Source organism: Ectothiorhodospira magna, assembly GCF_900110965.1.
GTDB lineage: Bacteria > Pseudomonadota > Gammaproteobacteria > Ectothiorhodospirales > Ectothiorhodospiraceae > Ectothiorhodospira > Ectothiorhodospira magna.
In genome coordinates this window covers 1-112,608 of sequence record NZ_FOFO01000003.1, presented here as the reverse complement: position 1 = coordinate 112,608, position 112,608 = coordinate 1, and the positions used below count along the sequence as shown (strand labels likewise).

General features: G+C 62.9%; 110 protein-coding genes, 1 tRNA gene and 5 pseudogenes (1 of these 116 only partly in view). 36 read left to right on the top strand and 80 right to left on the bottom strand.

Translation table 11 applies throughout. The features are described 5' to 3' along the window. From BMX62_RS02305 to BMX62_RS02290, 4 genes are all read right to left on the bottom strand, one after another. Positions 1-65: the 5' end (the start) of a hypothetical protein gene (locus BMX62_RS02305; protein WP_202906181.1), read on the bottom strand. It extends 289 nt beyond the left edge of the window; the window shows 65 of its 354 coding nt (coding positions 1-65); the start codon lies at positions 63-65; its stop codon lies beyond the left edge, outside the window. Beyond that, positions 62-397 carry a hypothetical protein gene (locus BMX62_RS02300; protein WP_090203477.1) on the bottom strand — a complete coding sequence of 112 codons (336 nt, stop codon included), beginning with the start codon at positions 395-397 and terminating at the stop codon, positions 62-64. The genes BMX62_RS02305 and BMX62_RS02300 overlap by 4 nt, the downstream gene beginning before the upstream one ends. Continuing rightward, positions 373-711, bottom strand: coding sequence for a cation transporter (locus tag BMX62_RS02295; protein ID WP_090203474.1), 339 nt, complete (start codon positions 709-711; stop codon positions 373-375). Before BMX62_RS02295 ends, BMX62_RS02300 begins: the two co-directional genes overlap by 25 nt. Before the next feature lie 167 nt (positions 712-878). Continuing rightward, entirely contained in the window at positions 879-1,370 is a 492-nt protein-coding gene (locus BMX62_RS02290; RefSeq protein ID WP_143339640.1) for an HMA2 domain-containing protein, read from the bottom strand. Between the two features lie 525 nt (positions 1,371-1,895). Here BMX62_RS02290 and mgtE point away from each other — a divergent pair. The 7 genes and pseudogenes from mgtE (at position 1,896) to modC (ending at position 8,674) form a co-directional block, all read left to right on the top strand. After that, complete coding sequence (gene mgtE / locus BMX62_RS02285) at positions 1,896-3,287, top strand: magnesium transporter (protein WP_090203467.1); 1,392 nt, start codon at positions 1,896-1,898, stop codon at positions 3,285-3,287. A gap of 60 nt (positions 3,288-3,347) precedes the next feature. Then, positions 3,348-4,002 (top strand): annotated as a pseudogene (locus tag BMX62_RS13350) (TorF family putative porin). Between the two features lie 88 nt (positions 4,003-4,090). Further along, on the top strand, positions 4,091-5,701 hold the full coding sequence (locus BMX62_RS02275; RefSeq protein ID WP_090203462.1) for a Na/Pi cotransporter family protein: 1,611 nt from the start codon (positions 4,091-4,093) through the stop codon (positions 5,699-5,701). Between the two features lie 46 nt (positions 5,702-5,747). Continuing rightward, the gene (locus BMX62_RS12870; protein WP_162273484.1) at positions 5,748-5,933 is read left to right on the top strand and encodes a hypothetical protein; all 186 of its coding nucleotides are present in this window, start codon (positions 5,748-5,750) and stop codon (positions 5,931-5,933) included. A gap of 205 nt (positions 5,934-6,138) precedes the next feature. Beyond that, positions 6,139-6,900 (top strand): molybdate ABC transporter substrate-binding protein, encoded by a 762-nt coding sequence (modA, locus tag BMX62_RS02270; protein ID WP_090203460.1) that lies wholly within the window; start codon positions 6,139-6,141, stop codon positions 6,898-6,900. A gap of 17 nt (positions 6,901-6,917) precedes the next feature. Then, positions 6,918-7,610: a molybdate ABC transporter permease subunit gene (gene modB / locus BMX62_RS02265; protein ID WP_008932191.1), complete on the top strand. Its 693-nt coding sequence runs from the start codon at positions 6,918-6,920 to the stop codon at positions 7,608-7,610. Next, positions 7,607-8,674 (top strand): molybdenum ABC transporter ATP-binding protein, encoded by a 1,068-nt coding sequence (gene modC, locus BMX62_RS02260; RefSeq protein ID WP_090203455.1) that lies wholly within the window; start codon positions 7,607-7,609, stop codon positions 8,672-8,674. Before modB ends, modC begins: the two co-directional genes overlap by 4 nt. Before the next feature lie 224 nt (positions 8,675-8,898). Here the strand turns inward: modC and BMX62_RS02255 are convergent, their stop codons facing one another. Genes BMX62_RS02255 through BMX62_RS02245 form a run of 3 tightly spaced genes read right to left on the bottom strand, consistent with a single transcriptional unit; the run spans position 8,899 to position 11,136 of the window. Then, on the bottom strand, positions 8,899-9,531 hold the full coding sequence (locus BMX62_RS02255; protein WP_090203452.1) for an Eco29kI family restriction endonuclease: 633 nt from the start codon (positions 9,529-9,531) through the stop codon (positions 8,899-8,901). Then, positions 9,528-10,769, bottom strand: a complete 1,242-nt coding sequence (locus BMX62_RS02250) for a DNA cytosine methyltransferase (protein WP_238375807.1) — start codon at positions 10,767-10,769, stop codon at positions 9,528-9,530. Before BMX62_RS02250 ends, BMX62_RS02255 begins: the two co-directional genes overlap by 4 nt. Beyond that, entirely contained in the window at positions 10,735-11,136 is a 402-nt protein-coding gene (locus BMX62_RS02245; protein WP_238375811.1) for a very short patch repair endonuclease, read from the bottom strand. The genes BMX62_RS02250 and BMX62_RS02245 overlap by 35 nt, the downstream gene beginning before the upstream one ends. 102 nt (positions 11,137-11,238) lie before the next feature. Between BMX62_RS02245 and BMX62_RS02240 the strand changes: the two are divergent. From BMX62_RS02240 to mfd, 5 genes and pseudogenes are all read left to right on the top strand, one after another. Beyond that, positions 11,239-11,690 (top strand): annotated as a pseudogene (locus BMX62_RS02240) (arsenic resistance protein); the annotation flags it as partial. Positions 11,691-11,878: 188 nt separating this feature from the next. Then, positions 11,879-12,289: a hypothetical protein gene (locus BMX62_RS02235; RefSeq protein ID WP_090203443.1), complete on the top strand. Its 411-nt coding sequence runs from the start codon at positions 11,879-11,881 to the stop codon at positions 12,287-12,289. A 57-nt stretch (positions 12,290-12,346) separates the two neighbouring features. After that, positions 12,347-13,222, top strand: coding sequence for a carbon-nitrogen hydrolase (locus tag BMX62_RS02230; RefSeq protein WP_090203440.1), 876 nt, complete (start codon positions 12,347-12,349; stop codon positions 13,220-13,222). A 113-nt stretch (positions 13,223-13,335) separates the two neighbouring features. Further along, the gene (locus BMX62_RS02225; protein ID WP_090203437.1) at positions 13,336-13,542 is read left to right on the top strand and encodes a YgaP family membrane protein; all 207 of its coding nucleotides are present in this window, start codon (positions 13,336-13,338) and stop codon (positions 13,540-13,542) included. A gap of 94 nt (positions 13,543-13,636) precedes the next feature. Next, the gene (mfd, locus tag BMX62_RS02220) at positions 13,637-17,113 is read left to right on the top strand and encodes a transcription-repair coupling factor (protein WP_090203432.1); all 3,477 of its coding nucleotides are present in this window, start codon (positions 13,637-13,639) and stop codon (positions 17,111-17,113) included. Positions 17,114-17,131: 18 nt separating this feature from the next. Here the strand turns inward: mfd and BMX62_RS02215 are convergent, their stop codons facing one another. The 13 genes from BMX62_RS02215 to BMX62_RS02155 form a co-directional block, all read right to left on the bottom strand. Continuing rightward, a complete protein-coding gene (locus tag BMX62_RS02215) occupies positions 17,132-18,544 on the bottom strand; it encodes a mannose-1-phosphate guanylyltransferase/mannose-6-phosphate isomerase (protein ID WP_090203429.1) in 1,413 nt (470 codons plus the stop codon). Positions 18,545-18,590: 46 nt separating this feature from the next. Then, positions 18,591-19,643, bottom strand: a complete 1,053-nt coding sequence (locus BMX62_RS02210) for an AI-2E family transporter (RefSeq protein WP_090203426.1) — start codon at positions 19,641-19,643, stop codon at positions 18,591-18,593. Positions 19,644-19,764: 121 nt separating this feature from the next. Continuing rightward, positions 19,765-20,850, bottom strand: coding sequence for a photosynthetic reaction center cytochrome PufC (gene pufC, locus BMX62_RS02205; protein ID WP_238375805.1), 1,086 nt, complete (start codon positions 20,848-20,850; stop codon positions 19,765-19,767). A 5-nt stretch (positions 20,851-20,855) separates the two neighbouring features. Continuing rightward, positions 20,856-21,833, bottom strand: coding sequence for a photosynthetic reaction center subunit M (pufM, locus tag BMX62_RS02200; RefSeq protein WP_090203418.1), 978 nt, complete (start codon positions 21,831-21,833; stop codon positions 20,856-20,858). A 15-nt stretch (positions 21,834-21,848) separates the two neighbouring features. Further along, positions 21,849-22,673: a photosynthetic reaction center subunit L gene (pufL, locus tag BMX62_RS02195; RefSeq protein WP_090203414.1), complete on the bottom strand. Its 825-nt coding sequence runs from the start codon at positions 22,671-22,673 to the stop codon at positions 21,849-21,851. A gap of 150 nt (positions 22,674-22,823) precedes the next feature. Further along, complete coding sequence (gene pufA / locus BMX62_RS02190; RefSeq protein WP_008932825.1) at positions 22,824-23,009, bottom strand: light-harvesting antenna LH1, alpha subunit; 186 nt, start codon at positions 23,007-23,009, stop codon at positions 22,824-22,826. A 91-nt stretch (positions 23,010-23,100) separates the two neighbouring features. After that, a complete protein-coding gene (gene pufB / locus BMX62_RS02185; RefSeq protein WP_008932826.1) occupies positions 23,101-23,259 on the bottom strand; it encodes a light-harvesting antenna LH1, beta subunit in 159 nt (52 codons plus the stop codon). A 315-nt stretch (positions 23,260-23,574) separates the two neighbouring features. Continuing rightward, on the bottom strand, positions 23,575-25,011 hold the full coding sequence (gene bchZ / locus BMX62_RS02180) for a chlorophyllide a reductase subunit Z (protein ID WP_090203411.1): 1,437 nt from the start codon (positions 25,009-25,011) through the stop codon (positions 23,575-23,577). Beyond that, positions 25,011-26,441, bottom strand: coding sequence for a chlorophyllide a reductase subunit Y (bchY, locus tag BMX62_RS02175; RefSeq protein ID WP_090203508.1), 1,431 nt, complete (start codon positions 26,439-26,441; stop codon positions 25,011-25,013). Before bchY ends, bchZ begins: the two co-directional genes overlap by 1 nt. 16 nt (positions 26,442-26,457) lie before the next feature. Then, positions 26,458-27,432, bottom strand: coding sequence for a chlorophyllide a reductase iron protein subunit X (locus tag BMX62_RS02170; RefSeq protein WP_090203408.1), 975 nt, complete (start codon positions 27,430-27,432; stop codon positions 26,458-26,460). 50 nt (positions 27,433-27,482) lie between these two features. Further along, positions 27,483-28,442 (bottom strand): chlorophyll synthesis pathway protein BchC, encoded by a 960-nt coding sequence (bchC, locus tag BMX62_RS02165; RefSeq protein ID WP_090203403.1) that lies wholly within the window; start codon positions 28,440-28,442, stop codon positions 27,483-27,485. A 100-nt stretch (positions 28,443-28,542) separates the two neighbouring features. Continuing rightward, positions 28,543-29,700: a methyltransferase gene (locus tag BMX62_RS02160; RefSeq protein WP_090203399.1), complete on the bottom strand. Its 1,158-nt coding sequence runs from the start codon at positions 29,698-29,700 to the stop codon at positions 28,543-28,545. A 10-nt stretch (positions 29,701-29,710) separates the two neighbouring features. Continuing rightward, entirely contained in the window at positions 29,711-30,580 is an 870-nt protein-coding gene (locus BMX62_RS02155) for a polyprenyl synthetase family protein (protein WP_090203395.1), read from the bottom strand. A 111-nt stretch (positions 30,581-30,691) separates the two neighbouring features. On the opposite strand from BMX62_RS02155, the gene crtD reads away from it, so the two are divergent. Both crtD and BMX62_RS02145 read left to right on the top strand, forming a co-directional pair. Then, positions 30,692-32,194 carry a 1-hydroxycarotenoid 3,4-desaturase CrtD gene (crtD, locus tag BMX62_RS02150; RefSeq protein ID WP_090203392.1) on the top strand — a complete coding sequence of 501 codons (1,503 nt, stop codon included), beginning with the start codon at positions 30,692-30,694 and terminating at the stop codon, positions 32,192-32,194. A gap of 26 nt (positions 32,195-32,220) precedes the next feature. Beyond that, positions 32,221-33,105: a carotenoid 1,2-hydratase gene (locus tag BMX62_RS02145; protein ID WP_090203506.1), complete on the top strand. Its 885-nt coding sequence runs from the start codon at positions 32,221-32,223 to the stop codon at positions 33,103-33,105. 48 nt (positions 33,106-33,153) lie between these two features. Here the strand turns inward: BMX62_RS02145 and BMX62_RS02140 are convergent, their stop codons facing one another. From BMX62_RS02140 to bchI, 5 genes are all read right to left on the bottom strand, one after another. Then, positions 33,154-34,260 carry a phytoene/squalene synthase family protein gene (locus BMX62_RS02140; RefSeq protein ID WP_238375804.1) on the bottom strand — a complete coding sequence of 369 codons (1,107 nt, stop codon included), beginning with the start codon at positions 34,258-34,260 and terminating at the stop codon, positions 33,154-33,156. A gap of 26 nt (positions 34,261-34,286) precedes the next feature. Continuing rightward, complete coding sequence (locus BMX62_RS02135; RefSeq protein WP_090203503.1) at positions 34,287-35,825, bottom strand: phytoene desaturase; 1,539 nt, start codon at positions 35,823-35,825, stop codon at positions 34,287-34,289. Between the two features lie 219 nt (positions 35,826-36,044). Further along, positions 36,045-36,929: an alpha/beta fold hydrolase BchO gene (gene bchO / locus BMX62_RS02130; RefSeq protein WP_338011468.1), complete on the bottom strand. Its 885-nt coding sequence runs from the start codon at positions 36,927-36,929 to the stop codon at positions 36,045-36,047. Between the two features lie 4 nt (positions 36,930-36,933). After that, positions 36,934-38,721 carry a magnesium chelatase subunit D gene (locus BMX62_RS02125; protein ID WP_090203383.1) on the bottom strand — a complete coding sequence of 596 codons (1,788 nt, stop codon included), beginning with the start codon at positions 38,719-38,721 and terminating at the stop codon, positions 36,934-36,936. After that, positions 38,718-39,743 carry a magnesium chelatase ATPase subunit I gene (gene bchI, locus BMX62_RS02120; protein WP_090203379.1) on the bottom strand — a complete coding sequence of 342 codons (1,026 nt, stop codon included), beginning with the start codon at positions 39,741-39,743 and terminating at the stop codon, positions 38,718-38,720. The genes BMX62_RS02125 and bchI overlap by 4 nt, the downstream gene beginning before the upstream one ends. Positions 39,744-40,017: 274 nt before the next feature. Here bchI and BMX62_RS02115 point away from each other — a divergent pair. Beyond that, positions 40,018-40,094: transfer RNA gene (locus BMX62_RS02115), tRNA-Arg, on the top strand. Between the two features lie 5 nt (positions 40,095-40,099). Here the strand turns inward: BMX62_RS02115 and BMX62_RS02110 are convergent. Then, positions 40,100-40,237 (bottom strand): annotated as a pseudogene (locus BMX62_RS02110) (bacterioferritin); the annotation flags it as partial. A 265-nt stretch (positions 40,238-40,502) separates the two neighbouring features. On the opposite strand from BMX62_RS02110, the gene BMX62_RS02105 reads away from it, so the two are divergent. Together BMX62_RS02105 and BMX62_RS02100 are read left to right on the top strand one after the other, a co-directional pair. Next, positions 40,503-41,801 (top strand): citrate synthase, encoded by a 1,299-nt coding sequence (locus tag BMX62_RS02105; RefSeq protein WP_090203376.1) that lies wholly within the window; start codon positions 40,503-40,505, stop codon positions 41,799-41,801. Between the two features lie 208 nt (positions 41,802-42,009). Further along, positions 42,010-42,210 (top strand): YgaP family membrane protein, encoded by a 201-nt coding sequence (locus tag BMX62_RS02100; protein WP_090203371.1) that lies wholly within the window; start codon positions 42,010-42,012, stop codon positions 42,208-42,210. A gap of 30 nt (positions 42,211-42,240) precedes the next feature. Here BMX62_RS02100 and BMX62_RS02095 read toward each other — a convergent pair whose 3' ends face one another. Then, positions 42,241-42,882 carry a hypothetical protein gene (locus BMX62_RS02095; RefSeq protein ID WP_143339639.1) on the bottom strand — a complete coding sequence of 214 codons (642 nt, stop codon included), beginning with the start codon at positions 42,880-42,882 and terminating at the stop codon, positions 42,241-42,243. Positions 42,883-43,003: 121 nt separating this feature from the next. On the opposite strand from BMX62_RS02095, the gene BMX62_RS02090 reads away from it, so the two are divergent. Further along, positions 43,004-43,702: an MBL fold metallo-hydrolase gene (locus BMX62_RS02090; protein WP_090203364.1), complete on the top strand. Its 699-nt coding sequence runs from the start codon at positions 43,004-43,006 to the stop codon at positions 43,700-43,702. 51 nt (positions 43,703-43,753) lie between these two features. On the opposite strand, the gene nifM is transcribed toward BMX62_RS02090, so the two are convergent. The 16 genes from nifM to nifH all read right to left on the bottom strand — a co-directional run bounded on the left by nifM (position 43,754) and on the right by nifH (position 58,406). Then, positions 43,754-44,602, bottom strand: coding sequence for a nitrogen fixation protein NifM (nifM, locus tag BMX62_RS02085; protein WP_090203361.1), 849 nt, complete (start codon positions 44,600-44,602; stop codon positions 43,754-43,756). Next, the gene (locus tag BMX62_RS02080; protein ID WP_090203358.1) at positions 44,599-45,051 is read right to left on the bottom strand and encodes a nitrogen fixation protein NifZ; all 453 of its coding nucleotides are present in this window, start codon (positions 45,049-45,051) and stop codon (positions 44,599-44,601) included. Before BMX62_RS02080 ends, nifM begins: the two co-directional genes overlap by 4 nt. 4 nt (positions 45,052-45,055) lie before the next feature. Beyond that, positions 45,056-45,388 (bottom strand): nitrogenase-stabilizing/protective protein NifW, encoded by a 333-nt coding sequence (nifW, locus tag BMX62_RS02075; protein ID WP_090203355.1) that lies wholly within the window; start codon positions 45,386-45,388, stop codon positions 45,056-45,058. 42 nt (positions 45,389-45,430) lie between these two features. Next, the gene (gene nifV, locus BMX62_RS02070) at positions 45,431-46,576 is read right to left on the bottom strand and encodes a homocitrate synthase (RefSeq protein WP_090203351.1); all 1,146 of its coding nucleotides are present in this window, start codon (positions 46,574-46,576) and stop codon (positions 45,431-45,433) included. Between the two features lie 230 nt (positions 46,577-46,806). Continuing rightward, entirely contained in the window at positions 46,807-48,015 is a 1,209-nt protein-coding gene (gene nifS, locus BMX62_RS02065) for a cysteine desulfurase NifS (protein ID WP_090203494.1), read from the bottom strand. Between the two features lie 2 nt (positions 48,016-48,017). Further along, complete coding sequence (gene nifU, locus BMX62_RS02060) at positions 48,018-48,701, bottom strand: Fe-S cluster assembly protein NifU (RefSeq protein ID WP_090203347.1); 684 nt, start codon at positions 48,699-48,701, stop codon at positions 48,018-48,020. Positions 48,702-48,727: 26 nt separating this feature from the next. Then, a complete protein-coding gene (gene fdxB, locus BMX62_RS02055) occupies positions 48,728-49,018 on the bottom strand; it encodes a ferredoxin III, nif-specific (RefSeq protein WP_090203343.1) in 291 nt (96 codons plus the stop codon). A 96-nt stretch (positions 49,019-49,114) separates the two neighbouring features. Continuing rightward, positions 49,115-49,573, bottom strand: a complete 459-nt coding sequence (locus BMX62_RS02050) for a NifX-associated nitrogen fixation protein (protein ID WP_202906180.1) — start codon at positions 49,571-49,573, stop codon at positions 49,115-49,117. Between the two features lie 34 nt (positions 49,574-49,607). After that, on the bottom strand, positions 49,608-50,108 hold the full coding sequence (locus BMX62_RS02045; protein ID WP_238375803.1) for a NifB/NifX family molybdenum-iron cluster-binding protein: 501 nt from the start codon (positions 50,106-50,108) through the stop codon (positions 49,608-49,610). Continuing rightward, positions 50,062-51,492 carry a nitrogenase iron-molybdenum cofactor biosynthesis protein NifN gene (gene nifN, locus BMX62_RS02040; RefSeq protein WP_090203333.1) on the bottom strand — a complete coding sequence of 477 codons (1,431 nt, stop codon included), beginning with the start codon at positions 51,490-51,492 and terminating at the stop codon, positions 50,062-50,064. The genes BMX62_RS02045 and nifN overlap by 47 nt, the downstream gene beginning before the upstream one ends. Position 51,493: 1 nt before the next feature. Further along, a complete protein-coding gene (nifE, locus tag BMX62_RS02035; RefSeq protein ID WP_090203330.1) occupies positions 51,494-52,906 on the bottom strand; it encodes a nitrogenase iron-molybdenum cofactor biosynthesis protein NifE in 1,413 nt (470 codons plus the stop codon). Between the two features lie 285 nt (positions 52,907-53,191). After that, positions 53,192-53,911, bottom strand: coding sequence for a dinitrogenase iron-molybdenum cofactor biosynthesis protein (locus BMX62_RS02030; protein WP_090203326.1), 720 nt, complete (start codon positions 53,909-53,911; stop codon positions 53,192-53,194). Positions 53,912-53,964: 53 nt separating this feature from the next. Beyond that, on the bottom strand, positions 53,965-54,177 hold the full coding sequence (nifT, locus tag BMX62_RS02025; protein ID WP_090203323.1) for a putative nitrogen fixation protein NifT: 213 nt from the start codon (positions 54,175-54,177) through the stop codon (positions 53,965-53,967). A 74-nt stretch (positions 54,178-54,251) separates the two neighbouring features. Further along, entirely contained in the window at positions 54,252-55,823 is a 1,572-nt protein-coding gene (gene nifK, locus BMX62_RS02020) for a nitrogenase molybdenum-iron protein subunit beta (protein ID WP_090203320.1), read from the bottom strand. 99 nt (positions 55,824-55,922) lie between these two features. Then, positions 55,923-57,392, bottom strand: a complete 1,470-nt coding sequence (gene nifD / locus BMX62_RS02015) for a nitrogenase molybdenum-iron protein alpha chain (RefSeq protein WP_090203317.1) — start codon at positions 57,390-57,392, stop codon at positions 55,923-55,925. 132 nt (positions 57,393-57,524) lie between these two features. Further along, the gene (nifH, locus tag BMX62_RS02010) at positions 57,525-58,406 is read right to left on the bottom strand and encodes a nitrogenase iron protein (protein ID WP_090203314.1); all 882 of its coding nucleotides are present in this window, start codon (positions 58,404-58,406) and stop codon (positions 57,525-57,527) included. A 172-nt stretch (positions 58,407-58,578) separates the two neighbouring features. Between nifH and BMX62_RS02005 the strand changes: the two genes are divergently transcribed. Then, positions 58,579-59,412 carry an NAD(+)--dinitrogen-reductase ADP-D-ribosyltransferase gene (locus tag BMX62_RS02005; RefSeq protein ID WP_090203310.1) on the top strand — a complete coding sequence of 278 codons (834 nt, stop codon included), beginning with the start codon at positions 58,579-58,581 and terminating at the stop codon, positions 59,410-59,412. 9 nt (positions 59,413-59,421) lie between these two features. Here BMX62_RS02005 and BMX62_RS02000 read toward each other — a convergent pair whose 3' ends face one another. Both BMX62_RS02000 and purL read right to left on the bottom strand, forming a co-directional pair. Further along, on the bottom strand, positions 59,422-60,162 hold the full coding sequence (locus BMX62_RS02000) for a glycosyltransferase (RefSeq protein WP_090203306.1): 741 nt from the start codon (positions 60,160-60,162) through the stop codon (positions 59,422-59,424). Next, positions 60,162-64,052 carry a phosphoribosylformylglycinamidine synthase gene (purL, locus tag BMX62_RS01995; RefSeq protein ID WP_090203302.1) on the bottom strand — a complete coding sequence of 1,297 codons (3,891 nt, stop codon included), beginning with the start codon at positions 64,050-64,052 and terminating at the stop codon, positions 60,162-60,164. The genes BMX62_RS02000 and purL overlap by 1 nt, the downstream gene beginning before the upstream one ends. A gap of 167 nt (positions 64,053-64,219) precedes the next feature. On the opposite strand from purL, the gene BMX62_RS01985 reads away from it, so the two are divergent. After that, the gene (locus BMX62_RS01985; RefSeq protein ID WP_090203291.1) at positions 64,220-65,401 is read left to right on the top strand and encodes a pyridoxal-phosphate-dependent aminotransferase family protein; all 1,182 of its coding nucleotides are present in this window, start codon (positions 64,220-64,222) and stop codon (positions 65,399-65,401) included. Here the strand turns inward: BMX62_RS01985 and draG are convergent. The 14 genes from draG to prmB form a co-directional block, all read right to left on the bottom strand. Continuing rightward, on the bottom strand, positions 65,398-66,291 hold the full coding sequence (draG, locus tag BMX62_RS01980; protein WP_090203287.1) for an ADP-ribosyl-[dinitrogen reductase] hydrolase: 894 nt from the start codon (positions 66,289-66,291) through the stop codon (positions 65,398-65,400). The genes BMX62_RS01985 and draG overlap by 4 nt on opposite strands. Continuing rightward, positions 66,292-66,996, bottom strand: a complete 705-nt coding sequence (locus BMX62_RS01975; protein ID WP_090203284.1) for a nitrogen fixation protein NifQ — start codon at positions 66,994-66,996, stop codon at positions 66,292-66,294. A gap of 102 nt (positions 66,997-67,098) precedes the next feature. Further along, positions 67,099-68,610 carry a nitrogenase cofactor biosynthesis protein NifB gene (gene nifB, locus BMX62_RS01970; protein WP_090203279.1) on the bottom strand — a complete coding sequence of 504 codons (1,512 nt, stop codon included), beginning with the start codon at positions 68,608-68,610 and terminating at the stop codon, positions 67,099-67,101. A 177-nt stretch (positions 68,611-68,787) separates the two neighbouring features. Continuing rightward, positions 68,788-69,588, bottom strand: a complete 801-nt coding sequence (gene truA / locus BMX62_RS01965) for a tRNA pseudouridine(38-40) synthase TruA (RefSeq protein ID WP_090203276.1) — start codon at positions 69,586-69,588, stop codon at positions 68,788-68,790. 49 nt (positions 69,589-69,637) lie between these two features. After that, positions 69,638-70,321, bottom strand: coding sequence for a hypothetical protein (locus BMX62_RS01960; RefSeq protein WP_090203272.1), 684 nt, complete (start codon positions 70,319-70,321; stop codon positions 69,638-69,640). 3 nt (positions 70,322-70,324) lie between these two features. Next, positions 70,325-72,859: a FimV/HubP family polar landmark protein gene (locus BMX62_RS01955; RefSeq protein WP_143339638.1), complete on the bottom strand. Its 2,535-nt coding sequence runs from the start codon at positions 72,857-72,859 to the stop codon at positions 70,325-70,327. A 96-nt stretch (positions 72,860-72,955) separates the two neighbouring features. Then, a complete protein-coding gene (locus BMX62_RS01950) occupies positions 72,956-73,978 on the bottom strand; it encodes an aspartate-semialdehyde dehydrogenase (protein WP_090203263.1) in 1,023 nt (340 codons plus the stop codon). A 117-nt stretch (positions 73,979-74,095) separates the two neighbouring features. After that, positions 74,096-75,175, bottom strand: a complete 1,080-nt coding sequence (gene leuB / locus BMX62_RS01945; protein WP_090203260.1) for a 3-isopropylmalate dehydrogenase — start codon at positions 75,173-75,175, stop codon at positions 74,096-74,098. Between the two features lie 66 nt (positions 75,176-75,241). Beyond that, positions 75,242-75,877 (bottom strand): 3-isopropylmalate dehydratase small subunit, encoded by a 636-nt coding sequence (gene leuD, locus BMX62_RS01940; protein ID WP_090203256.1) that lies wholly within the window; start codon positions 75,875-75,877, stop codon positions 75,242-75,244. An 18-nt stretch (positions 75,878-75,895) separates the two neighbouring features. Beyond that, on the bottom strand, positions 75,896-77,302 hold the full coding sequence (leuC, locus tag BMX62_RS01935; RefSeq protein ID WP_090203255.1) for a 3-isopropylmalate dehydratase large subunit: 1,407 nt from the start codon (positions 77,300-77,302) through the stop codon (positions 75,896-75,898). Between the two features lie 69 nt (positions 77,303-77,371). Then, positions 77,372-78,538: an MFS transporter gene (locus BMX62_RS01930; protein ID WP_090203251.1), complete on the bottom strand. Its 1,167-nt coding sequence runs from the start codon at positions 78,536-78,538 to the stop codon at positions 77,372-77,374. Between the two features lie 34 nt (positions 78,539-78,572). Beyond that, entirely contained in the window at positions 78,573-79,673 is a 1,101-nt protein-coding gene (aroC, locus tag BMX62_RS01925) for a chorismate synthase (RefSeq protein WP_090203248.1), read from the bottom strand. A gap of 2 nt (positions 79,674-79,675) precedes the next feature. Further along, positions 79,676-81,064 (bottom strand): oxygen-independent coproporphyrinogen III oxidase, encoded by a 1,389-nt coding sequence (gene hemN / locus BMX62_RS01920; RefSeq protein WP_090203244.1) that lies wholly within the window; start codon positions 81,062-81,064, stop codon positions 79,676-79,678. Between the two features lie 135 nt (positions 81,065-81,199). Next, positions 81,200-82,105, bottom strand: a complete 906-nt coding sequence (gene prmB, locus BMX62_RS01915) for a 50S ribosomal protein L3 N(5)-glutamine methyltransferase (RefSeq protein ID WP_090203241.1) — start codon at positions 82,103-82,105, stop codon at positions 81,200-81,202. Between the two features lie 42 nt (positions 82,106-82,147). Here prmB and asd point away from each other — a divergent pair, with 42 nt between their 5' ends. From asd to BMX62_RS01880, 7 genes are all read left to right on the top strand, one after another. Beyond that, positions 82,148-83,014, top strand: a complete 867-nt coding sequence (gene asd, locus BMX62_RS01910) for an archaetidylserine decarboxylase (protein WP_090203236.1) — start codon at positions 82,148-82,150, stop codon at positions 83,012-83,014. Between the two features lie 179 nt (positions 83,015-83,193). Continuing rightward, entirely contained in the window at positions 83,194-83,370 is a 177-nt protein-coding gene (locus tag BMX62_RS01905) for a DUF1674 domain-containing protein (RefSeq protein ID WP_090203231.1), read from the top strand. Positions 83,371-83,531: 161 nt separating this feature from the next. Then, a complete protein-coding gene (gene sdhC, locus BMX62_RS01900) occupies positions 83,532-83,909 on the top strand; it encodes a succinate dehydrogenase, cytochrome b556 subunit (protein ID WP_090203226.1) in 378 nt (125 codons plus the stop codon). 13 nt (positions 83,910-83,922) lie between these two features. Continuing rightward, complete coding sequence (gene sdhD, locus BMX62_RS01895) at positions 83,923-84,303, top strand: succinate dehydrogenase, hydrophobic membrane anchor protein (RefSeq protein WP_090203223.1); 381 nt, start codon at positions 83,923-83,925, stop codon at positions 84,301-84,303. A gap of 3 nt (positions 84,304-84,306) precedes the next feature. Further along, positions 84,307-86,097 (top strand): succinate dehydrogenase flavoprotein subunit, encoded by a 1,791-nt coding sequence (gene sdhA / locus BMX62_RS01890; RefSeq protein WP_202906179.1) that lies wholly within the window; start codon positions 84,307-84,309, stop codon positions 86,095-86,097. Positions 86,098-86,123: 26 nt separating this feature from the next. Further along, positions 86,124-86,900 (top strand): succinate dehydrogenase iron-sulfur subunit, encoded by a 777-nt coding sequence (locus tag BMX62_RS01885; RefSeq protein WP_090203216.1) that lies wholly within the window; start codon positions 86,124-86,126, stop codon positions 86,898-86,900. Between the two features lie 128 nt (positions 86,901-87,028). Next, positions 87,029-87,277 carry an FAD assembly factor SdhE gene (locus BMX62_RS01880; RefSeq protein ID WP_090203212.1) on the top strand — a complete coding sequence of 83 codons (249 nt, stop codon included), beginning with the start codon at positions 87,029-87,031 and terminating at the stop codon, positions 87,275-87,277. A gap of 20 nt (positions 87,278-87,297) precedes the next feature. On the opposite strand, the gene BMX62_RS01875 is transcribed toward BMX62_RS01880, so the two are convergent. After that, on the bottom strand, positions 87,298-87,759 hold the full coding sequence (locus BMX62_RS01875; protein ID WP_143339637.1) for a protein YgfX: 462 nt from the start codon (positions 87,757-87,759) through the stop codon (positions 87,298-87,300). A gap of 265 nt (positions 87,760-88,024) precedes the next feature. Between BMX62_RS01875 and BMX62_RS01870 the strand changes: the two genes are divergently transcribed. From BMX62_RS01870 to BMX62_RS12930, 3 genes are all read left to right on the top strand, one after another. Then, on the top strand, positions 88,025-88,756 hold the full coding sequence (locus BMX62_RS01870) for a Z-ring associated ZapG family protein (RefSeq protein WP_162273483.1): 732 nt from the start codon (positions 88,025-88,027) through the stop codon (positions 88,754-88,756). A 237-nt stretch (positions 88,757-88,993) separates the two neighbouring features. Continuing rightward, positions 88,994-90,052 carry a CAF17-like 4Fe-4S cluster assembly/insertion protein YgfZ gene (gene ygfZ, locus BMX62_RS01865; RefSeq protein ID WP_090203199.1) on the top strand — a complete coding sequence of 353 codons (1,059 nt, stop codon included), beginning with the start codon at positions 88,994-88,996 and terminating at the stop codon, positions 90,050-90,052. Positions 90,053-90,065: 13 nt separating this feature from the next. After that, positions 90,066-90,221, top strand: a complete 156-nt coding sequence (locus BMX62_RS12930; RefSeq protein WP_202906178.1) for a hypothetical protein — start codon at positions 90,066-90,068, stop codon at positions 90,219-90,221. A 13-nt stretch (positions 90,222-90,234) separates the two neighbouring features. Here BMX62_RS12930 and der read toward each other — a convergent pair whose 3' ends face one another. The 18 genes from der to trmJ all read right to left on the bottom strand — a co-directional run bounded on the left by der (position 90,235) and on the right by trmJ (position 105,699). Further along, entirely contained in the window at positions 90,235-91,635 is a 1,401-nt protein-coding gene (gene der / locus BMX62_RS01860; protein WP_090203194.1) for a ribosome biogenesis GTPase Der, read from the bottom strand. Positions 91,636-91,660: 25 nt separating this feature from the next. Further along, positions 91,661-92,815: an outer membrane protein assembly factor BamB gene (gene bamB / locus BMX62_RS01855; RefSeq protein ID WP_090203188.1), complete on the bottom strand. Its 1,155-nt coding sequence runs from the start codon at positions 92,813-92,815 to the stop codon at positions 91,661-91,663. Then, on the bottom strand, positions 92,815-93,450 hold the full coding sequence (locus tag BMX62_RS01850; RefSeq protein ID WP_090203185.1) for a YfgM family protein: 636 nt from the start codon (positions 93,448-93,450) through the stop codon (positions 92,815-92,817). Before BMX62_RS01850 ends, bamB begins: the two co-directional genes overlap by 1 nt. 37 nt (positions 93,451-93,487) lie before the next feature. Continuing rightward, a complete protein-coding gene (gene hisS, locus BMX62_RS01845; protein WP_090203181.1) occupies positions 93,488-94,783 on the bottom strand; it encodes a histidine--tRNA ligase in 1,296 nt (431 codons plus the stop codon). Positions 94,784-94,845: 62 nt separating this feature from the next. Beyond that, on the bottom strand, positions 94,846-95,778 hold the full coding sequence (locus BMX62_RS01840) for a helix-turn-helix domain-containing protein (RefSeq protein WP_090203178.1): 933 nt from the start codon (positions 95,776-95,778) through the stop codon (positions 94,846-94,848). A gap of 1 nt (position 95,779) precedes the next feature. Beyond that, the gene (gene pilW / locus BMX62_RS01835; RefSeq protein ID WP_090203175.1) at positions 95,780-96,547 is read right to left on the bottom strand and encodes a type IV pilus biogenesis/stability protein PilW; all 768 of its coding nucleotides are present in this window, start codon (positions 96,545-96,547) and stop codon (positions 95,780-95,782) included. Further along, positions 96,544-97,665, bottom strand: coding sequence for a dual-specificity RNA methyltransferase RlmN (gene rlmN, locus BMX62_RS01830; RefSeq protein ID WP_090203171.1), 1,122 nt, complete (start codon positions 97,663-97,665; stop codon positions 96,544-96,546). The genes pilW and rlmN overlap by 4 nt, the downstream gene beginning before the upstream one ends. A 93-nt stretch (positions 97,666-97,758) precedes the next feature. Further along, on the bottom strand, positions 97,759-98,190 hold the full coding sequence (ndk, locus tag BMX62_RS01825) for a nucleoside-diphosphate kinase (RefSeq protein WP_008933117.1): 432 nt from the start codon (positions 98,188-98,190) through the stop codon (positions 97,759-97,761). Positions 98,191-98,394: 204 nt separating this feature from the next. Further along, the gene (gene iscX / locus BMX62_RS01820) at positions 98,395-98,592 is read right to left on the bottom strand and encodes a Fe-S cluster assembly protein IscX (protein WP_090203491.1); all 198 of its coding nucleotides are present in this window, start codon (positions 98,590-98,592) and stop codon (positions 98,395-98,397) included. A 17-nt stretch (positions 98,593-98,609) separates the two neighbouring features. Next, positions 98,610-98,948, bottom strand: coding sequence for an ISC system 2Fe-2S type ferredoxin (fdx, locus tag BMX62_RS01815; RefSeq protein WP_040405983.1), 339 nt, complete (start codon positions 98,946-98,948; stop codon positions 98,610-98,612). Between the two features lie 24 nt (positions 98,949-98,972). Beyond that, the gene (gene hscA, locus BMX62_RS01810) at positions 98,973-100,844 is read right to left on the bottom strand and encodes a Fe-S protein assembly chaperone HscA (protein ID WP_090203168.1); all 1,872 of its coding nucleotides are present in this window, start codon (positions 100,842-100,844) and stop codon (positions 98,973-98,975) included. 44 nt (positions 100,845-100,888) lie between these two features. Beyond that, positions 100,889-101,458, bottom strand: a complete 570-nt coding sequence (hscB, locus tag BMX62_RS01805) for a Fe-S protein assembly co-chaperone HscB (protein ID WP_090203163.1) — start codon at positions 101,456-101,458, stop codon at positions 100,889-100,891. Continuing rightward, positions 101,451-101,774, bottom strand: a complete 324-nt coding sequence (iscA, locus tag BMX62_RS01800; RefSeq protein ID WP_090203159.1) for an iron-sulfur cluster assembly protein IscA — start codon at positions 101,772-101,774, stop codon at positions 101,451-101,453. The genes hscB and iscA overlap by 8 nt, the downstream gene beginning before the upstream one ends. 17 nt (positions 101,775-101,791) lie before the next feature. Further along, on the bottom strand, positions 101,792-102,196 hold the full coding sequence (iscU, locus tag BMX62_RS01795; RefSeq protein WP_090203156.1) for a Fe-S cluster assembly scaffold IscU: 405 nt from the start codon (positions 102,194-102,196) through the stop codon (positions 101,792-101,794). A gap of 60 nt (positions 102,197-102,256) precedes the next feature. Then, a complete protein-coding gene (locus BMX62_RS01790) occupies positions 102,257-103,480 on the bottom strand; it encodes an IscS subfamily cysteine desulfurase (protein WP_090203153.1) in 1,224 nt (407 codons plus the stop codon). 20 nt (positions 103,481-103,500) lie between these two features. Next, on the bottom strand, positions 103,501-104,004 hold the full coding sequence (locus BMX62_RS01785; protein ID WP_090203150.1) for a Fe-S cluster assembly transcription factor: 504 nt from the start codon (positions 104,002-104,004) through the stop codon (positions 103,501-103,503). Positions 104,005-104,059: 55 nt separating this feature from the next. Further along, positions 104,060-104,863, bottom strand: coding sequence for a serine O-acetyltransferase (cysE, locus tag BMX62_RS01780; protein ID WP_090203147.1), 804 nt, complete (start codon positions 104,861-104,863; stop codon positions 104,060-104,062). A 71-nt stretch (positions 104,864-104,934) separates the two neighbouring features. Beyond that, a complete protein-coding gene (trmJ, locus tag BMX62_RS01775) occupies positions 104,935-105,699 on the bottom strand; it encodes a tRNA (cytosine(32)/uridine(32)-2'-O)-methyltransferase TrmJ (protein ID WP_420795797.1) in 765 nt (254 codons plus the stop codon). 81 nt (positions 105,700-105,780) lie between these two features. On the opposite strand from trmJ, the gene BMX62_RS01770 reads away from it, so the two are divergent. From BMX62_RS01770 to BMX62_RS01760, 3 genes are all read left to right on the top strand, one after another. Then, positions 105,781-106,572 (top strand): inositol monophosphatase family protein, encoded by a 792-nt coding sequence (locus BMX62_RS01770; RefSeq protein WP_090203143.1) that lies wholly within the window; start codon positions 105,781-105,783, stop codon positions 106,570-106,572. Next, a complete protein-coding gene (locus tag BMX62_RS01765) occupies positions 106,569-107,957 on the top strand; it encodes a pyridoxal phosphate-dependent decarboxylase family protein (RefSeq protein WP_090203140.1) in 1,389 nt (462 codons plus the stop codon). The genes BMX62_RS01770 and BMX62_RS01765 overlap by 4 nt, the downstream gene beginning before the upstream one ends. A 123-nt stretch (positions 107,958-108,080) precedes the next feature. Then, entirely contained in the window at positions 108,081-109,970 is a 1,890-nt protein-coding gene (locus BMX62_RS01760; RefSeq protein WP_090203137.1) for an AMP-dependent synthetase/ligase, read from the top strand. Between the two features lie 45 nt (positions 109,971-110,015). On the opposite strand, the gene BMX62_RS01755 is transcribed toward BMX62_RS01760, so the two are convergent. Further along, positions 110,016-110,408 (bottom strand): hypothetical protein, encoded by a 393-nt coding sequence (locus BMX62_RS01755; RefSeq protein ID WP_090203133.1) that lies wholly within the window; start codon positions 110,406-110,408, stop codon positions 110,016-110,018. A 67-nt stretch (positions 110,409-110,475) separates the two neighbouring features. On the opposite strand from BMX62_RS01755, the pseudogene BMX62_RS01750 reads away from it, so the two are divergent. The 3 genes and pseudogenes from BMX62_RS01750 to vapC all read left to right on the top strand — a co-directional run. Then, positions 110,476-110,810 (top strand): annotated as a pseudogene (locus BMX62_RS01750) (inositol monophosphatase family protein); the annotation flags it as partial. A 296-nt stretch (positions 110,811-111,106) separates the two neighbouring features. Beyond that, positions 111,107-111,301 carry a type II toxin-antitoxin system VapB family antitoxin gene (locus BMX62_RS01745; protein WP_008933105.1) on the top strand — a complete coding sequence of 65 codons (195 nt, stop codon included), beginning with the start codon at positions 111,107-111,109 and terminating at the stop codon, positions 111,299-111,301. Beyond that, positions 111,298-111,699: a type II toxin-antitoxin system VapC family toxin gene (gene vapC / locus BMX62_RS01740; RefSeq protein WP_090203130.1), complete on the top strand. Its 402-nt coding sequence runs from the start codon at positions 111,298-111,300 to the stop codon at positions 111,697-111,699. The genes BMX62_RS01745 and vapC overlap by 4 nt, the downstream gene beginning before the upstream one ends. A gap of 357 nt (positions 111,700-112,056) precedes the next feature. On the opposite strand, the pseudogene BMX62_RS01735 reads toward vapC, so the two are convergent. Beyond that, positions 112,057-112,286: pseudogene (locus BMX62_RS01735) on the bottom strand (type II toxin-antitoxin system Phd/YefM family antitoxin); the annotation flags it as partial. Positions 112,287-112,608 lie beyond the last annotated feature (322 nt).

The following is a 112,608-nucleotide window of genomic DNA, read 5'->3' as shown; positions in this document are numbered from 1 at the left end:
TCCAGAGGATCACGACGGGGACGACCTGGCGGTGCAAGACCGTATCCAGAGGGATACCGCTTCACGGTGTATTCCCGCCTTCGGTATCGTCCTTGCTTTCCTGGACGTTGTTCTCCAGACGCTTACGCGCCCGGGCCGAGGCGTTTTCGATACTGCTCAGGCTGGAGACTGTGGCCTCCCGCAGGGTGTCCTGGGCCTTTTCCAGCCCCTGTTGGGTGGTTTTGGTGCGCAGCAGTCTGACGGCGAGGGCGCCCACTACAGCACCAGCAGCAAAGGGAATCAGGTGGTACATGGTCTGCTCCTTGAGATCCCGGGGGATCTGGTGGGTATCATTCCGGTTGGCACCGGAGATGGGGGGATGGGCACGGCAGATCAGCCGGGCAGTGCATCCGTCCATGTCTGGCGGGCCTGGTGCACAATCTGGCTCAGGGTCCTGGCGGCATCGGTGTCCTGGCCCCGGAGAAAGTCTTCCCAGGCCGACATGGGAATGACTTCGGCGTCGTATGTCACCACGCAAGAGCGGGCCAGCAGGTTTAAACGCACACTGGAAACACCGGGCAGGGCGCTGAGCATTTTTTCCATGTCGGGAATGTCTGCTGCCGTGGCCAGTGCCTTGAGATCGGCGTCCAGTTTCAGGCGAATGCGACCCCGCAGGTGGTGGACAACACGTACCTGCCCCAAAAGCTGCGTTAAAGGGTCGTCATGGGTCATTGCGGGCCACCATGATGAAAACTCCTGGCTTGGAGGGGCACCTGGCTGGCTTGGGGCTGGCTAACGTGACCGGGGAATGGATTGGACTCTGGTTTGGAGCCGCAAAATTATTTTGAGCCTCCCCCAAATCAAAGTAAAGCCGGGAAGGGGGGAAGAGCGGGTGTGACTCACCGAAGCAGGTGGCGTCGATAGACCAACAGATGCACGGCCAGACAGGCCACGAATCCCCAGCCGGTGGTGACATGCCAGTGTTTCCAGCCCCGTGGGCGCAATTCAGCCACGGCCAGTGAAGCGGCCAGACTGACGAGCATGCCGATCTTGGAGACCCGGTTCACCCGCATCCGCAGGGATCGTTGTCCTGATCGACGCCGTTGCCCGGAGCGGGGGGCGGTTGATTTTGGGCCGGAAGCAGCAGAAACGCTGCCATGCTGAGCGATGAGATGGTGAATCCGGGCTTCCATGTCTGCTTTGGTGCAGCCGGTTCGGTCGTAGTGGACCACCAGACTGCCGGCCTGGGGATTTGGACGCAAATCGGTGACGCCATCGAGGCTGGATAAATCCTGGGCCAGTCGGGTTCTGGTCCCTTCTCGCCGCAGGGCCTCGCCTTTTATACGCAATCGACCGGGAATGGAAGCAACAATGTGAAGGGATGTGTTCATGATTTTGAAAAAATCCATCTTTGCGGACAAGGGATATTAGCAGCCATGCCGAGCAATGCGGTAATTTCTCACCGCCCATGAGGCTACCCTGACGCGCTGCAAATAGCCGCGACAACCAGGGAGCCGATTTTCCGAAAGTGCATCCCCGTTATCCTGTCCCGTGACAGGTATGGTGCGTTCCGTTGCCTGACCGGGCCGGGACACGCCGACGGCTGCCCCTTCGGACATTCTCCTTGACTTGCATCCAATACCCAACACGGGCCGCCGGCCCGTGCCCGGTGTTGTGTGCGCCACTAAAAACCCTAACCAGGAGGTGATGTCCTTGCCCGACGACCCTGAACCCGAACCCCCGCCCTCGCCCCACCCGTTGCGGCGGCTGAGAGGTTTTGACATGCCGTTCGCCGATCTCAGGCGGCTGGCCTTCCCTCCCCGCTGATCTTCACACATCCAGGGAGGCGCGGCCTCCCCTTGCCTGAATTCCGTGGACGGCTTCGTGCCGAAAACATTCATTACGGAATTCATCCCATGAACCACATCGTTCTCAACCATCTTCGCAATGGCCAGTTCCATGAGGCCAAGACGCTCATCATGGACGCCGATCCCACGGAAAAGGCCCGCTGTCTGGCCGCCATCGAACCTTCCTACCGACTGGCCATCTTTTCTGAACTGCCTCCCAAGGATGCCGTGGCTACCTTTTTGCACATGGATGACGAGGAACAGGCGGGCCTGCTGGAGCACATGGGCAAGACGGAGGCGGCCCGTTTTGCCGCCCGCCTGCCCAGCTACACCATCGCCCGGGCCGTGTCCCTGCTTTCCCGCCGCTACGGCGATGAGCTGCTGGCCCTCCTGCCCGCCAAAAAACGGGAATCGGTACAGACCATCCTTCGCCACGATGCAGATAATGTGGTGCGGGTGATGCGTTCGGGTCATGTGGCGGTGACGGCGGACACCAGCGTGGCCGAGGCCATGGCACGGCTGCGGGGCATCGAGGATGGCCCGGAAGATATGGGGGCAGTGGTGTTTGTGACCAATGCCGAGGGAGAGTATCAGGGCCATGTCTCCCTGACCCGCCTGTTGCGGGCTGAACCCGGCACCCCCATCCGTACCCTGGTGAACGGGGAAGGGGTGACCGCCGGCACCCATGACAACAAGGTGGATGCCGCCCGCCTGCTGCAGCGCAGTGACCTGCCGGTGCTGCCGATACTGGATGATCAGCATCGTCTGGCCGGTGTGCTGTGCTTTAGCGATGCCATGGATGTGCTGGAAGAAGACGTTTCTGAAGATGTGTACAAGAAGGCCGGCATCGGGAGCATGGTGCACGCCAAGGATGTGGTGCGGTCGGAAAAGCTCACCTCCGGCCCCATCGGCTATTCGGTCAGGGTGCGGCTGGCCTTCCTGATGGTCACCCTGGCGGGTGGCCTGATGGTTGGGGGCGTGATCGACTTCTTCGAGGATACCCTGGCCGCTTTGGTGGCCCTGGCCATCTTCATCCCCCTGGTCATGGACATGGGCGGCAATGTGGGCACCCAGTCCACCACCATTTTCGCCCGTGGTCTGGCCCTGGGCCATATCAGCATGGAACGGTTCTTCCGCTCCCATCTGGTGCGGGAGGCCATGGTGGGTCTGGCCATGGCGTCGGTGATCGCGGTCCTGGCGGGCACCATCGCCTATTTCTGGCAGGGGGCGCCCAACGGGATTCCGCTGCTGGGGGTGGTGGTGGGCGTGGCCCTGTTCACCGCCGTGTTCACCGCTTCCATCCTGGGTTTCCTGCTGCCCTGGGTGATGGTCAAGATCGGTGTGGACCATGCCCCCGGCGCCGACCCGTTCATCACCACCATCAAGGACTTCACCGGCCTGGCGGTGTACTTCCTGATGGCCGCCTGGCTCCTGGGCGCCCATATTCCCGGTGGCGCCTGAACCGGCCCGCACACACGTCCACGCCTTCCAACACAAGAGTTCATCAAAATGAAAAAGCCCATGCAGCACAATCACATGCTCCGCGCCGGCGTCATCGGTGCCCTGATGACCGGCCTGATGTATGCGGGCCATGCCCAGGCCGAACTGACCTTCAATGTCGGTGCGTTCACCGACTACATCGACAATGGGGAATCTGTGTCCAACAATCACGCCGTGGTCCAGGGCGGGGTGGAATATGTCCATTCCGGTGGCCTGTTCCTGGGGGTTCAGGTGTCCACCCTGGGGGGGAAATGGCATGGGGCAGGAGGTGGCTCCCTTCTTTGGGGTGGCGTTCCCCATGGGGCCTTTGGAGCTGGAAATCGGTTATGAATATTTCCACTACTCGGAGCAGGACGATGCCGATGAAGGGGAGCTTTTTCTCGGCATTGGCCTGGGTCCGGTGACGGCAAGTGTCAGTTATGTGGTACATGCCGATGATGCCGATGCCGAAGGCAGCACGGTATATCTGATCGAAGGGGATTATGCCTTCATGCCCGACACCCGTGTACTGGCCGGGCTGGGGTACGATGATCCCAATGATGAATCCGGTGTCACCTTCTGGATGCTGGGACTGGCCAGGGAAAGCGGGCCGGGAGAAATTTCCCTGACCTATGCTTCCAGGGACGAAACTGGCGCCCAGTCGCTGTTCGTGGCGGGTTATACCATCAACTTCTGATCCGCCGAGTCTGTCCCCGTGACCATCCACGCCGATGGTCACGGGGCTGTTCAACAGTTCACAATGGCCCTTCGGAAGGGAGAATGCCATGGAACCGATCAATCTCATCGCCGGCATCCTGCTGATCCTGTTTGGCCTGCGGTTTTTGCGCAAGGGCTTTGCCCGCATCATGGGGGGTGACCTGCTGGACTGGCTGCAGGGCTTCACCCGCACCCGCGCCCGCGCCTTTGTGGGCGGTGTGGCCAGCGGCGCAGTGATGCCCTCCTCCACGGCCACGGCCATGCTCTCGGTACAGATGACCCGCCGGGGCAAGGTGGCCTGGAAGAATGTGCTGGCGGTCCTGCTGGGGGCACAGCTGGGCACCACGGTGCTGGTGCAGATGGTCTCCTTTGATCTGCAACACTATATCGGTCTGTTTCTTGCCGTGGGGGCCGGGCTGTTCCTGTTTGTGGAATCCAGCCGTCCTCGCGGTGTGGGGCAGGCATTGCTGGCCTTTGCCTTCATGCTCATGGGCATGGGTCTGCTGAGCGATGCCGCTACCAATCTGGGTGCCGATCCGGCGGTGGAGGCCCTGTTTGCCGCCCTGGGTCAGTTGCCCCTGCTGTTTCTGGTGGGCGCGGTCCTGCTGACTTTGATGGTGCAAAGTGCCACCGCATCCATTGCCGTGGCCCTGGCTCTGGTGGCCGGCGGCCAGATCACCCTGCCAATGCTGCTGCTGTGGGTATTGGGTGCCAATATCGGCCTGTGCCTGACGGTGTTGCTGGCCGGCTGGGGAGATCCCCAGGGCCGCCGTCTGGGACTGGCCATCCTGATGGTCAAGCTGCCCCTGGCTCTGGGAGTGGCCGGGTTGCTGTTGGGTGTGCCCCAACTGCCCCTCATGGTGCTGCCGGGTGAGTTGCCTCAGCAGGCGGCCTGGACCCATACCCTGTTCAATCTGCTGGCCTGTGGTGCCCTGTTTCTTGCCCCTACGCTGGAGCGCTGGGTCAGGACGCTGATTCCAGACAGCCCGGACCAGGGTAAGACCGGTACTCCAAGGCTGGACCCGCTGCTGCTGCAGAATCCCGCCCTGGCCATCAACGCGGCCCTGCGGGAAACCCTGCGTGTTTTCGATGCTCTGCACCTGATGGGTGACAGTGTGATGCAGGGGTTCAAGCAGAGGGCGCTGGATGATGGCCTGGAAGCGGACATTACCCGCCGCAGCCGGGAGGTGCAGATGGTTTGTCAAGAACTGACCGCCTTTCTGGATGCCATTCCCGATGATTCCCTCAATCGGGAGGATCAGGCCCTGAAGGATACCCTGGACGATTTCATGCGGGAGTTGCCCATGATCGTGCGCACCCTGGGGCCGGAACTCCATGACGAAGTCCGGCGGCTGCTGCAGGCGTCCCCCGAAGCCCTGGATGCGGCACAACCGCTGGTGCTGGATGCCGCGGCCCGCTTTACCCAGCAGATGAACACCGTGGCACGGATGCTGATGCGTGAACGCCCGGAACTGGGGCGCAAGATTCTGGAGCGCAAGCAGGACAACAGCCGCTGGTTGATTCAGGCCAAACGGGCCTATCCCGGCCTGCCCTATCCGGCCTGGGAGATTCTGGACGGTTTTCAGCAGCTCAATCGTCGCCTGAGCGGCGTGACCTACGTCTATTGCCAGGAAGAACAGGATGATCCAGCCCTGACAACGGCGGATGCGGTGGGATGAGGGTGGCGGACCGGGACCGGACACCAGAACATGGTGTCCGGGACGATTGTCGCAAACCCTACACAACCTCCGGTGGTTGATTGTTAAATCGCTTAAAAATCAATCCATTAAAAATAAAAACCAGACTGGCGCAGAATCTGCATCAAATCGTCGCCTGAGCGGCGTGACCTACGTCTATTGCCAGGAAGAACCGGATGATCCGGCCCTGACAACGGTGGATGCGGTGGGATGAGGGTGGCGGACCGGGACCGGACACCAGGAAAGGGTGTCCGGAAGGATTGTCGCAAACCCTACAACCCACCCCATTGACAATATTAAAAAGCCATTAAAATCAATTTATTAAACATTAATCAAAGGCTGGCGCAAAATCTGCTAAGAAATGCATCATCCATCCCCGTGGCTTGCCGACCACCCCACCCCATTTGAGGATTCTGACGATGCGCCTCAGCCGCCTATTGCTCACCCTTGTCCTGTTGCTGTCCAGCCTGTCCACCGCCACGGCCGCCGAATTGCGGGCGGCGGTGGCCGCCAACTTCCTGGGCACCCTGCAGACCCTCGTGGCCACCTACGAGGCCGAAACCGGACACAGGATCAACCTCAGCGCCGGGTCATCCGGCGCCCTCTATGCCCAGATCGTCAATGGCGCCCCCTTCGACCTGTTCTTTTCCGCCGACGTCCAGCGGGCCGAAGCACTGGTGAATGATGGCCTGGCCCTGGAGGACTCCAGGTTCACCTATGCCATCGGCATTCCGGTACTGTGGTCCAGCAAGCCGGATTTTCTGGAAGCTCCGGAAACGGTCCTGAGCAGCGGCAATTACCGCCATCTCAGCATCACCGATCCGCGCACCGCCCCCTACGGGGTGGCGGCCCAGCAGATCCTGGAGCATCTGGGTATCTGGGACACGCTGAATCAGCAAAGACGGGTGATCCGCGCCCAGACCATCACTCAGGTTTACGCTCAGGTTGCCTCCGGTGCCGCCGATCTGGGCTTTGTGGCCCTGGCCCAGTTGCAGGATGGGGAGGGCAACATGCCCGGTTCCCACTGGATACCGCCAGCCGAATGGTTCGATCCCATCGCCCAGCAGGCAGTGATTCTCAAGCGGGCCAGAAACAAGGCCGTTGCCCAGGATTTCATGGACTGGCTGCAGGGTGAGCAGGCGACCCGGATGATCGAGGCAGCCGGCTACACCACCCCCTGACCCAGGGGAGCTGCCCCATGTTCGGCATCAGCGACAATGATCTCACCGCATTATGGATCACCCTCAAGCTGGCTTTTATCAGCACCAGCATCCTCATGGTGCTCTGTGCGCCCCTGGCCTGGTGGCTGGCCCATACCCGGTGGCGGGGCAAGGTGATGATCGAGGCACTGGTGGCCATGCCGCTGGTGCTTCCACCCACGGTGATGGGGTTTTATTTGCTGATCCTGCTGGGTCCACGGGGTGCCGTGGGGGGCTTTCTGGAAGACATCGGCGTGGGCCATCTGGCCTTCACTTTCACCGGGCTGGTGATCGGTTCCATGATCTACTCCCTGCCCTTCGTGGTACAGCCCCTGCAAAACGCCTTTGCTGCCACCGGGGGTCGGGTGCTTGAAGCAGCGGCCACCCTGCGGGCAAGTCCTCTGGACCGGTTTTTTACCGTGGTACTGCCCCTGGCCCGCCGGGGCATCCTGACGGCGGCGGTGCTGTCCTTTGCTCATACCCTGGGAGAATTCGGTGTGATCCTGATGATCGGCGGCAACATCCCCGGCCAGACCCAGGTGGCCTCCATCGCCATTTACGACCATGTGGAGGCCATGGACTACGCCTCGGCCCACGCCCTGTCCCTGCTGCTGGTCTGCCTGGCCTTCATCCTGCTGATGAGCGTGTATGCCCTCAATCGCCGCTTCAAGGTGGTGGGGGTGGTGTCATGACCATCGAGGCGCGTTTTTTTCTGGATCGGGGTGATTTTACCCTGGATGTGGATCTGGTCATCCCCGGCCAGGGGGTCACCGCCCTGTTTGGTCGCTCCGGCTCCGGCAAGACCACGATCCTGCGCTGTCTGGCGGGCCTGGAGCGCATTCGAGAGGGGCGGCTCAGATTCCACGGCGAAACCTGGCAGGAAGGTCGGCGGTGGATGCCGGTACACAAGCGCCCCCTGGGCTACGTCTTTCAGGAGGCCAGTCTTTTCCCTCACCTCAAGGTGCGTGACAATCTGCTCTATGGATTCAAGCGACTGCGCCCGGACAGGCGCCGTCTGGCCCTGAACGATATATCGGCCCTGCTGGGTCTGGCCGATCTGCTGGACCGCTATCCAGACGCCCTTTCCGGTGGTCAGCGCCAGCGGGTGGCCATTGGCCGTGCCCTGCTCACCAGCCCGCAACTGTTGCTGATGGACGAGCCCATGGCTTCCCTGGACGTGACCAGCAAGGGGGAGATCCTGCCCTATCTGGAACGGCTCAGGGATGAGTTATCCATTCCGGTGGTCTACGTCAGCCATGCCATCGAGGAGGTGGCCCGGCTGGCGGATCATATGGTGTTGCTGGAGGCGGGACGGGTTCTGGCTCAGGGGCCATTGCAGACCCTGCTGACCCGCACCGATCTGCCCCTGGCCCACAGCGAACAGGCCTCGGCGATCATCGAAGGTACGGTGGCCGCCCACCACGTTTCTGATCACCTGACGGAGCTGGCCTTTGCTGGCGGCACCCTGCTGATTTCCCATCAGGCGCGGGCCGTTGGCACTCCCCTGAGGGCGCGCATTCTCGCCCGGGATGTGTCCGTGGCCCTGACCCGTCCCGATGGCAGCAGCGTACTCAATGCCCTTGAGGTCCGGGTCAGTGACATCAGTGATGATCCCCAACCTGGATATGTGATTCTGACTCTGGATACCGGTGGCCAGCCCCTGCTGGCCCGTGTTAGCCTGCGTTCCTGCCGTCAGCTCGCGCTGGCAAAGGGTCAGACCGTATGGGCCATGGTCAAGGGCGTGGCGGTGGCTTGAACCTGTTTCACGCCCGGCGCGGGAAGGCATCCTGTTCAGAGCCTTGATTTCTCCCCAATGCCCTGGCTCGACGGACTGGGACGTGGATGATCTGGCCGGGGTTCGCGTGGTGGACAGCACAAGTCTGCGCAAAACGGTGGGCGAAGGGGGGCGGCACCCGTGTCTTCGAAACCGGTGTCGGCCATGCCGTGACTCAAGTTGGCCTACGTGATGGGGGCTGAAGCTTACCAGTCACCGGGAGGGGGGTTACTTGCCAGAAAATTGACGGCTTCGCGGAGGATTTTCTCGGCGGTTTCTTCCCTGGCTTGACAGCGCCCGGCCCAAGCTCGCCCTGGATGCACCACATCCCAGCGCGGGCGCAGACCCGCATGCCGCCCCTTCCCGGGATCGTGGTTGCCGAATCCATCCAGGACCGAGTTCCAGAGCGGGTTGAACTTCGCAATAAGCAATGATTCTCCAAGTGGAATCCAGATATCGTCGACAATCAGGTAACGACAATAAAAGTCGTTAATATCCAGATTTTTAACTTCCTGGATACTTTTCCCGTGCTGAGCCAATCGACTGAACAGAACGGCTCCGGGACTCGTATCCAAGCTGCCGCTGCCCTTTCGGGCACCCTTCGGCACGGCCTTACCGACATAGATCGGCGCCGCAAAGCGATCATCCCTGTTGCACGCGGCAATTCCCTGATAAGCCTCGAAGTTGCCGGTATAGTAAATCGCGTAAATTCCCGCCCCTCGAAACCTGGAGAGTTTTGCCATGGGGACGACCGGCTGCCGAAGCATGGCTTGGCCAACGCTTTCGCCGAGATGACGCTTGTCCAGGGGATTGAACGGAATGACCTTATCATCCGTCATGCCTTGATCCTTTCCCGCCGCTGCTCAAGCATCCGCGCACGGATTGCCGTTTCGGCGAGTTGTTCCGCCACGGACGCGGCAACAATCCTCGCCAAGGCCACCGGCACGGCATTGCCTAGCTGGCGCATGATTTCCGTCCACGAGCCATGAAATATATAACCATCCGGAAAAGTCTGCAGTCGGGCTGACTCGCGCACGGTGAAATAACGAACTCCACCATCATCGCGCACCATCATGTTTTCCCCACCGGGTACGCCATGGTCGCCGGCCTTCAAAGTCTTGGCTGGCAGATCAAGTGGACTTCCCGTGTGTCCCGGGTAGGCGCGGGCACCATCCTGGAAATGGTGATTCATGAAATTATCCGGTGTACACAAGCGCGGGTCGGGTAAGTCCCACAAGGCATCGCGAACAGTTCGCCAAGGTTTCTCACCCGGAGGGAATAAACAGGAGGCGAGTCGGGCAACCCGCTTTTCCAGGCGAGCGGGGATGTCGGGGCGGTTCCGCTTGGCAATTTCATGCCGTTCCCAGTAGTCACCGGTAATCCATTGGGATACCAACAGGGCATCAAGGCTGTGGGTTGGGCGAGGAAAGGACCACTCAACTCCGAGATCGGAACGGAAACCCACCAAGAAAACGCGTTCCCTCTTCTGAGGGACACCATAATCCGCCGCATTCACAAGCGTGGGGATCACATGGTAGGTCAAGCCTTGGAGATGGCCGCCGCCCGAAGTCTTCACCCCCTGCAGACGCTTGAGGTGATCCAACCAAGTTTCATTACCGCGCCTGGCAATCTCGGGAAACTCCAGTTGCAGCAAGATATACTGAAAATAATTGGAAAAACTTGACCGGGTCAGTCCCTTCACATTCTCGATGATGAACGCCTTGGGACACAGGCAGCGCACAATGTCGACGGTGGCCGGAAACATGTCGCGCTTGTCGCCAAACGCCTTGTGACGACCGCCCATGGAAAATGGCTGACAAGGTGGGCCACCGGCAACAAGATCGACGCACTCGGAAATGGCGCTCCAATCAAAATCACGCACATCGCCGTTCCAAAGGGGCCAGTCACGCACCAAGGGGTAGTCGCGGCGCTGATTCTCGCGAATGGTATCGCACGCCCACTTATCCCATTCGACGACCGCCAGGGATTCGAAACCGGCAAGGGACACCCCCATCGCCAGCCCGCCCGCGCCCGCAAAGAGTTCAACCGCCTTCATGATCTTGGTTTCCTGTTTCATGGTCCAAAAATCCCTTTATTTTTTCAGCGGTTCCCTCCAGGTCAGCCACTTGGCACTCCCACACGATAAGCACCCGCCAACCCAGTTCCCGCAGACGCCGTTGATTGTTTTCATCACGAAGCCTGTTGCCTTCCAGTTTTGCCTCCCAGAACTCCACCCGGGACTTCGGAAGCCTCGCCAGAGCACAGCCACGATGGCGGTGCCAGAAGCAGCCGTGCACGAATATTACCGCCCAGCGAGATGGGAAAACCAGATCAGGACACCCAGGAAGGTCCCTCCGATGTAACCGGTAGCGGTATCCCATGCCATGGACAAGGCGACGAACCCGCATTTCCGGCTTGGTGTCCTTGGAGCGAACACGCGACATCCTTTCACTACGCTCGCGGGATGTTAAGGTGTCGCTCAAGAACCCACCCTATCGAGTCAGTCACCCCAAGAATATCGGTCTGATCATCGTGCCGTTGCTGCTGGCGCTGGGCACCTAGCATCGGGCCGCAAGGCCCGACAAGCCCGGAAGGCTCGTGAACAGACCGGGGATCTGCCGGTGCCGCTGCTGGCGGTGGTGGTGTTCATCGTGGCGACCTCCCAGGTCCATCTGGTGGTGGGCGCCCTCCCCCTGCTGCTGCATCTGCTGCTGATTTTCACCCTGTTCCTGCTCGCGGCGGGATGGCTGGCCTGGGCAATGAGCAGGCTGTTCCGATTACCCCCGGAACAGGGCCGGGTCCTGGCTTTCAGCTTCGGGACCCGTAACTCTTTCGTGGTATTGCCGCTGGCCCTGGCGCTGCCGGCTTCCCTTGAGGTGCCCGTGGTGGTGATCGTGTTCCAGAGTCTGGTGAACTGCTGGGGATGGCCGTCTTCCAGTGGTGGGTTCCCAAACGCCTGTTTCGCAATGAGGGAAAGAATATGGGCAATCCGGCATGATTCGGTTATGGTGCAACCCTGTTTTGCAACGATTTGATCCTTGATCAAGTTATCCAGGTCCGATCTCTGAACGCTTTTTGCTCCGGTTGATCAAACGTGTGCGCGGCAATGGATCAATCGGCCCGTGACTGGATTCCCGCTTGGGCGGGAATAGCTTGCTCACAACATCCTTGAGGTATCCCACTTCCATGAACACCCCGGTCAAACGTCCCTGGTATCGCTCACGTCAGCCCAGCTACCGGATCGCCGCCGTCGGTGTGCTGCTGCTGATGGCCGGCAGCCTGGGCATTCATCTGGCCCTGGGCCATCTGGAGGGGATCTTCCGGCAGCTGGTGGTGCTGTTCTCCGCCCCCGGCCTGCCCATGGGCTGGTGGTTCATCACCATGTCCACCTGGAATGCGGGACGGGTGAAGAAACTCATCATCCAGGGCAGCGCGGGCATCGCCTTTTTGGTATTGGGGGCGTGGTTCTTCTTTGGTCCCTACCGGGGCGCCATGCTGATGAGTCTGCTTATGCTCTGCCTGGCCGGCTTCCACTTTTATCTGGCGACCCGCAGGGGGCCGCCCGCACCGGACCGGCACTCCCTGCGCTCCAGTTGAAACGGGCTTTGCCCTTTCCTTCACTCCACCCCCATTAAACCGACTTAGAATCTCATCATGCGCATCGCACTGATTCAGCATTCCAACACGGACAATACCCGCTCCAACCTGGATAAAAGCCTGCGAGGCATCCGCGAGGCTGCCGCCCAGGGGGCGGAACTGGTCATCCTGCAGGAACTGCACACCGGCCTGTATTTCTGCCAGACGGAGGATACCGAATTATTCGATCTGGCCGAGCCGATTCCCGGCCCCAGCACCCAGGCCCTGTCCGAGGTGGCGGCGGAACTGGGGGTGGTGATCGTCGGTTCCCTGTTCGAGCGACGTGCCCCCGGCCTGTATCACAACACCGCCGTGGTACTGGACAGCGACGGGCGCCTGGCCGGGGTCTATCGCAAGATGCATATCCCGGACGATCCCGGCTATTACGAGAAGTTCTACTTCACGCCGGGGGATCTGGGTTTCGAGCCGGTGGACACCCGAGTGGGACGCCTGGGCGTGCTGGTGTGCTGGGATCAGTGGTTCCCGGAAGCGGCACGACTGATGGCCCTGGCCGGAGCGGAACTGCTGATCTACCCCACCGCCATCGGCTGGGACCCCAATGACACCGCCGATGAACAGGCCCGGCAGCGGGACGCCTGGATCACCGTGCAGCGCGCCCACGCCGTGGCCAACGGCATTCCGGTGGCCGCCTGCAACCGGGTAGGGTTCGAGGCGGACCCGTCCGGAGTGACCGCCGGCAGTCAGTTCTGGGGATCCAGCTTCGTTTGCGGCCCCCAGGGAGAATTCCTGGCCCAGGCCTCGGACAGCCAGGAACAGGTCCTGGTGGTGGATGTCGACAAGGCCCGCAGTGAGGCAGTGCGGCGAATCTGGCCGTATCTGCGGGATCGCAGAATTGATGCCTATGGGGATCTTCTCAAGCGATATCGGGACTAATGTCGCGACGGAAATGGAGAATCAATCCCAGAAAACTCTGCCTTTCGTCAATCACAACCGGCTTATTATCGTTATGATGGAGAGCCGTCATCCAACCAAGGAGTACGTCACTGATGAATCTGGAAGAACTCAAGAACATGGGCCCCAATGACCGTCTGATCCGTCTGGTGGTCGGTCTTGGTCTGATTGCCATTGTATTTGTCGGACCTCAAACCACCTGGGGCTGGCTGGGTCTGATCCCACTGGCCAGTGCGCTCATGAGCTGGTGTCCCGCCTATACCCTGCTCAACATCCGCACCGACGACAGGGAATCCTCCTGACCAGTCGCTGCCCCGCCATGCGGGGCAGCCCCCCCCGACACCCCATCCGGGTATAATCTGTCCTCGCTCATCAAGCCGTCGGGCCGCAGTCAGGATGGATCAGTCAAACACCTTCACCCCCCTTACCCCCCCCGCCCTGCCCCATAAAAACCAAAATGCCCACTGGGGGCAGTTGTGTGGCGCTGCCCTGGGGCTGGCCATAGCCGCCGCCCTGGAACGACATGGGGGGCTGAGCGTCGTGGTCACCCCCGATACCCAGACCGCCGAGCGCCTGGAACTGGAACTGGGGTTTTTCCTGGGAGGCACCCAGGACATCCTCGTCCTCCCGGACTGGGAAACCCTGCCCTACGATGTTTTTTCTCCCCATGAGGACATCGTCTCCCGACGCCTGGAAACCCTGTTCCGGTTACCGTCCCTCCGGCAAGGCGTCCTGATCATCCCGGTGACCACCCTGATGCAGCGGCTGGCCCCCAGGGCCTGGTTGCAGTCCCAGTGTCTGCTTCTGTCCCAGGGAGAGTCCATCCAGCGGGAACAGCTGCGCAGTGGCTTTGAAGAAGCGGGTTACCGGCATGTGAATCAGGTGATGGAGCATGGTGAATACGCGGTCCGTGGTGCCCTGCTGGATGTGTTTCCCATGGGCAGCGAGGTGCCTTATCGCATCGACCTGATGGATGACGAGATCGAGTCCATCCGCACCTTTGACCCGGAAACCCAACGTTCCAGGGACACGGTCACCCAGGTGCGTCTCCTGCCCGCCCATGAGTTCCCCCTTAACGAGGCCGGCATCAAGGGTTTTCGCCAACGCTATCGCACCCTCATTGAAGGCGACCCCCAGGCCAGCCTGATCTATCGGGAAGTGAGCCAGGGGGCCGCCCCGGCGGGGATCGAATACTACCTGCCCCTGTTCTTCGACCACACCGAGACCCTGTTCGACTACCTGCCCGACAACACCCTGTTCATCCAGGCCGGGGACACGGAAGCGGCAGCCCAGGGGTTTGCCGATCAGGTGGCCCATCGCCATGAGCAGCGTCGCCATGACCGGGAACGGCCCCTGCTCCCCCCCGACAGCCTGTTTCTGACCCCGGAAACCCTGTCCCGGCAATGGGCACGGAGCCGGTGCCTGCAGATCCAGGCCAGGGCACTGCCGGATACCGGACCGGGCCTGTGCAACATGGACACCGCCCCCCTGCCCGATCTGCAGATTCATCCCCGCCAGAACGCACCTGCCCAGGGCCTGCAACGGTTTCTGGAGGGTTTTGACGGACGCGTCCTGTTCACCGCCGAATCCGCCGGACGACGGGAAGTGCTGCTGGACACCCTGCGCCCCTTCGGCATCCTGCCCACCCCTGTGGATTCCTGGCAGAGCTTTTTGACCGTAGAACAGCCCCTGTGCCTGACCGTGGCGCCCCTGGACGAGGGTCTGTTCCTGCCTGAAACCGGTCTGGCCATTCTCACCGAGGCCAGCCTGTTCGGTCAGCGGGTCAGCCAGGAACGACGGCGCAACCGCCCCACCCGGGACGCGGATGCGGTCATCCGCAATCTGACGGACCTGCATCCCGGCGCCCCCGTGGTCCATGAGGACAACGGCGTGGGCCGTTATCTGGGCCTGCAGACACTCACCGTCGGCGGCCAGGAAACCGAGTTTCTCACCCTGGAATATGCCGGCGGTGACAAGCTGTATGTGCCCGTCTCCTCCCTGCACCTGATCAGCCGGTACACCGGTGCCGATCCGGAGCAGGCCCCGCTGCACAAGCTGGGTACGGATACCTGGGCCAAGGCCCGGCGCAAGGCGGCGGAAAAGGCCCGGGACGTGGCGGCGGAGCTATTGGACATCTATGCCCGGCGGGCCGCCCGCAAGGGGTATGCCTACCAGCCCCACGGTGATGAATACGCCGCCTTTGCCGCCGCCTTCCCGTTCGAGGAAACCCCGGACCAGTTGTCCGCCATCGAGGCCGTGCTGGCGGACATGGCGTCCGAGCGCCCCATGGACCGGGTGGTCTGCGGTGACGTGGGCTTCGGCAAGACCGAGGTGGCCATGCGTGCCGCCTTCGTTGCGGTCCAGGACGGCAAGCAGGTGGCGGTGCTGGTACCCACCACCCTACTGGCCCAGCAGCACGACCAGAATTTCCGCGACCGTTTCGCCGACTGGCCCATCCGCATCGAGTCCATGTCCCGGTTCCGTTCCCAGAAACAGCAGCAAGCGGTGATGGAAGGCCTGGAAGACGGGCGCGTGGATATCGTCATCGGCACCCACAAGCTGATCCAAGGCAATCTCAAGTTCAAGAACCTGGGGCTGGTGATCATCGACGAGGAACAGCGTTTCGGGGTGCGACACAAGGAGCGGCTCAAGGCCCTGCGGGCCGAGGTGGACATGCTCACACTCACCGCCACCCCCATCCCACGCACCCTCAATATGGCCCTGTCGGGACTCAGGGATCTGTCCATCATCGCCACCCCGCCGGAAGAACGACTGGCCATCAAGACCTTCGTCAGCCAGCGCAACGATGCCCTGATCCAGGAGGCCTGCCTACGCGAGATCCGGCGCGGCGGTCAGGTCTACTACCTGCACAATCAGGTGGACACCATTGACAAGGCCGCCCGCGAACTGGCGGAACTGCTCCCTTCCGCCAGCATCGGCATCGCTCATGGACAGATGCGGGAGAAGGAACTGGAACAGGTGATGCTCGACTTCTACCACCGGCGCTATAACATCCTGGTGTGTACCACCATCATCGAGACCGGCATCGACGTGCCCACGGCCAATACCATCATCATGGACCGGGCGGACAAGCTGGGGCTGTCCCAGCTGCACCAGCTCAGGGGCCGTGTCGGGCGCAGTCACCACCGGGCCTATGCCTATCTCATCACGCCCCACCCCTCCGGCATGACACGGGATGCGGTCAAGCGCCTGGAAGCCATCGAATCCCTGGAAGACCTGGGGGTGGGCTTCACCCTGGCCAGCCATGACCTGGAAATCCGGGGCGCGGGGGAACTGCTGGGGGATGAACAAAGCGGCCAGATCCAGGAAATCGGCTTCACCCTCTACAACGAACTGCTGGAACGGGCGGTGAAGGCCCTCAAGGAAGGCAAGGTCCCGGACCTGGACACCTCCACCGGCGACACCACCGAGGTGGACCTGGGTCTGCCGGCCCTGCTGCCGGAGGATTATGTGCCGGATGTCCATGGCCGCCTGATCCTCTACAAGCGACTGGCCAGTTGCCGGGATGAAGCCCAGCTACGGGACATGGAAGTGGAAATGATCGACCGCTTCGGGCTGTTCCCGCCCCAGGCGAAAAACCTGGTGGAGGCCACCCGGCTCAAGCTCAAGCTGCAGCCGCTGGGGGTGCGCAAGCTGGAACTGGGGCCTCAGGGGGGACGATTGCGCTTTCATCCGGACCCGGCGGTGGATCCTGCCGATGTCATCCGCCTGATCCAGTCCAATCCCCAGGGGTATCGGCTCGACGGCCCTGACCAATTCAGGTTCTTCGAGCCCATGGACACCCTGGAACAGCGGGTGCAGGCGGTGCTCAGGCTGGTGAACGCCCTGAGCCCGAAGCAGGCTGCCGCCTGAGGCGGCAGCCTCGCCGGATCAACTGCGACCGTAGGTATCCTGGAAGCGGACGATGTCATCCTCTCCCAGATAACTTCCCGACTGCACTTCGATCAGTTCCAGGGGGATCTTGCCCGGGTTTTCCAGGCGATGGGTGATACCCAGGGGGATGAAGGTGGACTGGTTCTCCGTGAGCACGAACACCTCCTCCCCCCGGGTGATCCGCGCCGTGCCCCGCACCACGATCCAGTGCTCGGCCCGGTGATAATGCATCTGCAGCGAGAGGGTCTGTCCCGGCTTGACCGTGATGCGCTTGACCTGAAAACGATCCGAAGCATCAATGCGCTCATAGGTGCCCCAGGGTCGGGCCACGCAGCGGTGAATATCCGCCTCCTCACGACCACGGGACTTGAGCCGGGCCACCACTTCCTTGACCTCCTGATCCCGGTCCTTGTGCATCACCAGCACCGCGTCCGCCGTTTCCACGATCACCAGGTCTTCCACCCCCACGGCGGCCACCAGACGCTGATTGCCGTGGACATAGCAATTTCTGGCCCCCACGGTGATCACATCCCCCTGGGTCAGATTGCCGTCGGCATCCCGCGCCCCCACCGCCCACAGGGAGGCCCAGGAACCCACGTCGCTCCAACCGGCCCGCAGGGGCACCACCACGGCCCGCCCGGTCTTTTCCATCACCGCATAGTCGATGGAATCGCTACGGCAGGTGGCAAAGGCATCCCGATCCACCCGCAGGAAGTCCATGTCTGCTTGGGCGGATTCCAGTGCCTTGCGGCAGGTGGCAAGAATATCCGGTGCGTGGGTCTCCAGCTCCTGCAAAAACACCGAGGCCCGGAATACGAACATGCCGCTGTTCCAGAAATAGTCGCCGCCGGCAAGATAACCTTCCGCCGTCTGCTGATCCGGTTTTTCCACGAATTCCAGTACCGGCAAGACCCCTGCCTCTTCCGTGCCGTGACCGGCACGGATATAGCCATAGCCGGTATGGGGCTCGGTGGGGACAATGCCAAAAGTGACCAGATCACCCGCTTCTGCCCGCATTCGGGCCGTGGACAATGTACGGCGAAAGGCGTCTACATCGGCAATCACATGATCCGCCGGCATCACCAGCAGCACCGGATCAGCGCCGTCCTGTACCTGTTCCAGGGCAGCCAGCGCCACCGCCGGCGCCGTGTTACGGCCCACCGGCTCCAGAATGATCCGGGCCGGCTGCACCCCCATGGCACGCAGTTGTTCGGCCACTAAAAAGCGATGATCCTCGTTACAGACCACCACCGGTCGCCCCAGATCATCCCCCTGGGGCAGGCGCGCCAAGGTGGCCTGCAGGAGGGTGCTTTGGGGGTCCGCCAGGGGCAGGAACTGTTTGGGAAAAAGCTGGCGGGACATGGGCCAGAGCCGTGTACCCGCACCACCGGAAAGTATCAAGGGAATCAAATGGATATCTCCTGCAAAACGTATCCTCAGCCGGCCACCGATGGGGTTAGCTTCCCCTGGGCCGGTCACTCATCAGGATGCCAATCCAGCGAGTGTCTGGCTTGGACTCCAGCGCCAGTTTGGCAATCATGGTCAGGGGAATGGACAGCAACATGCCCACCGGCCCGAATACCCATCCCCAGACCAGCAAGGACACCAGCACCACCAGGGGCGACAGGCCCAGGGTGCGCCCCATGAGCTTGGGTTCGAGTATGCTGCCGATACCCACATTAACCACCACATAAAGGATCAATACCAGGATGGCTTCCGTCCCGCCCAGTCCCAGCAAGGCAATCAGCACCGCCGGGGCGGCAGCAATAATGGAGCCAATGGTCGGAATGAAATTCAGCAGTCCCGCCAGAATGCCCCAGAGAATGGCAAAATCCACACCGATGAGGCTCAACCCGATACCGACCAACAGGCCAGTGGCGATGCTGGCGCCCGTCTTGATGGCCAGATAACGATAGACAGAGCGCAGGAAACGACGGGTTCTGACCCTGGCACGGCGGCGACCGGGAAAAGCAGCATTGAGTTTGGCCGCCAATACCCGCTCCTCCATCAGCAGAAACATGAAAGCCAGCAATACCAAAAAGGTGCTGGCGGTAAACTGCCCCAGTCCTCCGGCAATGGCCCTGGCTGCGTTGGTGATGGTGGCGGTGGCGGGCAGGGCCGGTTTTTCTGGTAACACATCCTCCGGCAAGCCTCGTGCTTCAGCCAATCCCCGCAGATGTTCCAGCCAGCCGGTCAGCCGCATCTGGTATAGGGGCGCCTGAACAGCAAGACTTTCCGCCGCGTCCCTGAGCGCCAGAAACAGCAGAAAAAAGGTAAACCCCACCACCGAAAACAGGACGAGCACCGCCAATGCCCCCGGCACACCCCGTCGCTGCATCCAGGCCAGCGGCGGTGCGCAAATAATCGCCAAAAAGGCTGCCATCAAAAAGGGGGTGAGAATATGACTGACCGCCTTGAGTCCACCCAGTACGATCACGGCAGCAGCAGCACCCAGCAACCAGTGCCAGGTCGTAAAACCATCCATGACCAGCTCTCGATTCTTGATCACCGCCCCCACCTCGCAGGAACTTGCTATGCAATACAGATCATAGGCTCAAAATGAAACAGGGGACCCGAAGGTCCCCTGTTCACCCGATTCCCTTCGGGTCGTTCAACCAATGGAACTGGCCTTATCCTTCAGCAGCCGTTGCAGCGTCATCGGCGGCAGCGCTGGTGGTGGCCGCAGGTTGGTCACCACGGTGGTTCACCCGGTTCAGCTCCGGATAATCCTTCAGCATCTGCGCACGATCCAGCGGCAACTGCAGGCCGTTATGGCAGGTGGCACAGTTGGTCTTGGGTGCATCACCCAACGGACCCAGACGGTAGTCCGGATACTCGGGCTGGAGCGGATTCAGGTACTGATTGTTCAGCGCCCGAACCAACTCGATACCGTGCCAAGCCGTCACACGCTGGGGTGGGCTGGTTTCCCACTCCGGGAAGTTATTGGTGTTATGGCAGGTGGTACAGTTGGCACCCAGGGCCACCGAGAAGTGGATCATCAGACCATGTACCCACTCGGCATCCATCAGGTTGTACGGATTGTCACCCATCGGCAACGAGGTCCGCGGCGTGATCCGAATGTTCTTCGGCTCGTCACCCTGCAGGAAGGGTGTGAAGACATCATTCGGCAGCGACGAGGAAGCTACGTTGGTACCGGCCAGGTTCTGACCCATACGGCTGGCGGCAAAACCACCGGCCTGCTGCATGCCCGGATCTTCGTACCAGATGTTCTCCGGCACCGGGTTGCCCATGTGGCAGGTGTAACAGGTCACACCAGTCTCGCCCACGTGAGCGGTCCATTCCTGGTTGATGGTGTAGGTCATCTCCAGCATGCGACGGGAAACAATCTTCGTGTAGACATTTTCGTCGGCGAAGTTGCCCGGCGTATGGCAGTAGTTACACCCTTCCTCGGGGGACACCCAAGCAGTGATGGCGTTCATCAACCGGTTGAACTCGGAGATGTTCAGATCACCCAGCACCTTCACGTTTTCGTAGATGTCACCGGCCAGGGGGCCGGCGGCAGCCGCGGGACGCTCAGGCTCTGGAATCTCCATACCACTACGCTTCATGGCTTCCAGATGGCGCTTGGTCACCTGCTCCATACCCAGACCGCGATAACCGGTCTGCTCGGTTTCGATCCCGATGGGCATTTCACAGCCGGTCATCAGGAGCGCGGCACCGGCAAGTGCCGCCACTGTCGTCGTTTTATGCGTCATCGTTTTCATTGAGACATCCCTTGAAGCGTGGCCGGGTCTACGACATTAGGATGTACGATCGGGTAGGACGGCGCCACGCCGTGATCGATCGCCCAAAGATACCAGTTGTCGACTACCGTGCCAGTGAGCAGAATGCCAATGCCGCCAGTGATCGGGACGAGGACCGCAAACCACCAGGCCCAGCGGTGGATGGATTCCATGGTGGCATTAAAGCCCATGGTCCAGCGCCAGAACAGCATGGCTCTGTCGGAAGCCGTACCACGGTCGGTGATTTGCTCGATTTCGCGCTCACCGCCATACCGGCCCACTGCCAGCACCGTTGCACCGTGCATGGCAAACAGCACAGCAGAACCATACAGGAAGGCAATGCAGAGCATGTGGAACGGGTTGTAGTACAGATTGCCGTACTTCAGAGAGAACGCCGTGGTCCAGTCAAGGTGCGGGAAGATGCCGAACGGCACTGCTTCGGACCAGTCACCCATCAGGATCGGGCGGAAGAAGCCAAGGCTCAGATACAGGAAGATCGCCGCAGCAAACGCCCAGGCCACATGGGTACCCAGGTTGAGTGCACGGGCGCGACGGTAGACCCGCACCCACCACAGCAAGATGGAAGTGGTCAGGAAGAAACCTGCCATCAGCCACCAACCACCCTCAGCCAGCGGTGGAATCCCCAGACCGTATTCAGCCTGCGGCGGTTCCAGTCCCAGCCAGAACAGCTGGCGGATGAACTGGATGACATCCCAGTTGACCTGGGCCAAGAAGTTGAAACCAATGATCAGGATGGCGATCAAACCAAACAGGATGGATGCCAGTCCGGTCCAGCCCAGGTAAATCGGCCCAATCTGGGCGTTACCTAGTTTGCCGGCCCAATAGAACAGCAGCGGCTTCCCGATGCGTTCACGATCACCATTCGGCAAGGGTACGCCGGCCTCAGGCTCTGCCTGGACCTGCACCCGGTTAAATATGTTCTGGTATTCGGCCATTGTGGTCCCCTTACATTAAGCCCAGATAGGAAGGTCAAGCCACCAGTTCCACCATTCCGGCCAGCTCTGCGTCCAGAAGGGACCGCTGATGATGATACAGACGGCACTCCAGAAGGCGGCGCTCAGGGCCAGGAACAGACCCAGACGGTGAATACCCAGAGAACCGATGGAATAACCGACCACATCGCGGAAGAAGGTGTCTTCGTATTCAGGCGTCTTGACCGTTTCACCCTTTTTGGGGTTGGTCACGGACAGAATGAGACCACCATGCATGGACAGGGCCAGGGCCGTGGTAAAGAAGAAGGCAATGGCCAGCATGTGAGCCGGGTTGTAGTGGAAGTGCAGGAACTGATAACCGGTGTTGGACACCCAGTCCAGATGACTCATGATGCCGTAGGGGAAACCGTGACCCCAGGCACCCAGCAGCACCGGACGAATGACAACCAGCGCAAAATAGGCAAAGACCGCCACGGAAAAGGCGATCGGAATATGCAGTCCCATACCCAGTTTACGGGCAATCTCAGCCTGGCGCAGGGCCCAGGAGATGAATGCACCCAAGGCACAGATCGTGATCAACTGCCAAAGCCCACCCTCGGCAAGGGGTGCAAAGCCAAGGCCATAACTCAGGTCAGGGGGATTGATACTGATCTGCCAGATGTTCCAGGTTGGGCCCATGGCCGCACCCCAGATAATCAGGAGTGTACCCAGCAGCGCGAAAAACGCTGTCAGGACTCCAAAAAATCCGACGTAGAATGGACCAACCCAGAAGTCAAATAGGTCGCCTCCGATCAACGTCCCCCCGCGTACGCGGTATCTTTTTTCAAAGCTCAGCATGGACATTCCTAGAACCTCCGGTCAGGTAAGGCATAGGCCGGAGATTCCGGCCCTAGCCCTATACTCTCAACACGCTTGTTAGCGAAGGGCCGAGGGTGCCGGGCGGGACCGGCAACTTCACCGATACCCGCCCATCACCTGTGGCTACAGACGCTATCAGGACAGTGCTGAACCGCCTTCCTGAGCCTGCAGAGTCGCTTCGACAGCCGACGCAGAGTGCATCCAGTTGAACCGCTCGGTGCTCAACAGGATGAAGTGGATCAGCAGCGCAAGCACAGCCAGGAATGTGAACAGGGCAACCAGCGCTCTGCGCGGATCGAACAGCAGCCAAACACGCCACATGTTGAAATCTCCTATGTTTTTAGGGAACTACTTCTACTACTTCGGTTCGAAAGACGCGGTACGACCTACACCCCCTGGGGGGTGTGAAGTCTTACCAGGCCACGCCCCAGGGACGCCACATCCAGGCCAGAACGTGAGCAACGGCAGCAACGGCCAGGAAGCCCATCATGCTGGTCATGAACACACCGTGGAATTCCATGGCTTCGTCTTCGGTGAGCCCAGAGAGCGAACCTTTCGTTTCGTCAACCATTTAAATACCCTCCAAATGAGCCTTATTGGCAAACACCGCGTTGACTCAACGCGATCACGACCGTCATGGAAAAACTGCCTCCACAACGAAACTCACGACCGTGTCACCTGTCCAATCCTTCAAACACCCGGTTGAACCGGTGATGACATGAAGACATGAACAACACTCTGTACACGCTTCATTCACGATCGACCCTTGACCTCCCGTTACTCTGGGAGATCAGGGCGACTTCGCCCTGCGATACTGCCTGCACAGGCGGCGACGCCCAGAAAACCTTAAATCCTGCATCCTGCCCAGTGGTGGGGGTGTGCCAGCCTAAGCCACTTCCCCGCGGGTATGTGTGACCCGATCCACGGTAATCCTGTCTTCGCCTTCCCGCCTTGCAGCTGCCTCAATGGCATCCCGCAGGCGCTTGGCAGCAGAGATCCGTGCCACAAGCGGATAAGCCTCTACCAGTCTGTCCAGGGCGGCCTTGGCTTCATCATCCCAAGGCAATTCCCGGTGCAGCCGTGACGGTGTGGCATCCACCTTGTCCAGTTCCGTCCCCAGGGGCAGGATATGGAACAGCGCATCAAACAGCGCGTTACACACTTCCTGGACCAGATACGTTGCCCCGGCGTAACCCATGAAGGGGGTACCGGTGTGGCGCCGTATGATCGCCCCAGGGAAGGAGGCTGGCACATACATCGCCCTCCCTCCGATCTCCGCCAGATACATGCGTTCGTTATAGCTGCCGAACAGTACCAACGGTGTCTTTTCATGAATGGCCTTGCGTACCACCTGGTTATCCGGCTTTGCCCCGGCGCTGCGCGCGAAGGCAAAATTGCAAGGCATTCCCATCTCATCTTCCAGGAAGTGTCTGATCCCCCTGGCGTAAGTTTCGGTGGCGACGACCCCAAAGGTCGCGGTACCGAAGAAATCCTGTGTCACTGACCGCCACAGATCCCAAAGGGGCTTGGCCGTCGTATGTTTTTCCTTCTCGATGAACGGTTCCGGGTCCAATCCCAGCAGTTCACCCAGTTTTCTCAGGAACAAGGTGGTGCTATGTAGACCTACAGGCGCCTGCAGATAGGGCCGCTCCAGGGTCTCGCACAACAACCTGCCAAATTCCCGGTACATGCAGATGTTGACTTCAGCATCTGCCAGTCTGGGTACCTCGGCCAGATGACTCCCCAGGGGGAACACCATGTTGACCTCGGCACCGATACCCTCCACCAGGCGGCGAATCTCCGCCAGATCAGAAGGCATGTTGAAGGTGCCATACATGGGACCGATGATGTTGACTTTCGGTTTTTCCCCGGCCTTGCGAGTTTTCAGGGCCGGCACCTTCTTGCTTCCGAATTCAGTCCAGAGCCAGTTTAGGGCTCTATCCGCACTCTGCCACTGATCCTCGTCAATAGTCCGCGGAAGAAACCGCTGAATATTTGTGCCTTCAGGGGTCACACCCCCACCAATCATCTCGGCAATGGAGCCCGTCACCACCACAGTGGGCAAATCCGGGTCCAGAGTCTGGTGGGCACGCTTCATGGCGGCCTCGGTGCCCGTCTGCCCCAGTTCCTCTTCCCCAAGCCCGGTCACGACTACCGGCAGTTCATGAGGTGGCAGAGCATCGGTGTAATGCAGTACCGATGTCACCGGCAGGTTTTCGCAGCCGACAGGGCCGTCAATAATGACCTGCAACCCCTTGACGGCGGTAAAGGCGTAGACCGAACCCCAGTATCCTCCCGCACGATCCAGATCCAGGATGAACATCAGCGCATCTCCCCCGGACCATTCTGGCTCGCGGCGCGCTGACGCTGGCGTTTCATGCGCTCACGAAATTCGGGGTGATCCTGAGGCGTTGTCTCCCAGACGCCGGTGGCGTGACCTTCCCCCACGCCCTCAAAGAAGGCTTTCATGCGATCAAAGCGGACCTGGTTGGACAGGGCGGCGTTGACCACCTGGGCCAGGGAACCTGCACCCGCAGGCCCCATCAGGGGACGGGCGGAAATGAGGTTGGTGAAATACAAGGCGGGAATACCCTTCTCTTTTGCCTTTTGCACCACCGGTGTTGTGCCGATGGCCAGGTTGGGAGCAAATTCTTCGATGGCAGCCAGATCCTGCTCCAGTGAAGCGCGAAACTGCACCCGTACTCCCTTGCTTTCCAGCCAGTCACGATCGGCATCGGACCAGCGGGTTCTGGGGCAGGCAGTGCCCACATAAGGGACATCCGCGCCGCTTTCTATCAGCAGTCGCGCCACCAGCAATTCCGAGCCTTCGTAACCCGACAGGGTAATGCGGCCCTTGATCGGGGCGCCGGACAGGGCACCATTGATGGCGGGCAGAAAACGATTCTTGGCGGCATCAACCGCACTGCGGGCCACGCCGCAGGCTTCACCGATGGCCTCCAGCCAGGCGGCGGTGCCGTCATAGCCCACGGGGGCAGACCCGACCACGTCACGACCGGCTTCATTCAACTCCCGCACGCAGGAGGTATAAAAGGGATGGATGGCAGCACCCACGGCGCAATCCAGGGCAGCGTACAGTTCACGCCATTCCCGGGTGGGCACCACGGGACCCGCAGCAAGGCCCAGGGGTTCGAGCATGGCGGCAATGCCCACCGGATCGGCGGGGAACATTTCCCCCATCAGGGTGACCGTTGGTTTGTCCTTGCGTCCGTCACGGGGCGCCTGTACCGGCCCCTGTTCAGCCTCACCACGGGCATAGCGCAACATGGCGCCTGCCAGAATATCCTTGGCCTCGGCATGGGTGGACACCCCAAAACCAGGGACATCAATCCCGATGATACGTACCCCGTTGATTTCCTTGGGCAGCAGTCGTAACGGCACCCCGGAGGCGGTGGGCACACACAGGTTGATGACCACCACGGCATCATTCAGCGCCGGATCAGCCACCTGATATACGGATTCGCGGATATCCTCGAACAGCTTGCCGGTCACCAGGGTTTCGGAATCGAAGGGCACATATCCGACGGTGCGACGGGCACCATAGAAATGAGAAGTGAAACTCAAGCCATACACACAGCAGGCAGAACCGGAGAGGATGGTGGCCGTGCGGCGCATGCGCAACCCTACCCGCAGCGAACCAAAGGCTGGACACATGCTCTGGGGCTGATCATGGGGGCCGGCAGGATGATCCCGACCACCGTGACAACCGGACCCGGCGGAAGCCATCGTCTCCATGGCTGGGCGATGTCCGTCAGACATCGTCATAGATCACCTCAAGGGACGGCTTCTTGATCATGGCATGGCCATGGACATCTTCCCAGGTGGCAGGTTCGAGCACCACGTCCCGGCCCACTTCGTCACTGGAGAACAGGCCCAGCAATTCGTCCTGGGTCAGCGGCTTGGGGCGCTGGGGCGGGGCCTGGGCCACTTGAACAGCCAGGGCCTCGAACAGCGGTCCCCACTCGCCATCGGGATGGGCGACGATCTGGTAATTGGCGCTTTTTCTGCGGATGTCTTCGTTGGCGGGGATGGACGCCAGGATGGGAATGCCGGCGGCCTGGGCAAAGGCCTGGGCCTCGCCGGTGCCGTCATCCTTGTTGATGACGATGCCCGCCACCCCTACGTTGCCTCCCAGGCGACGGAAATATTCCACTGCCGAGCAGACGTTGTTCACCACATAGAGGGATTGCAGGTCATTGGACCCCACAACGATGACTTTCTGGCACATGTCCCGGGCGATGGGCAGACCAAAGCCGCCACAGACCACGTCCCCCAGGAAGTCCAGCAGCACATAGTCAAATCCCCAGTCATGGAAACCCAGTTTTTCCAGGATTTCAAAACCGTGGATGATGCCGCGCCCGCCACAACCACGCCCGACTTCCGGGCCACCCAGTTCCATGGCAAAGACGCCACCCCGCTTGAAGCAGACATCACCGATTTCCACTTCTTCACCCGCCAGTTTTTTACGGGCGGCGGTTTCAATGATGGTGGGGCATGCCTTGCCGCCAAACAGCAAGGATGTGGTATCACTTTTGGGGTCACAGCCAATGAGCAAAACACGCTTGCCCTGCTGGGCCATCATGTAGGAGAGGTTCGACAGGGTAAAGCTTTTGCCAATACCACCCTTGCCATAGATTGCAATGATCTGGGTTTCTTTGGCTGCACCACTTTGCACGGATTCATCCCCTTCAGGAAGGATCGTCTCCGCTGCCGACCGGGAATCCATGGATTTCCTGATCGTATCAACGGGGACTGAAGTCGTATGACCACCCACAGTCACTGGCCGGTTCTCCAATCCAGCACCATCTTCAGGCATGCAGGGTCACCGAATGCTGTTCGGTAAGCCTCTTCGGCCTGAGCCGCAGGACGGCGATGTGTGATGAGGCCCCCCAGGGACAGTCGGCCTTCATCGATGAGCGTCTTCACCGCTATCAGGTCGGGTGCGCGCCATTCGGCAGCGCAGCGAATCCGGGCCTCCCGCATGAATGCGGGCGGGAAGGCAAAGGAAAGCGGTTGGCTGTAAAAGCCGGCGAGTATCACTTCACCATCCCTGGCCAGACGGGCAATCAGGGTATCCAGCAGGGCACTGTCGCCACTGACATCGACGATGGTGTGATAGTCGCGGCGATCATCCTGATCGGGGTGAATGACGATATAGCCATCGGCACCGGCAGACCGGGATTCATCCAGTTCCCAGACCACGGGGTTAGCCCCTGCTGCCACGGCAACACGGGCCAGCAGTCGTCCCAATACCCCATGACCCACGATCAGGTCAGGCAATCGGGCAGATGCAAGGGCATCCAGCGCCTGGCCCTGAAAAATAGCATGGTAAGCCGTAGCGGCCAGAGCCAGCAGCACACCTTCTTCACCCAGGCGCTCGGGAATGGGTACCACCTTGCTGCCGGGTACCACGACCCGGGAAGCGGCGCCACCAAACAGTCCCCTGACTTCGCCGTAGCAGGCGGCACCGGGTACAAAAACCTGTTCACCTTCCTGACGACCGGACTCGGCACCCGCCTGAATGATCCGGCCTACGGATTCGTAGCCGGGCACCAGAGGGTAGCCCATACCGGGGAAACTGGGCATCTTGCCGGTCCAGAGCAGGCGCTCGGTGCCGGTGCTGATTCCGCTCCAGTCCATCGCCACAACCACATCCCCATCGCCCGGCGCTGTCAGCTCCAGCTCACGAATGGCAAGGGATTCAGGTTGTTGGATGACGACGGCGGTCGCTTTCATAGAAGACTCTGGCCTGGGGCCGGAATTGGCCCTACGAGATATGCGTGTAAGTCTAGCGTGACCCTTGATGTTGTCAACCCAAACTCACACTCTCCCCAGGTCAGGGGCGAACCAACATGACACGTGTCAACAAAGGTGTTCTGGTGGGCAACATGCGGATGCGCGTAAACCCCGACGCAATCAGCATTTCTTCCAGTTCGGCAGGTGTTCTTGGACGCCCCCGTCCCATGGCGTGCAGATAGAAGCCAAAATAGGCGTCTCCCATGGGTTCGGCACCGGCGGTGCCAGACATGGGTTCAGCCAGCAGCAAGGCACCATGATCCGGCAATGCCTCCCGGATGGCGCGGAACAATCCGAGGATATGATCGTCATTGTGGTCGTGAACCACCCGCACCAGGGAGATCAGATCCGCACCCTTGGGAAGCGGGTCGGAGAAAAAATCTCCACCGATGGCCTTGGCCCGGTGGGCCAGACCCAATTCATCAAAGCGGCCCTGGGCCTTCTCCGCCACTGCCGGCAGATCAAACAGCACCAGTTCCAGTTCCGGCACCCGTGCGGCCACCGCTGCAAGGAATGTGGCATTTCCGCCCCCCAGATCCATCAGCCGGGTATACCCCTTGGGGTTGAAGGCGTCGAGAATCTCTTCCGCCACCAACTGCTGGGAAATGGACATCAACCGGGTGTATTCAGTCACCCGGTCGGCTTCCAGCCCCCCGGGCGGTCCTTCTCCAGCATAGGCCCAGAAGCGACCCAGGCGGGTCTGGCCGTTCTTGCCAGCCCGTAACAGGGCCACCGGATCCTGCAGGTCGGCATAGAGCATGGCATGGTGTTCCACCATGGCCGCCACTCCAGGATTGGCGATCATGGCCGCCCCCTGGCGCCCCAGCCCCCAGCGACCGCGCCCGTGATACTCCATCAGATCCAGTGAAGCCGCCGCCTTGGCCAGCAGCAAACAGGATTCCTCCGGCAGATCGGTGCGGGCGGCCAGTTCAGGGATGGTCAGCGGCCCTGATTCATGCAGCATATCGGGCAGGCGCAGGTGAACAAAGGCGTATAACACCTGGGAATAGACAAAGCCCGCCACCGTGTCGAACAGGCGTCGGGCGCGTAGACGGGCCACTGGACGGGTCAGGGGGAAGGCGGCAGCCCAACGCTGGAAACGAGGGCTGGAAAGGACACGATTACGCAGGGCCAGAAAATGGCCCCGCCAGCGGGCGTCCCGATAAGCAGCGCTTACCTTCCCTGGCCAGGATGCCATGACAGGAGGCTCAAGCAGCCTGCTGGGCCAGTTCCTTGGGCAGGAACTTGGCAGCCTTTTTCATCAACAGTACACGCAGCTCTGCTTCCCCGGCGCAGGCAGGGATGGAGGCCATGGCCTCGTCCAGCAGTTGCTTGAGGTACTTGGTGGCACCCTTGATGCCGTGGGTGGCCACTGCATTGGGACGACCCAGGGCTTCATCCTGGCCCACTGGCTTGCCCAGTTCTTCCGGGCTGGACGCCACATCCCGCAGATCATCGGCCACCTGGAACGCTTCGCCCAGTTTTTCCCCCAAAGCCCGCCATCCGGCAGGGTCATGGCCTGCGGCCACGGCACCGGCCATGGTGGCGGCAGCAAACAGGGCACCGGTCTTGGCCCGCTGGTACTGGGCCAGATCCACATTCGGTTCACATTCCCAGGCCTGGCCGGGGATGATACCAGCGGGTACGCTGACACCTTGCCCCACGGTGAGCAACAAGGGAGCCAGCCGCTCGGGACGTTGGGTGGCGCTGTGTACCAGCGTCTCCATGGCCATGATGATCAGCGCATCTCCCGCCAGTACCGCCAGACGTTCGCCATAGGCGGCATGGACCGAAGGCTTGCCGCGACGCATGTCTGCATTGTCAAAACAGGGCAGGTCGTCGTGCACCAGTGAAGCGCAGTGCATGAGTTCGATGGATGCAGCTGCCGCATCGGCAAGCTCTGGTGCATCGTCACCACAGGCCTGGGCCACGGCGATGCACAGTTGGGGACGAATCCGGGCACCGCCGGGAAAAACCGAATACCGCAACGCCTCGGCGAGCAGCGGCGGGCAGGCCGGCGTCTCCCCACGGGCCAGCGCCTGATTCAAAGCCTGCTCAATTCGCGTCGTGGCATCCATGGTTTGCCTCCGCCCCGTAGTGTAAGGTTAGGTTGTCACTTTATGCTTGGTGCCCAGCATAGACACAACCCCCGGCCGAGTCAAAGCCCTTTGCAGGAGGCAGTCCCCCAAGTGCAAAATCCCAAGGCAATCATCATCGGTGCCGGCATGGCCGGACTGTCCGCCGCACTGGAATTGAACCGGCAAGGCGTCGAGGTTCTGGTGCTGGAAAAGGCCGCCACCCCCGGTGGCAAGATTCGGGAGGTCCGGGTCGATGGTCTTCCCATCGACTCCGGCCCCACTGTTTTCACCATGCGCTGGGTGTTTGACCAGTTGTTCGAGGCAGCCGGCAGCCGGCTGGATGAACATCTGCGCCTTGTCCCCCTGGATATTCTGGCCCGGCATGCCTGGAGCGAGCACGAGCGGCTGGACCTGTTTGCCGACCCGGAGCGCTCCGCCGATGCCATCGGTGCCTTTGCCGGCCCGGAAGAGGCCCGCCGTTTCCAGGGATTCTGCCAACAGGCCAGACGGACTTATCACACCCTGGAAGACACCTTCATCCACAACACCCGTCCCACCCCCGTCAGCCTGGTGGCCCGTGCCGGGCTGCGGCGCATCGGCGATCTGATGCGAATGTCACCCTATGACACCCTCTGGCATGCCTTGGGCAAACATTTTCACGATCCCCGGCTGCGCCAGTTGTTTGGCCGTTATTCCACCTATTGCGGTTCCTCCCCCTATCTGGCCCCCGCCACCCTGATGCTCATTGCCCATGTGGAACAACAGGGGGTCTGGAGTGTGGAGGATGGCATGGCCCGCCTGCCCGAAGCCCTGTACCGGCTGGCGGCGGCGCAGGGGGTGCAGTTTCTGTTTGAAACCCGGGTCACCCGTATCAACCTGCGGGCGGGTCGGGTCTGCGGCGTGGCCATAGGAGACCATGAGACCCTGGATGCTGATCTGGTTGTTTTCAATGGAGATGCCAATGCCCTGGCCCGGGGGCATCTGGGCATCGAGGTGGCCGGCGGGGTCAAGGGCAACCCGCCGGCGGCACGGTCCCTGTCGGCCCTGACCTGGAGCCTGATGGGTATCCCACGGGGATTCCCCCTGACCCGGCATAATGTGTTCTTTTCCAAGGACTATGCCGCCGAGTTCCGGGATATCTTCGAACATCGCCGATTACCGGGGGAACCGACGGTCTATATCTGCGCCCAGGACCGTACGGATGATGGCGGTCATGAACCTGATGGCCCGGAACGGTTATTCTGCCTGGTCAATGCGCCGCCCTGCGGCGATCAGCACCATTTCAAACCCGCGGAGATCACTCAATGCGAGGAGAGCACCTTCAGACTCCTGGCCCGCTGCGGTCTGCACCTCGACCCGACCCAATCCCCTCACCACATCACCACGCCGACGGACTTCGAGCATCTGTTCCCGGCGACGGGGGGAGCCTTGTACGGCCAGGCAACCCATGGATGGCGAGCATCGTTCGACCGGCCGGGGAGCCACAGCCGGATACCGGGGCTCTATCTGGCGGGGGGCAGTGTGCATCCGGGGGCCGGGATTCCCATGGCGACCCTGTCGGGGCGGCTGGCGGCCCAGGCCGTGATACAGGACCTGACTTCTCGGAAGTCGTAACACCCGGCGGTTATCTATGGTGGTATCTGGATGCCTGGAGTGATGACGGTCGTCACGGCATCACCCTGATCGCCTTCGTCGGCAGCGTCTTTTCGCCTTACTACGCCCTGGCCCGCCGGCGCGGCACCCCGGACCCGGCCCATCATGTGTCCATCAATGTGGCCCTGTATGGCAATGCCCCCCGGCGTTGGGCCATGACCGAGCGGGGCCGCGGCGACCTGCAACGGGATCGGGATCATCTGGTGATCGGACCCAGCGCCCTGACCTGGGATGAGGATGGCCTGACAGTGCATCTGGACGAGGTTACCGCACCGGTCCCCTCCCGGATTCGCGGCACCCTCCGGCTTCGCCCCGAAACCGTAAGCGCCCGAAGCTATGCCCTGGACCAACAGGCCCGCCATCGCTGGCGCCCCGTGGCCCCCTGCGCCCGGGTGGAGGTGGACCTGAAGCAACCGGGCCTGCGCTGGCAAGGGCAAGGCTACATGGACAGTAATATCGGTACCGAACCCCTGGAACGGGGTTTTCGATATTGGGATTGGTCACGGGCGGTCATGCCCAACGGAGATACCGTGGTGCTTTACGAAGCCACCCAGCGGGATGACCAGGAACAGAAGCTGGCGCTGCGGTTCGATCCCCAGGGTGGGGTACGGGATGTGGCACCGCCACCCCGCCAGCGCTTGCCGATTTCCGCCTGGTGGCGGATTGAACGGGCAACCCGGGCGGACGATGGCCAGGCCGCGGTCAGGCAGACCCTGACCGACACCCCTTTTTATGTGCGCTCATTGCTGGATACCCGTATCGAAGGGGAACCGGGGCTGGCATTTCATGAAAGCCTGTCCCTGGAGCGTTTTGAAACCACGCCGGTGCAGCTCATGCTGCCGTTCCGGATGCCCCGCCGGGCAAGGGGCTGATGACCCATCGGGCCGGATATACCATCCGGCCCGACAGCAATACCCCTATCAACCGGCCACGGGTGTCCCGCCCCCTGAACCCGTGCGGGGGGAGGCCCGGTGATTGCTCCGGGATGAACGGCGATCCTGCTGCTCAAGCCGCTGAAACAGATTGTGCAGCCACATGATACGGTCTTCCACCCGCCCCATACCCACACCCTGGGGGCGGATTTCCTGAGTGAGGGTTTCCTGCTCCCGCACCGCATCCACCAGGAAACGATTGGCCTCCAGCGGATCTTCCGACAGGATTTCCTTAACCACATGCAGATCACCCCGGCCCCAGCGTCGGGACATGGCATACAGGGCCAGTACCTTGCGGGTGGGTGAGGTCACCGCTCGCCGGGAGATGGAATCACAGCCGTTGCGCTCCACTTCCCGACCGATTTCCGAATACAGGGCCGCTGCCGCCTGCATCCCCTTGCGACAGGAGGGCGGCAGGGCATGAATCCCCACGGCGCCCCGGGCATAGAGCACATCCGCCGCCTTGAGCAGGCGTTGCACGATCTCTCCCATCTCCGGGGTAAAGCGGGGATTGGCCAGAAATTCGTCCGGGTCGATGCCTTTTTCCTGCAGCCAGTTCAGGGGCAGATAGATACGGCCGTTACGGGCATCCTCGCCCACGTCGCGGGCGATATTGGTGAGCTGCATGGCCACCCCCAGATCACAGGCCCGGGCCAGGGCATCGGGGGAGCGCACCCCCATCACCAGGGTCATCATGGCGCCGACGGTGCCGGCCACCCGGGAGCCATAGGCTTCCAGGGAGGCCAGATCGGGATAGCGGTGTCCCTGAGTATCCCACTCAAACCCTTCCAGCAGGGCCTGGGGCAACGCCTTGGGAATGGAATAACGCCGTACCACCTCGGTGAAGGCACGATCCGCCGGGATGTCCATGGGCTTGCCGTCGTAGATGGCATCCAGCCGGGCCTGCATCCGCTCCAGGCCATCCCCCCGCTCGTCCAGGTCGATGGCATCATCCGCCAGGCGACAGAAGGCATACATGGCAGTGGCGGGCCGACGGATATGCTGAGGCAGAAACAGGGACGCGGCATAGAACGACCGGGAGCCGTCACACAGCAATGACCGGCAGGCCGCTGCATCGGCAACGCGTCGGGACATGCGCTTTTCGGAGGATATGAACTTGATCATGGGGCACCTTTGATAATCGCTGCATCCGGAACCACCCGATCCAGCACTTTGGCCGAGGAAATCACGCCAGGCAGACCTGCTCCGGGATGGGTGCCTGCACCCACCAGGTAGAGCCGGTCCACGTCTTCACTTTGGTTGTGAGGACGGAACCAGGCGCTCTGGGTCATGATCGGCTCCAACCCGAAGGCAGCCCCCCTGAAGGAAGACAGGGTGTTCTGGAAATACAGTGGCGTAATCATGTGAGACGCCACCACCTGGTTTTCCAGGTCCGGCAGCACGTGTTGCGATAGATACTGTTCGATCTTGCGACGATAGGGTTCGGCCTGCTGCTGCCAGTCCACACCACTTTCCATGTGGGGGACGGGTGACAACACATAAAAGGTGTCGCAACCCTCCGGCGCCAGGGAAGGATCGGTCTTGGTGGGACGGTGGAGATACAGGCTGAAATCTTCTGCCAGCACCTTATGGTCAAAAATATCATCCAGCAGTTCCCGATAGCGCGGTCCCAGAATGATGGAGTGGTGGGGGACGTCCTCGTAGCGTTTTTTGGTACCAAAGTACCAAACCATCAGACTCATGGAATAACGGCAACGATCAATGCGCCGGTTGGTCCATTTGCGACGGGCGTTTTCTGGCAACAGGTCACGGTAGGTGGTGGCAGAATCCGCGTTGGACACCACCACATCGGCAGCGATGATCTCGCCGGAAGCCAGTTGCACCCCTGTCGCCCGGCCATTTTCTACCCGGATCTGCTGCACGTCCTGATTGCAGCGCACCACATTGCCCTGTCCTTCGATCAGGCCCACCAGACCTTTGACAATATGGCCGGTGCCCCCCATGGCGGAATGGACGCCAAATCGCCGTTCCAGATAGGAGATCAGGGTATAGGCCGAGGTGGTTCTAAAAGGATTGCCCCCCACCAGCAAGGGATGAAAACTCAGCACCTGCTGCAAACGGGGATGCTTGATGTGCTTGGCCACCAGTCCGCAGACACTGCGATCCGCCCGTAGCCGGATCAGATCCGGTACCACCTTGGCCATATCGGTCCAGGAACTAAAGGGCACATGGGCCAGTTTTTCGAAGCCCACCCGATAGTTGGCTTCGCTGTCAGCCATGTAGGCATCGTAGCCGTTCAAGTCGTCGGGGGAGAAGCGGGCCACTTCGGCCCGCACGGCTTCCACATCGGCCCAGTAGTTGAAGACTTCGCCGTCATGGAAGCGGATCTGATAAAACGGGTCCATGGGGCGCAGATCCACGTCATCTTCCATGCGCCGCCCGCACAGTTGCCAGAGTTCTTCCAGCACAAAGGGGGCTGTGATGATGGTGGGGCCGGCATCGAAGGTGAAACCGTCCTTGCGAAAGACGTAGGCCCGTCCGCCGGGGGCGTCAAGTTTTTCCAGTACGGTCACCCGGTAACCCCGGGCGCCCAGGCGGATGGCGGCGGCCAGACCGCCAAAGCCGCTGCCGATGACCACGGCGTGGGGGGCATCCGGGTGGGTATGAGTGGAGGCTGTTGCGGAGTGAGATTCTACCACTGTGGACACGGAGCAACCCTATCAACTGTAAGCATTGCTTGACAGTCTAGCAGGGGGATACCTGGGGCACCATAAGGAAAAAGCCCATTTAAAGCGGCTAAATGCAGATTACATGAGGCACGTCATTCCCTTCAGAATGCCCCGAAAAAGTCATTCCCGCGCAGGCGGGAATGACTGTGGGCGCAGAAGCGACGACGGAGGACATTGTTGAATGTTCATTCATGAACATGGCGAAAACTGTTCCAGCAACAGCGCTTCAACCAGATCCGGTCGCTCCTCATGGGCCAGATGTCCCAACCCCGGCAAGGTCACCAGTCTCGCCTGGGGCAGTACGGTCTTGACCCGGCGTAACTCCGAAGGCAGGACGGTGCGGTCATTGCTTCCAATCACCTGAACCAGGGGCGTGGACAGGCGGGCCAGATCACGGCCCAGCGGATGCAAATCCCAGTTCACCATCATATTGAGGGTGCCATCCAGATGGCCGGGATTGCGAACCAGACGGCCATACAGATCCATCCCCCGCTGATCCACCTGTGAACCGGTCCCCTGTAACAGGATTTCCAGGGCATGAGGGTCCATGGCCCGCCAGGCCACATAATGGGATACGAAGGGAATCATCGAGAGAAAACGTGCCGAGGCACTGAACAGGATGTTCACCGTCGTCGGCAAGGGAAGCATGACCCCGTTGATACTCACCAGCGCCCGAGGTGCAATATGCCCGTCAAGACACATGCGGGCCAGCACCGCAGCACCAGCAGAATGCCCTGCCACCAGCGCCGGAGCGTATCCCATCTGCCTGAGCAATGCCGCCAGGGCCGTTGCCATGCCCGGCAGGCCAAACCCGGAAAACCGGGCCGGCGGAGATGAAAATCCATGTCCGGGCAAATCCGGCACAATCACCGTGAAATGCCGGGCCAGCCGGGGCATCAGGTCACGCCAACTGTGGGAAGCAGAACCAGTGCCATGAACCAGCAGGATCGGTGGCCCCTCCCCCATGCACTGCACATGCCAACGCAAACCACCCGCCTGGATAAATCGGCTGGCATGGCGATGGGGCCAGTCATGGCCCTCCTGGTTCCAGTCCAGCCGATGGGTCAGCGCCACGAACTTAACTACTGGCCGCCTGCACCGCCGAGGACAGCGTGGCCGCATCGGCGTAGGGCAAGGGCAGATAGCGGGCGTTCATGGCCTGGGACAGTTCCTGGGCAGAACGCTGGGGTCGGGGAGAAGTATCCACCAGGATGGTGGTGAAGTTCTCCTGCGCCAGCACCCGCGCCGCAGCCACGGCATCCTCCATGGCCTTGGGTCGACCGGGCTTGCCTTCCCGATCGATATTGGCCCGACCATCGGTCAGGAACACCGCCACCGGCGTCTCGCCCCGACGCTTCACCGCCTCCGCCAGTTCACGCACCGCATCGATGGCGGCAGCCAGGGGCGTGCCGCCACCGCCCGGCAAACCGGCCAGGCTGCGCTTGGCCCGCACCAGGGAACGGGTGGGCGGGAGCAGCAACTCGGCCCCCTGCCCCCGGAAAGCAATCAACCCGACCCGGTCACGACGCACATAGCAGTCCGCCAGCAGCAGTTCCACCGCCCCCTTGGCCTCGGCCAGACGATGCAGGGCCGCGGAACCGGAGGCATCCACCGCAAAGATGGTGGTGGTCTCGGTGCGCTGCTTGAAGCGGGTGATGCGAAAATCATCCCGCCGCACATGCACTCGCGGCCCCTTGACGGCGCCGCTGGCCAGGGCCTGGGCCCGCCGCAGGGGCTGCCAGGGCGCCGCCGCCCGCAACGTCTCGATGACGTTGAGCCGGGCGCCGGCACGGATCTCCCCCCGACGGGTGCCGATGGGGCGCCCGCGGGACTTACCCTGCTGCAGTGCTCCCGCCTTGCCGGCGGAGCCGGAGCGGCTGCGCAGGGCGCCCAGCTGCAACTGGGCCAGCAACCCGGCCGGCAGGGCGGCCTTGGCGGCCTCCAGCACCCGGTCTTCCAGGGGCTTGTCCAGATCCTGCTGGGTCTGCTGATCTTCCCCTTCCGGCGGCGGCTCGTCCGGTGGCTGCTGCTCCGGCGGCGGTGCCTCCTCCTGCTGATCCTCCGGCGGCTCCATGGGGGGCAACCGGGTGGCACGGGGAGCCAGCACCAGCCGTCCGGCCAGGGTCGCGTCATCGTCGGAAACCTGGGTACGACCATCCAGGGCGGCGGCCGCGCGGGCCACCCTCAGGGCCAGGAACGGGATGCGCAGGGACGCGATACCCAATGCCATGGCGGCCCCGCACAGGGCCTCCAGCACGGAATCCCCCGCTTCCACCTGGGGCAGCAGGTTGCGGGCGGCAACGATGTCGTCCACGGTCCAGAAGGGTTCATCCACATCCCGGATACCCACGGGCACGATGTCCACCTGGAAGGCCAGCCGGTCGGTGAGCACCACCGGCACCACCTCGTCATCGGTGACACCTTCGTCCAGGGCCACCACCCCGAACCGGGTGGGCACCCTCAGACCCAGGCCGTCCCGTTCCAGCAGAACCTCATGGGAATCCATCACCGCGGCAATGCGACCGGCGGTGGCCACGGTCAGTCGCTCGGCCATGGCCGCCACCGCGACGCCGCCATCACACTCCGCCAGCAATCCCCGCTCGGCAATGGGCTTGCCGGCCTTGAGGGTCGCGGCCAGATCCAGGCCACCGAGCAGACGGCCGTCGGCGATGTGCAATGGCAGACGACGCATGGGAGAGGTCGACGGCAGCAGCTGACGCAACTGTTCCAGCCAGCGTTCACGGACCGGGCCGGCGTGGGCACGCAGCACCAGACCCCCGCAACCGGCCGGATCGACGGCAAACAGGCCGGCCGCAATGCCGGCCGCCGCCCACGGTGTCAGTTCGGGTGCGCGCGGATCGGTCATGCGTCGAACATTTCCGCGATGGCCCGCTCCACACGCACCGTGGAGCCCGCGTCGTCCAGCGGGTTGCGGCGCAGACGATGGCGCAGGGCCGGCGGGGCGATGCGGCGCAGGTGTTCGTCGGTCACTTCCCTGTCGCCCTGGAAGGCGGCCAGGGCGCGGGCGGCGCGGATCAGGGTCAGTTCGCCGCGCAGGCCATCGGTGCCCAGCTTCAGACACAGCTGCGCTGCCCGCTCCAGGGCCACGTCGGGGACCACCACTTCGGGCAGCAGGGCGCGGCCGTCGACGAGCTGCTTGCGCAGCTTGGCATCCTGACGCTTCCACTTCTGGGTGAAGCCTTCCGGGTCCTTTTCGAAGGCATCGCGGCGACGCACCACCTCGATGCGGGTGGGCAGATCGGTGGGGGTGGTGATCTCGACGGACAGGCCGAAGCGGTCCAGCAGCTGGGGACGCAGCTCCCCCTCTTCCGGGTTACCGCTGCCGATGAGCACGAACTTGGCGGGGTGGCGGATACTCAGACCTTCACGCTCCACCACGTTCTCGCCGGACGCGGCCACGTCCAGCAACAGATCCACCAGGTGGTCTTCCAGCAGGTTGACCTCGTCGATGTACAAAAAGCCGCGATGGGCGCGGGCCAGCAGGCCCGGTTCGAAGGCTTTTTCGCCCTGGGTGAGGGCCCGCTCCAGATCCAGGGCACCCACCACCCGATCCTCGGTCACGCCCAGGGGCATGTCCACCACGGGCACCGGCACCTTGCGGGTCTTGGGCTTGTCCTTGGCATCGGGGCCTTCACAGACGCCGCACAGGCCGGCACGCTTTTCCGGCGCGCAACCGTAGGGGCAGTTGACGACCGCCTCCATGGGAGGCAGCAACGCAGCCAGTGCACGTACCGTGGTGGATTTACCCGTGCCCCGATCTCCGAATACCAGCACACCGCCGATACTGGAGTCGATGGCAGAGATGAGGAGGGCGAGTTTCATCTCGTCCTGCGCGACAATCGCCGAAAACGGAAACGTCAAAGCCATAGTCTGTCTGTTCTGCCTTAAGGTAGCGGCCGGGCGACCATCGCAAGCGGCGCCCATGCCGGGATGAGGCTCCGCCCTGGCCCGGTCATACACCGGGTCAACGCCGAGCGTTGAGGGATATTCCATGTTGACCCGTACAGCCAGGCCCCTGGAACCCCGTTCCCAGATCAAGGGCGTAATGTTCCCTTAATTGACACAAAAAGACAAAGGCTAAAGCACCCCCCCCGCCGGGAGATGCCTTCAACGGCACATCCATGCCATAATCTGGGCTGTTGCCCCGGTAGCTCAGATGGATAGAGCGTCCCCCTCCTAAGGGGAAGGTCCCACGTTCGAGTCGTGGTCGGGGCGCCAGCAGTCTACCGCATGGACTGCGCGCACCTGGTCAACCCCAGACGCTCGATCAGCTCAAGCTGGGTCTCAATCCAGTCGATATGCTCCTCCTCGGCCAGGATGGCGGCAAACAGATCCCGGCTGGGATAGTCCCCCACCTTTTCTGCACCGGATGTCTTTCTTGCCCATTGGCGCCTGGTCCGTTAGAACGCACAATCCGGGCCAACCGGCATTGGACCCGGCCTTTTTCTTGCGGGAAAACATGGACGCCGGGTGTTGCATCGCAATACAGTGTGCTCCATTCCGGTCCTTTAACGGACGGGTCTTATGGCCCGGCGGCTGGAAAATTCATCACCATTTCGACGGCTGCAATGCTGCAGCCGCAATTTCTCCCGCGATTGAAGTCGCGGGTTTCCTTGCGGAGAGCCTATGAAACCCCGTACCGTCACGGTCATTGACAACACAACCGGCAAGCAGGTGGATCTGCCCGTTCTGGAAGGCACCATCGGCCCCGCTACTGTGGATATTCGCCCCCTGTCCAAGGAACTGGGTTATTTCACCTATGATCCGGGATTCATGTCTACCGCCAGTTGCCGCAGCGACATCACCTACATTGACGGGGACCAGGGCATTTTGATGTACCGGGGCTACCCCATCGAGCAACTGGCCGAGCACAGCAGCTATCTGGAAACCTGCTATCTGCTGCTGTACGGTGAACTGCCCACCGCCACCGAGCTGGAAAACTTCACCCGCATCATCCAGAAGCATTCCATGCCCCATCAGGCCATTCGCCGCTTCTATGATGGCTTCCGTCACGATGCCCATCCCATGGCCATCATGGTGGGCGTGTTCGGTGCCCTGTCTGCCTTTTTCCACGACAGTACCGATGTGCATAACCCCCGGCACCGGGAGATTTCAGCCCACCGCATGATCTCCAAAATGCCCACCATCGCCGCTTGGTCCTACAAGTACGCCATCGGCCATCCCTTCCTGTATCCAGATAACGAGCTGGGGTATTCCGAAAACTTCCTGCGCATGATGTTTGGTGTCCCCACCGAGCGTTATGAACCCAACCCCATCTTTGCCAAGGCCCTGGACCTGATCCTGATCCTGCACGCCGACCACGAGCAAAACGCCTCCACCTCCACCGTGCGGCTGTCCGCCAGTTCCGAAGCCAACCCGTTTGCCGCTGTGTCCGCTGGTATCACGTCCCTGTGGGGGCCTTTGCACGGCGGTGCCAACGAAGCGGTGGTGCGCATGCTTGAGCAGATCGTGGAAAGTGGCCAGACGGTGGATCATTTCGTCAACCGGGCCAAGGACAAGGATGACCCCTTCCGCCTGATGGGCTTTGGTCATCGGGTGTACAAGAACTACGACCCCCGGGCCAGAATCATCCGCAAGATGTGCCATGAACTGCTGGCGCAGATGGGCACCGACAATCAGCCCCTGTTCGAGGTGGCCATGGAACTGGAGCGTATTGCCACGGAAGACGACTACTTCAAGGAGCGCAGACTGTACCCCAACGTGGACTTTTACTCCGGCCTGATCCTGCGGGCCATGGGCATCCCCCTGAACATGTTCACCGCCATCTTCGCCCTGGCGCGCATCGTCGGCTGGAACGCCCACTGGTGCGAGATGATGCAGGACCCGGAATCCCGCATCGGGCGTCCCCGTCAGCTTTATACCGGCGCTGCTGCCCGGGATTATGTACCCATTGAGAAGCGCTAGGTCCACCTGTATATTAGGAAAACCTAAAACACGAAAGACCACGCCTGCCAACCAAGCCCGCTTGGGCAGGGCGTTCGAGCAATCCATTGAGTGGGCAGAGCCTTGCGGCCCTGTGGGTGGAAGGCCCACACCCTTTTTCAGCGACTGCAATACCGCAGCCGCCATTCCTCCCGCGACTGAAATCGCGGGCTTTTTTGAGGGAATTTCAATGACGATCGATCGTGCAGTTTTTGCCTTTGCCGGCGCAATGATCCTGCTCAGTCTGCTGCTGTCCCTGGCCAGCCCGCTGTGGCTGTGGCTTACCGCCTTTGTGGGCCTGAACCTGCTGCAGGCAGCCTTTACCGGGTTCTGCCCATTGGCCATCGTGCTGAAAAAGGCAGGCATCAAGCCGGGTCAAGCATTTAATTAACCCACCGGTATCACCCTGGAGGCTTAACAATCAGGGTCGACCCGAGCCTTGGGCTGCTCCGGTGCCATAGGGTCTGCCTCGCGCCTGATCACCGTTTGATCGGCGCCGGCCTGTGGTCTCTGGCCCCTGCTGCAACAGCATCTCCAGGGTCAGTTCCGGTTGTTCCGATTTATCGGGGGCAGCGGCGGAAGGGCTGGATGGAGACGCCTGTAGCCGGAGCAATCCTTTTCCTCGCAACCAGGGACTGACGCCCAGGGCCGCTGCACCTCCCAGCAGCATCAGACCGGCAACCCAGGACGATACACCCAGCACCGTCAAATAAAGTGCCAGCAGGATGCCCGTGGCTCCGGCGATTTGTGCCCGGCCCTGTCCTCGCCCATGAAGCACCGTAGTGACTGCGGTCAGCATCAACATCACCCCCAGGGCCACGGGCACCCCCTGCTGCCATAATGAAGGCACCAGAATGGACGCCAGCAACTGGGCATCCATCTCCGGGGTGCTGGCAAAATCCCGTTGCAGGGCAGCAGTCAACAGGGCGCCCAACAGCACACTCAATAGATGGAGCAACGCTGCCAGGGCCGCCGCCATCATCACCAGCGCCGCCAACACCCAGGCCATGGGCCAGATTGAACGCCGCCGCCGGGCGACTGAATCCCTGTTGTTCTTGCCCACCTATCCACCTCTCTCCCGGAATGCCGCCGATGCCGCCGGGTCAATGTAAACTGCGACGAGAGCCATGCAACCCAAAGCAGTCATATAAAGCTGTCCCATACAGGGTATTTGGAGCCTTTCAATGACAAAAGACAAGCCTTACCAAATTCACGCCCTGGAGCTGGGGCCCATGGGTAACCGAATCTATCTCATTGAGGACAACGCCTCCGGCACTGCCGCCGTGGTGGATCCCGCCTGGGAAATCGAGGAGGTTACCGATCTGGCCCGCACCCGGCGACTGCAGATCACCCACATCCTGCTTACCCATACCCATCAGGATCATATCAACGGCCTCGACCGCCTGCGGGCGCAGGTTCCTGATGCCCAGATCAACCTGCTTCAGGCCGAGGCAAGGCTTTGGGACGGCTGTCCGACGGATGCCCACCAGCACCAGGACCGTGATCTGATTGCATTGGGTGAAACCACAATCCGGGTGCTGCATACCCCTGGACATACGCCAGGGTCAGCCTGCTATCACCTGGGCGATGACCTCATCACCGGTGACACATTATTTGTTTTCGGCTGCGGTCGCTGTGACTTGAAGGGAGGAGATCCCGCCGCCATGTTCCATACCCTGACACGCCTGCAGCAGACATTACCAGGGGAGACCATGATTCATCCGGGCCATGACTATGGCGTGGAGCCGCAGTCCACGCTGAAGGAACAGGCGGAGGGAAATCCGTTCATGCAGTTTGATGATGTGGCGGCATTCACCCGCTATCGCATGCATGACCATGATCAGGTGCGGGACACCCCCTACGGGCCGGTGAGCTTGCGGTAATGCAAAGGCGGGAATCCAATGGCCTCCCCGCGGCTAAAGCCAGGGGGCAGATCACCCCAGGGACTCCAGCCAGGCCCGCCGGCAATGGGCCTGACGCCGTTGCTCCAGAAGCTGACGGATGCGGCCACCGGCCTCGTCCAGAGTGACAGGTCCGGGAGGATGGATGATTTCACAGTAAAGCAGGTGCAGCCCCACTTCCGTCTGCACCGCCTCACTCACCGTCCCTGCTCCCATCTGGAACAGCACCGCGTCCAGTTCCGGGTACAGATGCCCCTTGGGTACCCGCCCCAGCAGCCCGCCCTGAAAGGCACTGGGACATTCAGAATGGCCCATGGCCAGATCGGCGAACATCCCCGGATCAGCAAGCAGGGTCTCCCGGATCGCCTCCAATCGCGCCCGGGCAGCCTCCGGGGTATTTTCGGGAAAATCCGGATTAAGGGTAATCAGGATCTGCCGCACCGTGCGGGTCTCTGGGCGCTGCCAGCGATCCTGGTGGCATGCATGGTATCGGGCCACTTCCTCATCCGTCACCGGCTCGGCCCGGGCAGCGACCCGCTCCAGCAGCGCCTCCAGGCGCAACTCCCGGGAGAGGGCCTGCAACAGGCCTGCCTGATTCAGATGATGACAACGCAGTTCTTCCTGAAACTGCTCCGACTCCGGGTAACGGGCCTCAATTTCCCGCAGGGCCTGAATCACCTGTTCTCCAGAGATGTGAACATCCCGGGCCTCGCTGGAAGCCAGGGCACGGGCACCGATGTCATAAGCCTTCAGGGCGCGCTGGCGTACCGTGCTGCGTTCTGCCTCTGAGAGATTGCTCAGAGGCTTGCCAAAATAGTCCAGTGCCGCCCGCAGTTCGATGTAAATGAGTTCGGGGCGCTGTTCCAGTGCAAGAGTATTCATGCGGGTATCTCCCCGGACGGGTCGGTCAGGGCCTTTTCCGGCACCTGCAGCACCCGGCCGTCAAAGTTCACGTGATAGGCCACGCCATCGGGCAGATCCCGCAGCACCTTGCAGATCTCGCCCACGGCACCGGGGGCCACCACCGTCTCGCCGTTGATGCCCAGAGGGATCGCCGGGGTCACCTTATCGCGGAATTCATAGCGGGTGGGTACCCAGGGGGCATCGGCGTCGATCAACTCTTCCTGACGACATCCCACCACCCGGCCCGCATCCATGAAATTGACGGTATAGATCACCTGATCCTGCAGGAAGGTGCCCCGGCCGATGACCACCCCGATGCTGCCCCGGGGCACCAGCAGTTCCCCCCGGTCCATCCCCGGATAGGTGCCGTCGTTGCGCAGGGGACGCACCACCCGGACCTGTTCGCCGTACTCTCGATAGTGCTCCATGGGGTCATCTCCGGATGAAGGCTTGTTCCAGGGGTACCACGGTGACGCCCGGCGCCGGGCGCTTGAACACCTTGAACACCTTTTCGGTGCGGGCATCGGATTCCACGAAATCCGAGTAGGACCGCAGCAGCAGGCCGCGATAGACATCCCGCCGGGCCGACAGGTCCGTGGGCAGGCTGTCCAGGGTGCCGGCAAGATAGTCATGAAAACGCTGCAGGATATGCAGACGATTCACCCGCACCACAGCTTCGTCGTAAGGAATATTGAAATATTCAAGAAACTCTTCGGCAGACCCCATTTCCCGCAGGTCTTCTTCCAGTTCGGTGGCATCAGTCATGGTTCAAGACCTCGATGGTGGATAGCAGTGAAAGAAACGGCCTCATGCCACGGCCCCGTTCAGGCAGGTGAGTTCCGCATACCAGATGGTCAGTTCGTGCTCCGTCGGCGGCCGCTTGGACTGGGCAACGGATCGGCGCAGACGGGTCAGCAACAGGGCCGCCTGGGCCTTGTCCAGGGTCACGCCCATGCGGGCATAGGCCGCCATCACCCCATGGGCGCCGGAATGCTTGCCCAGCACCAACCGATGTTCCCGGCCCAGTTCCGCCGGGTCCACGCCCTGGTAATTGGCCGGGTCCTTGAGCAGGCCGTCCACGTGGATGCCCGCCTCGTGGGTGAAGACCCCCTCCCCCACCAGGCTCTTCTGCCAGTGGATGGGACGGCCGGACGCAGTCTCCACCAGATGGGACAGGGCCGGGAAACGGCGCAGTTCCACGCCGGTTTCGATACCATGAAGCCGACGCAGCCCCATCACCACCTCTTCCAGGGCGGCGTTGCCGGCCCGTTCCCCGATGCCGTTGACGGTGGTGTTCACATGGGTGGCGCCCCCAAGGGCGGCGGCCAGGGTGTTGGCGGTGGCCAGGCCCAGGTCGTCATGGGCATGCATCTCGATCTCCAGGTCGGAGACAGCGCGCAGTTGCCGGATGCGGGCCAGCACACCGAAGGGTTCCATGATGCCCACGGTGTCGGCGAAGCGGAAACGGCGTGCCCCGGCGGCCTGGGCAATCTCGATCACCCGGCAGAGAAAATCGGGATCGGCCCGGGAGGCATCCTCCCCGCCCACGCCCACCTCCAGCCCCAGTTCCAGGGCCTGGGCCACGTGACGGCGGATGCTTTCCAGCACCCAGTCCCGATCCCGACCCAGCTTGCGCTGGATCTGCTGATCCGAAACGGGAATGGACAGGTCCACCATGTGGACCCCCAGGCCCGAGCAGTCGGCCAGATCATCGGCGCGCATGCGGCTCCACACCAGCAGACGGGCCTTGAGCCCTGACTGGGCCAGCAGGGCGATGGACTCCCGTTCCTCGGGACCCATGGAGGGAATACCGATTTCCAGTTCGGGAACCCCCAGGTCGTCCAGCCCCCGGGCGATGGCCATGCGCTCGGCATCCGTGAAGGTCACGCCGGCGGATTGTTCGCCGTCTCTCAAGGTGGTGTCGTCGATGACAATGGCGGGCGGTGGGGTCATGGATGTCCTCGTCGGGCGGATGGGGCCACGCCAAGGATTAAGCGATTATCGTGCCATGAAACCAACTCAATGATTTCAAATGATTAATTCATGAAGAAGTGAGGGTGATTGTGTGACTTGGGGAGAAGATTGTCAGGTTTGCCACAAGGCGCCCGTCGCGCCGGCAAGCCCTTCCCCCCCCATGGGGAGAAGGGGGTGACCGAACCTCGGCTCCCGCGGGTCCATCAGGCTCAGGCATAGGCCGGAGCAAAGGCTTTTTCCGGGTCCGTGACCGGGCCGTCCACGCCCCAGTACGGAGACATCTTGCGCAGTCTGGCCACGATGTCCGGCATGACGTCGATCACCCGGTCGATCTCGGCCCGGGTGTTGTAGCGGGACAGGGAAAACCGCACCGAACCATGGGCCGCGGTGTAGGGAATCCCCATGGCCCGCATGACGTGGGAGGGTTCCAGGGAACCGGAGGTGCAGGCGGAGCCGCTGGACGCGGCGATCCCCGCCTGATTCAGCAGCAGCAGGATGGACTCCCCTTCAATGTACTCAAAGGCCATGTTCAAGGTGTTGGGCAGCCGATTGTCCTGGTCCCCCATCACCAGGGCATGGGGAATGCGTGCCGCCAGGCCCGCCTGCAGATGGTCCCGCAGGGCGCGGACTTCGGTGTTTTCATGCGCCATGTGGGTCATGGCCAGCTCGGCGGCCTTGCCCAGGGCAACGATGCCGGCGCTGTTTTCGGTGCCGGCCCGCCGTCCCCGTTCCTGATGGCCGCCCCTGAGCAAAGGCCGAAAGCGCAGACCCCGGCGCAGGTAGAGCACGCCGATGCCCTTGGGGGCGTGGAGCTTGTGACCGGACAGGGAAAGCATGTCGATGGCGGAGGACTTCAGGTCGATGGGCAGCTTGCCCACCACCTGCACCGCGTCGGTGTGAAACATTACACCCGCTTCCCGTGCCATCCGGGCCATGGTCTCCACCGGGAACAGGGTGCCGGTCTCGTTGTTGGCCCACATCACCGTCACCAGGGCCACCTGATCCGACAGCAGGGCGGCGTAGTGGTCCAGGTCCAGTCGCCCCCTGCCATCCACCGGCAACCGATGGATGGTGTAACCCTCCTTCTCCAGCTGTTCGCACACGGTGAGGATGGCCGGGTGTTCCACCACGGTGGTGATGATCTCCCGGCGCTGGGGCTGGGCCTTCACCGCCGAGAGGATGGCGGTGGAGTCGGACTCGGTGCCGCAGGAGGTGAACACGATCTCCGAATCGTGCGCCGCCCCCAGCAGGGTCTGCACCTGGCCCCGGGCCTGCTTGATGGCGTGCCCCACCCGGTTGCCGAAGCTGTGGATGGAAGACGGGTTGCCGAACTGCTCGGTGAAGAAGGGCAGCATGGCCTCCACCACCGCAGGGTCCACCCGGGTGGTGGCGTTGTTGTCCAGATAGATGGGTTCCATGATCATTCCTCCATCGCCATGGCCCGCACCGACATCCTGGGCATGATGCGAACCGTGTTGCCGCGGCGGGCCTCGGGCTGGGCGGTGACATGGTTTTCCGGGTCGAAGGCCTCGCCCCGTTCTGCCAGCACCCGCACCAGGATCTCCTCAATGCCTTCGTGGCAGGCACTGCAACCGCCGCCGGCCTTGGTGTAGAAGGTCACGTCCTGGACCGTGCGCAGGCCGTTGTCGCGGATGGTCTGCTCCACCTTGACGGCATCCACGGCAAAGCACTTGCAGACCAGGGCACCTTCTTCGTGGTCATCCGTCCAGACCTCGCCGCGATAGTGGGCGATGGCCGCTTCCAGGGCCTCCCGTCCCATGACGGAGCAGTGCATCTTCTCCGGCGGCAGGCCGTCCAGGAAGTCGGCGATGTCCTCGTTGGTCACTTCCAGGGCCTCGTCCAGGGTCATGCCCTTGATGAGTTCGGTCAGGGCGGAGCTGGAGGCGATGGCGGAACCGCAGCCGAAGGTCTGGAAACCGGCATCCAGGATCACCTGGGTCTCAGGGTCCACCTTCAGGGTGAGGCGAAGGGCATCCCCACAGGACAGGGAACCCACCTCGCCGATGGCATTGGCCCCTTCGACCGCGCCGGCGTTGCGGGGGTTGAAGAAGTGCTCTTTGACCTTTTCGGAATAGTCCCACATGGCTTCTGTCCTCCGGGATTTAGGGTTTAGCTCGCCAGGGCGGCGGGGGCATGGGTATGGCAGTTCTTGGGACAGACCTTGGCGCAAGCCTGGCAGCCGATGCAGTCCATGGCGTCCAGCAGGCGCATGACCATGGAGGCATCGTCATCGAAATCGTCGTCGTCATCGTCGATTTCCCGTTCCGCCAGTTCAAAGCAGTTGCGGGTGCAGACCTTGTAGCAGCGGCCGCAGCCGATGCAGTTTTCTTCCTTGAGTTCGGTGATGAAGGCCGGTATCCAGGGGGTCCCGCCCCGGGTGAGGCCGGTGATGTGGGTCATGGGTGTCGCCTCTTCTCTATGTATTTTTTATATGTTTTTTATCGCCCTCTCCCCAAGGGAGAGGGCTTGCATCCTCTTCCCTGGGGAGAGAATGGCCTACATCCCCGCCACGTCCGGGTGATCGCCGACGATGTTCAGGGCCACCGACAGGAGCTTGTCCGCCTCGGTCTTCATCTTCGACAGGCTGTCGAAACCGAAGCGATGGACGTCACGCAGGGTCTTGTCCACCACCAGCAGCTTGCCCACGGAGATGATCACGCGGCCAAAACCCTCCCCGTTCAGGCTGAGCATGACCGTGGCCATGCGGCCGCATTCCTTCTCGATCAGCACCGCGACGGCGTTGTAGAACACATTCACCCGTGCCAGGGTGGCCTGGTCCATGTCGGCGACCAGGGGGATCTCCTTGCGCTTTTCCGGGGTGATGACGAATTGGGACAGCAGCGCTTCGTCGGATTGCCCATCCCGGGTTCCGAAGGTGTCCAGGGCCCGCATCTGGCGGACCATCTCCTTCATGAAATCGGTTTCCAGAATGGGATCAGCGGTGGTGTTGCTCATGGATGTCTTCCCCAAATGTCCACAGTTGGATGGATCAGGCTTCTTCTTGCCATGGCTCGGCGGCCATGGCGTCAAACCGGTCCGGGTCCGAACGTCCCTGCTGCATGGCCTTGGCCAGCCAGGGCGGCGGACAACCGTTCCGAATCACGTCCTGAAGCTCGCCCAGCAGCGGACCGATGGGGGTCCCGTGGGCCACCTTCAGGGGTTGCACCCCCAGGGCCAGGAGTTGCTTCACCGCCGAGGCACCCGCCGCTTCGCAATACACGGCGGCACAGCCTTGCAGGGCATCGAACTTGGCCATCAGCTTGTCCTCATGGCCGTCCCGGGCCTGCATGCCGAACTGCACGGCCTCCACCAGTGCACTGCCCTCGCCTTCCAGGCGGTAGATGGCCAGGCACTGGGCGGACCCGAAATGCTGGTCCACCCGCTTGAGGTCCGTACTGGCAAAGGCGATCAGAACCGGGGCTGGCGATGACATGACGGCGGTCTCAGTGACAGGCGGCGTAACCACCCGCAGGCGACGCTGAAGTCCCATGGCGAGGACCCTCCGGAAGGTCGGTGTCGGGGGAACGGTCGTAGATGGAGCGGTAGGGGGTCACGCCGTGGTGGGACGCCACCCGCAGGTTGGCCAGATCGAACAGGGCCTGCTGGGCACCCCCATAACCGATCCAGGTCCGCTGGAAGCCACCCAGCCAGTCGTACTGGGGGAACCCGGCCCGCAGCAGGGGGATACCCAGCCGCTGGGCCGAGGCCACCCCATGGGCATTGGCAATGAGCAGTTCCGCGCCCTGCTCCCGGGCCATGGCCTCCAGGTCTTCCAGGTCGCCGATCTTGATGGTGCGTACTGAAAGGCGATCCAGTACCGGCGCCTTGACGGGCACGGCGGCGGCCACCACCTCGCTGCCCACTTCCCGCAGCAGGGCCGAAAACCCCGCCAGCAGGTCCGCCTCGCCGGCCACGGCAATGGGTGCCAGTCCCATCATGAAATGGGTGTCGAGCATGGCGTCCTGCAGACGGGCGCGCTGGCGGCGCAGCCGGACCGGCACCGGCCGGCCGCTGAGCCGGGACAGGGTCAGCAGCAGTTCATCCGTGGCATCCATGCCCATCAGGCCGTCAAAACGCAGATCCGGCACGCCGGTGCGGGCCTTGAGCAGGTCCGCCGCCGTCGCCATGGAGGCGCCCACCACCAGGGTGGCCTGGGCATTCCCCAGCGTGGCCAGGGCGGACAGGGGCGTGCCGCCGGTGGTCAGGGCGGACAGACGGGCCTCGTCCAGATGACCGTCCAGGGAGGCGGACAGATCCGGCAGGACCACCGGTTCCAGGTCGAACGCCTCGATGATCTCCTTGAGATGGTCCACATCGCCCGGGGTCAGGCTTGACCCCACCAGCACGTTGAGCTGCCGGGGCCGACTGCCGGGGACCGTCCCGGCCACCTTCGCCTCGGGCACCAGGGTGTCGATGAGGGCGGTCACCGCCAGGGCAAAGCCGGTCTCCGCCGAGCCGCAATAGTCCGGGGTGTTCACCGGCACCACCGCCACCTGGGCAAACTCGGGATGCTGCATCCGGAACTCCCGCACCACCCGATGGATGTCGGCCCCTTCCGTTTCCGACAGTCCGGTGGTGACGATGCCGATCAGGGCCGGCGCGGACTTGTTGCAAATGGTGGCCAGACCCTCCACCAGGGCCTCGTCGGCGCCCATGACCGCGCTGACCTGATCCATGGCGGTGGTCTGCAGGGGGATGGGTTCCCGGAAGTGGCGCACCAGAAACACCTTGGCAAAGGCGGTACAGCCCTGGGCGCCATGGAACATGGGCATGGTCCGATCCATGCCCAGGAACGCCAGGGCACCCCCCAGGGGCTGGCTGGCCTTGAGGGGGCTGACGGACAGGGCCTTGTTGCGCTTGAGGATTTCAGGCATATCAGCGGACCTCCGAGGTGGCGGGCATGCCGTCGGCATCCCAGGGGGCGGGTTCGCGGACCCGGGGCCAGATGGGGCTTTCCAGGGTGATGGCCAGCTGACGGGCCAGTTCCAGCATCCCCTCGTAGCCGGCGTAGGCGTGTTCCCGTTCCTGGTTGATGTCCAGGAAGGGCATGCGGGCCTTGAGGGCGGTATAGAGGTTGCGGCCGCCGGCGATGAGCATGTCGGCCCGGGTTTCTTCATAGATGCGCAGCAGGTTGGCGGGACTGCCGTCCTCGATCATGACCGCGTCCTCCCCCATCAGCTGGCGGATGCGGGCCTTGTCGGCATCCGTGGACTTGCGGGTGCCGGTGGCCACCACGGTCATGCCCAGATCCTGCAGGGCGGATACCACCGACCAGGACTTGACGCCACCGGTGTAGAGCAGCACCCGCTTGCCCCGCAGGCGGTCCCGCCAGGGTTCCAGGGCGGCATGAATGCGGGATTCTTCCCGGGCGATGAGGTCCTCGGTGCGCCGGGTCAGATCCGGATCATCGATCAGTCTGGCAAAATCCCGCAGGGCCTGGGACATGTCCTGCACGCCGTAGAAGCTGCCCTCGAACCAGGGAGTGCCGTAGCGCTCCTCCAGCTTTCTGGCCACGTTGATCATGGCCTTGGAGCAGACCAGCATGTTGGCCTGGCCGCGGTGCATGGACTGGATCTGGTGGAAGCGGGCGTCCCCGGACAGGGTGCAGAGGATGCGCAGGCCCAGCTCGTCGAACAGGGGCAGCACGTGCCAGAACTCACCGGCGATGTTGTATTCGGCGATGAGGTTGACCTGATGGACCCGGATGCCGGGGCGTGTCGCGGACGCCGGGATGGGGTCCGGCTCCCGGGTACCCACCACCTTCTTCACCATGGTCTCGCCGGCGATGCGATTGCCCAGGTTCTTGGAGCCGTAGAAACCGGCGGCATCCACGTGCACCACCGGTACTCCGAAGCGTTCCTGGGCGGCCTTGCAGACGGCGTCCACGTCATCGCCGATGAGGGCGGTGACGCAGGTGTTGTAGACGAACACCGCCGGGGGCCGGTGGGCCTCCACCGCCTGGCGGATGGCGTGGAACAGGCGCTTTTCGGAGCGGCCCATGATCACGTCCTGTTCGGTGAGGTCGGTGGTCATGCCCAGACGGAACAGGTCCGGCCCGCCGGAGGAGCGGGTACCCCGGTTGTCCCAGGTGTTGCCGGCGCAGGCGATGGGGCCGTGGACGATATGAGCCACGTCGGCCACCGGCAGCAGGGCGATCTGGGCGCCGTCGAAGGCGCAGCCGCCGGCGGTGGCGCCGGGCTTGGGCCGGGTGCAGCCGCCCTTGGGCTTGTGGGTGTTGTGGGCACAGGCCGGTTCGTCCAGCAGTGCCTTGATGTCCTGTGCCTTCATGGAACCTCCGCGTTTGGCGCGTTGTTGAAGTCATGAAGTGCAAGGAGCGGGCCATGCTGCATGATGGCGTCAAGCCATTGTTTATTTAAGACTTTCTGGAACGGAGGGATTGTTGCGAATGTGACAATGGCGGGAGGATTGGAGCAAGGGTGTCATTGCGGAGGATGGGCTCCCCCCTCATCCCCGGCCCTTCTCCCGCAAGGGGAGAAGGGAGACAAAGCCCCTCTCCCCTTGCGGGAAACAAAGCCATCGCCCTTCTCCTACAGAGGAAGAAGGGCGATTCATTCAGGCTTCCACCCCGGCACGGAATTTCTCCAGCGTCGGTGGCTGGCGCCCCATGGATTTGGCCAGCCAGGGCGGGGGCGCGCCCTTGAGGACACCCTGCAACTGGGTGATGACCGCCGAGGCCACGCTGCCCCGGGGAAACTTCACCGGATGGACACCGGCGCGGATCACCTTGGCGGCGGCGGGACCACCAATGCCCTGGACATACAGCACCTGGCAGTCATTCACCATGGCGGCGCGGGCGGCGTTGCGGTCGTCGGTCAGGTCGGCGGTTTCCGTCTCGCGGATGTCCACCAGACGGGATTCAGTGGCGGATACCTGGTAGACCAGGAATCGCAGGCAGGAACCGAAATGTCCGTCCAGCTTTTCCCCGGTATTGGAGGCCATGGCGATGCGCACGGAATCCGGCATGTCACCGGGCACGTAGTCCTGGATGGCGGGCAATCCGGGCTCCACGTCCCGTTCCCCACCGAGATAGCGGACGGCCATTTCCAGGGCCTCGTCGCCGGGGCCGCCCTCCTCCCCCGATTCCGACTTGGGACGCTTGAGGGCCTGGCGCAGATCCGCCACGGTGAGCCGGGCCAGGCCGTCCTCCCGGATGGGGGCATCCACCGTCTCGATGATGGCCTCGATCAGGCGCGGCAGCTGCACCCCGGGCAGGACCCGGCTCGCCAGAGCGATGCGCAGGGCGCATTCACGGTTGAGGATGTCGGGTGACATGAGGATCTCCTGCTGATGTCGGTATCTGGCGCATTCATTGGCCCGGTTCACTATCAAAGGCGCTTGACGCGCAGGGTGATGGGCAGCCGGGGCGCCGCGTCCATGGGCTCCAGGTAGTAGCGGGAACCATCCGCCAGGGTCAGTTCCCCGCCCCAGCGGTCGGGGCCTTCGTGTTCCATGGAGACGATCATCTCCTCCAGATCCTTCTTGGGGACGTAGAGGGTCAGGCCCCCGGCTTCGGTCTTGTTGATCATGACGCTGGGCATGATGATGTGCTCTCCGGCGAAGTGAGCCCCTCTCCCCCAGGGGGGAGAGGGGTTGGAGTGGGGCCGCGGGTGGATCAGCGAACCAGATCGTAGTTGTAGTCCGTCTCGCCCATGATGCTGGTCTCTTCGTCCAGACGCTCCAGTACCGCGTTCACCAGGGTGGTGAGGATGTACATGCCGCCCTCATAGCCCAGGGTGGTCATGCGGTGCAGGTGGTGGCGGTCGAAGATGGGGAAACCGATCCGCACCAGCGGTACCTCGAACTCCTTGCCCTTGGCCAGGGTGTCGCGCTGGATGAACTTGCCGTAGGAGTTGCCGATCAAAAAGTCCGGCTTGTCGGTGAACACCAGGGAACGCAGGTGCCACAGGTCCCGATTGACGTGCACTTCGCTGCGGGCGCCGTAGGGACTCTCGGAGAGAACCTTCTCCATCGCCTTCTTCCAGCGCTTGTTGGCATGGTGCACCAGGATGTGCCTGGGCTCGGCGCCCAGTTCCATCAGGAACTTGGCCATGCCCATGACGAAGTCCGCGTCCCCGTACAGGGCGTAGGTCTTGCCATGCAGCCAGGTGTGGGAGTCGGTGATCATGTCCACCAGGCGGCCCCGTTCCTTTTCCAGGGAGGCGGGGATCGGCTGGCCGGTGATCTCCGAGACCTTCATCAGGAACTCGTCGGTCCACTCCACACCCATGGGAATGTTCAGCTTGGGCACTTCATGGTTCCAGGTGCCCTGCACGAACTTCTTGGTCTTTTCCAGTTGCCAGGGCTGCAGCAGGATAGTGTCCCGGGCATTGGGGGCATCCTTGAGCGCTTCCTGGGTGGTGCCGCCGGCATACATGCGGTACTCACCGTCGGCCGGGGTATCCAGCACCTCTTCCGGGTCGCACAGCAGGGTGGCATCCACGCCCATTTCCTTCATCATGCGCTTCATCACCCGGTAGTTGCCCAGGTAAGTCTCGAAACCCGGCACCAGGTTGAGCTTGCCGTTCTTGCCGGGCGCCTTGCCTTCCATGTCGTTGACGGTGAAGTAACGGATGGTGCCCTCGAACATGTTGTCCCAGCCGGTGGTATGGCTGCCCACGAAGGACGGCGTGTGGGCATAGGGCGTGGGGAAGTCCTCGGGGATGTAGCCTTCCTTGCGGGCGTTGCCGATGAAGGCGTTGAGGTCGTCACCGATGACCTCGGCCATGCAGGTGGTGGAGATGGAGATCATGGCCGGCTTGTACAGGGCCTTGGCGTTCTGCAGTCCTTCCATGATGTTCTTCTGCCCGCCGAACACGGCGGCATCTTCGGTCATGGAATCGGAGACACAGGCGACGGGCTCGCGGAAGTGCCGGTTCAGGTAGGTGCGGAAATAGGCCACGCAACCCTGGGAACCGTGCACGTAAGGCAGGGTGTTCTCGAAACCCAGGGAGCACAGCACCGAACCCAGGGGCTGGCAGGCCTTGGCCGGGTCCACGGTCAGGGCCTCGCGCTGGAAGTTCAGTTCCTTGTACTCTTCCGTGGTGGTCCACTGAAAGACTTCCTGCACCTTTTCGGGGCTGTGGGCCTCCTCGGCGACGGCCCGCTTGCGGGCCAGGACTTCCTGATACTCCTCGCTCTGGAACAGGGGGTAGCAGGGCTTGATGTTGTCTGCGTTCTGGCTCATGGTGATTTCTCCTGCCGCGCCACCAATCTGTGGACGAACGGTCTGGAATGACATCTGTCGGTGGCCGTGACGCCGGTTGCGGCGGCGCCACGGTCAGGTTCAGGCGGCCTTGGTCGCCTCCGCGGCCTTCTTCCACGGGGCCTGGAGCTTGTCCCAGCAGGGATTGTTCAGGGTCATGTCCATGTCCCGGGCGAAGATGGCAAAGCCGTCATAGCCGTGGTAGGGACCGGAGTAATCCCAGGAGTGCATCTGCCGGAAGGGAATGCCCATCTTCTGGAAGATGTATTTCTCCTTGATCCCGGAGCCCACCAGGTCGGGCCGTACCCGCTTGACGAATTCCTCCAGCTCGTAGCCGGTGACATCGTCGTACAGCAGGGTGCCTTCACCCAGGTCCTTGATGGTGCGGTCGTAGTCGTCGTTGTGGGCGAACTCGTAACCGGCACCCACCACTTCCATGCCCAGGTCCTCGTAGGCGCCCACCACGTGACGGGGGCGCAGGCCACCCACGTAGAGCATCACCTTCTTGCCTTCCAGGCGCGGGCGGTACTTCTCGATGATGGCGTTCATCTCGGGGGTGTACCTGGCAATCACCCGTTCCGCCCCTTCCTGGATCTTCTCGTCGAACAGCGCGGCAATCTTGCGCAGGCTCTCGGCGATCTTGGTGGGACCGAAGAAGTTGTATTCCATCCACGGGATGCCGTACTTCTCTTCCATGTGGCGGGCCAGGTAGTTCATGGAGCGATAGCAGTGCAGCAGGTTCACCTTGGCCTTGGGGGCCAGTTCCAGCTCGGAAATGGTGCCGTCGCCGGACCACTGGGCCACCACCCGCAGCCCCATTTCCTCCAGCAGGATGCGGGAGGCCCAGGCGTCGCCGCCGATGTTGTAGTCGCCGGTCAGGGCCACGTCGTAGGGGGTGGATTCGAAGCTGGCATCGTCATCGCGGTTGGGCAGCACCCAGTCGCGGATGGCATCGTTGGCGATGTGGTGACCCAGGGACTGGGACACGCCACGGAAACCCTCGCAGCGCAGCGGCACCACCGGCTTGTCCAGTTCCTTGGCCTTCTTCTTGGAGACGGACTCGATGTCGTCACCGATCAGGCCCACCGGACACTCGGACTGGATGCTGATGCCCTTGTGCAGGGGAAACAGGGTCTGGATCTCGTCGATGAGCTTTTCCAACTTCTTGTCGCCGCCGAAGACGATGTCCTTCTCCTGGAAGTCCGAGGTGAAGTTCATGGTGCCAAAAGCGTTGATGCCGGTGTGGCCGGTGTAGTAGTTGCGGCGACCGGCGCGGGAATACTGGCCGCAGCCGACGGGGCCGTGGGAAATATGGACCATGTCCTTGATGGGGCCCCAGACCACGCCCTTGGAACCGGCGTAGGCACAACCGCGGATGGTCATCACCCCGGGCACCGACTTGCGGTTGGAGACGATGCACTTCTTGGCCTGTTCCACATTGGGGTCACTGACGGCCAGGTGCTTGGCACGGTCCTTCCGGGCCTTCTCCGGATAGACCTCGAGGACTTCCTGGATCAGGGCCTCGGCTTCTTCGCGTTTCATTGCGCACATTGCGATTTGCTCCTCTTGCGCCGCCACTTATCCGTGGACACGCGCCAGGTGGAATGCTCATGAACACGCCGCGTCGCGGCGCGCCTGCCAGCGGAAGGCCCCCTCGGGGCACCTCCCTTCCGGCCCAGCCCCTTATGCGGTGGCTTCTTCTTCCGCGGTCTTGCCGACGATGCTCTCGTCTTCCGCGTCGAGGATGCCGAACTCCATCAGCAGGTCTTCCAGTTCATCCATGGTGCAGGGGGTGGGGACCACGAACAGCTTGTTGTCGATGACCTTGCGGGCCAGGGCCCGGTATTCGTCGGCCTGCTTGGCCTTGGGGTCGTACTCGATCACGGTCATGCGGCGGATTTCGGCCCGCTGCACCACGTTGTCCCGGGGCACGAAGTGGATCATCTGGGTGCCCAGCTTTTCGGCCAGGGCGATGATCAGCTCGTCTTCGCGGTCGGTGTTGCGGCTGTTGCAGATCAGGCCGGCCAGACGGACGCTGCCGGAGCTGGCATACTTCACGATGCCCTTGGCGATGTTGTTGGCCGCGAACATGGCCATCATCTCGCCGGAGACCACGATGTAGATCTCCTGGGCCTTGTTTTCGCGGATGGGCATGGCGAAACCACCGCAGACCACGTCGCCGAGCACGTCGTAGAAGACGAAGTCCAGGTCTTCCTCATAGGCGCCTTCCTCTTCCAGGAAGTTGATGGCGGTGATGACGCCGCGACCGGCGCAACCCACGCCCGGCTCGGGACCGCCGGACTCGACGCACTTGATGCCGGCATAACCGGTCTTGAGCACGTCTTCCAGTTCCAGGTCTTCCACGCTGCCGGCATCGGCGGCCATCTGCATGATGGTTTCCTGGGCCTTGGCGTGCAGGATCAGACGGGTGGAGTCGGCCTTGGGGTCGCAGCCGACGATCATGATCTTCTTGCCGGCCTCGGCCAGGGCCGCCACCAGGTTCTGGGTGGTGGTGGACTTGCCGATACCACCTTTACCGTAGATTGCACATTGACGAAGGGCCATGGCTTTGTTCTCCTCTGCCTGACTGTTGCGATGGGGTGTGTGTGCAATCTGTATTTAGCAATCCTTGTGCCAGATCGAAAATAAATACATAAATTACTGTTTAATAAAACAAAAAAATCATCATAACGTCCGACACCGGACGTGAGATACACGACAAAGACCCTGGTTCTGTATGGATAACGACACCCCGCCCCCCCCTTCCCTGCCCGCCACGGCCCGCCTGCCCATCAATCGCTGCAATCTGCCCGCGGTGATCCTGGGCAGTCTCACCTTTCAGGACCACCCCGCCCCGCTGGAGCTGGACGGGGTGCGGGCACTGCACGGGGATTTGTGGCGTCATCTGGACGGGCTGGAGGAGCCGGCGGTCCGCATCCATGACTTCATGGCCTACATGCGCGGTCATTTCTGCCTGGATGATCCGGCGGCCTGCGGGCTGGCGGAGGGGGAAACCGGCGGACGGGAGCGGGCGGACTACCTGCGCACCCTCCGGGGCTGGTGGTTCAACCCGGACGGCCGGGAGGCGGCAGTGCTCAAAGGCTGGGTGGAATCCCGTTTCGGACTGATCACCCGTTTTCACCGGGAACCCCTGCCGGATGCGGAGTCACTGGCCTATGGGCGGTTCATGCAGGAACGGGCGGGCGGGGTCTACAACACCAACGCCCTGGAATCACAGCTGGACCTGCTGTACTCCTATACCCAGTACGAGCTGCGGCGGCGAGCACCCGAGCGCACCCATCTCACCCTGTACCGGGGCGTGAACCGGCTGGCAGACCACGAGGTGCTGGCCCGTCTGCCCGGTGGCCAGGCCCTGGTGCTGTTGAATAACGTGAATGCCTTCAGCGCGGTGCGGGAACGGGCGGACGAGTTCGGGGACTACATCCTGACGGTGAAGGTGCCGACGGCCAAGGTCTGCTGCTTCCAGGACCTGTTGCCGGGGGTACTGCAGGGCGAGGGAGAGCACCTGGTGATCGGCGGGGTGTATCGGGTGAAGGTGAGCCTGATGTAGCAAAGCCCCTCAGGGCTTTTGTGTCGGCCTGCGGTACCAGAACCAGGTGAGGCGGCGGGAGCGCAGGGCAAAGGGCACCAGCAGCACCGTCGCCGTCACCAGAAAATGCTGCCAGGGAGAAAACCACTGGGCCTTGCGCCCCGAGGTCCGCACCGTCGGTTCCGGCAACACGTAAAACCGCTGCCCGCGGCGCCGCCCCCAGCCCTTGAGGCGGCGGGACAGGAACACCTCCTCCCCCGCATAGACCTTTTCACTGAAGCCGCCCACGGCCTGGAAGGCCTCCCGGGTACAGAAGACATAACACCCGGCCACCAGCCCCAGTCTCAGGGACAGCCCGTTCCAGAACCGGCTCCCCAGACGATAGAACCCGTACTCCAGGTGGTCGAACTCCAGCCGGGCACCCCCGGCGCAGACCTCCCCCGAGGCCAGGGCGTCCAGGCTGGCCCGCAGCAGCGCCCGGGACGGCCAGGTATCGGCATCCACGAAGATCAGCCAGTGCCCCCGCGCCACTTTGGCCCCCGCATTGCGGGCGCGGGCGATACGGCGCACCGGCTCATGCACCACGACGGCGCCCGCCGCCCGGGCGATGTCAGGGGTGTCGTCGTCGGAATCGTTGTCGACGACGATGATTTCATACGACGCCGACAGGCCGTCACAGGCCTGCCGGAGGTTGTCCAGGGTGCGCCCCAGCAGCTCGGCCTCGTTCCAGGCGGGAATGACGAGGGAAACCTGGGGGGTGGCTTTTGGCATCAGCCCACCCAGACCCGGGCATTTCTGAACATCCGCAACCACGGGCCGTCCTCGGCCCAGTCACGGGGATGCCAGGAATACTGCACGGTGCGGAACACCCGCTCCGGGTGGGGCATCATGATGGTCACCCGGCCATCCTCCGTGGTCAGCCCGGTGATGCCCAGGGGAGAACCGTTGGGGTTGGCCGGATAGCGCCGGGCCGGCTCGCCCCGATTGTCCACATAGCGCAGGGACACCAGCCCCGAGTCCATCACCGCTTCAGCCAGGTCGCCGCCAAAATCCGCCCTGCCCTCGCCATGGGCCACGGCGATGGGCAGCCGGGAGCCTTCCATGCCCCTGAGCAGCACCGAGGGGCTGGGCATCACTTCCACCAGGGACAGGCGGGCCTCGAACTGCTCCGAGCGGTTGCGCTCAAAACGGGGCCAATGTCCGGCACCGGGAATCAAATCCTTGAGCTGGGACAGCATCTGGCAGCCGTTGCACACCCCCAGGGAGAAGGTGTCCGGCCGGTGGAAGAAGGTCTGGAAGACCTCCCGCAGGCGGGGGTTGAACAGGATGGAACGGGCCCAGCCGCCACCGGCGCCCAGCACGTCGCCGTAAGAGAAACCGCCGCAGGCTACCAGGCCGCGGAAGTCCGCCAGATCCACCCGACCCTCGATGAGGTCGGTCATGTGCACGTCCACGGCGGCAAAGCCGGACAGGTGGAAGGCTGCGGCCATCTCCACCTGACCGTTCACCCCCTGCTCCCGCAGGATCGCCACCCGGGGACGGGTGCCGGTCTGGATGAAGGGCAGGGCCGGATCCTCGGACGGGTCAAAGCCCAGCACCGGGGACAGGCCGGGGTCATCGTCGTCGGCCAGCGCCTCGAAGGCCTCCCGGGCGCAGTCGGGATCATCCCGCAGGGCCTGCATGCGGTAACTGGTTTCGGCCCAGCACTGGTACAGCGCGCTGCGGGGGGCCTGGAACAGGGTGTGATGACCCCGGCGCAGGACGATGGCCTGATCGTCGTTGAGGGTGCCGATGACATGGCTGTGATGGCCCAGACCGGCCCTCTGGAGTACCGCCAGCACGTCTTCCACGGCATCATGATGCACCTGTATCACCGCACCCAGCTCCTCGCAGAACAGGGCGGCGTGGTCATCCTCGCCCAGGTCATCCAGATGGACGGTGACGCCGGTGCGGCCAGCAAAGGCCATCTCGCACAGGGTGGCCAGCAGCCCGCCGTCGGAGCGGTCGTGATAGGCCAGCAGATCACCCTCCCGACTCAGTTCCTGAATCGCGGCGAAGAAGCGCTTGAGCATGTCCGGATCATCCAGATCCGGGGCATGATGCCCCACCTGGCCGAACACCTGAGCCAGGGCGGAACCGGCCAGACGGCGCTGGCCCTTGCCCAGATCGATGAGGATCAGGTCGGTATCCCCCTGGTCGGTGACCAGCGCCGGCGTGAGGGTGTTGCGCACATCGCTCACCGGGGCAAAGGCGGAGATGATCAGGGACAGGGGCGCGGTCATCACCCGCTCCTCGCCGTCCTGTTGCCAGACCGTGCGCATGGACAGGGAGTCCTTGCCCACCGGAATGGCAATGCCCAGGCGGGGGCACAGCTCCTCGCCCACGGCCCTGACGGTGTCGAACAGGGCCGCGTCCTCCCCCGGATGACCCGCCGCGGCCATCCAGTTGGCGGAGAGGCGGATCAGGGACAGGTGGTCCACCGCCGCCGCGGCCATGTTGGTGATGGCCTCGCCGATGGCCATGCGGCCGGAAGCGGCGGGATGCACCAGGGCGATGGGGGTCCGTTCCCCCATGGCCATGGCTTCGCCGGTGTAAGACCAGTAATCGCTGGCGGTGACCGCCACGTCCGCCACCGGCACCTGCCAGGGGCCGACCATCTGATCCCGAGCCACCAGCCCGGTCACGGTGCGGTCGCCGATGGTGATGAGGAAGGACTTGGAGGCCACGGCGGGCAGACGCAGGACCCGGCGCACGGCCTCCCCCAGATCCATGACCGAGGTATCCACCTCCGGTTTCTGGAAACTGCGATGATGCACGTCCCGAAGCATTTTCGGCGGCTTGCCCAGCAGCACTTCCATGGGCAGGTCCACGGGATGATTGGCAAACAGGGCATCCCCCACCAGCAGACGCCGCTCGGCGGTGGCCGTACCCACCACGGCAAAGGGCGCCCGCTCCCGCTCGCACAGGGCGGTGAAGGCCTCCAGGCGGCGGGCGTCGATGGCCAGGACGTAACGCTCCTGGGCCTCGTTGCACCAAATCTCCATGGGGGACAGGCCCGGCTCGTCGGAGGGCACGGTGCGCAGTTCGATGCTGCCGCCGCGACCGGCGTCATTGAGAATCTCGGGGATGGCATTGGACAGGCCACCGGCCCCCACGTCATGGATGGAAAGGATGGGGTTATCCGCGCCCAGGGCGGTACAGCGGTCGATGACCTCCTGGCAGCGGCGCTCGATCTCCGGATTGCCCCGCTGCACGGAGGCGAAATCCAGTGCCAGGGCGCTCTCGCCACTGGCCATGGAGGAGGCAGCACCCCCGCCCAGACCGATGAGCATGGCCGGGCCGCCCAGCACCACCACGGGGGTGCCTTCCGGCAGGGCCAGCTTCTCCACGTGCTCGGCGCGAATGCTGCCCACGCCGCCGGCGATCATGATGGGCTTGTGATAGCCCTTGAGTTCCGGTTCTCCCGCGCCGGGCACCAGGGCCTCGTAGGTGCGGAAATAGCCCGCTAGGGCGGGACGGCCGAATTCATTGTTGAAGGCGGCGGCGCCGATGGGGCCGTCCAGCATGATCCGGCAAGCGGATTCGATGCGCTCGGGCTTGCCGAAGTCCTGTTCCCAGGGCTGCTGGAAACCGGGGATGCGCAGATTGGACACCGAGAACCCGGTGAGTCCCGCCTTGGGCTTGGAGCCTCGGCCCGTGGCCCCCTCGTCGCGGATCTCGCCGCCGGAACCGGTGGCGGCACCGGGGAACGGGGAGATGGCGGTGGGGTGGTTGTGGGTCTCCACCTTCATGATGATGGGCAGGTCCAGCGGTTGATCCCGATATTCGCCGCTCACCGGGTCCGGGGTCAGGCGTCGGGCCTTGTGGCCCTGGATCACCGAGGCGTTGTCCCGGTAGGCGGAGAGGATGCCTTCAGGGGCATGGGCATGGGTGTTGCGGATCATGGCAAACAGGGATTTTTCCTGGGGCTTGCCGTCGATCACCCAGTCCGCGTTGAAGATCTTGTGGCGGCAGTGCTCCGAATTGGCCTGGGCAAACATCATCAGTTCCACGTCGGCGGGATCCCGGCCCAGGGCCTCGTAGGCATCGGCCAGGTAGTCGATCTCGTCCTGGGTCAGGGCCAGGCCCAGTTCCCCGTTCACCCGGGCCAGGACGCCATGGGGGTCGTCCCCCAGGGGGATCGTCCGCAGCGGTGCCGGCGCCGCGTTGGAGAACAGGGCCACCGCCTCGTCCCGTTCATGGAGGACGGTTTCGGTCATGCGGTCATGGAGCAGGGGCAGAATGCGTGCCAGGGCCTCGACGTCCAGGGGGGTGTCGCTGTCGATCCACCAGGCGGTGCCCCGCTCGATGCGCCTGACCACGCCGTCCAGGCCGCAATTGCGGGCGATATCGGTGGCCTTGCTGGACCAGGGGGAGAGGGTGCCGATGCGGGGGACCACCAGGATCAGCCGGCCCCGTCCTGGGTCGGCGGTGCCGCCACCGTAGGTCAGCAGCTGTTCCAGCACCTGACGATCATGGGCACTGGGTTCCCGCTCCGTCTGCACGAAGTGCTCGAAACGGGCGCTGACGGCGGTAATGGACGGCACCGCTTGGCGCAGGGCCTCCAACAGGCGTTGACGGCGGAAGGTGGAGAGGGAAGGACTACCCGGCAGACACAGCATCGATGACCCCGAACTTACGGTGCATAAAGGGGCCATGATACTGCAAAGCGGCCAGGGACGGGGATGGGGTTGCATCGACTTGCCGCCCCTGGCACAGGCTTCGTATACTCCGGGCCATTTGCAAAATTCCTACCATAATACTCAACCCCTTCGGACAGAACATGCCTATGACCATCCAGTCCTTCCACCCCCCCGTTCGCACCCTGATGGGCCCCGGCCCCTCCGATATCAACCCCCGGGTACTGGCCGCCATGAGCCGCCCCATCATCGGTCATCTGGACCCGGCCTTCGTCGGCATGATGGATCAGATGAAGGATCTGCTGCAGTATGCCTTCCAGACCTGCAATGCCCTGACCCTGCCTGTCTCCGCCCCCGGTTCCGCCGGCATGGAAACCTGCTTCGTCAACCTGGTGGAACCCGGCGATACGGTGGTGGTGTGCATCAACGGCGTGTTCGGCATGCGCATGAAGGAAAACGTGGAACGCTGCGGCGGCACCCCGGTGGTGGTGGAATGCGACTGGGGTCGTCCGGTGGACCCCCAGCAGCTGGAAGACACCCTCAAGGCCCACCCCGAAGCCCGTCTGGTGGCCTTTGTCCACGCCGAGACCTCCACCGGGGCCTGTTCCGATGTGAAGACCCTCACCCAGGTGGCCCATGCCCATGACTGTCTGGTGATCGTGGACACCGTCACCGGCCTGGGTGGCTGTGAACTGCGGGTGGACGACTGGGGCGTGGACGCCATCTACTCCGGTACCCAGAAATGTCTGTCCTGCACCCCGGGCCTGGCACCGGTGAGCTTCAGCGAGGCCGCGGTGGCCCGCATCAAGGCCCGTAAACATCCAGTACAGAGCTGGTTCATGGACCTGAACCTGGTGATGGGCTATTGGGGCCCCAATGCCAAGCGGGCCTATCACCATACCGCCCCCATCAATGCCCTCTATGCCCTCCACGAAGCCCTGGTGCTGTTGCAGGAAGAAGGTCTGGAAAATGCCTGGGCACGGCACCGGCATCATCACGAAGCCCTGAAGGCGGGTCTGGAGGCCATGGGTCTGAACCTGCTGGTGGACGAGGCCCACCGCCTGCCCCAGCTCAATGCGGTGAAAGTGCCCGACGGCGTGGACGAAGCCCGGGTGCGCGGTCTGCTGCTGGAGCGCTACGGCCTGGAAATCGGCGCCGGACTGGGGCCGCTGGCGGGCAAGATCTGGCGCATCGGCCTGATGGGCTTTGGCTGCAACCGCAAGAACGTGCAACTCTGCCTGCATGCCCTGGAAGCGGTGCTGCTGGAAATGAACGCCCCCATCGAGGGTGGCCACGCCCTGCCTGCCGCATCCCGCATATACGCCGGCTAAGCGGGGAAAAAGGTACCCGCCATCAATGCCTGGGCCTGGGTGGTGACAGCGTCCGCCACCCGGTCATCCAGGGCATTGCGCCACGGCTGAGGCATGGACGCCTCACCGTACAGGGCACCGGCGATCATCCCGGCGATGGCCCCGGTGGTGTCTGCATCCCCACCCCGATTCACCACATCCACCAGACAGTCTTCCAGGTTGTCCGTGTCGAACAGGGCCTGGAACACTGCCCGCAGGGTGTGGACGATGAACCCACTGGGATTTTCCTCCCGCTTGCCCCGGAACCGGAACTCCGGATGGGCCGTCACCAGGGTCTGCACCGGCCCCTGAAGCAGATCCCCGCAGCCGTGTCCCTCAATCGCCATCCGCACCATGGTGGCCACACAGGCTGTCCCCGCGTCCGACAAGGGGTGATGGTGGGTGATTCTTCCCTGCAGGTGACAGGCGGCGTGAAGCGTCTCCAGGGGCTGATTCAAGGTGGCCAGCACCACGGGCAGGACCCGCATGCAGGCGCCATTGCCCGCGTCATTGTCGTTGAGCGGCGTCTCGATCTCACCGGTGCGCCGGTACCGGATGATGCCGCGACGCACGGTATGGCCGATATCCACCGGACGATCCCGCATCCACTGACTGAAGGCTTCGGCCATGGCCACCCCGTCCAGGTCGCCGGAGGTCAGGATCGCCCGGCCCAGGGCCAGGCTCATGGTGGTGTCGTCGGTGACGGCGCCGGCCTTGAGGTTCAGCCAACCGCCACCGATGATGCGCCGATGCACCCCATGAACGGCCTGTATCTCCCGAGGTGTCATGAACTCCACCGTGGCCCCCAGGGCATCCCCCACGGCCAATCCCAGATAGGCCCCCAGTCCCCGTTGCAGCGGTGCGTTCGACAATCAGACCTCCGGCCCGAAACACACCGCATAGTCCTGACAGACCTCACAGGACGGTGACCGGCAGATCAGGATGTCTTCGGCCAGGCAGAGCTGGCGGTAGAGGAATTTTTTCCATTTCATGTCCTGGGCATTGAGTGCCACCAGCCCCGGGAAATTGTCCCGCATCAGCCGGGTGAGGTGATCACGATTGCACAGCCCAAGATCCTGCCAGAGATGATCCGGCCCCATGCAGGCGGCGGCCACGATGGTGGCCAGCCAGACCTCGGAGGGGTCCCGGCCCCTGCGATGGGACAGCAGCAAATGCTGGAGATCCCGCCGTTCGTCCAGGCGCTGCACTTCCATCGGCTCCAGGGCCGGTGGATTGAGGGTCAGCCCCGGAAAGTGACGACCGAGCATCTGCCGATAATCACTGCCAGATAGCCCCAGGTACGCTGGCAGGACGCCGCGACCACCGACCCAGGCGGACAACAGAGCGGCCAGCAGGTCATCATTGGGCAATCCCCTGGCATGGGCAAGCAGCCGGCCGTGGAGGCTGTCCGCCCTATACATGTCGGCCTCGGCAACCGCATCGCAACCACCGACCGGGGATGGATGACCGGCACGGTGCCGGCGATGGGGGCTTTTTTTCCAATGCGTGGTACCCACCGGCACCGGCATGACGGCCTGGGAAGCTGCCATATTCAACGCAGACGGATTCACTGGCATGGCTACGTCCTCATGTTGCCTGTGGTCTTGACCATCCGGGGCCTGCAGACTGCATCACCAAAATTGCGCGAGAAGCCCCCGGCTTTAGCCGTGGGGAGGGTGTCAAGCGCACTGGGTGGTTTCTTCCGCGGCCATGTCCAGGCGCCCGGCGGCCATCATCTCCCGGTACACGGCCATCACCGCATCCTCGATGGGGGCCATGGCATGCTCGCCGTTGGGCATGATCCCGGCCGCCTCAAGTACCGACCAGGGTTCAATGCCGATGCGGGCACAGAGCAGCACCTCGCAGTCCTCCAGGGCCCGCACCGTGCTGGCCAGCACCTGGGCCCGGTCATTGCAGGCTTCCGGTCCGGTGCAGTACAGATCCGCCCGCCGGTGCCCCTCGAACCGGACCCCGTCCGGCGTGGCCTTGTAAATCAGAAACTCCCGGGCATAGCCAAAATGCTGATTGACCAGGCCGCCGCCCTTGGTGGCCACCGCCATCAGCACCGGGCGGACGGATGGTGGTGTGGCAGATGCAGCCGAAGGGATTGAAGTCACAGTGCCTCCCTGGCGCTTGCGCGCCGCCATGCGTTCCCTGATCGCCGCCTGGACCTGATCCCGGCGTTCACGGACCGCCTCGTAGTCCGGCAGATCCTGATCGATGCGCGCCAGGCTGAATGCCTCGCTCCGATCCTCGCCCAGCATGCCCACGGCGTCGGCACGGCACTGGCGGCAATGGCGCATCATGTTCATGTCGCCCTCACAGGCATCCCGCAGGGCGGACAGTTCCGCCTCGGTGGGTTCGCGCTGGCCGTTGAGACCGAAATAGGTGCCGTGGGCCGGGTCGGAGATCAGGGGCATGACATTGTGCAAAAAAGCCCCCTTCTCCTTGACCCTGCGGGAGACCTCCTTGAGATGGTGATCGTTGATACCCGGAATCATCACCGAGTTCACCTTCACCAGAACGCCCCGCTCCACCAGCATCTCCAGGCCTTTCTGCTGCTGGCTGATCAGAATCCGCGCCCCTTCCAGGCCGAACACCCGGCGACGCTCCCACAGCACCCAGGGATGGATGCGGGCGCCGATCTCCGGATCGATGCTGTTGATGGTGATGGTGACATGATCCACCCCCAGGGCCACCAGATCATCCACATGCTGGGGCAATGACAGGCCGTTGGTGGACAGACAGAGCTTGATGCCGGGGTCCTGCTCCCGGATGCCCCGGAAGGTGGCAAAGGTGCGGGTGGGGTTGGCCAGGGCGTCACCGGGTCCGGCGATGCCCACCACGGTCATCTCGGGGATGGAAGCCGCGACGGTCAGGGCCTTGTGGATGGCCTGAGCCGGCTTGAGGACCTCGGACACCACGCCGGGACGGGACTCGTTGGCGCAGTCGTACTTGCGGTTGCAGTAATGACACTGGATGTTGCAGGCCGGGGCCACCGCCAGATGCATGCGGGCAAAGTGGTGATGGGCCTCTTCCGAGTAGCAGGGGTGATCCTGAATCTTGGCCTGGATGTGGGCGGGCAGTCCGGATTTGCGACCGTGGCTGTCGCCGCAACCGGAACTGGTGCTGGCGCACCCACCCTGGACGGTGACGGGGATTTGAATGATTCTGTCGGGCTTTGGGTCCATCACAATCCTCCCAGGGTGCCCGCCGCAGCGGGATTGGCTTGGTTTTCCTGGAGGAATGCAAGACCTGTGCCCAGCCTTTAATGGCAGGTATTAATCTGTTTTTAATGCATAAAAAAAAGATCACCCAGGGAGAATGTGGGGCTTGCCACAGGGAAATGTCGGGAAAGTCACCACCGGCTAGACAAAGCCGTAGCGGGGAATGACCGCCTCCGGGTGCAGGTCGAACTGTGCGTCATACCCCACCTGAACCAGGTACAGACCGTCCGGCGGCGCCGTCACCCCGCCCTGGCTGCGATCCCGGGCTTCCCGCAGTTCCGCCAGCCAGTCACTGGGTCGCTCGCCCCGACCCACGCACATGAGGGCGCCGGCGATATTGCGCACCATGTGATGCAAAAAGGCATTGGCCCGAATATCCAGATAGATGAAATCCCCATCGCGGGTCACCGACACCGACTGCACCTCCCGGATGGGATGACGGGCCTGACAACCCAGGGCACGGAAACTGCTGAAATCATGTTCGCCCAGCAGATGCTGGGCCGCCTCGTGCATGGGCTCCGCCGCCAGGGGACGGTAGTACCAGGTCACCCGTCTGCGCAGAATCGCGGGACGGGCCAAACGATTCAGAAAAATATAACGATAGCGGCGCCAGCGGGCAGAAAAACGGGCATGGAAATCCGGCGCCACGGGCCTGACCCATTGCAGGCTGATTTCCGGCGTGAGATGGCTGTTGCCCCCCAGCAGCCAGGCATGGAGCGGACGTTGGGCAGTGGTATCAAAATGGACGATCTGGCAGGTGGCATGGACCCCGGCATCGGTTCGGCCAGCACAGGTCACCTGCACCGGATGATTGGCCACTTTGGCCAGTGCCTGTTCCACCAAAGGCTGAATGGTGCGGCCATCTTTTTGCTGCTGCCAGCCCCGGAATCCGGAGCCGTCGTATTCAAGTCCGATTGCCAGTCGACGGGGGGTGTCGTTCATTGAATTCGCGGGGCATGAATGGGAGACGGGATAATACCAGTTCCCGGCATCAATGCAGGGCAGCCAGTAGCAGCGGCAACAGGATCAGACACAGCAACAGCCACTGACCCGGTCCCGGTGCCGGTAAGGGATCCAGGGAAATAGGTGCCAGCGGTGCCTTGTCTGCCTGCACCAGCACCTCCCGAAACAGGCCAGTGGCCCGCTGCCCCAGCCCCTGAAGCCGTGCCCTGGGGCCTTGGGGTACGGTATCCGGACGGCCAGCGGCGGCCAATATCCGCACCTGGGGCAGTGCCTCCAGGGTCAGCACCAGCCGCACGGCAAAACGTTCCCTGGGCAGGCCCAAGGGCGCCAGGGGACGGGTGAGCCACAACAGCCCCTTGACCAGGGATTCCCGGGTGGTGACATGGAGTAACCAGACCACAGCGGCCACCGCCAGCACCAGCACCAGGGTCTGCTGCAAGCCCATCACCAGACCTTCCCGTCCCGGAGACCAGGTCCCCATCCACTCCAGCACCGGTGTACCGGGAGTGAACCAGCCAAAGATCAAAATGATGGAGAGAAAAAACCATTTAAGACGCCGGGTCATGGCCAGGAACTGCTCCAGGCCCCCGGCGCCGGTGGCCGCCAGCGCGACGGCAGCCAGAAAACCACCCACCGTCAGCACCGCCCAGTTGGCCTGGGCCACACACAGGATGAACAGCATCACTCCCAGAATCTTGAGGGCCGGGTGCATCCGTCAACGGATTTGTTGCAAAAGTTCCCTGGCCTGCTGCTGCTGCAGGGCGTCCCCTTCTTCCAGCACATCGGCCAAGGTGGCCCGGGCGCCTTCTTGATCGCCCATTTCGATGTAGGCACGGGCCAGGTCCAGCTTGGTGCTGACTTCGTCATCCAGGACAAAATCATCAATCATGATGTCGTCATCCTGGTCCAGTGGTCGCAAATCGGACTGGGTCATCTCATCTTCGGGCAGGCGCAACCTGGCCATGTCATCCTTGTCCTGGGGTTTTTCTGCCCCGTCGGCCACTGGCCCGGAGGGGGTACGGTCCGCATCCGCCGACAGTTCTTTCCTGACAGTATCGCTCTCGGCCCACCCCAGATCTTCCAGGGCAGCCTGTAAGGTATCGTCTTCCTCCTTGACCTTCTCTGGCGAGTGATCCGGCGCGGTACTGTCGGGAAATTCCAGGTCCTCCAGATCGAAGATCGGGTCGGTATCTGGTTTCTGGATTGAATCAGCTTTCGGTTCAGCAGAGGGTTCCTCTGCCACCGTCTCTTTATCCAGCCGGACCCGGTCATCAGGGGGGGGCGCCGGTTCTGACAGGGATGTTTCCAGTTGGGAAACGTCCACAATCACATCGTCATCATCCCCCGCAGGGGCAAACGGATTTGGAGCAGGTGCAGCGCCAGCCTGATGGTACAGCGGGTTATCAGGGCTCAGTTCCTGTCCCATGGTGACAATGCGATCCCACAGGGCAGAAGGCTGGTCTCCCTTTTGCTCCAAAAAACGGGCTGCTGTCTGGTCAAATGCGGCCTGATCGCCACTGCCAAAATGGCTTTCCGCCAGCTTGAACTGGTAACTGATCCGTTCTGGAGCGTACTCCAGAGCAGCTTCGAGCAAATCGGCGGCCTGTTGATACAGGCCATAGCCCATGTACACGTCCGCTTCGGCGATGACTTCGTCAGGAGTGACCTTGTCCCAGCTTTCTTCCGCCTCGGCCTCGATGGGGGCGATGTCATCCTGGTCAACCCGTACAGGCAAAGTTGCCTCAGGCTCGGTTGACGAGGTGGCGGGGGGATCATCCGTAGCGATCTGCTCGGCTTCTGCAGGGGGTGCAGCGGCGGCCATCAGGCCGGCACCCGCCACCACTGTCCCGGTGGTGGGTCCGGCCCCTGGTGCCGGAGTCGGGGGCGAAGCAGGTTGTCTGTCAGTCAACGGCAGGGCATCCGTGGTGATTGCCCTGTCATCATCGGCCCGATCCCGCAACCGCCGCAGGGTCAGCATGATCAGCGCCAGTACAAGCAAAATACCAAAACCACCCCCCACCAGCAGGGCAGGGTTGCGCAATAGATCCGCCATCCAACCGTCGCTCTCGGGCGACGTGGCCGACGGCGGGGAGGCAGGCGCCTGGGGCGCCGCAGGAGACGATAAGGGCTCAGGGGTGATATGAGGCGTACCTGACAAGATGGCCGCTTCATTCCGGGCCAGTTGCTCCTGCAACTGAGCCAGTTGCTGATTATTCAGGGCCAGCAGCCGACTCTGGCGCTCCAGCAATGCCTCCAGTTCATGCACCCGTTCCCGCAGTTCCAGGCTTTCCTGACGACGGCTTTCGCTGGTTTCCCGCAACAGGGCCAATTCCTGCTTCAGATCGGCGGCACCGGTGGCATCCACCCCGCCGGAATCAGCCAGAATTTCCAGACGACCGGTGGTTTCCGTTGCCGTGGCAAGGGGCTGGGGCGCTGGCACGGTTGCCGCTGTGTCCGGGGTTGCAGGACGTTGAGGACTGGGAGGCTGATCAGCGACGGTGCGGGTCCGGTATTCCTGCCACAGGCGATGCTGGGCAGCCACCTCCCGACGGGCGGCCGCAGCGGTGAGCGCCGTGATGTCATCCCGATCCGGCACCCGAAGCACACTGCCGCTGAGCAGATTGTTGATATTATTATCGGCAAAAGCCTCGGGATTGGCCTGCAACAGGGCCATCATCATCTGCTCCACCGAAATGTCAGGATCAGGCCGCAGCCGGGCACCCAGATCCCACATGGTGTCCCCCGGCCTGACCCGATAGCGGGTCGGTGGTGGGGCTGGGGTGGTGGGGCGTGATGGCGCAGCAAGTGCCGGGGGCGCCTCCGTGGGGGTACGGGCCGGGGCCTGTGATTGCTCAAACCGGGTGGGCGGGTCCAGCAGGATCGTATATTCCCGCACCAGCCGGCCACCGGGCCAACTGGCTTCGATCAAAAAATTGAGAAAAGGCTCTCGTACCGGGTTGCGGGAGGTGACCCGAACCACATGACGGCCATCGGGGGTGGTGATCGGCTCAAATTGCAGGTCGGACAACACATGGGAGCGATCCATACCCATGCGCTGGAACAGGGCTTCTGGTGCCAGCCGGATCACCAGATCCTGTATTTCTCCCTGCTGCACCGACAACAACTGGATTTCTGCACGCAGAGGCTGATTCAGTGCAGAGCGTGCCTCAATCTCACCCAGGCCGAGCGCATGGGCCGCCCCCGGTGCCATCAGCGCCCACAAGGCGGTTCCCAAAGCCAGTCTGCGCACGGCATGCCCCTCTTACTGAAACGATGTGGCCACATCTCCCGCCGATATGTCCCTGCACCCGCCTATGGGGTGACATGGGTGCAGGGATTCCCGGAACTACAGAAAATCTTTTATCAAAACTTCCGCGATTTGAATACTGTTCAAGGCCGCGCCCTTGCGGACATTGTCCGCCACCACCCACAGGTTCAGGCCCCGGGGATGGGAGATGTCTTCCCGGATGCGCCCCACGAAAACCGGATCCTGGGCGGCGCTTTCGCTGACCGCCGTGGGGTAGCCGCCGTCACGGCGTTCGTCCATGACCACCACGCCGGGCGCCCTGGACAGCAGTTCACGGGCCTGCTGAGCGGTGAGCTTGTCGCGGGTCTCGATGTGTACCGCCTCGGAATGGCCGTAGAACACGGGCACGCGCACCGTGGTGGGGTTCACCTGGATCCGGTCATCCTCCATGATCTTGCGGGTCTCCCAGACCATCTTCATCTCTTCCTTGGTGTAGCCATTGTCCATGAAGACGTCGATGTGGGGCAGGACATTGAAAGCGATCTGCTTGGGATAGACCTTGCATTCCACCGGCTTGCCGTTGAGCAGCTGAGCGGTCTGGGTCGCCAGTTCCTCGATGGCCTCCTTGCCGGTGCCGGATACGGCCTGGTAGGTGGCCACGTTGACCCGCTCGATGCCGGCGGCATCGTGCAGGGGCTTGAGGGCCACCAGCATCTGAATGGTGGAGCAGTTGGGGTTGGCGATGATGCCCCGGTTCTTGTACCCGGCCACCGCATGGGGGTTGACCTCCGGTACCACCAGCGGGATGTCGTCGTCGTAACGGAACTGGGAGGTGTTGTCGATCACCACGCAACCGGCGGCAGCGGCCTTGGGTGCATACTCCATGGACACGGAGGCACCGGGTGAAAACAGGCCGATCTGCACCTTGGAGAAATCGAAGGTGGCCAGGTCTTCCACCACCAGTTGCTGGTTACCGAAGGCCACCCGGCTGCCGGCGGAGCGGCTGCTGGCCACGGCATGGACATTGCCTACCGGGAACTTGCGTTCCGCCAGGATGGACAACATGGTCTCGCCCACGGCGCCGGTGGCGCCCACCACGGCCACATCATAGGTTTTGCTCATCGTTCAATAATTCCTTGGATTCGGTATCTGTCGTTCGAACTGCGTTGTGTATCAGTCTAACAGGTACGCCGGTATCCGCACGAAAAACCCGGATACCGGCATGCGCTGCCTTGCCCGTCAGTCCGCCAGTGCGGCCACCACCGCCTCGCCCATCTCCCGGGTGCCCACCTTACGGCAGCCTTCGGTCCAGATGTCGGCGGTGCGCAGCCCCTGATCCAGCACCCGACCCACCGCGGCTTCCACGCGGGCGGCCTGGGCCTCCTCGTTCAGGGTGTAGCGCAGCATCATGGCCACCGACAGCAGGGTGGCCAGCGGATTGGCCACGCCCTGACCGGCAATGTCCGGGGCGGAGCCGTGAATGGGTTCGTACATGCCCTTGCCCTGGGCATCCAGGGAAGCGGAAGGCAGCATGCCGATGGAACCGGTGAGCATGGCGGCGGCGTCGGAGAGGATATCGCCGAACATGTTTTCCGTCACGATCACGTCGAACTGCTTGGGTGCCCGCACCAGCTGCATGGCCGCATTGTCCACGTACATGTGGGACAGGGCCACCTTCGGGTAATCCTTGGCCACCCGCTCGGCCACCTCCCGCCAGAGCTGGGAGACTTCCAGCACATTGGCCTTGTCCACCGAACACAGGCGACGATCACGCTTCATGGCAATCTCGAAACCACTGCGCACGATGCGTTCGATTTCCGGCTCGGAGTAGATGATGGTGTTGAAGCCTTCCCGCACCCCGTCCTCCCGGGTCTGGATACCCCGGGGCTTGCCGAAGTAGGCACCGCCGGTCAGCTCCCGCAGGATCATGATGTCCAGGCCGCCGACGATCTCCGGCTTGAGGGCCGAGGCGGATGCCAGCTGGGGATAGAGGATGGCCGGGCGCAGGTTGGAGAACAGGGCCAGCTCGGAGCGGATGGCCAGCAGTCCCCGTTCGGGGCGCAGTTCCCAGGCCAGCTGGTCATAGCGGGGGCCACCCACGGCACCCAGCAGGATCGCATCGGCGGCCCGGGCCAGGGCCAGGGTCTCGTCGGGCAGGGGCTGGCCGGCGGCATCGTAGCCCGCGCCGCCGATGGGGGCCTCTTCCAGTTCCACGGCCAGGCCGAAGCGGTCCTTGAGCGCGTTAAGAAGACGGGTGGCCTCGGCAACGATTTCCGGGCCGATGCCGTCACCGGGCAGGATGAGGATGTTCTGGGTCATGGATGTGGATTCTCTGGCAATGAACTCAATGAACTGAATGTTAAGGTCAGGGAGGTGGGGAAAGGCTCAGAACAGCCAGGGCGCCTCGGTCCGACGCCGGGTCTCGTAGGCCCGGATATCCTCTCCGTGCTGCAAGGTCAGGCCGATGTCATCCAGACCATTGAGCAGGCAGTGGCGGCGGAAGGGGTCCACCTGGAACGGGAAGGATGCCCCGGATGGGGTCACCACGGTCTGGGCCTGAAGGTCCACGGTCAATCGGTAGCCCGGCGTGGCCTCGGCCTCGTGGAACAGTTGATCGACAATGGCCTCGTCCAGAATCAGGGGCAGCAGGCCGTTCTTGAAACTGTTGTTGAAGAAGATATCCGCAAAGCTCGGCGCGATGACCACACGAAAGCCATGGTTGCTCAAGGCCCATACCGCATGTTCCCGCGAGGAGCCGCAACCGAAATTCTTGCGGGCCAGCAGGATCTGTGCCCCCGCGTAGCGGGGCTGATTGAGCACGAAGTCCGGGTTCACCCGACGCTGGCCGTGGTCCATGCCCGGCTCACCCGGGTCCAGGTAGCGCCAGTCGTCGAACAGGTTGGGGCCGAAACCGGTGCGTTTCACGGACTTGAGGTATTGTTTGGGGATGATGGCGTCCGTATCCACGTTGGAGCGGTCCAGCGGACAGACCAGGGCATTGAGTGTCTCGAATTTTTCCATCACTGCGGTACCTTTATGTCAGTTGAGCTCACGCACGTCCACGAACCGGCCCGTCACCGCCGCCGCCGCGGCCATGGCCGGACTCACCAGATGGGTGCGGCCACCCAGGCCCTGACGACTCTCGAAATTGCGGTTGGACGTGGAGGCGCAGCGCTCGCCGGGCTCAAGCCGGTCTGCATTCATGGCCAGACACATGGAACAGCCCGGTTCACGCCATTCAAACCCGGCATCCAGGAAGATGCGGTCCAGACCTTCCGCCTCGGCCTGCTGCTTCACCAGCCCGGAACCGGGCACCACCAGGGCCAGTTTCACGTTCCCGGCCACGCGACGTCCCTTGACCACCTCGGCGGCGGCGCGGATATCCTCCAGGCGGGCATTGGTGCAGGAACCGATGAAAATCTTGTCCACGGTGATGTCGGACACCGGCATGCCGGCGGTCAGGCCCATGTACTCCAGGGCCCGGCGCATGCCGTTGGCCTTCACCTCGTCGGTCACCGCATCCGGGTTGGGGACCTTGCCGGAGACCGGCAGCACCATCTCGGGGGAGGTGCCCCAGGTCACCTGGGGTTCGATGCCGGCGGCGTCGATATGCACCACCCGGTCGAACCGGGCATCGGGATCGGAATGGAGTTCGCGCCAGGCCGCCACCGCCTGGTGCCAGTAGGCCCCCTTGGGTGCAAAGGGACGGCCCTTGACGTAATCAATGGTGGTGTCGTCCACCGCCACCATGCCGGCACGGGCACCGGCCTCGATGGCCATGTTGCAGACGGTCATGCGTCCTTCCATGGACAGGGCGCGGATGGCGTCTCCCCCGAACTCGATGGCATGGCCGGTACCACCGGCGGTGCCGATCTCGCCGATGATGGCCAGCACGATGTCCTTGGCGGTGACACCGGGACCCACCTGCCCGTCCACGGAGATGAGCATGCTCTTCATTTTCTTCTGCAACAGGCACTGGGTGGCCAGCACATGCTCCACCTCGGAGGTGCCGATGCCCATGGCCAGGGCACCGAAGGCGCCGTGGGTGGAGGTGTGGGAATCGCCACAGACCACGGTCATGCCCGGCAGGGTGGCCCCCTGCTCCGGGCCGATCACATGGACGATGCCCTGGCGGATGTCCCCCATGGGGAAAAAGGTGAGCCCGAAATGCCGCACGTTCTGCTGCAGGGTCTCCACCTGGGTGCGGGAGACCGGATCGGCGATGCCCTGATCCCGATCACGGGTGGGTACGTTGTGGTCGGGGACCGCCACCACGGAGTGGCTGCGCCAGGGCTTGCGGCCGGCCAGTCGCAGGCCCTCGAAGGCCTGGGGCGAGGTCACCTCATGGACCAGATGCCGGTCGATATACAGGAGCGCGGTGCCGTCCTCTTCGGTACGGACCACATGGGCATCCCAGAGCTTGTCGTAAAGGGTCTTTGCGGTCATGAAAAGGTTTACCTCGATTGGTACTTGGAGTCGAGCTTAAAAGGCTCACCCGGAGAATACAAACAGCGCCTACATTGGAACATGGCGGGGTGATGTCGACCGCGGGAAGCGGCGACCCGCCAGGGCGGCCAGACAGCCCAGACCCGCCATCACCGAGGCCATCACATAGACCCAGGCCGGCCCCATGCCGTCCCAGACATAGCCGCTGATCAGGGCGCCAATGGCCCCGCCCATGCCGAAGCTCAGGGAGGAATACAGGGCCTGCCCCCGGCCCTGCTGGCGCCCCACGAAAAACTGATGCACCAGGGAGATGGCGGCGGCGTGATAGAGCCCATAACTGGCCGCGTGCATGAGCTGCACCAGGATGATGATGGGCAGGCTGTCCACGAACAGCGGCAGCAGGGCCCAGCGCACCATGGTGACGAACATGGCCACCGCCAGCAACGGCCAGGCACCGAAACGGGGCAGCCACCGGTGCATCATGAGGAACACGCCCACCTCCGCCAGCACCCCCAGGGCCCAGAGATAACCGGCCATGGTCCGGGTGTAGCCGTGGAGTTCCAGATACAGGGTGAAGAAGGCGTAATAGGGGCCATGACTGGCCTGCATCAGGAAGCAGGCCACCAGCAGCAGGATCACCGCCGGACTGGACAGGGTGGACCAGAGGGAAACGGGGGCAGACTCGTGCACCGGCGCCTGACCGTCACGGACCTGCAGGGTGCTCAACCACATGAAGCCCAGCAGCACCAGCACGATCCAGGGCAGGACAGCCACGTCCACCCGCTCGAACACCGCCCCCAGGGAACCCACGGAAAGCACGAAACCGATGGACCCCCAGAGCCGGATGCGGCTGTAGGCGTGGGTACTCTTGCCCAGGTGGTTCATGGTGGTGGCCTCGAACTGGGGCAAGGCCGCGTTCCAGAAGAAGCTGAACAGGGCCATCACCACGGCGATCCACCAGTAGCCGCTGTAGAACAGCAGCCCGGAAAAGCACAGCATGGCCAGGGCGGCGGCGATGCGGATGACCAGGGTGCGACGCCCCGTATGATCCGCCACCCAGCCCCAGACATTGGGGGCGATGATCTTGGTGGCCAGTACGATGGCCATCAGTTCACCGATCTGTCCGGCGGAAAACCCCTGCTCGTTCAGATACAGCCCCCAGTAGGGCATGAAGGCGCCGATACTGGCGAAATAGAAAAAGTAAAAGCTGGAGAGTTTCCAGTAGGCGGCAGGCATGGGGTTTTACGTGGTGGCGCGGCGGGACAACCGCTCAGGGCTGTCCCGCGGGAATGTCCGCCATGGTCACCGACACATCGCCGTTCTGTCCCCGATGCCGCAGGGCATGGTCCATCAGGACGATGGCCAGCATGGCCTCGGCAATGGGAGTGGCGCGAATGCCCACGCAGGGGTCATGACGTCCGGTGGTGATCACCTCGATCGGCTGTCCGTCCACGTCCAGGGAGCGCCCCGGGATGCGCAGGCTGGACGTCGGTTTCAGGGCGATGCTGACGCGAATGTCCTGGCCGCTGGAGATGCCTCCCAGCACGCCTCCGGCATGGTTGGAAGCAAAGCCCTCGGGCAGCATCTCGTCCCGGTGCTCGGTGCCCTTCTGGGCCACGCAGGCGAAGCCGTCACCGATCTCCACCGCCTTGACCGCGTTGATGCCCATCATGGCATGGGCAATGTCCGCGTCCAGGCGATCGAAGATGGGCTCGCCCCAGCCGGGAGGCAGCCCGGTGGCCACCACGTTGATGCGGGCGCCGATGGAGTCGCCGGACTTGCGCAAATCGTCCATGTAGGCTTCCATCTCCGGTACCCGGTCCGGGTCCGGGCAGAAGAAGGGGTTGGTCTCCACCACGGACCAGTCCACCCGCTGGGCGCGGATGGGGCCAAGCTGGGCCAGATAGCCCCGCACCTGGACACCGAAGCGTTCCCGGAGGTATTTCTTGGCAATGGCCCCGGCCGCCACCCGCATGGCGGTCTCCCGGGCGGAACTGCGGCCACCACCCCGGTAATCCCGCAGGCCGTATTTCTTGTGGTAGGTATAGTCCGCATGGCCCGGCCGGAACTGCCGGGCGATGTCGGCATAGTCCCTGGAACGCTGATCGGTATTTTCGATCATCAGGGCGATGGGGGTGCCGGTGGTGCGCCCCTCGAATACCCCGGAGAGGATCTTCACCTGGTCCGGTTCCCGACGCTGGGTGGTGTGCCGGGTCTTGCCCGGCCGCCGACGCTCCAGGTCCTGCTGCAGGTCGGCCTCGCACAGGGCCAGTCCGGGCGGACAGCCATCGACGATGCAGCCGATGGCCGGCCCGTGACTCTCACCGAAACCGGTGACCGTGAACAACTTGCCGATGGTGTTGCCCGACACGTTCAGATCACCTTGGAATAGCGCTGTTCGGTGGCCTGGCGCAGGTAACGGTCAAACACCATGCAGATGTTGCGGATCAGCATGCGACCGGCAGGCTGCACGGTGATGGTGTTACCGGTGACCTTGAGCAGGCCATCGGCCTCCATGGGCTTGAGTCCTTCCAGTTCCTGGGCGAAATACTCATTAAAGACAATGCCGTGGACCTGCTCCACGTCTGCGAAGGCCAGCTCGAAGTGGCAGATCAGACGGGTGATCACATCCCGGCGCAGCAGGTCGTCCGCATCCAGCTCCACGCCCCGGAACACGGCCAGGCGGTTCTCGTCCAGGCACTGGTAATACTTCTCCAGGTCATGGTGGTTCTGGCTGTAGCTGTTGCCCACCACCCCCACGCTGGTGGAACCCAGGCCGATCAGGTCGCAGTTGGAGTGGGTGGAATAGCCCTGGAAGTTGCGGTACAGGGTGTGGTCACGCTGGGCCACCGCCAGTTCGTCGTCGGGACGGGCGAAGTGGTCCATGCCGATGTAGACATACCCGGCCTCGGTGAGCTGCTGGATGGTCTGCTGCAGGATGGTGAGCTTGTCGGCGGGATTGGGCAGGGCATCCTCGTCGATGCGACGCTGGGGCTTGAAGCGATCCGGCAGGTGGGCGTAGTTGAATACGGACACCCGGGCCGGATTCACTTCGATGATCCGGCGCACGGTGTCGCCGAAGGTGTCCGGGGTCTGGTGGGGCAGACCGTAGATCAGGTCCACACTGGTGGAGCGGAAGCCCAGACGCCGGGCCTCGTCCAGCACGCTCATCACCTGGGCCTCGCTCTGGACCCGGTTGACGGCCTTCTGCACGGTCTCGTCAAAGTCCTGCACCCCGAGGCTGATGCGGTTGAAACCCAGCTTGCGCAACAGGGCAAGGGTGTCGTCCTGCACCTCGCGGGGGTCGATCTCGATGGAATACTCGCCGGTATCGTCGTCCAGCAGCCGGAAATGCTCCCGGGTCTTGTCCATCAGCTCGATCATCTCGTCATGGGAGATGAAGGTGGGGGTGCCGCCACCCCAGTGCAGCTGGGTCACCGGGCGGCCGCGGTCGAACAGTTCACCCTGCAGGGCCATTTCCTTGTAGAGCCGGTCCAGGTAGGGGCGGGCCTTGGCGCGGTCCTTGGTCACCACCTTGTTGCAGGCACAGTAGAAACACACGGTGTCGCAGAAGGGAATGTGGACATACAAGGACAGGGGACGGCCGCTGGCGTTGGTGCCCCGGGCAATCTCCGCATAGCGATCGGCATCCAGACCTTCGTGAAACTGCACGGCGGTGGGATAGGAGGTGTAGCGGGGACCCGCCGTGTTGTAACGGTTGATCAGGTCCAGATCGAAATCGATGGTCTGCGACAAGCTCATGACGGCATGGGTACCCGGTCTAGGAATGTAACTGTCTATTGTAACCGCTCGGGACGGATGTGCCGAACGTATTGGGGGATTTTGGTGACTTGTGCCAAGTGGACGGCCATCCCGGGACGGTTTTCCAGTTCGCCCCTACCGATCCAGCGCCTGCAATTGCTCGGCGGTCAGCAGGAAGACCCCCTCCCCGCCCGACTGAAATTCCAGCCAGGTGAACGGCACGTCGGGCAGGCGCGCTTCCAGGGCCGGGGCGCTGTTGCCCACCTCCACCACCAGGATGCCGCCGGGGTTGAGGTGATCCGCTGCCGCCCGCAGGATCTCCAGGGCCGCATCCAGGCCATCCGGCCCCGAGGCCAGTCCCAGTTCCGGCTCATGACAAAACTCCGGGGTCAGGGCCGCCATGTCCCGGGCGTCCACATAGGGAGGATTGCTGACGATGATGTCATAGCGGCGCCCGCCCAGACCCTTGAAAAGATCGGACTGCAGCGCTTCCACCCGCCCTTCCAGGCCGTGACGACGGATATTCTCTCGGGCCACCACCAGGGCATCGGGGGAAATGTCCCCCAGATCCACCGTCGCCTCGTCAAACACATGGGCGCAGGCAATGCCGATGCAGCCGCTGCCGGTACACAGGTCCAGCACCCGATGCACCGCCCCGGCCTCGATCCAGGGCGCAAAACCCTGCTGGATCAGTTCCGCCAGGGGGGAGCGGGGCACCAGCACCCGCTCGTCGACGAAGAATTCCAGCCCCATGAACCAGGCCTGACCGGTCAGGTAGGCGGCGGGCTTGCGGGTCTGCACCCGTTGCTCCAGCAGTTCCGTCACCCGCGCCCGTTCGTCCCGGGTGAGACGGCATTCCAGCCAGGGACCGGTCATGTCATGGGGCATGCGCAGGGTGTGAAGCACCAGCCAGGCGGCCTCGTCCAGGGCATTGTCGGTGCCATGGCCGAAACTCAGGCCCGCGGCGGTGAAACGACTCATGCCGTAGCGAATGAAGTCACGGACGGTCAGCAGCCCGTCGGTAGCGGTGGAATCGGTCATGGAAATCAGCCAGTGCGGTTCAGGGTGTGGAATAATACGCCCATGAACGATCAAGTGGCCAACTGGCGGGACTGGCTCAAGGCCCTGCCCCTGTATCTGCTGCCCCATCATGGGATCTCGCGGCTGGTCTACCGTCTGTCCCGCTGGGAAACCCGGCACAAGGACCCGGTGGCACGGTGGTTCATTCGCCGCTATGGCCTGGACATGTCCGAGGCCGTCGAATCGGACCCGGGCCGCTACGCCAGCTTCAACCACCTGTTCACCCGCGCCCTCAAACCCGGTGCCCGGCCCCTGGACCCCGCCCCGGACACCCTGATCAGCCCGGCGGACAGCCGGGTCAGCCAGCTCGGCCGCATTCAAGACGGACAGTTGATCCAGGCCAAGGGCCACGCCTACTCGGCCACTGCCCTGCTGGGCGGGGACCCGGACCTGGCGGCACCCTTTGCCGATGGACACTTCATCACCCTCTACCTGTCCCCCCGGGACTATCACCGCATCCACATGCCCTGGAACGGCACCCTGCGGGAATCGGTGTACGTGCCCGGTCGCCTGTTCTCGGTGGCGCCCTTCACAGTCAGGACCGTACCCGGCCTGTTCGCCCGCAACGAGCGCCTGGCCTGCCTGTTCGAGACGGATTTCGGCCCCATGGCCATGGTGCTGGTGGGTGCCATCAACGTGGCCTCCATCGAGACGGTCTGGGCCGGCGAGGTCACGCCCCGCAGCCCCCGGACACCCTGCCGATGGGACCACCGGGACAACCCGCCGACCCTGGCGCGGGGCGAGGAAATGGGGCGATTCAATCTGGGCTCCACCGTCATCCTGCTGCTCCCCGAACAGGTCTCCGGCTGGCTGCCGGCACTGGCGCCTGGGCAGGCGGTGCGCATGGGCCAGGCCCTGGCGCGACGCTGAGACCAGGCCCCCTGCCCTTGCGGGTCCGGCGCAGAACTGCTATTTATACCCGGATATGATTTGATGCGCTGCGTCATGCGCGGCAGCCCTATCACGGGGGGCGCGGCCGGTGTCTCCACCTCTCATCGGCCGCCGCAAGCACCCGGACGCCCCTATCGCGGCGAATGAAGAGAACATCCATGAGCGAGAAAGATCACACATCGACGCCCGGTGATTCCCCGGCGTCGAAGGCGGACGATACAGACACCCCTTCGTCCGTCACCGCCGAGTCCACCCGCGAGATCGGGGGCTACCCAGGCCCCGAGCCTACCCGCTACGGTGACTGGGAACAGCGCGGACGCTGTACCGATTTTTGAACGCAGTCCGGGCCACCGGGCACTCTTGCATCCGCCATTCTCGAATATTGCACCACCGAACGACCTGCCTCGCCCCGGAGCGTCCTGCGTATCACGGGTTCGGGGCCGCAGACCGTCAACATCCGCACCTTGCGGATTCTTCAAGCGGAGCCTTCCAAGCCATGCCAAACGACAACCGGCCGCTGTCACCCCATCTGCAGGTCTATCGGCCGCAGATGACCTCGGTACTCTCGATCCTGCACCGGATCACCGGCGTGATCCTGAGCGTCGCCAGCCTGATCCTGGTCTACTGGCTGGCCGCCCTGGCCGCCGGCCCCGAGGCTTTTGCCCGGGCCGAGGCCCTGCTCCACGGCTGGCTCGGGATCGTGATCCTGGTTCCCGTCACCCTGGCATTGTTCTACCACCTGTGCGCCGGCATTCGTCACCTCATCTGGGACACGGGTGTCGCACTGACCATCAAGGGCGTCTACGTCACCGGCTGGACCGCCCTGGCCACCACTCTGCTGCTGACCCTGATCTTCTGGGTCGTCGTGATCTGACGGGGATATCCACATGAGCCTTCGTACACCACTGGGCCGGGCCCGCGGCCTCGGTTCCGCCAAGGACGGCACCCACCACTGGTGGGTGATGCGTCTGTCCTCCATCGCCCTGGTCCCCCTGATGCTGTGGCTGATCTTCAGCCTGGCCACCCTGGCCGGCGCGGGCTACGAGGCCACCCTGGCCTGGGCCGCCCAACCCCTGAACACGGTCCTGTTGATCCTCGGTGTCGGGGTGATGTTCCATCACATCCAGATGGGCCTGCAGACCGTGATCGAAGATTACGTGCACAGTGAAGGCAAGAAATTCACCGTGCTCATTGCCGTGACGTTTCTCGCGTGGCTGCTGGCGATCATCGGGATCGTCGCCATTTTGCGCATTGCTTTCGGGAGCTGATTGATGAAGGGCGACTACAAGATTGTCGACCATGCCTATGACGTGGTGGTGGTGGGCGCCGGTGGCGCCGGCCTGAGAGCCACCTTCGGCATGGCGGAAAAGGGTCTCAAGACGGCCTGCGTGACCAAGGTATTCCCCACCCGCAGCCACACCGTGGCCGCCCAGGGCGGCATCTCCGCGGCGCTGGGCAACATGGGCGAAGATGACTGGCGCTGGCACATGTACGACACCGTCAAGGGCTCCGACTGGCTCGGCGACCAGGATGCCATCGAATACATGTGCCGCGAGGCCGTGCCCGCCATCATCGAGCTGGAACACTACGGCGTGCCCTTCTCCCGTACCGAGGACGGCAAGATCTATCAGCGGCCCTTCGGCGGCATGACCACCCGCTTCGGTGAAGGCCGCGCCCAGCGCACCTGTGCCGCCGCCGACCGTACCGGCCACGCCATCCTGCACACCTTGTACCAGCAGGCCCTCAAGCACCAGGCGGAATTCTTCATCGAATACTTCGCCACCGACCTGATCATGGACGGCGAGACCTGCCGCGGCGTGATGGCCCTGAACCTGGTGGACGGCACCCTGCACCGCTTCCGCGCCCATCTGGTGGTCCTGGCCACCGGCGGCTACGGCCGCAGTTACTTCTCCTGCACCTCCGCCCACACCTGTACCGGCGACGGCATGGGCATGGCGCTGCGCGCCGGCCTGCCCCTGCAGGACATGGAGTTCGTCCAGTTCCACCCCACCGGCATCTACGGCGCCGGCTGCCTGATCACCGAAGGGGTGCGCGGCGAAGGCGGTTACCTGACCAATGCCAAGGGCGAGCGCTTCATGGAACGCTATGCCCCCAACGCCAAGGACCTGGCCTCCCGCGACGTGGTCTCCCGCTCCATGACCATCGAGATCAACGAAGGTCGCGGCGTGGGTCCGAAACAGGACCACATCCACCTGCATCTGGAGCACCTGGGTCCGGAAGTGATCAACGAGCGCCTGCCGGGGATCGCCGAAACCGCCAGGATCTTCGCCGGCGTGGATGTCACCAAGGAACCCATCCCCGTGCTGCCCACGGTGCACTACAACATGGGCGGCGTCCCCACCAACTACCGTGGCGAAGTGGTCACCCTCAAAGACGGCAATCCGGACCACGTCGTGCCGGGCCTGATGGCCATCGGCGAGGCGGCCTGCGTGTCCGTCCACGGCGCCAACCGTCTGGGCTCCAACTCCCTGCTGGACCTGGTGGTGTTCGGTCGTTCCGCCGCCATCCGCGCCGCCGAGATCGTCAAGGACATCGGCGCCTCCGTGCCCGACCTGCCGGCCGGCGCCAGTGACGCCGCCCTGGAGCGCCTGGACCGTCTGCGCTACGCCAACGGCGGCCGCTCCACCGCCTCCATCCGCGGCGACATGCAGGCATGCATGCAGCGCTATGCCGCCGTGTTCCGTACCGGCGAGACCCTGCAGAAGGGCTGCGAGCGCATGGACGAGGTGTTCCAGTCCTTCGGCGACGTGCGGGTCACTGACCGCTCCCTGGTCTGGAACTCAGATCTGGTGGAAACCCTGGAACTGGAAAACCTGCTGGGCAGCGCCGTGGCCACCATCCGCTCGGCGGTGAATCGTCAGGAAAGCCGCGGCGCCCACGCCCGCGAGGACTTCCCTGAGCGCGACGACGAGAACTGGATGAAGCACACCCTGTCCTGGGTCGACGCACAGGGCAAGGTCAGGCTCGACTACCGCCCGGTGCACATGTACACCCTCAGCGATGACGTGGAAGTCGTGCCGCCCAAGGCACGGGTCTACTGAGCGCAGATTCAGGAGAACGCAAGACCATGGCCCAGTTTGTATTGCCAATCAATTCCCGGATCAAGAAGGGCAAGACCTTCAAGGCCGAGGGTGCCACCCACGTCAAGCGCTTCAACATCTATCGCTGGGACCCGGACAGCGGTGAAAACCCGCGCATCGACACCTACGAGGTGGACCTGGACACCTGCGGGCCGATGGTGCTGGACGCCGTCATCAAGATCAAGGACGAGATGGACGCCACCCTCTCCTTCCGGCGCTCCTGCCGGGAGGGGATCTGTGGTTCCTGTGCCATGAACATCGACGGCACCAATACCCTGGCGTGCACCAAGGCCATCGACGAGATCAAGGGAGATGTGAACATCTACCCGCTGCCGCACATGAAGGTGGTCAAGGACCTGATTCCGGAAATGACCCACTTCTATGCCCAGTATGCGTCCATCAAGCCCTGGATCCAGACCCAGACCCCGCCGCCGCCGGATTCCGAGCGGCTGCAGTCCAAGGAAGAGCGCGCCAGGCTGGACGGCCTGTACGAGTGCATCCTCTGCGCCTGCTGCTCCACCAGCTGCCCGAGCTACTGGTGGAACGGCGACCGCTATCTGGGTCCGGCCATCCTGCTGCAAGCCTACCGCTGGATCGCGGACAGCCGTGACGAGGTCACCGGTGAGCGTCTGGACGCCCTGGAAGACCCGTTCAAGCTGTACCGCTGCCACACCATCATGAACTGCACCCGCACCTGTCCCAAGGGCCTGAACCCGGCCAAGGCGATTGCGGAGATCAAAAAACTGATGGTGATCCGGCGCTGAGTCCGCTGGATATCCCCGTCCCAGGACATCCCCCCGGCCACGATGGCACCTGGCCGGGGATTTCCTGCCCCCCGCTTGCTGGCGGACCTGCCCCGCGGACTTCATTCCTGCCTGTCCATGAGTCCTGAATGATGAGCGATATCGCCCGATTACGCTGGCACTGCCGGCGCGGCACCAAGGAACTGGATCTCATGCTGGAGGGGTTCCTGCTGGCCCAGGGTGAACACCTGGATGCCACAGAACTGCAGACCTTCGAGCAAATCCTCAAGCAGGAAGATGACCACCTCCAGCGCTGGCTCCTCTACGGCGAGCCGGTGGAAAAAACTGAACTGGCCACGATGATCCACCGGGTCCGGCGTCACTTCATCGAAGGCTGAACGACACTCATGGACTGGACTCATGGATCGGGGTCCGTGGGTGTTCGGTCCCGGACGGATTGCCGCAGACAAAGGCGTAACGGCCGCAAATCTCCGGTCACCAGGGCGTCCCTGGTCAGAGGCAGGCGATGATGGCGCCCGGCTTCATCCCGCAGCAGCAATAAAATCAGCCCCGGCAACACCACCGAATCGGGCAACACCCGCACCGGCAACCGCTGCCCGGCACGGGACTCCAGCCACCAGCATCCATCGATATCGTACTCCAGACCTTGCCATTGCCCCGGCAGATGGCCCAGTCCCAGCCGGTACACCCATGGCATCAGACCGGCAATGGCCAGCAGGGACGCCGCCCATTGACCCCAAAAGGGCAGCCCGCTGCTCCAGATCGACGCCAGAGCCGCCAGATGCAGCAGGCTCAGAACACCCACTACAGACCAGGGGGGCTTGAGGGGGAAAAAATGCGCACGACGGTCTGTCACCATGACCACGATCAATCCTCCTTTGATAGTCCCTGTCATGGGGCTTGCGCGCTTCCAGAACGGGAAAACAACCAGTCAAGCCCAAATTCGTGGCGGCATACCCTGTGATTATTGTGCATAATGCTCAAGCTGGGTAGCATCACCAGGATGTTTACGTGCACCAGAGCCATTCACATGCGGTGATCACACGACACCGTAAACTAACCGCCGCCAAGACGTTCCACATGATCACGGGATGCCAACAGCGGCACAATTGCAGGAGATAGGTATGTCATCGACAGAAATAGCTGCAAATATGCGAGAGTTCCTGATGGTTGGGGACAACATGCTCACCGTACTTGGTTTTGTGGGCGCCGGTTTGCTGGGCTTCTGGTTTGGTCGTCAGCAAGGTGATGCCGGTCGGGTTCGGGATCTGGAAAAAGAACTGGACAACCAGCAACGCAAGATCAACAACTATCGGTCCCAGGTTAATCGTCACTTCGAAAAGACCGCCACCCTGTTCACCGGCATGGCCCATTCCTACCGCGAGCTGTATGAGCATCTGGTAGACAGCTATGACCGCCTGGGTGATGGCCCCTCCAACCGTTTCCTGCCCCGTCGCGCCTCCGCCCTGCTGGAACTGTCCAGAGAAGAGCAGCGTCGGGCCATCCCCGCCGGCTCCAAGCCCGCCCAGGCCGCCCCAGCCAAGCCGGCTGCCGCTGCCCCAGCCGCTGCCCCAGCCGCCGCCCCCAAAACTGCTGCGCCTGCACCCAAGGCTGCCCCCAAAGCCGCACCCAAGGCTGCACCGGCACCGCAAAAATCCGTGACCCTGCAAAAGCCGGCTGCTGCCCCCCGGGCCAACCGCCCCGATCCCCGTGGTGCTACCGCCCTCAAGCGCGAACTCAGAACCAAGGCCGCCGACACTGCCAAGACCATGCCTGGCGCCACTTCCGTCAAGGCACCGGGTCAGCCGGATCGCATCCGTCTGGCTGCCAAGGATCTGCAAACTGCCAAAAAGTAAATCATCACACTGATTTAATACCATCCCATCGGGGGGAGCGAGATCCCCCGAGGGACAGGCAGATCCCAACCCATCCCGGCGCCGTGCCGGGATGGGTTTTTTATGTTCATGGCCCCCCTCTTGCTCCCCTTGTATCGAACTTTGGTCTAAGATGAGGTTCGGATATCAAGCTATCCTCAATGCTGGGAACACCATCCCTCCCCGCCCTGAAGGACGGGGTTTCTCGCGGAGCAACTGATGAAACCCGAGTGGAAAGCCTTCCTCCTGGACGCCGGTGCCGAGATGGACAACGACCGGGTCTCCCACTACGGCAACCCGGAGCGTGAACGCAGCGTGGCCGTCACCGGCGACGTGATCTGCGACCTGTCACATCAGGGGTTGATCCGTGCCCGCGGCGAGGAAGCCGCCGCCTTCCTGCAGGGGCAGTTCACCTGCGATGTCAGCGAAGTGGGTCCCCAACACAGCCTGCCCGGGGCCTGGTGTACCGCCAAGGGGCGCATGGTCTGTACCTTCCGTTTGTTCAACCGTGGAGATGCTTTCTACCTGCGCCTGCCCAGGGAACAGGTGGAAACGGTACTCAAGCGCCTGTCCATGTATGTATTGCGGGCCAAGGTGACCCTGGAGGACGCCGGTGATGCCTTCATCCCCCTGGGGCTGTCCGGCCCACATGGGGAGACCCTGCTCAAGGATGCCCTGGGCGGCGACATCCCCACCCAAGCAAACGCCTGTACCCGTCATGACAGCATCACGATCATTCGCATTCCCGGCCACCATCCCCGCTTCGAGCTGTATGGCGACCTGGAATCCATGCAGCAACTCTGGCATGCCCTCAATGTCCATTGCGCCCCGGTGGGCGCGGCACAATGGGCCTTGATGGACATTCTGGCGGGAATCCCCAATCTCTATCCGGCCACAGCCGAGGCTTTCGTACCACAGATGACCAACCTGCAGCAGCTAGGCGGCGTCAGTTTCAATAAAGGCTGTTATCCGGGACAGGAAGTGGTGGCCCGAATGCAGTACCTGGGCAAACTCAAACGCCGCATGTATCTGATTCACCTGCCGGTGGAGACACCGCCACAGCCAGGAGACAGCCTAGTGGATCCGGACCAGCCATCCGATCAGCCTGCCGGCACCATCGTCGATGCCCAGCGCCATCCCGACGGCGGGGTCGCAGCCCTTGCCGTGATGCAGATCACCAGTGCAGAGGCCGGACAGTCCCGCCTGGAGAGGCCAGATGGTGCCCCGGCCCAGGTGGTCCCCCTCCCCTATGCCTTTGACCCTGCGGCAACCCCCTGATGGAGTGATGCCCGTGCGCTTTTTGTTCTTTTTGTTCGTGGTGATCCTGCTGATGCTGTGGGCGGCCTACTTCAGCCGCCCCGGCAACAGGACACTCTCCAACGCCCTGTACATCGCCGCTGCCGTGATGGGGGTACTGTTCGTGGCCGGCTACCTGCGGTTCGTGTGATCCAAGTGGATCTTTATCGTCCCTTTTTCTTGATGTGTTTCATCATCCGCTTGCGCTTGTGGATCTGGCGGGGCGTGAGGGTGTTGCGCTTGCCCTCGTAAGGATTTTCACCACTTTTGAACTCCAGTCGGATGGGGGTGCCCACCAGCTGCAGATGTTCGCGGAAATGATTGGTGAGATAACGCTTGTAGGCCCCCGGCAGCGCATCGGTCTGGTTGCCGTGGATGACGATCACCGGCGGATTGCGCCCCCCTTGATGGGCGTAGCGCAGCTTGATCCGCCGTCCCCGCACCAGGGGCGGCTGATGGGCCACCACGGCGCTTTCCAGCAAACGGGTCAGGACACTGGTCCCCATGTCCCGGAAGGCGGACTCATGGGCCCGCTGCACGGCACCGAACAGATCACCGACCCCGGTGCCGTGAAGGGCGGAAATGAACCGCCGTTCGGCAAAATCCAGGAAGGGCAGCTTGAGCAGCAGGTCGGTCTTCACCCGATCCCGCTGATCCGGGGTCAGGCCGTCCCACTTGTTGATGGCCACCACCAGCGCCCGACCGGCGTCCATCACCATTCCCAGCAGATGGGCATCCTGTTCGGCGATGCCTTCCCGGGCATCCAGCAGGAAGATCACCACATGGGCGGCGTCGATGGCCTGGATGGTCTTCACCACGCTGAACTTTTCCACCGTCTCCTTGACCCTGGAGCGACGCCGCACACCGGCGGTATCGATCAGGGTATAGACCTGGCCATCCCGTTCAAAGGGCACGAAAACGCTGTCGCGGGTGGTGCCGGGGATGTCCGTGGCCACCATCCGCTCCTCGCCGAGGATGCGGTTGATGAGGGTGGACTTGCCCGCGTTGGGACGCCCGACAAAGGCAATGCGAATACCCGGCCAGCGCTCACCCTCTTCTTCTTCGTCTACTGTTTCGGGCAACAGGGGCCGTACCGAGGCCATCAGCCCCTGAATCCCTCGACCATGGGCAGCAGCAATGGTCCGTGGCTCCCCCAGGCCCAGGCGGTGAAATTCAGCAGTCACTGCCTGGGGGTCCACGCCGTCGGTCTTGTTGACCACCAGCACGATGGGCTTGTTGAAGCCTCTTAGTTCCTGGGCAATCATCTCGTCCGCGCCGCACAGGCCGGCGCGGCCATCCACCAGAAACATCACCAGATCCGCTTCCCGGATGGCCTGGCGGGTCTGCTGCGCCATCAGGGTATCCAGGGTATCACTCTCGCCACTGAGCCCCCCGGTATCCACCACCATGTAGCCATAGCCACCGACGCGACCGGTGCCGTACTGACGGTCACGGGTGAGTCCGGGCAGATCCGCCACCAAGGCATCGCGGGAACGGGTGAGCTGGTTGAACAGCGTGGATTTTCCCACATTGGGGCGCCCTACCAGGGCAATGACGGGCTTCATTGGGACATACCGATGTTATGAAAAATTAAGAATCATCCTGGGAACGCAGGGTGACGGCACTCAGATTGCCTCCCCGCCCCAGGACATAAACGACATCAGCACGCACCTGGGGTACCCCCATGATGCCATGACGATCCGTGCGGACCCGCCCTACCAAAGTGCCGTCCTCGGGGTCCAGCCAATGCAGGTAACCCTCGTCATCCCCTACTACCACATATTCACCCACCGCCACCGGCAGGGTCACACCACGCAAACGCAGCATGTCCTGCTGCCAAAGGGTGGCGCCATTGCGCCGATCCAGGGCCCAGACATGACCAAAGGCATCGGTGAGTAACAACAGATCCCCCATCACCGTGACCCCGCGATAGGATGACAGCTCCCGCTGCCAGAGGGTACGACCATCAGCGACGCCCAGGGCAGCCACCCGACCTTGATAGGCGACGCCGTAGACCACCCCTCCTGCCAGGGCCAGGGCACCGTCCACATCCACCATGCGTTCCAGTTCAGAACGACCACTGGGTACTGCCAGGGCCGTTTCCCAGATCACATTTCCCCGGGTCAGACCGAACATGGCCAGCCGGCCATTATCAAATCCTGCCAGAACCCGCCCGGAAATCATCAGGGGCATACCCGCCCCCCGTAGACTCAGGGCCGGGGTCGTACGTCCTGCCAGCCAGCGAGGCTCACCGGTAAGCACATCCAGAGCATGGAGACGGCCATCGTTGGTACGGGCCACCATCACCCCTTGTTCCACCGCAGACACCGCCATCACTTCACTGGAAAGCCTCCGGCGCCAGAGTTCCCGTCCTGCCTCCAGATCCAGGGCAATCACTTCACCATGCCCGGTACCTACCATCACTACCCCGTCACCACCATTGACCCCGCTGGTCACCGGCACTTGCAGGTGGATACGCCATAGATTGGCACCATCCTCCAGTGCCCAGGCAGAGACCCGTCCCTGAGCATCGGTAACCATGATGCGATCCTGTGTCAGGTAGGGGGAAAGCTGCACATGGGATGTGCCCCCACTGCGGCCTACGTTGCGATGCCACAATACATGAGGGGTCACCACGGCCTCGATATGGGGCAACGGAGCCGGGGGTTCTGCCGTATCCTTAACCCACAGCCCGCAGCCGCTGACCAGGGCAGCGACCATCACCACGGCCAACAGGCGGGCCATCACGAATCACTGACCTGAATCGGGGCGTTGAGAGCATCCCGCTTCATGTGCAGGTAATCGGAGACGCCGCCGGAAATCAGTACGGCCCGGTCATAGGCGGCTCTGGCCTGATCCATCTGTCCCAACATCCGGTAGGCATCACCGCGGAGCTCTTCCACAATCCCGACAAACCCCTCCGGCGCAGGGATTTCCAGCAATGTCAAAGCGTCTTCTGCCCGTCCATCGGCGATCAGGATTCGGGCCAATCGGGTCCGGGCCACCTGGGCCGTTTCCGCAGCGCGGGCATGATCCATGGCCCACCGCAACCGCCCTTCCGCCAGCACCAGATCATCCCGTTCCACTGCCAGGCGAGCCAGTTCCAGTGCTGCCAGCGCCGCATAAGGTGTCCGGGGATAACCTTCCATCAAGGTGGTGCCATGGTCATGGGCAATCTGGCTGTCCTGTCGGGCCACGGATACCATGGCCATATAAATCTCGGAGGCATCCACGGCACGGGATTCCACATGGCCTGTCCATAGGCGCCAGCCCACCACACCCCCAAGACCCACCACCAGTCCCAGGATCACGGCAGTGCCGTTTTCCTTCCACCAGCGTTTGATGGCCTCGACGCGTTCCTCATCGGTCGCGTAGGACATGACATGTTCTCCTCAAAAATGGTCAGTATGGTCTGATTCAGCCATGAATATGGCCTGACAGCGCCAGCAGTTCGGGAAGACGTTCAGTCAGATCATCCATGGATACGGTCATCTGGGGACGTTCCGGGTCGCGCAGCGGCTTGATCGACACCTGCCCGGCGGCCAGTTCCGTCTCACCCAGGATCAGGGCCCATGTGGCACCGCTACGGTCAGCCCGCTTGAACTGGGCCTTGAGGCTACCGCCTCCCCCATTGACCAGCAACCGCAGGCCCGGCAGGGCTGAGCGCAAGGTCTCGGCCAGGGCCATGCCTGGCGCCACGGTATCTGCCCCTGCCAGCACCAGATACACCTGGGGCGCCGGAGGCGCAGGTAGACGACCGGCGTCTTCCAGCAGACTCAGCAGACGTTCCACGCCCATGGCAAAACCGGCTGCCGACGTGGCCCGCCCCCCCAGTTGAGCCACCAGACCATCATAACGCCCACCGGCACAGACGGTGCCCTGGGCACCCAGGGCATCGGTGACCCACTCAAATACGGTACGGCCATAGTAATCCAGACCACGAACCAGGCGGGGGTTGAGGGTGAATGTTACCCCCGCCTGGGTCAGAATAGCCTGCAGGGTCTGGAAGTGGACGCTTGAGGCCTCGTCCAGATGGTCCAGCAGGCTGGGCGCCTCCTGGATCAGCGGCCTCAGGTCTGGATTCTTGCTGTCCAGAATGCGCAGCGGGTTGGTGTGCAGCCGTTGGCGGGATTCCTCGTCCAACTGATCCTGACGGGCCTGAAAATAAGCCACCAGATGCTCACGATAGGCGGCACGGGCTTCGGCGGACCCCAGGCTGTTCAGTTCCAGCCGTACCTGATCCAGTCCGAGCCGTTGCCACATCCGCGCCGTCATGAGGATCAACTCGGCATCGATGTCCGGCCCTGCCATGCCAAAGGCTTCCACCCCGATTTGATGAAATTGGCGATAGCGGCCCTTCTGAGGGCGTTCATGGCGGAACATGGGCCCCATGTACCACAGCCGCTGCTGCTGGTTATGTAGCAAGCCATGCTCCACGCCGGCGCGGACGCAGCTGGCCGTACCTTCAGGACGCAGGGTCAGACTGTCGCCGTTGCGGTCCTCAAAGGTATACATTTCCTTGGAAACGATATCGGTGACCTCACCGATGGAGCGGGCAAACAGTTCTGTATGCTCCACGATGGGCAGGCGAATTTCCTGATAGCCATAGCCGGCCAGCACATCCCTCAGGGTGGATTCCAGCCACTGCCAAGCGCCAGTGTACTCGGGCAGGATGTCATGCATCCCCCGGATGGATTTAATCTGCCTGCTCATCAATTTAGGATCTTTATCAAAGGTTCGAAACGACGGCATGCAACATGCCGCCCGGACGGTCCTTAGCGCCGCCCCACAGTGAAACGGGCGGTATTATCGGCCCGGGTATCTCCAGACATGTCCATGGGCTGACCGTTAAAAGTCAGACGGACGCCTGGGGCATTGCCCAGAAATATCCGGATGGGCACCGCCCCTTCGATACGCCGCTCGGACCCCTTGCGCATCAATCCCACCAGCAGCCGGCCCCCCGCTGCATCGGTGATTTCCACCCAGGAGTCTTCCTCAAAGCGTAATACCAGACGACCCTGACCTGCTGGGGGAGGCGGTGGTTCAGCGGCAGCCGGAGCAGCAGTGGCCTCTGAGGACGGGGGCGTCTCTGGGGGCGGAAGTGGCTCCGGCGCCTCTGGGGTGACCGGCGGCGTCGGCGTCGAGTCCCGGGGTTCAGCAGAAGACTCACTGGGAGGGACCACCCGGGTGGCCAATGGGGCAACAGCAGGCTCCGGGTACACCCGGGCCGGCTCCTCCGGGCCACTGCCCCCCGGCTCCACCGGATCACGCAGCCAGACACTGGAAAACAGCAACAGACCCAGCACCAGCATCAGCACCAGCCCGATCATCATGATCATGGACCAGGAGCGCCCGCCGCCCGTGGCCGCCGCAGCAGGGGTGGCGTCATCATCATGGCCCCTCATCGCCGAGGGGGCAATTTCCAGTCGTTCCCGCAGGGCGCCGGTGGCCTGCTCCAAAGCACTGATCATGGGCTCGGCGTCCACTTCCAGCACTTTGGCGCAGCCCCGCAAATAGCCCCGCACATAGGGGGGCTCGGGCAACTGTTCAAAACGATCTTCTTCCAGGGCCTCCATCACCCTGGGGGGCAAGTGCAGGCGGGCCGCCAGGTCTTCACGGCTCATCCCGGCCTGTTCGCGGGCAGCCCGCAGCAAACCGCCCGGCGAGGGGGTTGCCGCAGTCTGAATGTCCCGATCTTCTTGTTGCATACTATCGTCCGCCACGGGATTCGGTTTCCAGCAGTCGTGAGGTCTGTTCTGAGTCCGGGAAATCGTTCTTCAAGCGCAGGGCACATACCCCCGAAGTATCCCGGTTACCCAGTTCCAGTTCTGCCCGGTAGCAGATCCAGAGGGTCTCCGGGGTATGAGGCACCCGCTCGGTCAGCCGCTGCAGATAAGCCCGGGTCTGCAGATACCGTCCACTCTCGAAAGTCAGGCGCATCATCTCATACAAGGCGGCAGAATGGCGCGGGTTGAGCTCCAGTGCCCGACGAAAATAGGTTTCTGCTAACGCCTCATCCGGTGTCTTGAGGGCACAGACTCCCGCATTGGTCCAGGCCACTTCCGGGGTGGGATACAGCGGATGATCCGCAGCAGCCCGGAAAGCCTTGTCGGCTTCCTCTAAACGATTCTGGCGACATAAAAAAGTGCCGTAGTTATTTTGTATCATGGGATTGCCCGGCTCCAGGTCCAGAGCCCGACGAAAGTGTTGATCGGCCAGACGGGGTTCCCGCAGGCGTTCCTGCAACAAGGCATAGGCGGCCTGAACCTGAGCCGACCCTGGGTGCTGTCTCAGGGCCCGTTCCAGATTGGTTTTCGCCTGCTCCAGTTCGTTGTTGCGCATGTAGTGCAGGCCCAGTTCCATGTTCACCTGAGCGGCTCTTTGCTCCCGTTCGTCCACCTGGGGCATGGCCGCACAGCCTGCCAGGACCAGACTGCCAAGGAGCGTCAGACCGGGGAAAACAAGGATCGGCTTCATGGGGACGCAGCTCCCGAAGGACTGTCCTGCCGGGCAAAACGCAATTCACGGCGACTCCGGTCTTCCACCCGTCCCACCAGCTGACCGCAGGCGGCGTCGATGTCGTCGCCCCGGGGACGGCGGGTGATGGTGGTATAACCGGCCTGCACCAGGATGTCCCGGAACCGGTCGATGGCGGCGACGCTGGAGCGGCGGTAACGGCTTTCCGGAAAGGGATTGAAAGGGATCAGATTGACCTTGCAGGGTACGTCCCGCAACAGGGCCGCCAGTTCCCGGGCCTGAGCCTGGCTGTCGTTGATCCCGTCGAGCAGGACATATTCCACCGTGACCCGGCTGTGATGACCCCCGTTGCCCACATAACGACGGCAGGCCGCCAGCACGTCGGCAATGGGATACTTGCGGTTCAGGGGCACCAATTGATCGCGCAGGGCGTCATTGGGCGCATGCAGGCTCAGGGCCAGGGCCACCTGCAGACCGGTCTCCCGCAGCCGGTCCAGGGCCGGCACCACGCCGGCGGTGCTGAGGGTGACACGGCGCTTGCTCAGGCCGTAGGCGTTGTCCTCCAGCATCAGGGACATGGCCGCCACCACGGGTTCGAAATTGAGCAGGGGTTCGCCCATGCCCATGAGCACCACGTTGCTCACCACCCGGCTCTGCCCCTCTTCCGGTTGCAGATGGCCACGGGCGGCATGGAGCTGGCCGATGATCTCGGCGGCGGTCAGGTTGCGGTTGAAACCCTGACGGGCGGTGGAACAGAAGCTGCAGTCCAGGGCGCAGCCCACCTGGGAGGACACGCACAGGGTGCCGCGACCTTCCTCGGGAATGAACACGGTCTCGATGCCATTGCCGTCGTCCAGCCGCAGCAACCACTTGTGGGTGCCGTCGCGGGCGGCCTGGGTCATGACGATTTCGGGGGCACGGACCTCGGCCTGTTCGGACAGCCAGGCCCGCAGACCCTTGGTCAGGTCCGTCATGGCGGCGAAATCAGTGATGCCCCGCTGGTGGATCCACTTGAGCACCTGCACGGCACGGAAGGGCTTTTCGCCGTGAGCGACGAAGAACCCGGCCAGTTCCTCCCGCGTCATGCCCATCAGATTGGTCTTGGTACTTTCATTCATGGATCTATCCACCGGCGGTGGCCGGAAAAGCGGTGGGGCAAGCCCCTGCCGGGGGCGGGCAAACCCGCCCCCGGTTCGGCGTGACGCCGTCCGTCAGCGGGTGCGCTGGCAGAGTTCTTCGGGCTTGAAGAAGAAAGCGATTTCCTGGGCGGCGGTGTCGGCGCCATCGGAGCCGTGCACGGCGTTCTCGTCGATGCTGTCGGCGAAATCGGCGCGGATGGTGCCGGGGGCGGCATCCTTGGGATTGGTGGCACCCATCAGTTCACGGTTCTTGGCAACGGCGTCTTCGCCTTCCAGAACCTGCACCATCACCGGACCGCTGATCATGAAGCTCACCAGATCATTGAAGAAGGGGCGCTCCTTGTGCACGGCATAGAAGCCTTCCGCCTGTTCGCGGCTGAGCTGGATCATGCGGGCGGCAACGATGCGCAGGCCGGCCTTCTCGAAGCGGCTGTAGATCTCGCCGATCACGTTCTTGGCGACGGCATCGGGCTTGATGATGGAAATGGTGCGTTCAACAGCCATGGAATGGAACTCCGATATGGGATATGGAAGTGCAAGATTGCAACGCAGGCCGTCATGACCTGCGTCAAGGGAAGAAGATTGCATCGTGATGCAGAGGGGGAATGTTACCTTGCGGGGCGGGTGACAGACAATGACCCGGCACCGAAGGCGGCACGGACAAGCCCGGCTCCGGAAGGAAAAACCGATCGCGGGAGAACGGCAGCCCTAGCCGTCGTACTCCTCCATCCAGGCCAGTTGCACGGCCTCCAGGATGCGCTCGCCGCAACGCTCCGGATCATCCTCGAAATCCGGCAGGGCCATGATCCAGTTGCGCAGGTCGACGAAATTCACCTGGGCCGGATTCACGTCCGGATGGGCCTCCTGCAGGGCCAGGGCGATGTCCAGACTATCGGTCCATTTCAAGCGCATGGGGCAGCCTCCTAGTGATGCTCGGACACCTGATTGATGGTGTAACGGGGAATCTCCACCACCAGATCCCGATCCCCCACGCGGGCCTGACAGGAGAGGCGCGAATCCGGCTCCAGGCCCCAGGCCCGGTCCAGCAGGTCTTCCTCGTCCTCGGTGGCCTCATCGAGGCTGTCCAGTCCCTCCCGCACATAGACATGGCAGGTGGTGCAGGCACAGGACTTCTCGCAGGCATGCTCGATCTCGATGCCGTTGGCCAGGGCGGCATCGCAGATGGAGGTCCCGGACTCCACCTCGACGGCAGCCCCCTCGGGACAGATCTCCTCGTGGGGAAGAAAGATGATTTGCGGCATGTGGTCGTTCACTCCCAGCTGGGTTTATTCGAATTCCTCGACACGATGGCCGGACATGGCCTTGCGGACGCTCTCGTTCATGCGCCGGGCGACGAAGGATTCGCCGGCCTTCTCCACCTCGGCAATGGCCCGGCGGATGGCCTCGTGATCCTCTCCCCGGCGCGCCTCCAGCAATGTGCCACTGGCCGTGCGGATGCCCTCCAGCTCGCTTTGATCCAGCAGATGCCCATCGGCGGCCAGGGCCGATTCCAGGGCTTCCAGGACCCGGTCCGCCTCCACCTGCTGTTCCCGCAGGCGACGGGCCTGCATGTCCTCGGCGGCATGGCTGCGGGAATCGGTGAGCATGGACTCGATCTCGCCGTCGGTGAGACCGTAGGACGGCTTCACCTCGATGCCGGCCTGTACCCCGCTGACCATTTCCCGGGCCGTCACATTGAGCAGGCCATCCGCATCCACCTGGTAGGTCACTCGCACCCGGGCGGCCCCCGCCACCATGGGCGGAATCCCGGACAGGGTGAAACGGGCCAGGGAACGGTTGTGGTCCACCAGATCCCGCTCGCCCTGAACCACATGCAGGGCCATGGCCGTCTGACCATCCTTGAAGGTGGTGAATTCCTGGGCGCGGGCCACGGGGATGGTGGTATTGCGGGGGATCAGATGCTCCACCAGGCCGCCCATGGTCTCGATGCCCAGGGACAGGGGAATCACGTCCAGCAGCAGCATCTCGTCGCCGGGCTTGTTACCGGCCAGGATGTCCGCCTGCAGGGCGGCCCCCACGGCCACCACCTTGTCCGGATCGATGTCCACCCGGGGTTCGCGGCCGAAGAACTCCCCGACCCGCTCCCGCACCCTCGGCACCCGGGTGGAACCGCCCACCATGACCACGTCGGTGATCTCCTCGCGGCTCACCCCGGCATCCCGCATCGCCCGCCGACAGGCGGACAGGGCCTTGCTGATCAGGGGGTCGATGAGACAGTTCATCTGGTGGCAGGTCATGCAGCCGGTCCAGTATTCGGAGTCCGAGCGGGCCACCCGCAGCTGGGCCTCGTCACGATCGGTGAGGGCTTCCTTGACGGCGCAGGCATCCAGGATGAGCTGGCGCATGCGGTGATGCCCCGCGTCCCCCTCGATGCCCGCCTCCTGCATCATCCAGGCGGCGATGGCGCGGTCAAAATCATCCCCTCCCAGGGCACTGTCGCCGCCGGTGGCCAGGACCTCGAACACTCCCTTGTGCAGGCGCAGGATGGAGATATCGAACGTCCCCCCACCCAGATCGAACACGGCGATCAGGCCCTCATGGCCCTGATCCAGACCGTAGGCGATGGCGGCGGCGGTGGGCTCGTTCAACAGACGATACACGTTCAGGCCGGCCAGGCGGGCGGCATCCTTGGTGGCCTGGCGCTGGGCATCGTCGAAATAGGCGGGCACGGTGATCACGGCCCCGTCCAGATCCCCGCCCAGAGAGGCTTCTGCCCGCCCGCGCAGGGCCTTGAGGATCTCGGCGGAGACCTCCACCGGGGTCACCTCCCCGGCCTGGGTACGGATGCGGGGCACGCCGCCCTCGCCCGGCGCGAAATCGTAGGGAACATGCCCGGCCAGGGTCTTGAGATCGCCCACGCCGCGCCCCATCAGGCGCTTGACCGAAGACAGGGTGTTGAGGGGGTCCAGGGCAGCCAGGCGCCGGGCCTCATGCCCCACCAGCACCTGCCCCCCGGCACCGTAATGCACCACCGAAGGCAGCAGGTGAAGGCCGGTCTCGTCGGGCAGGGTTTCGGCCACCCCGTTACGCACGGTCGCCACCAGGGAATTGGTGGTCCCCAGGTCGATCCCCGCCGCGAGACGTCGCTGATGGGGGTCCGGCGACATGCCGGGTTCGGAGATCTGCAATAGCGCCATGGCAAGTTGAATCCGTCTTGATGGTTTCTGGGGGATACCCCGGTTCAGGGCAGGTCGTCTTCCAGACGCTCGCGGATGCGCTCCAACTCCTCACGCAGACGATTGAAGAACCGCAGCTTGAGGACCTGCTCCCGGGCCTGTTCCAGGTCATCGGCGGCCCAGGCGGCCTCGAAGGCCCTGATCAGAGCATCGTGACGACCATCGATGTCCGCCGCCGCCCGATCCAGGGCGGCAAAGGGATCGGCGGCATCCGGCACCGCTTCCAGGGTCTCGCGGAGCGCCATCTGGTCCATGAGAAAGTCGGGATCGGTGGCGGTGGCCCGGTCGTCATCCACCGCCACGCCCCGCAGACCGAGCAGGTAGCGTGCCCGCCGGGTGTCGTCCCGCAAGGTGGCATAGGCCTCGTTCACATGGGACGCTCCCTGCACCGCCAGACGGCGCTGGGCCTCCGGCGCCTTGGCAAAGCGGTCAGGGTGCAGTTCGATCTGCAGGGTGCGATAGGCCCGGGACAGGGCCTCCCGATCAATGGAAAACTGCCTCGGCAGGCCCAGCAGGGCAAAGTAATCCCGCCCAAAATCCAGCAACGGACCGCTGGACGCCCCCGGCTCAGACATTGAAGCTCTCTCCGCAACCGCAGCGGGAGTTCTCGTTGGGGTTCTTGAACCGGAACCCTTCGTTGAGACCCTCTCGGGTGTAATCCAGCTCGGTGCCGTCCAGATAGACCAGGCTGCGGGGGTTGATCACCACCTTCACACCCTTGTCTTCGAAGACGGTATCACCCTCGTCCAGTTCGTCCACGAACTCCATGATGTAAGCCATGCCGGAGCACCCGGTGGTCTTCACCCCCAGGCGCAGGCCGAGGCCCTTGCCCCGCTTTTCCATGAAGTTGCGCACCCGGTCGGCGGCGGTGTCGGTCAATGTGATGGCCATGACGATTGCTCTCCTTCTCAGGCGGTTTCAGCGTCGATCGCGCCGCCGGATTTCTTGCGATAGTCAGCAATGGCGGCCTTGATGGCATCCTCGGCCAATACCGAGCAATGGATCTTCACCGGCGGCAGGGCCAGTTCCTCGGCAATCTCGGTGTTCTTGATGGCCGCGGCTTCCTCCAGGGTCTTGCCCTTGATCCACTCGGTCAGCAGGCTGGAACTGGCGATGGCGGATCCACAGCCGTAGGTCTTGAACCGGGCATCTTCAATAACACCGGCATCGTTGACCTGAATCTGCAGTTTCATCACATCCCCGCAGGCCGGGGCGCCCACCATGCCGGTGCCCACCTGGGGGTCTGCCTTGTCCAGAGAACCCACATTGCGGGGATTTTCATAGTGGTCGATGACTTTGTCGCTGTAGGCCATTTCCGGTTACCTCTCCAGATAAAAATATCTTCACGCCCCACGGGGCGCATTGCGCAGGATTTAATGGGCGACCCACGCCACCGATTTCAGGTCCACACCGTCTTGATACATTTCCCAAAGCGGCGAGAGTTCGCGCAGCTTCTGTACCGCCCCGCGGACCAGAGCAATGGTGCGCTCAATATCCTCCTCGGTGGTATAGCGCCCCAGGGAAAAACGGATGGAACTGTGGGCCAGTTCATCCTCACGACCCAGCGCGCGCAATACATAGGAAGGTTCCAGGCTGGCACTGGTACAGGCGGAGCCGGAGGACACGGCAATATCCTTGAGGGCCATGATCAGGCTCTCGCCCTCGACGAAATTGAAGGAGACATTGAGGCTGCCCGCCACCCGGCGCTCGGCATCGCCGTTGAGATAGACCTCCTCCATGTCCGAAAGACCAGCCCAGAGACGGTCCCGCAACAGGCGCAGACGCTGGTTTTCCTGGGCCATTTCTTCCCGGGCGATACGAAAAGCCTCGCCCATGCCGACGATCTGGTGGGGCGCAAGGGTACCGGAGCGCATGCCCCGCTCATGGCCGCCGCCATGCATCTGGGCCTCGATCCGCACCCTGGGCTTGCGACGCACATAAAGGGCGCCCACGCCCTTGGGGCCGTAGCTCTTGTGGGCGGAGAAGCTCATGAGGTCGACGGGGAGCCTGGCCAGATCAATGTCCACCTTGCCGGTGGACTGGGCCGCATCCACGTGATAGAGGATGCCGCGGGCACGGGTGAGATTGCCGATGGCCTCGATGTCCTGGATCACGCCGATCTCGTTGTTCACGTGCATCACGGACACCAGCACGGTGTCGTCACGCAGGGCGGCCTCCAGCCGGCCCAGGTCGAGCAGGCCATTGGGTTCCGGGTCCAGGTAGGTCACCTCAAAGCCTTCCCGCTCCAACTGGCGACAGGTGTCCAGAACGGCCTTGTGCTCTGTCTTCATGGTGACGATATGGCGGCCCTTTTTCTGATAGAAATGGGCCGCGCCCTTGATGGCCAGGTTATCCGCCTCGGTGGCGCCGCTGGTCCAGACAATCTCCCGGGGATCGGCGCCCACCAGGGCAGCCACCTGCTCGCGGGCTTCCTCCACCGCCTTTTCCGCCTCCCAGCCAAAAGGGTGGGAACGGGAGGCCGGGTTACCGAACAGGCCGTCGATGGTGAGATGGCGGGCCATCTTTTCCGCCACCCGTTCATCCACCGGGGTGGTGGCGGCATAATCCAGATAGATGGGTCGGTTGTTCTCGCTCACGGCTTCACTCCTGGACCTGTTTATTCCACGGACTGGGACGCAAGCCCGGCGCCGGCGCCACTGCGGCTACCGGCAGGCGGGCGTGACATGATGCTGTCCTGACGGGCGGCCACTTCCTGAACACCGTTACGGCGCATGACATCGGCCAGGGTGATGTTGGCCAGAAAATTGTGGATCTGGGCGCTTAGATCGGACCACAGATCATGGGTGAGACAGCGATGGCTGTCCTGACAGTCCACGGTGCCGCCGCAGCGGGTGGTGTCCACTTTCTCGTCCACCGCTGAAATCACATCGGCAATGGCCAGTTCATTCGCCGGCCTGCTCAGAGTATAGCCCCCGCCGGGACCACGGGTGCTGACCACAAGACCACGCTTTCTCAGGCGCGCAAACAGTTGTTCCAGATAAGATAGTGAGATACCCTGTCGGCCTGAGATATCCGCCAGGGAGATCGGCCCTTGATCGTTGTGGATCGCCAGATCCAGCATTGCCGTCACGGCATAGCGCCCCTTCGTTGTCAGTCTCATTGCCTCTCTCCCATAGAATCCGTCCGGGTATGCTACTCATACCCAACCTTTTTAGTCAAGTATTGCCGCGCCCTGGTGACCCGGCCCCCGTCTGCCCCTGAGAGGGCAGACTGGCCAGATCCCCCAGTTCATCGGCCCGGATTTCCTGGATGTGGGAGTCATCCACCTGCGCCCCCATGGCCCTGAGGGCATGGCAGTTCTCGTCCATGCGCTGATCCAGGGTATGCAAATGATCCAGGATGCGGGTGATGGCCGTGGCCACCGGGTCCGGCATGTCCTGGGTGGTACCGTAGGCATCGAACCCCATCTTCAGGGCCATGTCCTCCCTGCGTCGGTCCTCGTCACTTCTGGGCGTGATGATGCGTCCGGGGATGCCCACCACCGTGGCCCCCGGGGGCACGTCCCGCAGCACCACCGCGTTGGAACCGACCCTGGCCCCTTCGCCGATGCGGATGGGACCGAGGATCTTGGCCCCCGCCCCCACCACCACATTGTTCTCCAGGGTGGGATGACGCTTACCCTTGCCCCACGAGGTGCCACCCAGGGTCACGCCGTGGTAGAGGGTGCAGTCATCGCCGATTTCGGCGGTCTCGCCGATCACCACCCCCATACCGTGATCAATGAAAAAACGTCGGCCAATGGTGGCCCCAGGATGAATCTCGATTCCGGTCAACCAGCGCCCCAAAAAAGCCAGATAGCGGGCAATCCAGCACAGACGCAGCCGCCACAGCCCGTGGCTCAAGCGATGCAGCAGCAGGGCATGGAGTCCCGGATAGGTGGTGAGTACCTCGAAGGTATGCCGGGCAGAGGGGTCCCGGTCGAAGACACAGCGAATATCGTCGCGCAGGCGCTGAAACATGAAGAGTCCTGATGGCCGGTCCAGAACACAGGGCCGGCATGGGTCTTTTGGGCCTCATTGTACCCCGATCTTCAGGGCTTGCCAGAATGTTCCGGCGGGCCTTTGGCCGCCTGGGTCAGGATGCCCCGCAAAATGTTCACCTCATTGATGGTGGGATCGGCCTTGGCAAACAGGCGCCGCAACCGCCGCATCAGGTGCCTGGGGTTGTCCGGATCCAGAAACTCCAGCAACAACAGCGTCTCCTCCAGATGGGCATACAGCCGCTCCAGCTCTTCATGACTGGCGGGCAGTTCCCCACCGGTGGGCGCCGGTGCCGATGCGGGCGCATGGGCCAGGGCGGCCATGCGCAGCTCGTAACTGAGCACCTGCACGGCGGCCGCCAGATTCAGGGAGCTGTATTCCGGGTTGGCCGGAATATGGATCAGGGCCTGGCAGCGATCCAGTTCCTCATTGGTCAGCCCGGTCCGCTCTCGCCCGAACAGCACGGCCACCGGCCCCGTCGGGACGGCTTCGAGCAGTCTGGCCGCCGCCTGTCTGGGGTCCAGTTCGGGCCAGCGCAGGGTACGCTGGCGGGCACTGGTACCCAGCACCAGGCGACACCCCGCCAGCGCCTCGTCCAGATCATCCACCACCTGGGCATCGGCCAGCAGGTCATCGGCCCCGGATGCCCGGGCCGTGGCCTCGGCGCTGGGATAATCCTGGGGAGCCACCAGCCGAAGGTCCGACAGGCCCATGTTCTTCATGGCCCGGGCCACCCCGCCCACATTGCCCGGATGGGAGGTATTGACGAGCACGATCCGGACCGGATTCAGTAATTCCATGGGTTCAGTTATCATCTATGGCCACGTATCTTCTTTGATCTCCCCGCGGCCTGCATGGTCGCGGTCCTGTTTCCCAGCCCATCCCGGAAGTCTTCCATGCATCCCTTGCTCAATATCGCCGTCAAGGCGGCCCGCGCCGCGGGACAGGTCATCGTGCGCCATGCGGACCGGCTTGATACCCTCACCGTCCAGGACAAGCAACCCAATGACTTCGTGACCGAAGTGGATCGCATGGCGGAACGGGAGATTATACGCGTGATCCACCGGGCCTACCCCGGTCACGCCATTCTGGCGGAAGAAAGCGGCACCCAGGGCAGCCACGAGGAATTCCAGTGGGTGATCGACCCCCTGGACGGCACCACCAACTACCTCCACGGCATCCCCCAGTACGCGGTCTCCATCGCCCTCAAACAGAAGGGACGCCTGGAACACGGGGTGGTCTACGATCCGGTCAAGGAAGAACTGTTCGCCGCCAGCCGCGGCGCCGGTGCCACCCTCAACAATCGACGCATTCGCGTGACCCAGCCCCGGGACATGACCGGCGTCCTGCTGGGCACCGGCATCCCCTTCCGGGAAGACCAGAACCTGGACTACTACCTGCGCACCCTGAGCGTCCTGCTGCCGGGCACCGCCGGGGTGCGGCGCGCCGGGGCGGCTTCACTGGATCTGGCCTATGTGGCCGCCGGTCGACTGGATGGTTTCTGGGAAATCGGCCTGCACGAGTGGGACATGGCGGCCGGCGTGCTGATGATACAGGAGGCCGGCGGCCTGGTGAGCGACCTCAAGGGCGGTTCTGATTATCTGGCCACCGGCAATGTGGTGGCCGCTGGCCCCAAGGTGTTCAAGGGCATGTTGCAGCGGCTCAATCCGGTGGTGAATCGGGCATGAATCACGACGACCTGCGCCAATGGTCCAAGCGCGCCGCCGACTGGACCCATGAATACCATCACAGCCTGCGGGACCGACCGGTGCGGGCACAGACACAACCCGGCGATATTGCCGCCTGCCTGCCCCAGACCCCGCCGGAACAGCCCGAATCCCTGGAGACCATTTTTGAGGATTTCACCCGGATCGTACCCGAGGGCATGACCCACTGGCAGCATCCCCGCTTCTTTGCCTACTTCCCCGGCAACGCCGCGCCGGCCTCCATGCTGGCGGAACAGCTGGCCAACAGTATGGCCGCCCAGGCCATGCTCTGGCAGACCTCCCCCGCCGCCACGGAAATGGAAACCGTGATGATCCGCTGGCTGCGGGATGCCCTGGGACTGGCCCCCCACTTCACCGGCACCATCCATGATACCGCCACCATCGCCACCCTCTCGGCCATACTCACCATGCGGGAAAAGGCCCTGGCCTGGAAGGGCAACACGGCGGGACTCCCGGCACAGCCCCGTCTGCGTCTCTATGCCTCCACCCAGGTTCACTCGTCCATCGACAAGGGGGTCCGCATCGCCGGCATTGGTCAGGACAATCTGATCAAGATCCCCACCGACGCCCATCACGCCATGGACACCACGGCCCTGGACAGGGCCATCCGGGCCGACCTGGCCGCCGGCCATCGACCGGCCGGCGTCATCCTCTGCGTGGGTGCCACCGGCATCGGCGCCAGTGACCGGCTACAGGAGGCCATCGCAGTGGCCAAGTCCCACGGCCTGCCCACCCACGTGGATGCCGCCTGGGCCGGATCGGCCATGATCTGCCCGGAGTTTCGTCACCTCTGGGCGGGCATCGACGGCGCCGACAGCATCGTCTTCAATCCCCATAAATGGCTCGGCATACAGATGGACTGCTCCATCCAGTTCCTGGCCGATCCCGTCCCCCAGGTCCGCACCCTGGGCCTGCGACCCGATTACCTGGAAACCCTGGGGCAGTCGGAGATCACCAACTATAACGAGTGGACGGTCCCCCTGGGGCGGCGCTTCCGGGCCCTGAAGATCTGGTTCACCCTGCGCGCCCATGGTCTGGAGGGCCTGCGCCGCCGCATCCGTGACCACATTGCCTGGTCGGAAGCGCTGGCCACCGCCATGGCCTCGCTGCCGGACGTGGAGATCATCACCCCCCCGACCCTGTCCCTGTTCAGCTTCGCCCTCAAGGACGGTGACGCCGCCACCGAGGCCCTGCTCACCCGCATCAACGACCATGGCCAGATCTACCTCACCCAGACCCGGCATCAGGACCGGTTTGTCATCCGGGTCCAGGTGGGGCAATTTGACTGCACCCGGGAAGATGTCATGACGGTATACCAGGTGGTCAGGGATCTGCTGTACGGCTGAAGCCCTGGCAGTCAGGTCATAAAATGGCCTGCATCATTGTTTTTATTGAGGGCCGTGGCATAGATTGCCCCTTCGCCCACTGCGTCCGCCCCACCGGGATGCCGCCTCTTCCGTGAGCCCATCATGCCCCATGCCCCTACCCTGTTTCACACCTTCCTCGACAGCCATGAGCGCTTCAATGATCGCCTGGCCTTCATCTACCGGGTGGGCGAGGAGGAATTCCGGGTCACCTACGAAAAATTCTTCGAAGACGTACTGCTGCTGGCACGGGCCTTCAAGGCCAGCAAGGTCCGCCGGGGCGACAAGGTCTTTCTGCTCTCCGACAACCGCTACGCCTGGATCGTCACCGACATGGCCCTGCAGGCCCTGGGCGCGGTGAGCGTACCCAGGGGCTGCGATACACCCGCCGGCGAGATCGAATACATCGTCAACCATTCCGGCGCCGAATTCATCATTGTCGAAACGGACGCCGTCTATGAAGCCCATCAGGAACTACTGAGCAGCCTCAAGCCCCGGGGCCTGTTCGTGATGGTGGGGGCGGAAAAGAACACCTGGTTCCACAAGGTAGTGTCCTATACGGAAATCCTGGCGGACCGCACCATCGAACCCCGGGACATCCAATGGTTCAAGGGGCTGGCGGAGTCCATCCAGCCGGAAGACCTGCTGACCATCATCTACACCTCGGGCACCACCGGCACCCCCAAGGGGGTCATGCTCGATCACAGCAACATCATGCACAACATCCGCACCCTGCCCCCGCTCATTGCCCTCAACGAGACGGACGTCTGGGCGTCGATCCTGCCCTCCTGGCACATCTTCGAACGGACCGCCGAATACATCGGCATCGCCCGCGGCAGCTGCCTGGTCTATTCCTCGATCCGGACCTTTGCCCAGGACCTGGAAACCTACCGGCCCACCCTGGTGGCCACGGTGCCCAGGGTGTGGGAAGCCCTGCACACCCGCATCACCACCGAACTGAAGAAAAAGGACCCGAAAAAGGCCCGGATCTTCAACCTGCTGGTGCGGGTATCCGCCACCTACCGGCGCAATCAGCGCATCCTGAACAATCAGTTGCCGGTGTTCGCCAACCCCCCGCTCCTGCGACAGGCCGGGGACAAGACCCGGGCGGCCCTGAGCAATGTCCTGCTCTTCCTGCCCAACCTGCTGGCACGCAAGAAATTCCGTCTGGTCCAGGAAAAGTTCGGCGGCCGTCTCAAGGCCGCCATCAGCGGCGGCGGCAGCCTGCCGCCCTATCTGGACGAATGGATCGACGCCATCGGCATCCGCATCATCAATGCCTACGGCATGACCGAATGTTCACCCGGGATTGCCGGGCGGGGTCTGCAATGCGACGTATTCGGCACCGTGGGTCCGGCGGTGGGTGAAACGGAACTGCGGATCACCGACGAGGCCAACCGGCCCCTGCCACCGGGCATTGAAGGTGAAATCCAGGTACGGGGCGCCCAGGTCTTCAAGGGCTACTACGACAACGAGGCGGCCAACGCCCAGGCTTTCACTCCCGACGGCTTCCTGCGCACCGGCGACCTGGGGCGCATGACCCTGACCGGAGAACTGGTCATCACCGGCCGGGCCAAGGACATCATCGTCCTCGCCAGCGGCGAGAACGTGGACCCGACCAACATCGAGGCCACTCTGTCCATGTTCCCCTTCGTCAAGGATGCCGTCCTGGTGGGACAGGACAAGAAGGGGCTAGGCGCCCTCATCGTGCCCGACATGGAAAAGCTCAGGGAATTCGTCCAGGAAAAGTACAACCAGATCGTCGGTGAGACCGGCGATGCCCTCAAGGACAAGCACCTTCTGGATCGCCTGCGCGGCGAGATGAACAAACTGCTCCACCCACGCAAGGGCTTCAAGCCCCACGAGAAACTGCACAGCATCTACTTCCTGGACAAGGAGTTCACCCCGGGAGAGGAAATCACCAACACCTTCAAGAAAAAGCGCCACGTGATCGAAAGAAAGTACAGCGAGATCATCAACCGCCAGCTCAAGTGAAACAGGCCTTCCTCGAAGGCTGCCAGCGGGTCGGCCTGTTTGATGCTATTGCAAAGGAGGGAGCCGCGCCATGACCTTTGCCTCCGCATTCACCATCACCAACCGCATGACCTCCGCGAGCTCCACCAAACTGTTGATCTGTTCCAGCGCCTGCTCCGCCTCGGCACCCAGCCGCCTGAGGTGACGCTTGAGCCAACGGGTGATCACCTCGTCCAGCCGGGCCCTCTCCGGGTGTGCCCGGATGCGCGCCGCCAGCCGTTTCACCGCGCCCTGCAGGGCCTCCACGTCCTTCGAAGCCTTCTCCACCTCGAAAATCCCGCTCAGCGGCGTATCCCACTCCGCCAACTCGTCCTCGGTGAAAGCCGATTCGTTCACCAGATAGTAGCGCAGGTGAGGCTGATAGACCCGCAGGAACACCGGCGGTTCCGGCCGGATCATCCGGTAAATGTCCGCCTTCGCCGTCCAGCGCTTCGAGCCGTTGTACAACACCACAGGGAAGATCGGCGGCATCCCCTTGCGGGAAGACCAGAACCTGGACTACTACCTGCGCACCCTGAGCGTCCTGCTGCCGGGCACCGCCGGCGTGCGTCGCGCCGGGGCGGCTTCACTGGATCTGGCCTATGTGGCCGCCGGTCGACTGGATGGTTTCTGGGAAATCGGCCTGCACGAGTGGAGTGGGACATGGCGGCCGGCGTACTGATGGTACAGGAGGCCGGCGGTCTGGTGAGCGACCTCAAGGGCGGCCCCGACTATCTGGCCACCGGCAACGTGGTGGCCGCCGGCCCCAAGGTGTTCAAAGGCATGCTGCAGCGGCTCAATCCGGTAGTGAACCGGGCGTGAAATTGCACGGGTTTATCGGCCGAGAAGCCCGTTCCTCGAATACCCCCCGATCTTCCTGATCCTCGGCCAATGCCATACCAGGACTTCCAAATGGCTCGATGCGCCGCGCTTTGCGCGGCGTGCTATCGCTGTCACTCTCACGCCCGGATTTCATCACCCGAAAAACCGATCCAGCACAGGAAGGATTGATGCTGCGCAGGATAGCGGCATTCGAACTCGCTGTGGATCCGATTGTTATGTTTCTTTGCCTATGCTAGGGTGTGTATATAGAAGATATTAATACACATGGGTGATTTATGAGAACCAACATTGTTATAGATGACAAGCTAATGATGGATGCCCTTAAAGCCTCTGGCCTGAGCACTAAAAGAGAAGTTGTAGAACAAGGGCTTAAGCTTCTGGTGCGACGTAGCCAGCAGCAGGAAATTCGCAAGCTCCGAGGTCGAATCAAGTGGGAAGGCGACCTTGACGAAATGCGAGGCGGCAAATGATATTGGTCGATACCAGTGTCTGGATCGACTACCTTAACGGCACTCAGAGCCGGCACACCGATGCTCTTGACGCTGCTATTGTTGAGGGCGTCGTTGCCATGGGGGATTTGATATTTCTGGAAATTCTTCAGGGAATCCGGGACGACCGGGAATACCGCACGACCAAGCAAAGCCTAATGACGCTGGACCAGCTTGAAATGTTTGGAAAAGACATGCCCGAGAAGTGCGCAGAGAATTACCGAGCACTGCGCAAAAAAGGAATAACTATCCGAAAAACTACGGACGTGATTATTGCGACTTACTGCATTGAGCAGAAGTTGCCCTTGCTTTTCACTGACCGCGATTTCATTCCTTTTGTTGATCATCTCGGCCTGGTCTCAGCGCTGCCGGAAACGTAACGCCTCAATAACCGAGGCTACAACGGAGCGGAGCGTAGTGTAAGCCGTCTGTCGCCGCAGACGCGAAGTTGACTGACAGATCATGAGTGCTCATTTCTTTCTGCCGAAGTTGTAGTGCTGGAAGTTGGGTACAACAATTTCCTTACCGACCGACAGCTTTTCACCACAATAAGGGCAGAACGCAACCTGGATCTGAACGGTTTCTATTGTCTGCCCTTCACACTCAAGATAACTGTCGTTTTCCAAATCTTCCTCTGTGGCGACCCTGTTCAAGTTTAGATAGATATTGCCGTCATCTTCGTCAAACCATACCTCTGCAAGTGAGCAGGGGGAGCATTCATGAATCAAAGCTGGCACCTCATCGCATCCATCCACGGGGGTGTCCATTCCCTCACGAATAGACTCCCGCATACCCGGTACGGAGAGCAGGTAAAGCGTTTCCTGGATTGCAGACCAGTCTTCCTCGGAGACCAGGACAGCCTTGTTCCGCTTACCCATGATGATGATTGGTTGGTGGGATTCGGCGGTCTCGTCAATCAACCGATAAAGGTTGCTCTGCGCGCCTCAGTTGCTGAGATTGCGGTCATGACGCACCTCTTGAGTGTTAAAACTCTCACCAAATGTACGCTTTTGAGTACGCAGGTCAAGATGAACGCCCAGCATAATAACGCCCCACATAAACGGCGCGAGGTACGAGCGTCCGGCGACCGAAGGGAGCGAATTTGATGTGATTGTGTACGCCCGGCATGGGCATGAACTGATGGGGTGAAAGTCCCCTGTAGGAGTACCTGTGATGTCCACACTGTGGACCAACGTAACTACTAGCCGACGGCAAGGGCAGCCCCGTGAGGGTCTGTCTGGAGGAAGCCCGAGCGCAAAAGTGCGAGCCGACGGACAGAAACCGCATAG

Excerpts from the sequence above, each read along its gene's own strand:
- BMX62_RS02160 (WP_090203399.1), bottom strand. The coding sequence starts at position 29,700 with ATGGCATCCTGGCCAGGGAAGGTAAGCGCTGCTTATCGGGACGCCCGC.
- BMX62_RS01985 (WP_090203291.1), top strand. The coding sequence starts at position 64,220 with ATGACCATCCAGTCCTTCCACCCCCCCGTTCGCACCCTGATGGGCCCC.
- vapC (WP_090203130.1), top strand. The coding sequence starts at position 111,298 with ATGATATTGGTCGATACCAGTGTCTGGATCGACTACCTTAACGGCACT.
- truA (WP_090203276.1), bottom strand. The coding sequence starts at position 69,588 with ATGAACGACACCCCCCGTCGACTGGCAATCGGACTTGAATACGACGGC.
- sdhC (WP_090203226.1), top strand. The coding sequence starts at position 83,532 with ATGCCAAACGACAACCGGCCGCTGTCACCCCATCTGCAGGTCTATCGG.
- BMX62_RS02100 (WP_090203371.1), top strand. The coding sequence starts at position 42,010 with ATGACGATCGATCGTGCAGTTTTTGCCTTTGCCGGCGCAATGATCCTG.
- BMX62_RS02000 (WP_090203306.1), bottom strand. The coding sequence starts at position 60,162 with ATGCCAAAAGCCACCCCCCAGGTTTCCCTCGTCATTCCCGCCTGGAAC.
- pufL (WP_090203414.1), bottom strand. The coding sequence starts at position 22,673 with ATGTCCATGCTGAGCTTTGAAAAAAGATACCGCGTACGCGGGGGGACG.
- BMX62_RS01765 (WP_090203140.1), top strand. The coding sequence starts at position 106,569 with ATGAATCACGACGACCTGCGCCAATGGTCCAAGCGCGCCGCCGACTGG.
- leuC (WP_090203255.1), bottom strand. The coding sequence starts at position 77,302 with ATGACCGCAAAGACCCTTTACGACAAGCTCTGGGATGCCCATGTGGTC.
- bchZ (WP_090203411.1), bottom strand. The coding sequence starts at position 25,011 with ATGTTCATCCTGGATCTGGATCGTGCGGGAGGATACTGGGGTTCGGTC.
- BMX62_RS01905 (WP_090203231.1), top strand. The coding sequence starts at position 83,194 with ATGAGCGAGAAAGATCACACATCGACGCCCGGTGATTCCCCGGCGTCG.
- BMX62_RS02030 (WP_090203326.1), bottom strand. The coding sequence starts at position 53,911 with ATGTCACCCGACATCCTCAACCGTGAATGCGCCCTGCGCATCGCTCTG.
- hemN (WP_090203244.1), bottom strand. The coding sequence starts at position 81,064 with ATGAGCTTGTCGCAGACCATCGATTTCGATCTGGACCTGATCAACCGT.
- BMX62_RS02245 (WP_238375811.1), bottom strand. The coding sequence starts at position 11,136 with ATGTCGCGTGTTCGCTCCAAGGACACCAAGCCGGAAATGCGGGTTCGT.
- BMX62_RS01960 (WP_090203272.1), bottom strand. The coding sequence starts at position 70,321 with ATGCACCCGGCCCTCAAGATTCTGGGAGTGATGCTGTTCATCCTGTGT.
- BMX62_RS02005 (WP_090203310.1), top strand. The coding sequence starts at position 58,579 with ATGGATAACGACACCCCGCCCCCCCCTTCCCTGCCCGCCACGGCCCGC.
- bchI (WP_090203379.1), bottom strand. The coding sequence starts at position 39,743 with ATGGCTTTGACGTTTCCGTTTTCGGCGATTGTCGCGCAGGACGAGATG.
- trmJ (WP_420795797.1), bottom strand. The coding sequence starts at position 105,699 with ATGATAACTGAACCCATGGAATTACTGAATCCGGTCCGGATCGTGCTC.
- BMX62_RS01770 (WP_090203143.1), top strand. The coding sequence starts at position 105,781 with ATGCATCCCTTGCTCAATATCGCCGTCAAGGCGGCCCGCGCCGCGGGA.
- BMX62_RS02235 (WP_090203443.1), top strand. The coding sequence starts at position 11,879 with ATGAACACCCCGGTCAAACGTCCCTGGTATCGCTCACGTCAGCCCAGC.
- mgtE (WP_090203467.1), top strand. The coding sequence starts at position 1,896 with ATGAACCACATCGTTCTCAACCATCTTCGCAATGGCCAGTTCCATGAG.
- BMX62_RS01950 (WP_090203263.1), bottom strand. The coding sequence starts at position 73,978 with ATGAGCAAAACCTATGATGTGGCCGTGGTGGGCGCCACCGGCGCCGTG.
- rlmN (WP_090203171.1), bottom strand. The coding sequence starts at position 97,665 with ATGAATGAAAGTACCAAGACCAATCTGATGGGCATGACGCGGGAGGAA.
- BMX62_RS01785 (WP_090203150.1), bottom strand. The coding sequence starts at position 104,004 with ATGAGACTGACAACGAAGGGGCGCTATGCCGTGACGGCAATGCTGGAT.
- nifB (WP_090203279.1), bottom strand. The coding sequence starts at position 68,610 with ATGGACCCAAAGCCCGACAGAATCATTCAAATCCCCGTCACCGTCCAG.
- asd (WP_090203236.1), top strand. The coding sequence starts at position 82,148 with ATGAACGATCAAGTGGCCAACTGGCGGGACTGGCTCAAGGCCCTGCCC.
- ygfZ (WP_090203199.1), top strand. The coding sequence starts at position 88,994 with ATGAAACCCGAGTGGAAAGCCTTCCTCCTGGACGCCGGTGCCGAGATG.
- nifU (WP_090203347.1), bottom strand. The coding sequence starts at position 48,701 with ATGTGGGACTATTCCGAAAAGGTCAAAGAGCACTTCTTCAACCCCCGC.
- modB (WP_008932191.1), top strand. The coding sequence starts at position 6,918 with ATGTTCGGCATCAGCGACAATGATCTCACCGCATTATGGATCACCCTC.
- BMX62_RS01880 (WP_090203212.1), top strand. The coding sequence starts at position 87,029 with ATGATGAGCGATATCGCCCGATTACGCTGGCACTGCCGGCGCGGCACC.
- hisS (WP_090203181.1), bottom strand. The coding sequence starts at position 94,783 with ATGAGCAGGCAGATTAAATCCATCCGGGGGATGCATGACATCCTGCCC.
- nifV (WP_090203351.1), bottom strand. The coding sequence starts at position 46,576 with ATGACCCCACCGCCCGCCATTGTCATCGACGACACCACCTTGAGAGAC.
- iscU (WP_090203156.1), bottom strand. The coding sequence starts at position 102,196 with ATGGCCTACAGCGACAAAGTCATCGACCACTATGAAAATCCCCGCAAT.
- leuD (WP_090203256.1), bottom strand. The coding sequence starts at position 75,877 with ATGGAAAAATTCGAGACACTCAATGCCCTGGTCTGTCCGCTGGACCGC.
- der (WP_090203194.1), bottom strand. The coding sequence starts at position 91,635 with ATGAAGCCCGTCATTGCCCTGGTAGGGCGCCCCAATGTGGGAAAATCC.
- sdhD (WP_090203223.1), top strand. The coding sequence starts at position 83,923 with ATGAGCCTTCGTACACCACTGGGCCGGGCCCGCGGCCTCGGTTCCGCC.
- pufM (WP_090203418.1), bottom strand. The coding sequence starts at position 21,833 with ATGGCCGAATACCAGAACATATTTAACCGGGTGCAGGTCCAGGCAGAG.
- BMX62_RS02170 (WP_090203408.1), bottom strand. The coding sequence starts at position 27,432 with ATGGATTCCCGGTCGGCAGCGGAGACGATCCTTCCTGAAGGGGATGAA.
- nifH (WP_090203314.1), bottom strand. The coding sequence starts at position 58,406 with ATGGCCCTTCGTCAATGTGCAATCTACGGTAAAGGTGGTATCGGCAAG.
- BMX62_RS01870 (WP_162273483.1), top strand. The coding sequence starts at position 88,025 with ATGTCATCGACAGAAATAGCTGCAAATATGCGAGAGTTCCTGATGGTT.
- sdhA (WP_202906179.1), top strand. The coding sequence starts at position 84,307 with ATGAAGGGCGACTACAAGATTGTCGACCATGCCTATGACGTGGTGGTG.
- BMX62_RS02300 (WP_090203477.1), bottom strand. The coding sequence starts at position 397 with ATGGACGGATGCACTGCCCGGCTGATCTGCCGTGCCCATCCCCCCATC.
- pufA (WP_008932825.1), bottom strand. The coding sequence starts at position 23,009 with ATGTGGCGTGTTTGGCTGCTGTTCGATCCGCGCAGAGCGCTGGTTGCC.
- modC (WP_090203455.1), top strand. The coding sequence starts at position 7,607 with ATGACCATCGAGGCGCGTTTTTTTCTGGATCGGGGTGATTTTACCCTG.
- pilW (WP_090203175.1), bottom strand. The coding sequence starts at position 96,547 with ATGAAGCCGATCCTTGTTTTCCCCGGTCTGACGCTCCTTGGCAGTCTG.
- BMX62_RS02125 (WP_090203383.1), bottom strand. The coding sequence starts at position 38,721 with ATGACCGATCCGCGCGCACCCGAACTGACACCGTGGGCGGCGGCCGGC.
- hscB (WP_090203163.1), bottom strand. The coding sequence starts at position 101,458 with ATGTCTGAGCCGGGGGCGTCCAGCGGTCCGTTGCTGGATTTTGGGCGG.
- BMX62_RS01850 (WP_090203185.1), bottom strand. The coding sequence starts at position 93,450 with ATGTCCTACGCGACCGATGAGGAACGCGTCGAGGCCATCAAACGCTGG.
- BMX62_RS02155 (WP_090203395.1), bottom strand. The coding sequence starts at position 30,580 with ATGGATGCCACGACGCGAATTGAGCAGGCTTTGAATCAGGCGCTGGCC.
- cysE (WP_090203147.1), bottom strand. The coding sequence starts at position 104,863 with ATGTTTCAGCGCCTGCGCGACGATATTCGCTGTGTCTTCGACCGGGAC.
- BMX62_RS02250 (WP_238375807.1), bottom strand. The coding sequence starts at position 10,769 with ATGAAACAGGAAACCAAGATCATGAAGGCGGTTGAACTCTTTGCGGGC.
- BMX62_RS01885 (WP_090203216.1), top strand. The coding sequence starts at position 86,124 with ATGGCCCAGTTTGTATTGCCAATCAATTCCCGGATCAAGAAGGGCAAG.
- hscA (WP_090203168.1), bottom strand. The coding sequence starts at position 100,844 with ATGGCGCTATTGCAGATCTCCGAACCCGGCATGTCGCCGGACCCCCAT.
- bamB (WP_090203188.1), bottom strand. The coding sequence starts at position 92,815 with ATGGCCCGCCTGTTGGCCGTGGTGATGGTCGCTGCCCTGGTCAGCGGC.
- nifW (WP_090203355.1), bottom strand. The coding sequence starts at position 45,388 with ATGACTGATGCCACCGAACTGGAAGAAGACCTGCGGGAAATGGGGTCT.
- BMX62_RS02080 (WP_090203358.1), bottom strand. The coding sequence starts at position 45,051 with ATGGAGCACTATCGAGAGTACGGCGAACAGGTCCGGGTGGTGCGTCCC.
- bchY (WP_090203508.1), bottom strand. The coding sequence starts at position 26,441 with ATGGAGACGATGGCTTCCGCCGGGTCCGGTTGTCACGGTGGTCGGGAT.
- leuB (WP_090203260.1), bottom strand. The coding sequence starts at position 75,175 with ATGACCCAGAACATCCTCATCCTGCCCGGTGACGGCATCGGCCCGGAA.
- BMX62_RS01760 (WP_090203137.1), top strand. The coding sequence starts at position 108,081 with ATGCCCCATGCCCCTACCCTGTTTCACACCTTCCTCGACAGCCATGAG.
- fdxB (WP_090203343.1), bottom strand. The coding sequence starts at position 49,018 with ATGACCCACATCACCGGCCTCACCCGGGGCGGGACCCCCTGGATACCG.
- pufC (WP_238375805.1), bottom strand. The coding sequence starts at position 20,850 with ATGACGCATAAAACGACGACAGTGGCGGCACTTGCCGGTGCCGCGCTC.
- BMX62_RS02255 (WP_090203452.1), bottom strand. The coding sequence starts at position 9,531 with ATGACGGATGATAAGGTCATTCCGTTCAATCCCCTGGACAAGCGTCAT.
- BMX62_RS02050 (WP_202906180.1), bottom strand. The coding sequence starts at position 49,573 with ATGAGCAACACCACCGCTGATCCCATTCTGGAAACCGATTTCATGAAG.
- nifE (WP_090203330.1), bottom strand. The coding sequence starts at position 52,906 with ATGAAGGCACAGGACATCAAGGCACTGCTGGACGAACCGGCCTGTGCC.
- ndk (WP_008933117.1), bottom strand. The coding sequence starts at position 98,190 with ATGGCTGTTGAACGCACCATTTCCATCATCAAGCCCGATGCCGTCGCC.
- BMX62_RS02140 (WP_238375804.1), bottom strand. The coding sequence starts at position 34,260 with ATGTCCCGACGCGTTGCCGATGCAGCGGCCTGCCGGTCATTGCTGTGT.
- nifD (WP_090203317.1), bottom strand. The coding sequence starts at position 57,392 with ATGTGCGCAATGAAACGCGAAGAAGCCGAGGCCCTGATCCAGGAAGTC.
- nifS (WP_090203494.1), bottom strand. The coding sequence starts at position 48,015 with ATGGAACCCATCTATCTGGACAACAACGCCACCACCCGGGTGGACCCT.
- BMX62_RS01875 (WP_143339637.1), bottom strand. The coding sequence starts at position 87,759 with ATGGTGACAGACCGTCGTGCGCATTTTTTCCCCCTCAAGCCCCCCTGG.
- BMX62_RS01745 (WP_008933105.1), top strand. The coding sequence starts at position 111,107 with ATGAGAACCAACATTGTTATAGATGACAAGCTAATGATGGATGCCCTT.
- nifN (WP_090203333.1), bottom strand. The coding sequence starts at position 51,492 with ATGCCTGAAATCCTCAAGCGCAACAAGGCCCTGTCCGTCAGCCCCCTC.
- BMX62_RS02230 (WP_090203440.1), top strand. The coding sequence starts at position 12,347 with ATGCGCATCGCACTGATTCAGCATTCCAACACGGACAATACCCGCTCC.
- BMX62_RS01755 (WP_090203133.1), bottom strand. The coding sequence starts at position 110,408 with ATGATCCGGCCGGAACCGCCGGTGTTCCTGCGGGTCTATCAGCCTCAC.
- BMX62_RS02225 (WP_090203437.1), top strand. The coding sequence starts at position 13,336 with ATGAATCTGGAAGAACTCAAGAACATGGGCCCCAATGACCGTCTGATC.
- BMX62_RS02090 (WP_090203364.1), top strand. The coding sequence starts at position 43,004 with ATGACAAAAGACAAGCCTTACCAAATTCACGCCCTGGAGCTGGGGCCC.
- pufB (WP_008932826.1), bottom strand. The coding sequence starts at position 23,259 with ATGGTTGACGAAACGAAAGGTTCGCTCTCTGGGCTCACCGAAGACGAA.
- fdx (WP_040405983.1), bottom strand. The coding sequence starts at position 98,948 with ATGCCGCAAATCATCTTTCTTCCCCACGAGGAGATCTGTCCCGAGGGG.
- nifT (WP_090203323.1), bottom strand. The coding sequence starts at position 54,177 with ATGCCCAGCGTCATGATCAACAAGACCGAAGCCGGGGGCCTGACCCTC.
- BMX62_RS02295 (WP_090203474.1), bottom strand. The coding sequence starts at position 711 with ATGACCCATGACGACCCTTTAACGCAGCTTTTGGGGCAGGTACGTGTT.
- bchC (WP_090203403.1), bottom strand. The coding sequence starts at position 28,442 with ATGAAAGCGACCGCCGTCGTCATCCAACAACCTGAATCCCTTGCCATT.
- nifM (WP_090203361.1), bottom strand. The coding sequence starts at position 44,602 with ATGAATACTCTTGCACTGGAACAGCGCCCCGAACTCATTTACATCGAA.
- BMX62_RS01840 (WP_090203178.1), bottom strand. The coding sequence starts at position 95,778 with ATGCAACAAGAAGATCGGGACATTCAGACTGCGGCAACCCCCTCGCCG.
- BMX62_RS01930 (WP_090203251.1), bottom strand. The coding sequence starts at position 78,538 with ATGCCTGCCGCCTACTGGAAACTCTCCAGCTTTTACTTTTTCTATTTC.
- purL (WP_090203302.1), bottom strand. The coding sequence starts at position 64,052 with ATGCTGTGTCTGCCGGGTAGTCCTTCCCTCTCCACCTTCCGCCGTCAA.
- nifK (WP_090203320.1), bottom strand. The coding sequence starts at position 55,823 with ATGAGCCAGAACGCAGACAACATCAAGCCCTGCTACCCCCTGTTCCAG.
- BMX62_RS02290 (WP_143339640.1), bottom strand. The coding sequence starts at position 1,370 with ATGAACACATCCCTTCACATTGTTGCTTCCATTCCCGGTCGATTGCGT.
- mfd (WP_090203432.1), top strand. The coding sequence starts at position 13,637 with ATGGATCAGTCAAACACCTTCACCCCCCTTACCCCCCCCGCCCTGCCC.
- BMX62_RS02275 (WP_090203462.1), top strand. The coding sequence starts at position 4,091 with ATGGAACCGATCAATCTCATCGCCGGCATCCTGCTGATCCTGTTTGGC.
- BMX62_RS01975 (WP_090203284.1), bottom strand. The coding sequence starts at position 66,996 with ATGCCAGTGAATCCGTCTGCGTTGAATATGGCAGCTTCCCAGGCCGTC.
- iscA (WP_090203159.1), bottom strand. The coding sequence starts at position 101,774 with ATGGCCATCACATTGACCGACACCGCCGCCGACCGGGTGCGCAACTTC.
- BMX62_RS02105 (WP_090203376.1), top strand. The coding sequence starts at position 40,503 with ATGAAACCCCGTACCGTCACGGTCATTGACAACACAACCGGCAAGCAG.
- BMX62_RS02045 (WP_238375803.1), bottom strand. The coding sequence starts at position 50,108 with ATGGGACTTCAGCGTCGCCTGCGGGTGGTTACGCCGCCTGTCACTGAG.
- prmB (WP_090203241.1), bottom strand. The coding sequence starts at position 82,105 with ATGACCGATTCCACCGCTACCGACGGGCTGCTGACCGTCCGTGACTTC.
- modA (WP_090203460.1), top strand. The coding sequence starts at position 6,139 with ATGCGCCTCAGCCGCCTATTGCTCACCCTTGTCCTGTTGCTGTCCAGC.